The 94360-nt window shown below is 49.3% G+C and carries 76 protein-coding genes, 1 tRNA gene and 1 rRNA gene; 47 read left to right on the top strand and 31 right to left on the bottom strand.

From position 1 onward, the window contains the following. Window positions 1-74: 74 nt before the first annotated feature. The 5 genes from ACFQ1C_RS15215 to ACFQ1C_RS15195 all read left to right on the top strand — a co-directional run bounded on the left by ACFQ1C_RS15215 (window position 75) and on the right by ACFQ1C_RS15195 (window position 4264). Window positions 75-150, top strand: a tRNA-Thr gene (locus ACFQ1C_RS15215). A gap of 19 nt (window positions 151-169) precedes the next feature. Beyond that, window positions 170-284 (top strand): 5S ribosomal RNA (gene rrf / locus ACFQ1C_RS15210). 884 nt (window positions 285-1168) lie between these two features. Continuing rightward, a complete protein-coding gene (gene ccoG / locus ACFQ1C_RS15205) occupies window positions 1169-2590 on the top strand; it encodes a cytochrome c oxidase accessory protein CcoG (RefSeq protein WP_379559525.1) in 1422 nt (473 codons plus the stop codon). Between the two features lie 62 nt (window positions 2591-2652). After that, on the top strand, window positions 2653-3621 hold the full coding sequence (locus ACFQ1C_RS15200) for a serine/threonine protein kinase (protein WP_379559524.1): 969 nt from the start codon (window positions 2653-2655) through the stop codon (window positions 3619-3621). A gap of 40 nt (window positions 3622-3661) precedes the next feature. After that, window positions 3662-4264: a thiol:disulfide interchange protein DsbA/DsbL gene (locus ACFQ1C_RS15195; RefSeq protein ID WP_379559523.1), complete on the top strand. Its 603-nt coding sequence runs from the start codon at window positions 3662-3664 to the stop codon at window positions 4262-4264. A 41-nt stretch (window positions 4265-4305) separates the two neighbouring features. Here the strand turns inward: ACFQ1C_RS15195 and ACFQ1C_RS15190 are convergent, their stop codons facing one another. Next, on the bottom strand, window positions 4306-4608 hold the full coding sequence (locus ACFQ1C_RS15190; RefSeq protein WP_379559522.1) for a hypothetical protein: 303 nt from the start codon (window positions 4606-4608) through the stop codon (window positions 4306-4308). A gap of 56 nt (window positions 4609-4664) precedes the next feature. Continuing rightward, complete coding sequence (locus tag ACFQ1C_RS15185) at window positions 4665-6176, bottom strand: YifB family Mg chelatase-like AAA ATPase (protein ID WP_379559521.1); 1512 nt, start codon at window positions 6174-6176, stop codon at window positions 4665-4667. A gap of 381 nt (window positions 6177-6557) precedes the next feature. Between ACFQ1C_RS15185 and ilvG the strand changes: the two genes are divergently transcribed. From ilvG to ilvA, 4 genes are all read left to right on the top strand, one after another. Continuing rightward, window positions 6558-8222 carry an acetolactate synthase 2 catalytic subunit gene (gene ilvG / locus ACFQ1C_RS15180; protein ID WP_379559527.1) on the top strand — a complete coding sequence of 555 codons (1665 nt, stop codon included), beginning with the start codon at window positions 6558-6560 and terminating at the stop codon, window positions 8220-8222. Continuing rightward, a complete protein-coding gene (ilvM, locus tag ACFQ1C_RS15175; protein ID WP_379559520.1) occupies window positions 8219-8479 on the top strand; it encodes an acetolactate synthase 2 small subunit in 261 nt (86 codons plus the stop codon). Before ilvG ends, ilvM begins: the two co-directional genes overlap by 4 nt. A 185-nt stretch (window positions 8480-8664) precedes the next feature. Next, window positions 8665-10518, top strand: coding sequence for a dihydroxy-acid dehydratase (gene ilvD, locus ACFQ1C_RS15170; protein ID WP_379559519.1), 1854 nt, complete (start codon window positions 8665-8667; stop codon window positions 10516-10518). A gap of 2 nt (window positions 10519-10520) precedes the next feature. Further along, window positions 10521-12074 carry a threonine ammonia-lyase, biosynthetic gene (gene ilvA, locus ACFQ1C_RS15165; protein WP_379559518.1) on the top strand — a complete coding sequence of 518 codons (1554 nt, stop codon included), beginning with the start codon at window positions 10521-10523 and terminating at the stop codon, window positions 12072-12074. A gap of 184 nt (window positions 12075-12258) precedes the next feature. Here ilvA and ACFQ1C_RS15160 read toward each other — a convergent pair whose 3' ends face one another. From ACFQ1C_RS15160 to ACFQ1C_RS15120, 9 genes are all read right to left on the bottom strand, one after another. Then, the gene (locus ACFQ1C_RS15160) at window positions 12259-13521 is read right to left on the bottom strand and encodes a RidA family protein (protein ID WP_379559517.1); all 1263 of its coding nucleotides are present in this window, start codon (window positions 13519-13521) and stop codon (window positions 12259-12261) included. A 214-nt stretch (window positions 13522-13735) separates the two neighbouring features. Beyond that, window positions 13736-14323 (bottom strand): HupE/UreJ family protein, encoded by a 588-nt coding sequence (locus ACFQ1C_RS15155; protein ID WP_379559516.1) that lies wholly within the window; start codon window positions 14321-14323, stop codon window positions 13736-13738. A 73-nt stretch (window positions 14324-14396) separates the two neighbouring features. Next, window positions 14397-15035, bottom strand: coding sequence for an urease accessory protein UreG (gene ureG, locus ACFQ1C_RS15150; protein ID WP_379559515.1), 639 nt, complete (start codon window positions 15033-15035; stop codon window positions 14397-14399). A 32-nt stretch (window positions 15036-15067) separates the two neighbouring features. After that, window positions 15068-15793 carry an urease accessory protein UreF gene (locus tag ACFQ1C_RS15145; RefSeq protein ID WP_379559514.1) on the bottom strand — a complete coding sequence of 242 codons (726 nt, stop codon included), beginning with the start codon at window positions 15791-15793 and terminating at the stop codon, window positions 15068-15070. After that, window positions 15765-16289, bottom strand: a complete 525-nt coding sequence (gene ureE, locus ACFQ1C_RS15140; protein ID WP_379559513.1) for an urease accessory protein UreE — start codon at window positions 16287-16289, stop codon at window positions 15765-15767. Before ureE ends, ACFQ1C_RS15145 begins: the two co-directional genes overlap by 29 nt. 21 nt (window positions 16290-16310) lie before the next feature. After that, window positions 16311-18014 (bottom strand): urease subunit alpha, encoded by a 1704-nt coding sequence (ureC, locus tag ACFQ1C_RS15135; RefSeq protein ID WP_379559512.1) that lies wholly within the window; start codon window positions 18012-18014, stop codon window positions 16311-16313. Further along, complete coding sequence (locus ACFQ1C_RS15130) at window positions 18011-18346, bottom strand: urease subunit beta (RefSeq protein ID WP_319782819.1); 336 nt, start codon at window positions 18344-18346, stop codon at window positions 18011-18013. Before ACFQ1C_RS15130 ends, ureC begins: the two co-directional genes overlap by 4 nt. An 11-nt stretch (window positions 18347-18357) precedes the next feature. Next, window positions 18358-18660 (bottom strand): urease subunit gamma, encoded by a 303-nt coding sequence (ureA, locus tag ACFQ1C_RS15125; protein WP_379559511.1) that lies wholly within the window; start codon window positions 18658-18660, stop codon window positions 18358-18360. 100 nt (window positions 18661-18760) lie between these two features. After that, window positions 18761-19669: an urease accessory protein UreD gene (locus ACFQ1C_RS15120; protein ID WP_379559510.1), complete on the bottom strand. Its 909-nt coding sequence runs from the start codon at window positions 19667-19669 to the stop codon at window positions 18761-18763. Between the two features lie 725 nt (window positions 19670-20394). Here ACFQ1C_RS15120 and ACFQ1C_RS15115 point away from each other — a divergent pair. Continuing rightward, on the top strand, window positions 20395-21261 hold the full coding sequence (locus ACFQ1C_RS15115) for an NAD(P)-dependent oxidoreductase (RefSeq protein WP_379559509.1): 867 nt from the start codon (window positions 20395-20397) through the stop codon (window positions 21259-21261). Between the two features lie 481 nt (window positions 21262-21742). Here the strand turns inward: ACFQ1C_RS15115 and ACFQ1C_RS15110 are convergent, their stop codons facing one another. Genes ACFQ1C_RS15110 through hemC form a run of 4 tightly spaced genes read right to left on the bottom strand, consistent with a single transcriptional unit; the run spans window position 21743 to window position 25868 of the window. Further along, complete coding sequence (locus ACFQ1C_RS15110; RefSeq protein WP_379559508.1) at window positions 21743-22942, bottom strand: heme biosynthesis HemY N-terminal domain-containing protein; 1200 nt, start codon at window positions 22940-22942, stop codon at window positions 21743-21745. A 10-nt stretch (window positions 22943-22952) separates the two neighbouring features. Further along, window positions 22953-24200 (bottom strand): uroporphyrinogen-III C-methyltransferase, encoded by a 1248-nt coding sequence (locus ACFQ1C_RS15105; RefSeq protein ID WP_379559507.1) that lies wholly within the window; start codon window positions 24198-24200, stop codon window positions 22953-22955. Continuing rightward, a complete protein-coding gene (locus ACFQ1C_RS15100) occupies window positions 24190-24942 on the bottom strand; it encodes a uroporphyrinogen-III synthase (protein WP_379559506.1) in 753 nt (250 codons plus the stop codon). Before ACFQ1C_RS15100 ends, ACFQ1C_RS15105 begins: the two co-directional genes overlap by 11 nt. Further along, complete coding sequence (hemC, locus tag ACFQ1C_RS15095; protein ID WP_379559505.1) at window positions 24939-25868, bottom strand: hydroxymethylbilane synthase; 930 nt, start codon at window positions 25866-25868, stop codon at window positions 24939-24941. The genes ACFQ1C_RS15100 and hemC overlap by 4 nt, the downstream gene beginning before the upstream one ends. 195 nt (window positions 25869-26063) lie before the next feature. Here hemC and ACFQ1C_RS15090 point away from each other — a divergent pair, with 195 nt between their 5' ends. Next, window positions 26064-28571 carry a class I adenylate cyclase gene (locus ACFQ1C_RS15090; protein WP_379559504.1) on the top strand — a complete coding sequence of 836 codons (2508 nt, stop codon included), beginning with the start codon at window positions 26064-26066 and terminating at the stop codon, window positions 28569-28571. On the opposite strand, the gene cyaY is transcribed toward ACFQ1C_RS15090, so the two are convergent. Then, window positions 28568-28879, bottom strand: a complete 312-nt coding sequence (gene cyaY, locus ACFQ1C_RS15085) for an iron donor protein CyaY (RefSeq protein WP_379559503.1) — start codon at window positions 28877-28879, stop codon at window positions 28568-28570. The genes ACFQ1C_RS15090 and cyaY overlap by 4 nt on opposite strands. 72 nt (window positions 28880-28951) lie before the next feature. On the opposite strand from cyaY, the gene lptM reads away from it, so the two are divergent. The 10 genes from lptM (at window position 28952) to ACFQ1C_RS15035 (ending at window position 37768) form a co-directional block, all read left to right on the top strand. After that, window positions 28952-29074: an LPS translocon maturation chaperone LptM gene (lptM, locus tag ACFQ1C_RS15080; RefSeq protein ID WP_379559502.1), complete on the top strand. Its 123-nt coding sequence runs from the start codon at window positions 28952-28954 to the stop codon at window positions 29072-29074. Between the two features lie 11 nt (window positions 29075-29085). Next, the gene (lysA, locus tag ACFQ1C_RS15075) at window positions 29086-30342 is read left to right on the top strand and encodes a diaminopimelate decarboxylase (protein ID WP_379559501.1); all 1257 of its coding nucleotides are present in this window, start codon (window positions 29086-29088) and stop codon (window positions 30340-30342) included. A 9-nt stretch (window positions 30343-30351) separates the two neighbouring features. Further along, window positions 30352-31179: a diaminopimelate epimerase gene (gene dapF, locus ACFQ1C_RS15070; RefSeq protein ID WP_379559500.1), complete on the top strand. Its 828-nt coding sequence runs from the start codon at window positions 30352-30354 to the stop codon at window positions 31177-31179. Window positions 31180-31196: 17 nt separating this feature from the next. After that, on the top strand, window positions 31197-31886 hold the full coding sequence (locus tag ACFQ1C_RS15065; protein WP_379559499.1) for a DUF484 family protein: 690 nt from the start codon (window positions 31197-31199) through the stop codon (window positions 31884-31886). Beyond that, a complete protein-coding gene (gene xerC / locus ACFQ1C_RS15060) occupies window positions 31870-32799 on the top strand; it encodes a tyrosine recombinase XerC (RefSeq protein WP_379559498.1) in 930 nt (309 codons plus the stop codon). Before ACFQ1C_RS15065 ends, xerC begins: the two co-directional genes overlap by 17 nt. Window positions 32800-32871: 72 nt before the next feature. Continuing rightward, the gene (locus ACFQ1C_RS15055) at window positions 32872-33747 is read left to right on the top strand and encodes a LysR substrate-binding domain-containing protein (protein ID WP_379559497.1); all 876 of its coding nucleotides are present in this window, start codon (window positions 32872-32874) and stop codon (window positions 33745-33747) included. Between the two features lie 506 nt (window positions 33748-34253). Continuing rightward, a complete protein-coding gene (locus ACFQ1C_RS15050) occupies window positions 34254-35261 on the top strand; it encodes a TRAP transporter substrate-binding protein (RefSeq protein WP_379559496.1) in 1008 nt (335 codons plus the stop codon). A 115-nt stretch (window positions 35262-35376) separates the two neighbouring features. Beyond that, window positions 35377-35922 carry a TRAP transporter small permease subunit gene (locus ACFQ1C_RS15045; protein ID WP_379559495.1) on the top strand — a complete coding sequence of 182 codons (546 nt, stop codon included), beginning with the start codon at window positions 35377-35379 and terminating at the stop codon, window positions 35920-35922. A gap of 31 nt (window positions 35923-35953) precedes the next feature. Continuing rightward, window positions 35954-37258: a TRAP transporter large permease gene (locus tag ACFQ1C_RS15040; protein ID WP_379559494.1), complete on the top strand. Its 1305-nt coding sequence runs from the start codon at window positions 35954-35956 to the stop codon at window positions 37256-37258. Window positions 37259-37270: 12 nt separating this feature from the next. Then, the gene (locus ACFQ1C_RS15035) at window positions 37271-37768 is read left to right on the top strand and encodes a universal stress protein (RefSeq protein WP_379559493.1); all 498 of its coding nucleotides are present in this window, start codon (window positions 37271-37273) and stop codon (window positions 37766-37768) included. 52 nt (window positions 37769-37820) lie between these two features. Here the strand turns inward: ACFQ1C_RS15035 and gloA are convergent, their stop codons facing one another. Further along, window positions 37821-38228 (bottom strand): lactoylglutathione lyase, encoded by a 408-nt coding sequence (gene gloA, locus ACFQ1C_RS15030; RefSeq protein ID WP_379559492.1) that lies wholly within the window; start codon window positions 38226-38228, stop codon window positions 37821-37823. A 356-nt stretch (window positions 38229-38584) separates the two neighbouring features. On the opposite strand from gloA, the gene ACFQ1C_RS15025 reads away from it, so the two are divergent. The 10 genes from ACFQ1C_RS15025 to pbpC all read left to right on the top strand — a co-directional run bounded on the left by ACFQ1C_RS15025 (window position 38585) and on the right by pbpC (window position 56128). Next, window positions 38585-39817, top strand: coding sequence for an aromatic ring-hydroxylating oxygenase subunit alpha (locus ACFQ1C_RS15025; RefSeq protein WP_379559491.1), 1233 nt, complete (start codon window positions 38585-38587; stop codon window positions 39815-39817). A gap of 93 nt (window positions 39818-39910) precedes the next feature. After that, the gene (locus ACFQ1C_RS15020; protein ID WP_379559490.1) at window positions 39911-40885 is read left to right on the top strand and encodes a PDR/VanB family oxidoreductase; all 975 of its coding nucleotides are present in this window, start codon (window positions 39911-39913) and stop codon (window positions 40883-40885) included. Between the two features lie 19 nt (window positions 40886-40904). Further along, window positions 40905-41768, top strand: coding sequence for an NAD-dependent epimerase/dehydratase family protein (locus tag ACFQ1C_RS15015; protein WP_379559489.1), 864 nt, complete (start codon window positions 40905-40907; stop codon window positions 41766-41768). A 33-nt stretch (window positions 41769-41801) separates the two neighbouring features. After that, window positions 41802-42416, top strand: a complete 615-nt coding sequence (locus tag ACFQ1C_RS15010; protein WP_379559488.1) for a hypothetical protein — start codon at window positions 41802-41804, stop codon at window positions 42414-42416. Between the two features lie 63 nt (window positions 42417-42479). Further along, window positions 42480-43661, top strand: a complete 1182-nt coding sequence (locus ACFQ1C_RS15005) for an oxamate carbamoyltransferase subunit AllG family protein (protein WP_379559487.1) — start codon at window positions 42480-42482, stop codon at window positions 43659-43661. Next, a complete protein-coding gene (locus ACFQ1C_RS15000) occupies window positions 43658-44947 on the top strand; it encodes an amidase (protein WP_379559486.1) in 1290 nt (429 codons plus the stop codon). Before ACFQ1C_RS15005 ends, ACFQ1C_RS15000 begins: the two co-directional genes overlap by 4 nt. A 168-nt stretch (window positions 44948-45115) precedes the next feature. Then, complete coding sequence (locus ACFQ1C_RS14995; RefSeq protein WP_379559485.1) at window positions 45116-45823, top strand: HAD-IA family hydrolase; 708 nt, start codon at window positions 45116-45118, stop codon at window positions 45821-45823. A gap of 332 nt (window positions 45824-46155) precedes the next feature. Beyond that, window positions 46156-48324 (top strand): DNA helicase II, encoded by a 2169-nt coding sequence (gene uvrD, locus ACFQ1C_RS14990; protein ID WP_379559484.1) that lies wholly within the window; start codon window positions 46156-46158, stop codon window positions 48322-48324. A 224-nt stretch (window positions 48325-48548) separates the two neighbouring features. Next, entirely contained in the window at window positions 48549-54029 is a 5481-nt protein-coding gene (locus ACFQ1C_RS14985; RefSeq protein WP_379559483.1) for an alpha-2-macroglobulin family protein, read from the top strand. Beyond that, a complete protein-coding gene (gene pbpC, locus ACFQ1C_RS14980) occupies window positions 54029-56128 on the top strand; it encodes a penicillin-binding protein 1C (RefSeq protein WP_379559482.1) in 2100 nt (699 codons plus the stop codon). Before ACFQ1C_RS14985 ends, pbpC begins: the two co-directional genes overlap by 1 nt. A 249-nt stretch (window positions 56129-56377) precedes the next feature. Here pbpC and rarD read toward each other — a convergent pair whose 3' ends face one another. Continuing rightward, entirely contained in the window at window positions 56378-57271 is an 894-nt protein-coding gene (rarD, locus tag ACFQ1C_RS14975; protein WP_379559481.1) for an EamA family transporter RarD, read from the bottom strand. Between the two features lie 398 nt (window positions 57272-57669). Between rarD and recQ the strand changes: the two genes are divergently transcribed. After that, on the top strand, window positions 57670-59499 hold the full coding sequence (gene recQ / locus ACFQ1C_RS14970; RefSeq protein ID WP_379559480.1) for a DNA helicase RecQ: 1830 nt from the start codon (window positions 57670-57672) through the stop codon (window positions 59497-59499). Window positions 59500-59824: 325 nt separating this feature from the next. Here the strand turns inward: recQ and ACFQ1C_RS14965 are convergent, their stop codons facing one another. Beyond that, complete coding sequence (locus ACFQ1C_RS14965) at window positions 59825-60124, bottom strand: c-type cytochrome (RefSeq protein ID WP_379559479.1); 300 nt, start codon at window positions 60122-60124, stop codon at window positions 59825-59827. 199 nt (window positions 60125-60323) lie between these two features. Between ACFQ1C_RS14965 and ACFQ1C_RS14960 the strand changes: the two genes are divergently transcribed. The 4 genes from ACFQ1C_RS14960 (at window position 60324) to ACFQ1C_RS14945 (ending at window position 64130) form a co-directional block, all read left to right on the top strand. Continuing rightward, a complete protein-coding gene (locus ACFQ1C_RS14960; protein ID WP_379559478.1) occupies window positions 60324-61757 on the top strand; it encodes a protein adenylyltransferase SelO in 1434 nt (477 codons plus the stop codon). An 85-nt stretch (window positions 61758-61842) separates the two neighbouring features. Continuing rightward, window positions 61843-62166: a DUF3630 family protein gene (locus ACFQ1C_RS14955; RefSeq protein ID WP_379559477.1), complete on the top strand. Its 324-nt coding sequence runs from the start codon at window positions 61843-61845 to the stop codon at window positions 62164-62166. Window positions 62167-62443: 277 nt separating this feature from the next. After that, complete coding sequence (locus tag ACFQ1C_RS14950) at window positions 62444-63343, top strand: EamA family transporter (protein WP_379559476.1); 900 nt, start codon at window positions 62444-62446, stop codon at window positions 63341-63343. A 124-nt stretch (window positions 63344-63467) separates the two neighbouring features. Next, complete coding sequence (locus ACFQ1C_RS14945; RefSeq protein WP_379559475.1) at window positions 63468-64130, top strand: 7-cyano-7-deazaguanine/7-aminomethyl-7-deazaguanine transporter; 663 nt, start codon at window positions 63468-63470, stop codon at window positions 64128-64130. Between the two features lie 14 nt (window positions 64131-64144). Here ACFQ1C_RS14945 and ACFQ1C_RS14940 read toward each other — a convergent pair whose 3' ends face one another. After that, window positions 64145-64735, bottom strand: coding sequence for a hypothetical protein (locus ACFQ1C_RS14940; protein WP_379559474.1), 591 nt, complete (start codon window positions 64733-64735; stop codon window positions 64145-64147). A 574-nt stretch (window positions 64736-65309) separates the two neighbouring features. After that, window positions 65310-65771, bottom strand: coding sequence for an azurin (gene azu, locus ACFQ1C_RS14935; RefSeq protein WP_379559473.1), 462 nt, complete (start codon window positions 65769-65771; stop codon window positions 65310-65312). 375 nt (window positions 65772-66146) lie between these two features. Between azu and dnaA the strand changes: the two genes are divergently transcribed. Genes dnaA through gyrB form a run of 4 tightly spaced genes read left to right on the top strand, consistent with a single transcriptional unit; the run spans window position 66147 to window position 72183 of the window. Beyond that, complete coding sequence (gene dnaA, locus ACFQ1C_RS14930) at window positions 66147-67550, top strand: chromosomal replication initiator protein DnaA (protein ID WP_379559472.1); 1404 nt, start codon at window positions 66147-66149, stop codon at window positions 67548-67550. Window positions 67551-67563: 13 nt separating this feature from the next. After that, window positions 67564-68667: a DNA polymerase III subunit beta gene (gene dnaN / locus ACFQ1C_RS14925; protein WP_379559471.1), complete on the top strand. Its 1104-nt coding sequence runs from the start codon at window positions 67564-67566 to the stop codon at window positions 68665-68667. Between the two features lie 2 nt (window positions 68668-68669). Then, window positions 68670-69761, top strand: coding sequence for a DNA replication/repair protein RecF (recF, locus tag ACFQ1C_RS14920; protein ID WP_379559470.1), 1092 nt, complete (start codon window positions 68670-68672; stop codon window positions 69759-69761). Window positions 69762-69765: 4 nt separating this feature from the next. Continuing rightward, entirely contained in the window at window positions 69766-72183 is a 2418-nt protein-coding gene (gyrB, locus tag ACFQ1C_RS14915; protein ID WP_379559469.1) for a DNA topoisomerase (ATP-hydrolyzing) subunit B, read from the top strand. 369 nt (window positions 72184-72552) lie between these two features. Here gyrB and ACFQ1C_RS14910 read toward each other — a convergent pair whose 3' ends face one another. From ACFQ1C_RS14910 to ACFQ1C_RS14900, 3 genes are read right to left on the bottom strand one after another with little or no spacing between them, the layout of a single operon-like run. Continuing rightward, window positions 72553-74907, bottom strand: a complete 2355-nt coding sequence (locus tag ACFQ1C_RS14910; RefSeq protein WP_379559468.1) for an AAA family ATPase — start codon at window positions 74905-74907, stop codon at window positions 72553-72555. Further along, window positions 74891-75595 carry an ABC-three component system middle component 1 gene (locus tag ACFQ1C_RS14905; RefSeq protein ID WP_379559467.1) on the bottom strand — a complete coding sequence of 235 codons (705 nt, stop codon included), beginning with the start codon at window positions 75593-75595 and terminating at the stop codon, window positions 74891-74893. The genes ACFQ1C_RS14910 and ACFQ1C_RS14905 overlap by 17 nt, the downstream gene beginning before the upstream one ends. Next, the gene (locus tag ACFQ1C_RS14900) at window positions 75579-76883 is read right to left on the bottom strand and encodes an ABC-three component system protein (protein ID WP_379559466.1); all 1305 of its coding nucleotides are present in this window, start codon (window positions 76881-76883) and stop codon (window positions 75579-75581) included. The genes ACFQ1C_RS14905 and ACFQ1C_RS14900 overlap by 17 nt, the downstream gene beginning before the upstream one ends. 696 nt (window positions 76884-77579) lie before the next feature. Here ACFQ1C_RS14900 and ilvD (ACFQ1C_RS14895) point away from each other — a divergent pair. Both ilvD (ACFQ1C_RS14895) and ACFQ1C_RS14890 read left to right on the top strand, forming a co-directional pair. Then, a complete protein-coding gene (gene ilvD / locus ACFQ1C_RS14895) occupies window positions 77580-79256 on the top strand; it encodes a dihydroxy-acid dehydratase (protein ID WP_379559465.1) in 1677 nt (558 codons plus the stop codon). Between the two features lie 315 nt (window positions 79257-79571). Further along, window positions 79572-79997, top strand: a complete 426-nt coding sequence (locus ACFQ1C_RS14890; protein WP_379559464.1) for an Hsp20 family protein — start codon at window positions 79572-79574, stop codon at window positions 79995-79997. A 161-nt stretch (window positions 79998-80158) separates the two neighbouring features. On the opposite strand, the gene ACFQ1C_RS14885 is transcribed toward ACFQ1C_RS14890, so the two are convergent. The 3 genes from ACFQ1C_RS14885 to glyQ all read right to left on the bottom strand — a co-directional run bounded on the left by ACFQ1C_RS14885 (window position 80159) and on the right by glyQ (window position 84812). Beyond that, a complete protein-coding gene (locus tag ACFQ1C_RS14885) occupies window positions 80159-81421 on the bottom strand; it encodes a valine--pyruvate transaminase (RefSeq protein ID WP_379559463.1) in 1263 nt (420 codons plus the stop codon). Window positions 81422-81821: 400 nt separating this feature from the next. After that, entirely contained in the window at window positions 81822-83891 is a 2070-nt protein-coding gene (gene glyS, locus ACFQ1C_RS14880) for a glycine--tRNA ligase subunit beta (protein WP_379559462.1), read from the bottom strand. A 9-nt stretch (window positions 83892-83900) separates the two neighbouring features. Beyond that, window positions 83901-84812, bottom strand: coding sequence for a glycine--tRNA ligase subunit alpha (gene glyQ / locus ACFQ1C_RS14875; RefSeq protein ID WP_379559461.1), 912 nt, complete (start codon window positions 84810-84812; stop codon window positions 83901-83903). 101 nt (window positions 84813-84913) lie between these two features. Between glyQ and ACFQ1C_RS14870 the strand changes: the two genes are divergently transcribed. Together ACFQ1C_RS14870 and ACFQ1C_RS14865 are read left to right on the top strand one after the other, a co-directional pair. Further along, complete coding sequence (locus ACFQ1C_RS14870) at window positions 84914-85489, top strand: DNA-3-methyladenine glycosylase I (protein WP_379559460.1); 576 nt, start codon at window positions 84914-84916, stop codon at window positions 85487-85489. An 86-nt stretch (window positions 85490-85575) separates the two neighbouring features. Beyond that, on the top strand, window positions 85576-86226 hold the full coding sequence (locus tag ACFQ1C_RS14865; protein ID WP_379559459.1) for an OmpA family lipoprotein: 651 nt from the start codon (window positions 85576-85578) through the stop codon (window positions 86224-86226). 48 nt (window positions 86227-86274) lie between these two features. Here ACFQ1C_RS14865 and ACFQ1C_RS14860 read toward each other — a convergent pair whose 3' ends face one another. The 4 genes from ACFQ1C_RS14860 to fadB form a co-directional block, all read right to left on the bottom strand. Beyond that, window positions 86275-87201 carry an AEC family transporter gene (locus tag ACFQ1C_RS14860; protein ID WP_379559458.1) on the bottom strand — a complete coding sequence of 309 codons (927 nt, stop codon included), beginning with the start codon at window positions 87199-87201 and terminating at the stop codon, window positions 86275-86277. 75 nt (window positions 87202-87276) lie between these two features. Then, window positions 87277-87522, bottom strand: coding sequence for a sulfurtransferase TusA (gene tusA / locus ACFQ1C_RS14855; protein WP_379559457.1), 246 nt, complete (start codon window positions 87520-87522; stop codon window positions 87277-87279). A 289-nt stretch (window positions 87523-87811) separates the two neighbouring features. Beyond that, the gene (fadA, locus tag ACFQ1C_RS14850; protein ID WP_379559456.1) at window positions 87812-88987 is read right to left on the bottom strand and encodes an acetyl-CoA C-acyltransferase FadA; all 1176 of its coding nucleotides are present in this window, start codon (window positions 88985-88987) and stop codon (window positions 87812-87814) included. Window positions 88988-89009: 22 nt separating this feature from the next. Beyond that, complete coding sequence (gene fadB, locus ACFQ1C_RS14845; protein ID WP_379559526.1) at window positions 89010-91154, bottom strand: fatty acid oxidation complex subunit alpha FadB; 2145 nt, start codon at window positions 91152-91154, stop codon at window positions 89010-89012. Between the two features lie 274 nt (window positions 91155-91428). Here fadB and ACFQ1C_RS14840 point away from each other — a divergent pair, with 274 nt between their 5' ends. Genes ACFQ1C_RS14840 through hemG form a run of 3 tightly spaced genes read left to right on the top strand, consistent with a single transcriptional unit; the run spans window position 91429 to window position 94079 of the window. Beyond that, complete coding sequence (locus ACFQ1C_RS14840; RefSeq protein WP_379559455.1) at window positions 91429-92058, top strand: YigZ family protein; 630 nt, start codon at window positions 91429-91431, stop codon at window positions 92056-92058. 22 nt (window positions 92059-92080) lie between these two features. Beyond that, window positions 92081-93538, top strand: a complete 1458-nt coding sequence (locus tag ACFQ1C_RS14835) for a TrkH family potassium uptake protein (RefSeq protein ID WP_379559454.1) — start codon at window positions 92081-92083, stop codon at window positions 93536-93538. A 10-nt stretch (window positions 93539-93548) separates the two neighbouring features. Next, the gene (hemG, locus tag ACFQ1C_RS14830) at window positions 93549-94079 is read left to right on the top strand and encodes a menaquinone-dependent protoporphyrinogen IX dehydrogenase (protein ID WP_379559453.1); all 531 of its coding nucleotides are present in this window, start codon (window positions 93549-93551) and stop codon (window positions 94077-94079) included. The last annotated feature ends 281 nt before the right edge of the window (window positions 94080-94360 follow it).

Here is a 94360-nt window from a genome sequence, read left to right as displayed (position 1 = left end):
TGAAACGCAGCCGCGCCGATGATAGTGTGGCAGCTGCCATGTGAAAGTAGGTCACTGCCAGGCACCTAATTTTAGCTGATATAGCTCAGTTGGTAGAGCGCACCCTTGGTAAGGGTGAGGTCCCCAGTTCGAATCCGGGTATCAGCACCAGTTATAAAAACCAGTTTTGTTTGATTGCCATAGCGTTGTGGAACCACCTGATCCCATGCCGAACTCAGAAGTGAAACGCATCTGCGCCGATGATAGTGTGGCAGCTGCCATGTGAAAGTAGGTCACAATCAAACACCTTATACTAAGCCCCGCTCATCGAGCGGGGCTTTTTGCTTTCTCATTTCTTATACCAATCTAATACCAATTACACCAATCTAAGTAAAAATCTGATCTAGTTTAAAATCGGATACGAGAGGAAACAGAGTCAGCTCCCACGACACGCCATAAACCCATCCCTGGGGGCTCAGGAAATGCCATCCCTGGCATTGTCACGGTCGTGGGAGCCGATCTCTGTTGCCTCTCCTTAAGCTCTGAGCTGTTGTCTGTAAAGCGCACCAACAGGCGACCTCGCAGCCTAGGGACGGATAAAGAGATCGGCTCCACCGACCATCACATAACAGGGATGTTATGTGTTTGAGCGTCATAGGCGAGTGTGTTCCGCCGAGATGAACTGTTTTAATCTGACCGAATATCCAGTGAATATTCGCAGTAAATTAAAATGGTGAATGTTATTAACCGCTGGCAGCGGGTCGGTGGAGTTGACTCTTTGTTCGGCTTTTATACAAACAAAAATAGATCAGTTAGTTTTCCAGATTGGTATTACATGGATGTACTCGTAGCGTGTCATGGGAGGCGGCTGTGTTACCTCTGGCGTTCCGACCCAGCACCTGACCAAATACTTAATGTGATTGGTATAACATTAGCATTTATTGCTATTTAATGATCACTATCATAGCCTTTGCTTGCGCTAACCCTTTATGATGGTGCTATGGATAGTAGAGACAGGCTTTGGGGTAGAAAAGAGTGATCAATATCACCTTTTTATTCGGCTCTTTACTGCAAAATATGGCATAACTCGTATTTTATTTGCAAGTTAACAATTAGCAGTTAATAGTAATTTCTATTTTGTTAAGCAGATAATTTGGTCGCAAGTAGCCAGAATAATAATGTGAGCAAAATGAACGATAAACAACAGCAGATAAACGTAAAAGATGTTACCGGACCGGTGCGTTCGCACCGGCCTACCGATGACGGTCATATCTATGTTCGAGCCCAAACAGGGAAATGGCAGAAGCTACGTAAGTACTTAGGCTGGATCCTGATGTCGATGTTCATTCTCGGCCCTTGGATGACGTGGAATGGCCGTCAAGCCTTGTTGTTCGATGTAGTTCAGCAGCGCTTTCAGATTTTTTCCACTACCATCTGGCCACAAGACTTTACCTTGCTTGCCTTGGTCATCATGATTTCTGCCGTTGCCTTATTTTTTGTCACCACCTTTTTAGGCCGTGTCTGGTGTGGCTATGTGTGTCCACAAACGGTGTGGACCTTTATATTTATTTGGTTTGAAGAAAAGTTCGAAGGTAGTGCTAATAAACGTCGCCAGCTAGATAAGTCGGCTTGGGACTTTAATAAAATATGGCGTAAAAGCGCGAAGCATATTGCTTGGTTGGCGGTGTCCTTGTTAACCGGCTTTACCTTTATAGCCTACTTTGTGCCAGTTAAAGAGCTTGCGCTTGAACTGCTGACTTTTTCTAGCAGTTTCTGGGTCGGGTTTTGGGTGCTGTTTTTTGCTTTTTGTACCTACGGTAATGCGGGTTGGATGCGGACTATAATGTGTACACACATTTGTCCTTATTCACGCTTTCAGTCAGCGATGTTTGATAAAGACACTTTCACGGTGAGCTACGATGTTGAACGCGGTGAGAGTCGTGGTCCACGTCCTCGTAAGGCTGACCCTAAAGAGTTAGGTTTAGGCGATTGTATCGATTGTAACTTGTGTGTGCAGGTGTGCCCCGCTGGTATCGATATTCGTGATGGTCTGCAGTATGAGTGTATCAACTGTGGTGCTTGTGTGGACGCTTGTGACCAAACCATGGATCGTATGGGTTATGAACGCGGTCTCATTAGCTACACCACTGAGCACAAGCTACGCCACGGTGTGAGTCATGTCGCGCGGCCTAAATTAATTGGTTATGGCATTGTGATGACGGTGATGACCGCGGTATTTATCTATATGGCATCCAGTATCATGCCGATGGGTATCGAAATTCTTCGTGATCGTAATCAGCTTTATCGTGAAACCAGCGAAGGTTTAATTGAAAACACCTATACCATGAAAATCAGGAACAAGACGCTAGATACCGAAATCTACCGTTTGGCGGTTGAGGGTATAGATGATGTTACTTGGATTGGACCGCAAGAAGTAGAGGTCCGCGGAGGTGAGATCATAAGCTTACCGATTAGCTTATCCACGGACCCTTACTTGTTATCGTCGCCGGTGAGTGATGTAACTTTTGTGCTAACTCATACCGGATTGTATGAAAGCGATAGCAAAGCGACCTTACGCCATAAGAGTAAGTTCTTTAGCTCGATTAACTGATATTGTTAGTGAATAGGTGATTTAGACCGCAGCCGTTGGCTGCGGTTTTTTTAGGGGCTGTCATGAATTATTACCAACTAACTCCCGATGTTATCGCCGATGCACTACTGAGTGCTGGCATTCATGTCGACTCTGGGTTGATGGCGTTAAACAGTTACGAAAATAGAGTGTATCGATTTAAAAGTGATACCGACGGCCCACTGGTTGCTAAGTTTTATCGCCCCGAGCGTTGGAATTTGCAGCAAATACAAGAAGAACATGATTTTTTGTTTGCCTCAGCAAAAGCCGGTGTTCGTGTTGCCGTGCCTATGATACGAGAGCACAGCAGTGTTTTTTCATACCAGAACATGTTGTTTGCAGTGTGGCCCGCGATTTCTGGCCGCCAACTTGAAGCGGATAATCTAGATCAACTAGAAGCATTTGGTGAGCAGATTGGTCGTTTACATCAAGTAGGCGCCAGCGTGACGTTGCAACATCGGCCACGATTGACCACGGACGATTATTTGTTACGTTCACGCGAAGTGCTGTTGCAAAAGGCGCTGATCCCTAAGAAGTTACGCGGGGAGTTTTTTAAGCGCCTGGATACCGTAATAACGAGAGCGTGCGCTTTATATCAACCCAAGAAGCAACTCACCATCCATTGCGACTGCCACGCTAGTAACGTGTTGTGGAATGATGGCCCTTGGTTGCTAGACTTCGATGATTGTCGCACAGGGCCCGCAGTACAGGATGTGTGGATGATGCTGAGTGGCAGTCGGCAAGAGCAATTGATGCAGCTGGATACGCTGCTGGCAGGTTATGAAAACATTCGAGAGTTTGATGTGGCTGAACTGGCGTTAATTGAGCCTTTAAGAGCGATGCGTATCGTGAATTATATGGCGTGGTTGGCTGCTCGCTGGTCTGATCCGGCTTTTCCACTTAACTTTCCATGGTTTAACACCGAAGATTACTGGCTGCAGCAAATTGGGGTATTGACAGAGCAGCTACAAAACCTGAATGCGCCACCATTATCCTTGACCTCTTGGAACTGATTATCTAACGTGAGCCAGCTCTTATTAAATGGGAATATTTATGAAAAAGTATATTTTGGTCTTATTTGCTTTACTGATGGCTCCACTGGCCAACGCCGCTCCTGAGTTTAAGGAGGGTGTTGAGTATAAGGTGGTACAAGATACAGCCAGCAACAAGCCGGTTGTTACTGAGTTTTTCTCTTACGTTTGTCCGCATTGCTATAGCTTTCAGCCACTGATGAGCAAGTTAGAACAGCGGGTCCCTGAACTAGAATTAAAGAAAGTACCGGTGTCTTTTCTTGGTCGAGAGTTAGGTCCGGTCTTACAACGAGCATACGGTGCGGCCGTGTTGCTTAAAGTAGATGACACATTAAACCCTGTGATATTTGATCGCATCCATCGACAGAAGAAGATGCCGAACAATTTGGCCGAAATTAAAGCCATTTTTATTGCTAATGGCGTAGCTGAAAAGGACTTTGATGGCGTGATTAATAGCTTTGCGCTTAATGGTATGATTGCTCAGTACGATAAACTGACCGAGCGTTTTGATGTTCATGGTACGCCAACCATTGTTGTTAAAGATAAATACGAACTTAATATGAACGAAATTGGTTCGGAAGAACGTTTTTATCAGACTGTAGAATATTTGCTGTCATTAGACTAAAAAAACAGCCCATGATGATCCGTATCATGGGCTATCTTCGTTTAAGACATCTGCTGCTTGGTAATGGGATGAATATTTGAGTGCTGGCTTTCAGTATGTACTTCTGGTTGTTGCTGCCAGTACATAGTGGGTAAGTGAACTAAATAAAACTTATCTCTGTGGGTTCCTGTGACAAACCCCATGCCCTTTAACGTCAATTCATAATGAATATCGGTCACAAAATCTAGACTAAAATGCTGCCTGTTAGACAGGATAGTGATGTCATCCCTGCTGAGATAGACCCCTTCCGGCGCATCTTTAAATCGGTCATAAAGCCAAACGGCAAACTCCTTTGCACTTTTCATTGAGCACTCCTTCTCATCAAAGCTACCTACTTAGTTATAGCACTTTAATTTACTAATTAAGACTGCAGTTGTTGTATTAGCCGGTCCATGGCGCGGTAACCCAAGGCTTCTATCAAATGAATACGTGAAATTTTTTCTTCATGCTCTAAATCAGCGATGGTTCTGGCCACTCTAATTAGCTTGTGCCAAGCGCGAATCGACAGCCTCATTTTATGCAATGCCTGCTCTAAAAACTCGGCATCTGCTTGTTCTAATGGGCAATATATCTCTAATTCCGATGAGCTGAGTCTAGCATTAGTTTTGCCTGCACGTTTCAGTTGATGCTCTCTGGCTGCGAGCACTCTTTGGCGAACCTTCGCTGAGCCTTCGGCCTTAACACGTTTACGGCTAAGCTCTCCTGGAGGTAGTAGGGGAATCTCTACCGATAAATCAAACCGGTCTAAAAAAGGTCCAGACACTTTATTCAAGTAACGAAGAATTTGTTCCGATGAGCTGCGGGTGTATCCCTCTTGGTAATGACCACAAGGGCTAGGGTTCATAGCGGCAATTAACTGAAAGCGAGCAGGATAGGTCACACTGTGGGCTGCGCGAGCAATAGAGATATAGCTGGTTTCTAGTGGTTCGCGCAGTGCATCTAATACCCGGCGTTCAAACTCGGTCATTTCATCAAGAAATAACACGCCGTTGTGCGCCAAAGAAATTTCTCCGGGCTTGGGATAGCTGCCTCCGCCCACCAGCGCGACTGCGGAAGAGGAGTGATGGGGTTGACGAAACGCCCGCAAACGCCAGTTTTCAGGCTCCAAACTCACGCCACTAATTGATCTTATTGCCGCCAGTTCTAATGCTTCAGCTTCGCTCATGGGCGGAAGTAAGCCCGGTAGACGACTTGCGAGCATACTTTTTCCGGTACCAGGAGGGCCGACCAATAACAGGTTATGCTCGCCTGCAGCGGCTATTTCTAAAGCGCGTTTACCACCTTCTTGGCCGATAACATCACACAGGTCAACAATATAATCGGGTTCTTGTGTGGTGATGGGGTCGGGAGTCGCCAGCTCTCCTTGTTGCCTTAGCCAAGCGGTAATGGCTAATAGGTGCGGTGCAAGGCGTGCCGGACAAGGCTGAATGACACCTGCTTCGTGGTTGTTAGCTTCGGGAAGTATTAATAGCCGGTTGTTGTCTCGGGCGGCCAGTACCGCGGGCAGCGCACCTTTGATCTGGCGTAATGCTCCGGTGAGCGCCAGTTCGCCTAAAAACTCCAGTTGCTTAAGCTGAGTGATAGGGATTTGTTCTGAGGCAGCCAAAATGGCGATAGCAATGGGTAAGTCGAAACGACCGCCTTCTTTTGGTAAATCTGCCGGGGCTAAGTTGACAGTGATACGGCGGGCGGGAAATTCAAAACCTGAATTTAACAATGCACTGCGCACTCGGTCTCGTGCTTCTTTAACGGTAGTCTCTGGTAAACCCACAATATTAAAGACGGGTAAGCCATTAGCAAGGTGGGCTTCCACGGTGACTAACGGCGCTGCCACACCTAAACTAGCGCGAGCAAAAACAACGGCGAGTGACATCCTAGTCTCCCTAATATTTTATTTTTGTTAATTCGTTTTTTTTAGCTTTTTTAACTGTGCTTTTAATGTCGATTTGTGACGCTTTTAGTTTTTGTGATCGAGAAAGTCTTGTTTAGTCTAGTTCATCATGCTAGTTGTATAGGCAAGCTTGAGTCGAACGTTCCGGCTCGGCACCCTATTGAGTGATCGGTTATATGAATTTAGTTACACGTTTCGTCAACATTATTGTGGTCCTAGTGGTGATTATTATATCTCCACTCGGGGTACTTTGGTCTGACGATAAATAACATAACCGACAGACAAAACGTAAAACCCCCGAGCTAACTACTCGGGGGTTTTTTTTTAACTGACTTTGGCAGCAACATGATGGACAACAATAAAATGAATGGCGCACAGTATATTGTTCAAACATTAAAACAACAGGGAGTGACCCAGATCTTTGGTTACCCCGGCGGCGCCATTATGCCGCTCTACGATGCCCTTTACGACGGCGGAGTTGATCACCTGCTGTGTCGCCATGAACAGGCGGCTGCATTGGCAGCAGTGGGCTATGCCAGAGCCAGTGGTCAGGTGGGAGTTTGCATGGCTACATCAGGGCCTGGCGCAACTAACCTGATCACCGGTCTGGCCGATGCCATGCTTGACTCAATTCCTTTGGTGGCTATTACCGGACAAGTACCCATGTCCGCCATTGGTACCGATGCCTTTCAAGAAGTGGACGTCTTGGGCATGTCGTTGTCTTGCACCAAACATTCTTATCTGGTCGAAAAGGCTGAAGACTTAGGCGCCATTATTGCCGAAGCATTTGAAATCGCGCGCTCTGGCCGCCCAGGCCCGGTATTAATTGATGTGCCTAAAGATGTGCAAGTAGCGTTGGTAGAACCCCTTACAACACCGATTTTTAATACCGAATCGAACCCACTAGACACTCAGGCGCTGGCCCAAGCCCACGCGTTATTGAGTGCCGCTAAGCAGCCTATTTTATATGTGGGCGGTGGTGTGGGCATGGCTAATGCGGTTCCCCAATTACGAGCATTTGCTCAGCAAACCAGTATGCCTATGGTGACCACTCTTAAGGGAATTGGTACCTTGGATCCAGATGACGAATTGTTTTTAGGCATGCTGGGCATGCACGGAACAAAAGCCGCCAACTTGGCTGTTCAGCAGAGTGATCTTCTGTTGGTGGTGGGCGCCCGTTTTGATGACCGCGTAACAGGTAAGCTGGATGAGTTTGCTGTTAATGCCAAGGTTATCCATCTTGATAAAGATGCCTCTGAGTTTGGTAAGGTACGCCATGCGCAAGTGAGCATTAATGCAGAACTCGCCACTGTGCTTGGGCTGCTCACTAATGATAAAGTAAGCGCTAATATGCAGACGATTGACGCATGGCGCGAGCATTGTAAGGCACTTAAAGCGGAGAATGCATGGCGCTACGATCATCCCGGTGAGGCCATTTATGCACCATTAATGTTGAGCCAGCTGAGTGCGGCACTGGACGATAGTGCCATGGTGAGTTGTGATGTTGGCCAGCACCAAATGTGGGTTGCTCAACACATGCGCTTTACCAGTCCGCGTAATCACCTGAGTAGTTCAGGTTTAGGCACCATGGGCTTTGGCTTGCCGGCCGCCATAGGCGCCAAGCTGGCACGGCCACAAGATGAGTCGGTATTAGTGTCCGGTGATGGCTCTTTTATGATGAACGTACAAGAGTTAGGCACACTCAAACGCGCCCAACTGCCCGTAAAAATGGTGTTATTGGATAATCAGCGATTAGGGATGGTGCGCCAGTGGCAAGAATTGTTCTTTGATGGCCGTTACAGTGAAACCATTCTGACCGACAACCCCGACTTCGTGGCCTTGGCTGCAGCTTTTAATATTCCGGGTGAAACCATTACCTGCAAAGCAGAGGTAGAGCCTGCCATACAACGCATGCTGGCGGCTGATACTGCCTATATATTGCATGTACGAATTTCTGAGCGAGAAAACGTCTGGCCTCTAGTGCCGCCCGGTGTTGCCAACGACCAGATGATGGAGAAAAAAGCATGAACCAGTATCAGTTGCAGATAGCGGCCAAGTTTCGTCCAGAAGTGCTTGAGCGAGTACTCCGGCTGACTCGCCACCGCGGTTTTCGTGTTGATGAAATGGACATGTCTACTCAAGATAATGGCCAAGGCCTAGTGATCAACATCCGAGTATTCAGTGATCGACCCATCAGTCAGCTAAGCCTGCAGTTAGAAAAGCTGTTGGATGTGACTCTAGTTCAAGTGCTAGACCAAGAACAAGCGCTAAAAAAAACAGCTTAGCTGACAGCTGTCAGCCTTAAGCTGTCAGCTAGTCAGTTAAAAAAAATGCGGAGCCCGCACTCAGCCCTGTGTCTTTTTTTAGCTAACGGCTTACAGCTGAACGCTTAAAGCTATATTGTAAATTTTAGAGATAGGCCGCTTAATTGCTGTTGCCTGTGTTACTCACGTTTTTTAGGAATTTTAGAATGCCCAAGTATCGTTCCGCCACCACTACCCACGGTCGTAATATGGCCGGTGCTCGCGCCCTGTGGCGTGCAACTGGTATGACCGAAGGTGACTTCGGCAAGCCGATTATTGCGGTAGTAAACTCCTTTACTCAGTTTGTGCCCGGCCACGTACATCTAAAGGATATGGGGCAATTGGTCGCGCGTGAAATTGAAGCCGCCGGTGGCGTCGCTAAAGAATTTAACACCATTGCTGTAGATGATGGCATTGCCATGGGTCACGACGGCATGCTGTATAGCCTGCCTAGCCGAGACCTGATTGCCGACTCGGTGGAATACATGGTTAATGCGCACTGTGCTGATGCCATGGTGTGTATTTCTAATTGTGACAAAATTACCCCCGGCATGTTGATGGCGGCGTTGCGGGTGAATATTCCGGTCATTTTTGTTTCTGGCGGACCAATGGAAGCGGGTAAAACCAAGCTGTCAGATCAAATCATCAAGCTCGACTTAGTTGATGCCATGGTACAAGGGGCCGACCCTACCGTGTCTGACTCGCAGAGCGAGCAAGTTGAGCGCAGCGCTTGTCCGACCTGTGGTTCTTGCTCAGGCATGTTTACCGCCAATTCCATGAACTGTTTGACCGAAGCACTAGGCTTGTCTCAGCCAGCCAACGGATCTTTGCTGGCCACCCACGCCGATCGCGAGCAGCTGTTTAAATCTGCTGGTCATCGCATTGTGGAGCTAACCAAGCGTTATTATGAACAAGATGACGAGTCAGCGTTACCGCGCTCTATCGCCAATAAAAAAGCCTTTGAAAACGCCATGGTATTAGACGTGGCGATGGGCGGCTCAACCAATACCGTGCTGCACCTACTGGCCGCCGCGCATGAAGCGGACGTCGACTTTACCTTAGACGATATTGATACGCTGTCTCGTAAGGTGCCCCAGCTGTGTAAAGTGGCACCCTCGACGCCTAAGTATCATATGGAAGACGTACACCGCGCCGGTGGCGTAATGGGTATTTTAGGTGAGCTGGCGCGCGCCGGTTTACTGCACACCGAACTGCCGACCGTGATGGGCATGACCTTGGCCGAACAGTTAGCCAAGTACGACATTATGGTCACCGAAGACGAAGCGGTTAAAACCATGTTCCGTGCAGGTCCTGCTGGCATTCGTACCGTTAAAGCTTTCAGTCAAGATTGTCGCTGGCCTACCTTGGATAACGACCGTGCCGAAGGCTGTATTCGTAGTCTAGAGCATGCTTATAGCCTAGAAGGTGGTTTGGCGGTGTTATCGGGTAACTTGGCCGTTGACGGTTGTATCGTGAAAACGGCTGGTGTGTCTGACGACAACCTAGTGTTTCGCGGCCCAGCACGAATCTATGAAAGCCAAGATAGCGCAGTAGCGGGCATCTTGGGTGGCGAAGTGCAAGCCGGTGACGTAGTGGTTATTCGCTACGAAGGCCCTAAAGGCGGCCCAGGTATGCAAGAAATGCTCTATCCCACCACTTATCTTAAATCGATGGGTCTGGGCACCAAGTGTGCACTGATCACCGATGGTCGCTTCTCGGGCGGTACCTCTGGCTTGTCTATTGGTCACGTATCTCCAGAGGCTGCGAGCGGTGGCACCATCGCCTTAGTAGAAAACGGCGATATTATTGATATCGATATTCCAGGGCGCAGCATAGTGCTGGACGTATCCGCAGCCGACTTGGCCACGCGTTGTGAACAAATGAACGCCAAAGGCGATCAGGGCTGGAGTCCTGCAGAAGTGAGAGAGCGTAAAGTGTCTTACTCGCTGCGTGCCTATGCTTCACTGGCTACCAGTGCCGACAAAGGTGCGGTACGCGACATCAGCAAGCTAGGGGGATAAAGATGGCACAACCGGCATTGAAAGAAGCCGCCGCATTACGCTCTGCGAGCGAGTATTTACGCCGCATCTTACTGTCTTCGGTTTATGAGGCAGCGCGAGTAACACCATTAACGCCGCTGAAGAAAATATCTGAGCGTTTAGGTCATTCGGTATCGCTAAAACGGGAAGACATGCAGCCCGTGCATTCTTTCAAGTTACGGGGTGCCTATAACAAAATTGCTCAGCTTAGCCCCGAGCAATTGCAAGCAGGGGTGATAGCCGCCTCGGCCGGTAATCACGCCCAAGGGGTGGCCTTATCGGCCGCCAAGTTAGGGATTAATGCCACCATAGTAATGCCGGTTGTCACCCCGGATATTAAGATAGATTCGGTACGTCGTTTCGGCGGTAAGGTGATCTTACACGGTAATAACTTTGATGAAGCTTACGCCCGTTGCTTGGAGTTGGCCGAAGAACATCAGCTGACGCTGATCCCTCCGTTTGACGATCCGGATGTGATTGCCGGCCAAGGTACTATCGGCCGGGAGTTACTGGAGCAAGACACGCGATTAACTCATGTGTTTGTACCTGTTGGTGGCGGTGGATTGGCGGCGGGAATAGCCGTTTATATTAAACAGCTACTGCCACAGGTTAAGGTAATTGGCGTAGAGGCCGAAGGCTCGGCCTGTTTGAATGCTGCGCTTAAGGCGGGTGAAATTGTCACCCTAGATCGAGTGAGCACCTTTGCCGATGGCGTGGCGGTTAAGCGTATTGGCACCGAGACGTTTCGTTTGTGTCAGCAATATCTTGATGGCGTAGTGACGGTCAGCTCAGATGAAATTTGTGCAGCTCTGAAGGATATTTTTGAGGATACCCGTGCCATTGCCGAGCCTTCGGGCGCGCTGGCGCTGGCGGGACTGAAGAAATACAGCCAAGCCGGGGATTATTCCCATGCCCGCATGGCTGCCATTCTCAGTGGTGCTAACGTGAACTTTCACTCTTTACGTTATGTTTCTGAGCGCTGCGAGCTGGGTGAAAAACGCGAAGGTGTGCTGGCGGTGACCATCCCCGAGCGTAAAGGTGCGTTTGTGACCTTTTGTGAAGTGTTGGGCAATCGCATGGTGACTGAGTTTAACTATCGTTATTCATCCGATGACAAGGCGGCAGTATTAGTGTCGGTGCGTCTGACAGATGGCGATCGAGAGTTAACCCAGATCATGATGGAGCTGGAGCAATCCGGCTATCAGGTTGGTAATATGACGGACAACGATTTAGCTAAATCACATGTGCGCTATATGGTTGGCGGTCGTCCGCCTAAGGCGTTGCACGAGCGGTTATACAGCTTTCGCTTTCCTGAGCAGCCAGGTGCATTAATGCGGTTTTTGCACACCTTAGGTACGCGCTGGAATATTAGCTTATTCCACTATCGTAACCAGGGGGCCGAGTTTGGCCGCGTGTTATGTGCCTTTGAATTGCCTGATGCCGATCTAGCTTCTTTTGAGCAACACTTGCTCGAGTTAGGCTATCGTTGGGATGAGGTGACGCAAGATCCTGCCTATAAATTCTTCTTGGCTCATTAATGGTAAGTTGATCTTTTGATAGGTGGTTTGCGGAGCAGAATGAAGGGGAAATAAGAGAAGGCAACACGATAATCCTGATGGATTACTGTGTTGCCTTTTTTATGTAAACGCAGCCTAGCTGCGTTTACAAATTAGTGCAGTAATAATTTAATTAAACGTAGTGACAGAACCTAAATTACTCTTATCACGCTGGTGGTGTACCTTCAGCGTTAGAAATAACGGCATCAATTTGTACCAAAGCGTCCATAGGGATAGCTGATACGCCAACGGTTGTTCTTGCAGGAAGATCGCTGTTGAAGAAAGTGGTGTAAACTTTGTTTACCGCATCAATATCGGCGATATTTTTCAGCTGGATATTGATTTTAACCGCATCGTCCATCACGTGGCCGATACTTTCTACAATCGCTTTAATATTTGTTAAGCACTGCTTTGCCTGCTCTGTTACATCACCCGCTACCACTGCACCCGTTTTTGGGTCTACAGGTAATTGAGCTGAAAGGTGATTGTAATGAGAGAAGGCGACAGTTTGTGTAGATAGAGCACACTTTGGGGCATTTTCCGTATTGTTTGCTCTGATGACGATTCCATGTCGGTCTTCGACAGCTTGTGGGGGGGTGCCATCTCCGTGTGACACAACCGCATCAATCTGTACCAAAGCATCCATAGGCAAAGCTGAAGCTGCAATTACGGTTCGTGCTGGAACATAGGCCACAGCTCTAGCAATGGACGAGTCTGGGAAAAACGTGGTGTACACTTCGTTGACGGCATCAATGTCAGCAAGGTTTTTCAGGAAGATATTTACTTTAACAATATCGTCAAAGGGAACGTCGATACTTTCTAAAATAGCCTTGATATTCTTCAGGCACTGTCCTGTTTGCTCTTTAACGCTACCCGCGATCAGTTTACCCGTTGCAGGGTCGACCGGTAATTGAGCTGAAATATTGTTGTAATGAGAAAAAGCCACTGTGTGTGTAGATACACTACTCTTTGGCGCATTTTCCGTGTTTTTTGCCACCTTTACGAGGTCGCAAGGTGCTTGTGGAGCCGTTCCTTCACCGTTTGAAAGCAGGGCATCAACTTGCAGCAAGGCACCATCCAGAGGCAAAGCTGCCACTGCGACAGTTGTCCGTACGGGAAGATAGTTCTGGAAAAAGGTTGCATAAACGGCGTCTACAGCGCCAATGTCCGAGATGTTCTTCAAGAAGATATTGATTTTAACAACATCGTCCATGACGTGGTCGATACTTTCTACTATGGCTTTAATGTTCTCAAAGCACTGCTTTGCCTGCTCGGTGATATCACCAGCCACAATGGCACCCGTTTTAGAGTCTACAGGTAATTGCGCTGAAATATTATTGTAATGAGAAAAAGCGACAGATTGTGTAGAGATAGAATTTACTGGTGCATTTTCCGTGTTTCTTGACAGTTTTATAATAGTGCTACTCATAGCGATATTTCACCTATTCAGTGTAATTTAGCGTGGACTTCATTTCGCCACGGCGGGATGGGATCTTGGGGAGGGGGGTCCCAAGATCCTTGTAATGCATTGTGCTAGCAGGCTGTTGGTGCTATAGCCTGCTAGCTGGTAGTCTCATCATCTTCAGTTAAAGCAATTGCTGCTTTGTTGAGGGCTGGATGGGAGCTTACATATTCAGGGAGGATCAGCCAGCAGCCAATACACCACCAATAACCGCAACCACGCCACCCAGAGCACGGGTAATGCGGTTATCGGCTTTCAGCATGACGGTACCTAGGCCACGGCCAACAAAGGTAATGGCCAGGGTAGCGATGACGAAGCCGGCCATGTAAGACATCAGGCTGGCGCCAGCAGTCATTTCGGTGCCGTGTGCGTAGCCGTGGGTGATCATGAACAGGGCGACTAGGGTGCCGCCAACGACGGTGGGCAGTTTTGCCATGGTGGCGATCAGAACACCGGCTAGCAGAACCGACATGGCGATGCCCATTTCCACACCAGCCAGACTCAAGCCGCCCCAGGCCAGGGCCGAACCTACCATCATGCCACCCACGACAAACAAGGGAGTACCATTTTTCATGGCAGTGTTCTGGCGGATGCTCCAGAAACCGATGGCGGCCATGGCCAACAGGTGGTCAAGGCCCATCATCGGGTGTAGCAAACCGCTAAGAAAATCGTTGTGGGTGTGCAGCACGCCATGGCCGGGGTGGGCTACGGCTGCGGTGGCGGTTAGCATCAGGCCAACGGTCATCAGCAATTTGGTCATTTTGTTCATGGTGTTCTCCGTTTGTTCTTTCTGTTTAATATTAAGTTATTTTACTACTGTGTTTTGACTAGGTCGGGACCGCTTAGGCAGTGCTGCCTACTTTTCCGGGTCTGCGCTCGGGCAGCATACCCTGCTTCAGGATGAAGCTGATGATTTCTTCCACGCCTACGCCGTCGTACAGATTGGCGAATATGAAAGGGCGCTCACCGCGCATTTTTTTGGAGTCTCGCTCCATCACATCCAGCGAGGCATGTACGTATTTGGCGATGTCGATCTTGTTAATGATCAACAAGTCCGATTTGGTGATGCCGGGGCCGCCTTTACGGGGGATTTTGTCGCCTGCGGCTACGTCGATGACGTACAGAGTCAGGTCGGACAGTTCCGGGCTGAACGTGGCTGCTAGGTTATCGCCGCCGGATTCCACCAGCACCAGCTCCAGGTTGGGATGACGCGTTTGCAGATCGTCAATTGCCGCCAAGTTCATGGAGGCATCTTCTCGGATGGCGGTGTGCGGACAGCCGCCAGTTTCCACGCCGAGAATGCGATCGGCTGGTAGTGCGTCGTGCTTCAGCAGAAAGTCAGCATCTTCACGGGTGTAGATGTCATTGGTGACTACGGCGATATTGTAGTGATCCTTCAGGGCGCTGCACAGTTGGCGTAACAGGGCGGTTTTTCCGGAACCAACCGGGCCACCTACGCCTACTCGTAAACAATGTTTCATTGCTACCTTTCCTTCTTGTGAGGTCGAAGCGTTCAGCTTCGGAATAATCTTGAATATTGAGTTTCATGCTGGGCGCTACCGAGAGCCAGTCCCGGCAGAGTTGGGCCCAGTTGCTCGTTGGTTAACGCCAGCGCGGTGTCGACTGCTGCCACCAGTTGGGGGCGTAACTGTTCGTTCAGGCGTTGTGCGGCAGTATGCCCCAAGGGCATAGCTTTACACGCGACTGCGAGTTGGTTTTCTAGCCAACCCCAGGCAAAGCCGAGCAAGCTTTGACGCACCGGCACTTGCCGTTGGTGTGCTGTCCAAGCGAATACGGTGACGTAACCGGGGTCTTCCGGCAGTTGGGCGTGGCCCTGCTCTGCCTGCGGTTGCAGCGATAGGCTGGTGAGCAAGCGCATCAAGGCCTGGCCTAAACGCGTGTCTTCATCGCTGAGTTCGGCGGTTTCGCGGTTGGCGTGCAGCCAGTCGTTCCAGAGCGCGAGGCCATCACTGTCGCCGATGGCCCAGCAGTTCTGTAACCGCGCCAGTACCGGCAATTCGCAGCGGGTTAGGCCATCGTCGAGCACGCCTTCCAGCCACTCGCCCAGTTCCTGCTCGTTTTTCACCCAGCCCAGTTCAAACGCACTCTCCAAACCTTGTGACCAGGCGAATGCACCAATCGGCAAAGCTGGGCTGATCAGTTGCATCAATCCCAGCAGCGCCAGATCACTGGCCACGACTGGCTGGTTATCAGTGTGCATGGCTATGGTCGTCGTCATGAGAGTGCCCATGGGAGTGATCATGCCCGTGACCATGAGCGTGCTCACGACCGGCGTGTGCGTAAGCGCCGGATTCCGGATCAAACGGCGCCTGGTGGTGGCTCAGGGTGGCACCCAACAATACCGCCAGCTCTTCCAGTACGTGATCCGGCGGGAATCGCACCCAGTGGCGGCCGTCTGCATCTGCGCCAATGGCGAGGGACACGTGGCGGTTGCCCAGGTGGTAGCACAGGCGCCCCAGAGGCAGGCCGTTGTCGATGAACGCGGTGGTTACCGGCTCGTCGGCGGCACAAATGCGGATCACCTCACCGCTGCTGGCCTGCAGCAAATCGCCGTGGCGCAGCACCGGGCCACGATCGAGGAACAGGCCGACGTCGCGGCCGTTATCGGTCACCGCCTTCAAGCGGCCACGGATGCGCAGCTCGTAGGGTAAGGTCAGTGTGTCGTACACATCGGCCTGAGTGCTTCCGTCTATTCTCTTTGTTAATTCAAGCATTTAGTTGTCCTTGCAAGCGATTTAGAACAAATGATAGCGCTGGGCCAATGGTAACTCAGACAGCGGCTCACAGGTCAGTAACACGCCATCGGCGTGAACTTCGTAGGTTTGTGGGTCCACCGTCAGAACCGGGCAGGCGTCATTCAGCTTCATATCACTCTTACGCATCTGGCGGACATTTTTAACCGCCACCAGCGGGCTCTTCAGGCCCAGTTTTTCTTCCAGCCCGGTGTTCATGGCGGCTTGACTGACGAAGGTCATTCGGGTTGCTGCTGCCGCGCGGCCTAAGGCACCGAACATGCGGCGGTAATGCACCGGCTGTGGCGTAGATATGGAAGCGTTGGGGTCGCCCATGGCAGCTCCGGCTATCATGCCGCCTTTCAGGATGATCGACGGTTTGACGCCGAAGAACATCGGTTTCCACAACACCAAATCTGCAAACTTTCCGACTTCTATGGAGCCGACTTCGTGACCAACGCCGTGGGTAATCGCCGGGTTGATGGTGTATTTGGCGATGTAACGCTTCACTCGGAAGTTGTCGGTGCCGCGCTCTTGGTCTTCCGGCAACAGGCCGCGCTGAAGGCGCATTTTGTGCGCAGTTTGCCAAGTGCGACACACCACTTCGCCAATGCGGCCCATGGCCTGAGAATCAGAAGAGATCATCGAAATCACCCCCATGTCATGAAGGATGTCTTCGGCGGCAATGGTTTCGCGACGGATGCGGGAATCGGCAAAGGCCACATCTTCTGGAATATTCGGGTCTAAGTGGTGACATACCATCAGCATGTCGAGGTGTTCATCAATGGTGTTAATGGTGTACGGCCGGGTCGGGTTGGTGGACGACGGCAATACGTTGGGCAGGCTACAGGCGACAATAATGTCGGGCGCGTGACCACCACCAGCACCTTCGGTGTGGTAGGTATGAATGCAACGATCTTTGAAGGCCGCCAGCGTGTCTTCCACGAAACCGGACTCGTTCAGGCTGTCGGCGTGAATGGCTACCTGTATGTCGTAGCGATCGGCCACATCCAGTGCGTTGCTGATGGAGGCCGGTGCTGCGCCCCAATCTTCGTGAATTTTTAGGCTCATAGCACCGGCTTTAACTTGTTGCTCCAGCGCTTCTGGCGTACTGGCGCTGCCTTTGCCGAGAAAGCCGATGTTGATCGGTAAATCATCCACCGCCTGCATCATTTTGCCCAGATGCCAGGGGCCGGGCGTGTGGGTGGTCGCGACCGAGCCAGTGGCCGGGCCGGTGCCGCCGCCGATCATAGTGGTTAAACCACTCATCAGCGCTTCGTCGACCTGCTGTGGACAGATATAATGCACGTGGGTATCGACGCCGCCGGCGGTCAGGATGTGACCTTCACCAGCGATGATTTCAGTACCAGGGCCGATAACGATGTCGATATCGGGTTGGGTATCCGGGTTACCGGACTTGCCGATAGCCGCGATGCGACCGTTTTTCAGGCCCACATCGGCTTTAACGATACCCCACCAGTCGATGACGATGGCGTTAGTGATCACTGTGTCCATCACAGCGTCGTCACAACGCTGGCTCTGGCCCATGCCGTCACGAATCACTTTGCCGCCACCGAATTTTACTTCTTCACCGTAATGGGTGTGGTCGTGTTCGATTTCGATCCACAATTCGGTATCACCGAGGCGGATCCGGTCACCGGTAGTCGGCCCATACATATCCGCATATGCTTGGCGGGAAATCTTCATGTTGCTGCTCCCTCTTTCGAGCTCTTATCTAGTGGTCCCATAACCTCACCACGAAAGCCGTAAATGCGGCGCAGGCCGGAAAACGGAATCAACGACACTTCACGACTCTGACCTGGCTCGAAACGAATAGCCGTACCTGCGGCGATAGCCAGGCGATAGCCGTAAGCTTGTTTACGATCCAAGCGCAACGCCGGATTGGTTTCGGCAAAGTGATAGTGGGACCCGACCTGTATGGGGCGGTCACCGGTGTTGGCGACACTGATGGTGATGCTTTCACGGTCGACACACAGTTCGATGTCACCGCTTTGCAGTTGATATTCACCGGGGATCATAGTGAGCCTCCTCAGACAATGGGATGATGAACGGTGACCAATTTGGTACCGTCGGGAAAGGTGGCTTCGACCTGCACGTCCTGGATCATCTCGGCAACGCCCTCCATCACATCGTCACGGGTCAGTATTTCACGGCCGGCACTCATCATGTCCGCCACGGTGCGGCCTTCGCGAGCGCCTTCCATAATGGCGCAACTGATCAGCGCAATCGATTCAGGGTAGTTCAGCTTGAGGCCTTTGGCCTTGCGGCGCTCGGCAAGCAGCCCCGCGGTAAACAACAGCAACTTGTCTTTATCTCTTGGTGTTAATTCCATCGCTAACTCCGTAGTCGTCGACGTTCTGTATTGGTGGCCTATGCCACTTAACAAGCATAGGCGCTGATCGGCGCCAAAGCAGGTGCTTTGACGTGAATAATCAGGTCAGCCAGATCCGAGGCACTGTCGCCTCGTGTCCGGTCAGCCGCGGGCGCAGAATGACGCGCGCCTGTTGAAATAAATCCCATACTTCGTTGCGTTCATGGCCAAGGTAGCGAACCAGCAGCACGCCACGGCGATAAGTTACCGCCCAGCGACAGTTGGCGGGCAGCTGTGCACGCAGCGCTTCGATGGCTTCCGTAGGATCGGCTAGGCCAATCGCCCATAAAGTAGCGTGAACGGTGGCACCGCCCTGTCCCCATTTGCCGGTGAACCGGCGATGACTGGGGTCCAGTGACTGGCGCTCTAACCACAAGGGGCGGCCATTACGGGTAACCTGAAAGCGTTGCTCGAGGTGGCCGTTGACGAATGGCAGATCGCTGGCGGGGCGACCGAGGCCAAGAATTTCCCAACCTAGGCATTTGGCGTCGTCTGCCAGCTCAACGATGAACGTTTGCTCGCCACGGGAGCCGTCGAACGCCAGGGTTTCCTGGGGCAGCCATTCCAGCGTAGCGCCATCAGCCACTTTCAGGTGGGTATACTGAGTCCAGGCGACGCCGTTACTGTCGGCTTTATAGAGTTTATTGGCGGAAGGCGTGGTTAACAGGGCATGAGCGCCCGCAGCCACGGTTACATCAACGTTGAGCGCATCACCACTAACCAGTCCGCCGGGCGGGTGCAACAGGTACACATGACAGCAGCCGTCGCGGCCTTCCGGGTAAAACGGTCTCTGCACACGCAAGGGCCCAAAATGGTGGGCTTTGACCATGCTGGTGATGGTTGCATCACCGGCCGTGCGGGTACCAAACCCCAGCGTTAAAGAGGCCGCCCAGTGGCGGCCGGCATCAAAACGATGCCCAGAATCCACAACTGCCCGTTGTTTTACGGGCATATAAGATAGAGTCGTCATGCCATCGAACACCTTTTTATGATCCCAATACCGCACCGTCGCCGAATCATCAGCCGATTTTCCTGACAGGCAGGACTATAAGCTGAAGATAGCAGAATGCTCTGGAACGTCCACGTGCGCGGGTACGGGTCAGGTTGACGGAGTCGGCTTATCAGCCGCCGCCGCTGATTACAGCTTGCGAGCATTGATTGCTTGAAAAATGTAAAATTGATGTAGATAAAATTCGTATACAGATTAGGGCGGAGACGAACGTCTCTGGGTGTGTATGCCAATTTTAGGAACTCAAAGGTCTGAAAATACAGACTTTTCGAACCACCAGCTGTGCCCTGTGCCGATTATATCGCAGTGAAAAAAAACCGTCTAGTCTCAAAGGGCAGTTTTATCAAAAAATTATTTTAATTTGATTGTCAGTCTCATGTGGCCAATGACAGACCTGACTAACTTGGCCTGGGTGATGAGGTGCGGGGTTTTAATATCTAATTAATTTATTAAGTAACGGCGCTATTTTTGTTGCTCTGCAAAGGTAGGACAAAGGGCCTTGCTCCAGCGGCGCGCTGCAAGCACTGACGGCCAGCACATGACATCCGACCTTCATAGATTATGGGGGTGGCGAAACAGTAGGAATTCTTTTCGGCAATGTCATGTGCTAGTTGATGGAGCCGCTCCCTTCATCCTCCTTGATGTTATTATCAGACTAAATATCTGACCAACAGGGAGAAGTGCGAATGAAACTGGGCTTTATCGGAATAGGACTGATGGGCAAGCCGATGACACAGCGTTTGCTACAGGCCGGTTTTGAAGTATCGGTGTGGAACCGTAGCGCAGATAAACTCGCCGACGTTAAGGCTGCAGGAGCTATCGTTGCGGGCAGTATTGGCGAGCTAGTTGAGCAAGTCGATATTGTGCTGTTGTGCCTAGCCAATACTGCCGTGGTGGAAGAGGTGGTCTTCGGTGCTGGTGGCGTAGCTGAGTTTGGCCATGGCAATCAGCTATTGGTCGACTTCTCTAGTTCGGACCCACAAGCTACCCGAGATTTTGCCGCCCAGCTTAAAAAGCGGTGTGCCATGAATTGGGTCGACTCGCCAGTATCAGGCGGTGTAGCCGGTGCCGAGCAAGGCACGCTAGCCATTATGTGTGGTGGTGAGGCACCAGATATAGAGCGCATTCGCCCACTGCTAGCGCCGTTATCGCAACGTGCCACTCACATGGGGCCGGTTGGGGCAGGACAGGTCACTAAGGTCTGTAATCAGATGATAGTGGGCTGTAACTTGCTAGTGCTGGCCGAGATGACGGCACTGGCTAAGGCCAGTGGGGTTGATGCCCAGAAAATTCCCGAAGCGTTGGCCGGTGGCTTTGCCGATTCTAAGCCGATGCAGATCACCGGACCGTTAATGGCAACGGAGTCTGATCCGGATCCAAAGTGGCATGTGCGCACTTTGTTGAAGGACTTAGATATGGCTGTAGCGCACAGTTTGCGCGAGGGCAGCGCGGTGCCGATGTCGGGATTGGCTGCACAGTTGATGCGTCAACACGGCAGCAAGGGGTATTTAGAGCGAGACCCCGCCACCCTCATCAAGTTGTACAAAGACTAAAGAAAAGGAGCCGCAAGGCTCCTTTTTATTTGAATATAGTGATGGGTTAAACCACACAATACTAAACCTTAAAGACTAGGGGTTTATTTGCCACGGAACCCACGGAAAAATAGAGATAAATTCTGAAAAACACTTTATGAGTAAGACCTAAGACAAAGCTTTAAACCGTCAGCTGTAAGCGAGCAGCTAAAACAGACACAGATCTCTGTAGGGTCCAATTCATTGGACCGCTTTTAGGCTGTGCCATGGTTTTTGTGCGAATGAATTCGCCCCTACAGAGTACGGAGCTTTGTTTTAGTTTTTACCAATAAAATATCTTGGTATTTTTCGATCTTATCTCATCTTAATTTTTCCGTGGTTTCCGTGGATTCCGTTGCGAAATAGCTCTAGTTTTGGCTTTGGTATTAGTTTTTTTGTCACTAGCCGTAAATAAAAAAGGAGCCTTGCGGCTCCTTTTTCGTATTGGTGGTCATCACTACTTTTAGCTTACTGGAATTACAGCAACTGCAGTTGTGAGTCCCAGGCTGTGGCGATAGTACTCGTTGGCCTGACTCACCTCTTTACGCTGCTCGGCTAAACGGGCCAGCAAGATATAATCTTGAGCGGCTGGTTGCAGGGCAATGGCTTGCTGCAGGTGTTGCTCGGCCTGCTCTGGCTTATCGTCCTTAAGGTATAGCTGGCCTAAGGTTGAATGCAGTTCGGCTAGCGACTCATTCTTGGCCTTTTTCTCAAGCGTCGTTAACAGAGGGTGATAGTCACCCAGCTGCAGCTGAGCGATGCAAGTTAGCAGGCGGGCATCAGTGTTCTTACTCAGGCCATCCAGCAGTAGCTGTTGTGCTTCCTTATCGGCTTTAAGCGCAATAAGGCGTTCGCATAACGGTACCAGAATATCGGCTTGGTATTTCTCCTTGCGAGGCAAACCTTGCCACAGCGTGATAAGGCCAGCACTGCCATCGGTGTTAGCGGTATCGTCAAACCAGCCGGCATAGGCAAGCTGTTTCAGAGTTTCTTGTTCTTCAGTCTCAATCAGCCCTTGGCTAGCTAGCGCATCCAGCGTGGTCATCAGCGGTTGCCATTGGCCGGTAGCGAGGTACACGTCTTTTTGTAACTTGAGCAGGGCCGGATGGCTGCCGTATTCTTGCTCTAGTTGCTGCACACCGGCTAAAGCGAGTTCAAACTGTCCTTGCTGATACTGCAAACGAGTTTGTGTTAGGCCAACGGCTAAGCCTGCACCAGGATTATGCTTATGAGCTAAGCGCAAATACTCATCACGCTTGGTGTCATGGCCCAGCGCCTGAGCGGCGGTGGCGGCATTAAGGTAGTTAAGCAGTGCTAAGTCGTTACCTTTAGCGCCTTTTAACAGCATTTTTTCGGCGGCGGCATAGTCTTCGGCAACCAAAGCCTGCATACCACTTTGGGTATAATTTAGGGCTTTACGGCGGCGGCGACCGACAAACCAGCTACGGGTTTTGTGGCCGATACCAAAAATGCGGCCCAGCAGCCATTCAATGAATAGCAGTGCCACGTAGAACAGCAGTATGCAAATTAAAAATACCGTAGCGGTAGTTTCAATGGTGTAACTGCCGATGGCTAATAACATATAGCCCTGCTGGCCGGTAATGTCCGGGCCGACAATAAGACCGGCGGCCAGGATGACGATGATAATCGCAAGACGGATCATAGACTTCCCCTTACTGGCCAGTTAGCAGACGTTGTAGTCTGTCATCTAGCAGTTGCTTTAAGCTACCTTGCGCGGTGAACTGCTCAGGATAATCTACCTTAATTTGCTGAACGCTTAATTGCTCAAGTTGCTCAAGCATAAATTGGCGCACGCTGTCATCGGCAAAGTAATCCTGCAACCACTGTTTAGATTGTTCTAAGGAGCTGTCGTAAATTTCTTGTTGCTCGCGATACACCGCCAGCTGAGCTTGTAACAGCTTACCTTTGAGGTTTTCGCTTAAATACCAATGCTGCTGTGGTGATAACAAGGCTTCTACATTGCCGTCGCGGCGGCGCACGGTAACAAAGTCATCGCTGAAGCTGGCCCAGCTGTTCTTCAAGTTTGCTTTCCAGTCACTGACCGACTCAGATACCGCAAAGTCGGGTTCTTCGGCGCGCGCCATAATTACACCGTCTAGCTGTAATTTATCAACTTGATCGTTAATGCTATTGAGCTTGATAACCAAACCTTCGCGGTCGATTTTTTTCACCGACTTAATGCTGGCAATATCGTCGGCTAAAGCGCGACGAGTCGGCGTCAAGCTAGGGTCATTCAGTGCGGCTAGACGCTCGTCTGCATTGGCCAACATCATGGCAGCAGCAACAACATCTTGCTCTAACCACAGTTTACGGCCGGCCATGCGGACCAGATATTCGGCTTCGGCCAGCATCCAGTCGTTAGGGCGCTTGCTGTCCAAGTCTAAGACCTTGCGTGAGACACCTTCAATTTGTTCATTGAGGCTGTCTTGCTGGCTGGCCACATTAGCTAATTGTTTAGCCTGTTTGCTTTCAGCTGTCTGTAATGAGCTTTGTAGTTGTTGCTCTTGCTGCTGCATTTTTTGCTGCAGCTGACCAATTTGTTCGGCTTGAACCAACGCTTGATTGTGGCCATGCCAATAGAGAATGGCGGCCAGCACAATAGCGATAATAATGGCAATAATCGCCAGTATCTTGCCAGAGCCAGAGGTTTTGGCTGTTTTAGGCGGTGGAGAGGTCGGCTCTGTTCCCTGCGCTTGAGTCGTGCTCTTGGCCTGAGTATTTGGGGTGAGCACCGGATCAGGCTGAGGCTTGTTTGTTTCAGTCTTGGTTGATGCTTTACTCAGATCGGGCTGTTTTTTGCCGGCATCTGGCTTTGCTGGAGTCGAGCTCACGTCAGCGGGTTTCTGCTCACTGGCGCCTATCTTATTATGCTCTTGATTATTATCTTTTTTATCTGTCATTGCGTTTCCTCTCATCCAGAGCGGCAATCAGAGCCTGATTGGATGCACCTTCTGCATTTATGATCTGAGTGAAGCCCAGCTCCTTGGCCTCAAGTACCACACGGATGCTGGGAACAATCAATAAACGGCTTCGCAGCCAGTCCTTTGCGCGGTCGTTGGTCAGCTGAACAATATGGCTCAATAACCCGCCACTGGTGATGATAATACTGTCCACTTGCTTACTCTGCCAGCTTTTCACGAGTTTACCGTTTGGGTCCGAACGATATTGGCGTCGATATACTTCACAATAGTCGACCCGAGCGCCTCTGTCGGTCAAGGTGGGCGCTATCATGTGGCGCCCACCGTTACCGCGCAAAATAATAACGCGCCGGCCCGCTAATTGCGTGAGCCCCGGTAGTGAAATAATGCCCTCAGAACGTGGGTCGTCAGGTACGGCAGCGCCAAGAATACCTACGGCAGTAAAGGCATCTCCAGTCGCTTGGCCTACTGCAATATAGTGCGCGTTAGGCCAGTCCATGTGGTGCTGCTGTAAGGCATTATCGGTAAAATCGACCGCATGTACGCTGACCGCTATCACATAATCGTGTTCTGATAGCTGGCCAAGGAGCTCAGGAAGTCGGTGTGATTCGGCTCCTTCAACAAAGCTTAGCAAAGGGCTTACCACCGGCTGGTGGCCAGCCGCACATAACGCCTGACTCAAGCTACTAGCCTGAGGCTCGGGGCGAACCACCAGCGGTATCATGACTGATATACCTCGGCTAAAATTTTGTCTGCACCACGGGCGAGTAGGCGTTTTGCCATTTCAGCACCCATCTCTTGCCCTTGATTTGCCGGGCCGATCGCTTCTTCATAAATCACTTCGCTGCCATCGGGGCGGCCAACTAAACCACGCAACCATAACTGGTCGCCTTGCAGTTCAGCGTAAGAACCGATAGGAACCTGACAGCCGCCTTGTAAACCCCGATTCATGGCGCGTTCGGCTTCTACTCGCAGGCGAGTGTCGTGATGGTCAAGCGGTGCTAGTAATTCAAGTAGCTCGGCATCATCTAAGCGGCACTCAATACCTACGGCACCTTGGCCGTTGGCGGGCAGGCTGTCTTCTGGGCTCATGAAGCCGGCGATACGCTCTGCTAATTCCAAACGCTTAAGTCCAGCTACCGCTAAAATAATGGCATCGTATTCGCCATCATCTAGCTTGCGTAGGCGGGTTTGCACGTTGCCACGTAACATTTTCACTTCTAAGTGCGGGTAGCGAGCACGAATTTGGCACTCGCGACGCAAGCTGGCTGTGCCTACTACGGCACCGACAGGCAGTTGTTCTAAATGCGTGTAATTATTTGAAACAAAAGCGTCGCGCGGGTCATCACGCTCGCAAATGACCGTAAGACCCAATCCCTCAGGGAACTCTACCGGTACGTCTTTCATCGAGTGCACGGCAATGTCAGCTCTGTCTTCCAACATGGCTTGCTCGAGCTCTTTAATAAACAGCCCTTTGCCGCCAATTTTGGCTAAAGGAGTATCAAGCAGCACATCACCTTTGGTGGTCATCGGCACCAGCTCAACGGTAATATGGGGGTGCAGCTGTTCAAGCCGCGCTTTAACATCGTGAGCCTGCCACAGGGCCAACATACTCTTGCGGGTAGCGATGCGGATGGTGCGATTTGCCATTTGAATCTCTTCTCTATATCCAGTAATAGGCTGATATTATCATTCCTGTGCTGGCATTGCAGGAAGGAAAGCAGGTTCGGCTTTATCTTAGGGCTTCAGCTGTGACATATATTGTTCATCTAGCGCCAAATTGCTACCATGATCACACTTTTGACCCATTTTGGGTCTGTGTCGGTCCACCAAAGGCCTGTACCCTTGCACGCGAATTTTCACCGGCTCGTAGAGCGAAGTGATCAATTTAATCAGCAAAAACAAGCTCATGCCCTAGCGGTAATGAGCCGGTATGGCCAGCAAGTGTTTCAATTGCTGCCAGTATTGCTGCATTACAACCACCCCCTGTTACCGGGCTACGTGCCGGGTGATGTTCCTGCGGGCGTGTGCCACTTCCTACCCAACTCCCGCCAACAACAGTTTATTGATGAGCTGTGCCAAGCCGCTAATGGCCATCAAGGCCTAGAGTCCGGTCAAAATGAAATTTTTGGCCTGTACTCCATGGGTAGCACCTCGTCTATTGGCCAAAGCAGAGAATCCGATCTCGACGTTTGGGTCTGTTATTCCCACTTGATGGCGCCCGAACGAGCGGCGTGGCTGCAACAAAAGTGTTTGCTCATTTCTCAGTGGGCAGAGCAGCGCCAGGTAGAGCTCAATTTATTTCTGATCCCCGATAATAAATTTCGTACCGACAATCAGCAGTCGGTAGAAGGCGAAAGCTGTGGCAGTGCTCAGCATTTGCTGCTGCTTGATGAGTTTTATCGTAGCCACCTGTGCATTGCCGGTAAGCGACTGGTATGGATGTTTGCGCCAGGTAAGCTTGGGCCAGACTACGACAGCTTTGTGGCCGAGCAGTTTGCTAATGGCATGCTTAATCATGACGAATGGCTAGACTTGGGCGGGTTTGATCGAATTCCGGCGGAAGAGTACTTTGGATCGGCACTGTGGCAGTTGTATAAAAGCATCGACTCGCCTTATAAAGCCGTGCTTAAAACCGTGTTAATGGAAGCTTACTCTCACGAGTATCCCGATACTCAGCTGCTGTGCCGTCATCTTAAAGGGCACTTTCAAAGTGCCGAACGGCTTGATGAACGCCAAGATCACTATATGTTGATGCTGGAAAAAGTAACTGGGTATCTTAAATCGATTGGTGACGAAAAACGGTTAGATCTAGTGCGCCGCTGTTTCTATTTAAAGGTATCTGAAGGCCTAGATTTTTCTCACACTCAGCAAGCCGCTTATGCATGGCGTATCGAGCAGATTAATCAGTTGATTTCAGCATGGGGTTGGTCGGCAGAAAAAGTTGCCTTGCTGAATAACCGTGCCAGCTGGAAGGTGGAGCAGGTTAAGTCTGTTTATGTTGAGCTGCTAGAAGCGCTGATGCTGAGTTATCGCAATCTTATTCAGTTTGCCCGCCGCAATAATATTAGTGAGTCAATTAATCCAGAAGATATCGGCATTTTATCGCGCAAGCTTTATGCCGCCTTCGAAAACCTGCCGGGCAAGGTGCAGTTAATTAACCTTAAAATTGCCCCAGATTTAGCCGAGCCAAATATCAGCTTGGTGCAGGTACCCACGGAGCGACTGCATAAAGCCGGTTGGTATCTGTATAAACAAGGCCTTACGCCTATTGAGCTGATTGGCCGTAGTTCGTTAGAGTACAGTGGCTATGTGGGTAAGCTGATTGCATGGGCACATTTCAACGGTTTGTTAACCAACGACACCGAGCTACAGCTGTTTAATCAGGATACAGATGTGAACCTGCAACATTTGCAGGAGTTTTGCGGTGATTTAGCGCGAAGCTTTCCGGTGCGCGCGCCTTCACCCACCAACTTAGCACTAAGCCGGCCCTGTGAAGTGCGCCAACTCGGCATTTTCCTTAATCTTGAACAAGACCCGACGACCAGCTGGCGTAACCGACCCATCGAATTTAACGCTAAAACCAGTGATCCCTTTAGTTTTGGCCAGCAATTAGAAAATCTAGTCGGTTCGGTAGATGTTTTATATCGTAATTCTTGGGATGAAATTCGCTCTTTGCATTTTTCTGGCCCCATGGCGGTGGTGGAAGCGTTGACGGCTATTTTAGGGAAAATGCATCAGGGCGCTACACCTCCCGAAAGCCTACAAGTATGTTGTTATAGCCTGAATTTTCGCAGCTTGATCCGTACTCGTTTCGAGCTATTAATAAAAGAGTGTATCGGTTTGCGCCTAACCCGAGAGCAAGACAGTGCGGTTAAAACCTTGCTGTTAGGTGATACCGAGCACAGCATTTTCTTTGAGCGTCGTGGCGTGAGCGTACAAAAGCGCGCCGTTAGCGGCCCACCGTTAGCAGCACTACCAACGCACAAAACGCTGCGCCTAGATCAGCAAGCGGGTAAGCCGGTGCCGGAAATAGTGGACGTTTATGCCAGCGAAGGATTGATGCAGTTCTTTTTTGAAGGCAGTGCGCAAGCCTACAATCTTTATATTTTGGATGAGGCGAATCGAGTTGAAGTTTACCGCCAGATCTCGGGCAGTAAAGATGAGCTAGTGCAAAGTATTAACCGTTTTTATACGTCAGACCAGCAAGTAGAAGGGCAAAGTGATTTTGCCCATTTCAACTTGCCGCAGTATTACGAAATAGTGACCGAACAAGGGCAACAAAGGGTGCTGCCCTATAAGAGCATTAAGGAAGGCCGAGACGATGCCCGACCTTGCGTACACGAGAGTTAGAGGACCAGTGGGGTCTCGCCTTGACGCTCAGCCTGTAGACTAAGCCAATTGAGCAGCTCATGACCTTGGCGATTGTCGATCCATTTATCGCCTTGTAGGGCAAAATGATGGCCATTTTCTCGAGTAGCTAACCAAATTTGATGCAACGGCTCTTGGCGGTTGATCACAAATTTTATGTTGTTATCAAAGGTCAACGTCATCACGCCGCCAATGGTTTCGCAGTCGATATCAACGTCGCTGTTATCGATGCTTTCTTCTATATGCAGGTATATGGCATCTGCCAAGGCATGGAATTCACTATCGTTCATCGTCTGCTTCCTATTGCTTTTGAGAATGTGGATGAGATTATAAGAGCCTGGAATCATATTCACAGTCATCCTATGAACATATTCAAGTTAACCGCACTGATTACTTTGTGCCTAAGTTTATTGGCGTGTGGTCTTAAGGGACCATTAACACTGCCAGAGCCTGAGCAACAGCAATCTAAAACCAAGCAGTCGTAAAGGAAAATACCGTGGATTATTTTAATTATCAGGAAGATGGCCGCCTTTACGGTGAGGCCTGCGATTTGAGTCGTCTGGCCGAGCAACACGGCACTCCGCTTTATGTTTATTCTCGCGCTACCCTAGAGCGTCACTGGCATGCCTTTGATAACGCAGTAGGCGACGCCAAGCACCTTATTTGTTATGCGGTCAAGGCCAACTCTAACCTAGCTGTGCTGAACGTACTAGCCCGTTTAGGTTCAGGGTTTGATATCGTGTCTAAAGGGGAGCTATGTCGCGTGCTAGCCGCCGGTGGTGATGCGAGTAAGGTCGTGTTCTCCGGTGTGGGCAAGCGGGTCGATGAAATTGAGTTTGCGCTAGAGCAAAATATTTTCTGCTTCAACGTAGAATCTGTCGCCGAATTAGTGCGCATCAACGAAGTAGCAGGTCGCATGGGCCGCAAGGCGCCAATCTCGATTCGGGTGAACCCAGATATTGATGCGGGTACCCATCCTTATATTTCTACCGGTTTGAAAGAAAATAAGTTTGGCATTCCCATCGAACAGGCGCACAGCATTTACCGCCAAGCGGCCGCCATGGAACACTTGGCAATCCACGGTCTAGACTGTCATATTGGCTCACAGCTGACCGAAGTTGCGCCATTCTTAGAAGCGGTCGATAAGTTGTTGGTGCTTATTGATGCGCTGGCCGCCGATGGCATTCACATCAAGCATTTGGATGTGGGTGGCGGCTTAGGTGTGCGTTATGACGACGAAACGCCACCCGAGCCTAAGGTGTATGCGGAGCAAATCAAGGCCAAACTGCAGGGGCGTGACCTTACCTTAGTGTTTGAACCGGGCCGAGCCATTGCCGCTAACGCCGGAGTATTATTAACCCGCGTCGAACATTTAAAGCCGAATGAAGCCAAAAGCTTTGCCATCGTTGATGCGGCGATGAACGATTTGATCCGTCCGGCGTTATACAGTGCTTGGCAGGCCATTATTCCGCTAGACAAGACTTTAGAGCGTCCGTCAGCAGTTTATGATGTGGTAGGTCCCATCTGTGAAACCGGCGACTTTATTGGCAAAGACCGAGAGCTCTCGATCACCGAAGGCGACTTGCTTGCCGTGCGCTCCGCCGGTGCTTACGGTTTTGTAATGGCCTCTAACTACAATAGTCGCCCCCGCGCAGCTGAAATTATGGTGGATGGTGATCAGGCGTTTGTCATTCGCGAACGTGAACAATTGACCGATTTGTGGCGTGGCGAAAGTCTATTACCCGAATCCTGAGGGGGATCTGTGATCCAATTTTCCAAAATGCAGGGGCTCGGCAACGATTTTATGGTGGTCGATGGCGTCACCCAAAAGGTATTTTTTAATCCCGAGGTGATTCGGCAATTGGCCGACCGTCATTTTGGTATTGGTTTTGACCAGCTACTGCTGGTTGAGCCACCCTATGATCCAGATCTAGACTTTCATTACCGCATTTTTAATGCCGACGGCAGCGAGGCCGAGCAAAGTGGCAATGGCGCTCGCTGCGTTGCTCGGTTTGTGCGTTTAAAGGGATTAATTCATAAAGACAGAATTAGTGCTAGCACCCAAAAAGGCAACATCTCCCTGCAGCTTGAAAAAGATAATAAGGTGACGGTGAACATGGGCGTGCCCGAGTTTGAGCCGTCCAAAATTCCCTTTAAAGCGCAAAAAGCAGAAAAAACCTATTTAGTGCCTTCGGCAGTGCAAACGGTGTTATGTGGCGTGGTGTCGCTAGGCAACCCGCATTGCGTGCTGGAAGTGGACGATGTTAATACCGACTTGGTGGCCACTTTAGGCCCCGAGTTGGAAAATCATGAGCGTTTTCCATCCGGCGTGAACGTGGGATTTATGCAAATTATTAACGCCCGAGAAATTAAGTTAAGAGTACACAGGCGCGGCAGCGGAGAAACCCTAGCCAGCGGTACAGGAGCTTGTGCGGCCGCGGTAATGGGCATGAGCTGGGGAAAACTGGCAGACCGAGTCAGTGTGCAGTTCTCCCGTGGTGAGCTCATTATCGCTTGGCAAGGCCCGGGTAAACCTGTGTATATGACAGGCTCGGCGGAGCATGTATTTGATGGGCAGATAAATCTATGACCGAGCAGGTAAATGAAATGAGTCGGCTGGAATCGTCATCGCTGGATGACGAGGTTATTGCCGAGTATTTATTGGCCGAACCACTCTTTTTTGGTCGCCAGAGCAACTTATTAGAGCAACTGTGGTTGCCTCATGAGCAGCGTGGCAGTGTGTCGTTAGTTGAGGCAAAGCTGGAGCGGCAACGATTACGTATTTATGAGCTGGAAGATGAAATAACCGAACTCATGACGGTCGCTGGCGAGAATGAACGTATCTTTCGCGTTTACATGGACTTGATACCGCGGTTATTTGAATGCACTAGCATCATTGAGCTAGAGTCGTGCATACGCAGCACCTTGCAGCAACAATTACGCGTGCCTGCAGTGCGGCTTATTTTGGATGCGCGTTCTTATCCCTGTGCTGCCAGCCCCGAGAGTGAGCAACTAGCGCGCTTATATCGTGAGCGCATGGCCAGCCAAATGGTCTATTTGGGCCGGCTGGGCAAAGAGGAAAAGCTGCGGCTATTTCAAGACTCACTAGTGAACTCCTGCGCGTTGATCCGTTTAGGTGAGCAGGGTGAGCTGGGCTTATTGGCCTTTGGTAACGCCGATGGCAGCCATTATGGTTCGGGTATGGATACGCTATTGATCAATCAACTTGCCGATGTGCTGGCGCAAATATTGCCGAAGTTGGTGACTCAGGAGCAAAACAGTGACCGCGGCCACTGATTTCACTGACGGCGAGCTGACACTCGCCATTCAGCTTTTTCTGGAATACTTGCGGGTAGAACGCCAGTTGAGCGTGAATACCCGCAGTGCTTATGGTCGTAACCTCAACGCCATGGCTGAGCAATTAAGCGAACTATCGCTTGAGAGCTGGTCTGCCCTGACCATCAGCCATGTGCGGGGCATTGCCACGCGCATGCATAAAAGCGGCTTATCGCCGCGTTCTATCGCCACTAAGTTAAGTGCTTTACGCAGCTTTTGCGATTGGCTTATCTTACAAGGCCAGCTGCAAGCTAACCCCGCCCGGGGCGTTAGTGCGCCCAAGCAAGGTCGTCCGTTACCGAAAAACCTCGACGTTGACGAGCTGCATCAATTAATGAACATTGATGAATCGGATCCATTGACAATACGCGATAGAGCCATTATGGAGCTGATGTATTCTTCTGGCTTGCGACTGGCAGAATTAGTCGACTTGAATATGGGCGACATTCAATTTGACGAACGCCAAGTGCGGGTGATCGGTAAGGGTAATAAAGAGCGTATTTTACCCGTAGGGCGCATGGCGCTCGATTGGTTGAGAAAATGGCTCTCCGTGCGCGCAGCCGTAGCGGGCGGCGAAGAGTTCGCCTTATTTGTTAGCCAACGCCAGCGGCGCATCAGTCATCGTAGTGTGCAGCTACGAATGGCTGAATGGGGCGGCAAGCAAGCATTATCCAGCCATATTCACCCCCACAAGTTACGTCACTCTTTCGCCACCCATATGTTGGAATCCAGCGGCGACTTACGGGCGGTACAAGAGTTGCTAGGCCATGCGGACTTAGCCACCACCCAGATTTATACCCATCTGGATTTTCAGCATTTAGCCAAAGCCTACGACCAAGCCCACCCCAGAGCCAAACGTGAAAAAGACGAATAGCTAAACTTCTTAGTTTCAGTATGGATATGAAGCAGGAAGCGAATACCAATAAACTTAAAGGGAATTAATATTATGTTGCATCTGCCGTTACTCAATGCGCTCAAAACCTTTGTGGTGGCCGGCCGTTATCTCAACTTCACTAAGGCAGCGGAAGAATTGCTGGTGTCGCCTTCGGCTGTCAGCCATCAAATACGCGTGCTTGAAGAGTATCTGGAAGTAAAACTTTTTATTAGACAAAGCCGTGCCTTGAGTTTGACCATAGAAGGTGAGCAGCTGCATGCGGCCTTGATTGGTCCTTTTGATGCCATCGCTCGTGCACTTCAAAATGTCCTGCAATATAAGAGACGAGAGTCCATTAATATAGCGCTGCGACCTTTCTTCTCCGGCGGCTGGCTAGCGCCGCGCCTCAACCTATTTTGGGGACAGCATCCAGATATCGAAATCGATCTGATCCACATGATTAAGTCGCCGGAGTTTGGCTCCGATAAGATTGATTTGGCTATTTTGTGGGGTAAGGGAGAATGGCCCAGTATGGAAGTTAAACTGCTGCTGCCGGGTAATTTAACACCTATTTGCAGTGCAGAACTACTAGAGAGAGAAGGTCGTCCTACTAGCCCATCTGAGCTAAGTCGCTTTACCTTAATCCATGATGAGGATAGATCCGCCTGGGATGCTTGGTTAAACAAAGCCGGTGCCGACAATGTCAGCAGCAGAGGTAAACTGATCATAGATGATACTAATGTACGAGTGCAGTCCATCCAAAATAGTCAGGGGATTATGTTAGGGTGCCCGCTCTTGCTTAAGCCTCATCTAGACTCTGGACGCTTGGTACAGCTGTTTGATATTTGCTTGGACACTTATAATTACTATCTGGTTTACCCCAAAAATCATATATTAAGCGACAGTTTAACTACCTTTATTGACTGGTTGTTAGCAGTTGAGGAATAGGCTCTTTCAGCCCATTTCATAGACACAATATGTTTAATTAATGTTAAGTTTATTGCTGGGGTACTGAATTTATGACCAGTGTTCCTATATCGTTAACTGTAATTGTTAAGTAATTAATTACGTATTTAACGCTTTTCCCATAAGTTAGACTTGGATCACATAGCTACTTTTCCGGTCTTCATCGTACGTAGTACGTTGACTCATACTTTACTCCTCCCTTTGCTAGCCCTTGTTAATAAAGAAGAACAATACTTTGCTCTCCAAAAATTGTCCTTTACTCTTGTACTAAACGAGCTTAATTGTGAATTAAGCTCATCATGGTATGAGCAGCCTTCGATGTTCAATTGTAAAGGTAATGTGACATATTTAACCAGCTAGTTAACAGACAACCAAGGTGATAGCGGTATAGGGTCAAGGAGGCAGCGATATCAGTGAGCAGTTATCAAGGCACTATTTTCAGCTAATAAACTTATAACAATGAAATTCATTCATCTGGAAGCATGACTATGATCAAACACATAAGTACAGTTCTGAGTTTTTCTGCCGCTTTATCCATATTGCCGGCTCTGGCAGCGCCCGTAACTTGGGATATGCCTAACGAATATCCGGCGACCTCTATTCAAGGTAAAGGCGATCAATTTTTTGCCGAGCAACTTCTACAAACCTCCAAGGGCGAAATTAAGATTGCCCACCATTTTGGTGGCGCCCTCGGATTGAAATCTAAGGATCAGTTAGATGCGGTGGGTGATGGCATGGTGGCACTAGCCAATACCTTTATTTCACCTTTGGGTGGCATGAACCCCATTTTTCTACTGCCATCGTTACCGCTAATTACCTCTAATAGTGAAGAGGCTCGCCAGCTGTTTGAAGCGGCTAAGCCAGAATATGACAAAGTGCTCGCTAAATATAACCAAAAGCTGTTGTACCCATCACCTTGGCCATCCAGCGGCTTATGGGGCAAACAACCCATGATAGATCATGAGTCTGTTACAAACCTGAAAATGCGTACTTATGATGTGAACGGCACTAAGGTGTTTCGTAATGCGGGCGCAGCCCCTATTCAGTTGAGCTGGGCTGACATAGTTCCGCAGTTGAGTACGGGTGGTATTGATGCAGTTTTGACTTCTATTGAGGCGGGATTAAGTAGTAGTTTCAACGATTATAGTTCGCATTTCACCGCGCTTAACTACGACAGTACCATCAACCTAGTCACTATTAACTTGGATATCTGGGAAGACTTATCTCCTGAACTGAAGCAAGCCGTATTGGATGCCGCCGACGCGACACAAACTTATGTGTGGAAAAATATCGATGGTGTGGTGCAAGGAAACTATGCGGAAGCTCGCAAAAGAGGCATGACGGTAGTGGAAGAAATACCCGCTGAGTTTCGTGAAGAAATGCAGACTTTAGCTCAGCCGGTCATCGCCGATTGGACTAAAAAAATGGGCGCCACAGGAGAAAAAATTCTGAATAAATACAATGAAGACCGCAAGGTGTTGCTCGCTGCTCACTAATCAAGTTATTAAAGGACAGGTCAGTCATAGTTGAATCATCGGCTTGTTACTGACCTTACCTTTCATATCGGCACTCTGTTAATCAGAGATAAAGATATTCTGAATAGGTATGACTATGGATAACCAAACGAATGTTCTGCTGCCTTTCGTAAATCATTTTATTCGTGTTGCTTCTTTAATTGCTAAAGCTGGTGGTGTTTTTTCTGCAGTACTAATGGCCGCTATGACGCTTCATGTAATTTTAGAGATTTGCTTACGGGCATTTTTTAATTCTTCTACTTTTGTGCTGGATGAGTTTGTTGGCTATGGCGTAGCCGCCATGACGTTTATGACATTAGGTTACGCATTAGAAACTAATAGTTTAATTCGCGTTAATATTTTATTGGTTCGTATTCGTAGTGAGTTTGGCCGTCGCTTAGTCGAAGTCTTATGTGCATTAGTGGCACTTATGGTTAGCTCTTATATAGCGATTTATTTTTGGACAAGTGTTAGTCGTAATTTCACTCGCGGTGTGACTAGTGGAACCATGGCAGAAATCCCACTCTGGATACCTGAGTCATTTGTGTTGATTGGTTTAGGTGTTTTTATTATTCAATTGCTCGCTTATATATTAAAAGTTATTTCAGGCCAATCTTTGCTCGTAGTTGTTGAGCAAGAGTGATTACTTAAGAAAAATCAGCAAGGATTCAGCTATGGAAGTATTACTGACCATGGGTATTATGCTTACCCTCATTATTTTATTTTTAGGGTTAGGAGTATGGGTATTTCTCGGCTTGTTTATGGTCGGTATGTCCAGTTTGTTTTTTATAGGAGATTTCCCATTAGATAAAATAGGATTAATTGCGAGAACCGTAGTATGGCGTAGTGGTAGTGCTTGGGAGTTATCGGCTATTCCTTTATTTATCTGGATGGGCGAAATTATTTTTCGTACCGACATTTCAGACCGTCTGTTTCGTGGTTTATCGCCATTTGTACAGTGGATGCCAGGGCGCTTATTACACACCAATATTTTAGGTTGCACGCTGTTTGCAGCTGTGAGTGGTTCTACTTCAGCTACCACAGCTACTGTGGGTAAAATCACCACCACTGCATTAGCTGAGCGAAACTATAGCAATAGTTTATCCGTTGGTTCTTTAGCCGGTGCCGGTAGTTTGGGTTTATTAATACCGCCTTCCATAGTTATGATTATCTACGGTGTATTAGCGGAAGTATCCATTGCTAAGTTATTTGCTGCGGGTATTATTCCTGGCCTGTTGGTCGCCTTTGTCTACTCTATGTACATTATCATTCGTTGTATTATTGACCCATCATTAGCACCGCGTTCTACCGAGAAATTATATTTTGCTGATTACTTAAGTGCTCTTAAAGATTTGCTACCTATTATTACTTTAATCGTATTGGTATTAGGGGGGATTTATACCGGTATTGCTACGCCTTCTGAAGCTGCAGCTGTTGGGGTTGCCTCGACCTTTTTCTTAACACTGGTCATGGGTAGTTTCTCTTGGAAAACCGTCGCCGATGCAGCCATGGGTGCAGTAAAGACCTCATGTATGGTGTGTTCTATTTTGGTCTCGGCGGCTTTTCTTTCTACCGCTATTGGTTATTTGCATATTCCTGCTGCCTTAGTGGAAGTGATTAGTAGCATGGGGCTGACACCATTTGCCTTATTGGCTATCTTAGCTTTGTTTTACATCTTATTAGGTTTCTTTCTCGATGGTATTTCTATAATAGTGATGAGTTTGCCTATTACCCTGCCCTTGATTATACAAGCGGGCTTCGATCCTATCTGGTATGGCGTCTTCTTGGTGCTGATGGTCGAACTAGCACAAATGACACCTCCAGTTGGTTTTAACCTGTTTATTTTGCAAGGCTTGACCGGACAATCGATAGGTAAAGTAGTAAAAGCTGCTTTCCCATTCTTTGTTTTGATGTGTTTGGTTGTGGTAATCGTCAGTATCTTCCCGAGTGTTGTACTTTTCTTGCCTAACATGATGTAAAGGAGTATTACTATGCCATTGCCAGAGATTAATAAAATTTTATACGCGACATCTTTAGGTCCTTATACACGTTCCGTATATCGCCATGCTATGCGAGTCGCTAAACAAAACAATGCAGAAATTATTATGTTGCATGTTATTACTTCGGTCGGGGAATTGGGAGAGGCTTTAATACGTGAATACTTACCTAAAGAGTTAGTAAAGAAAGTACATGCTGAAGGTGTGGCTAAAGTTATTAAGACAATGGAAACTAGAGTGCAGGATTTTTTTGATGAGGAATTAAGTTACTTAGATGAACCGATGTCTTGGAAAATTACTCCTAGAGTCGTACAAGGTCGACATGATGAGATGATTCTTAATGTTGCTAAGAAAGAAGGGGTCGACATTATTATCATGGGAACTGAAAATAAACTAGGTATTTATAGCCAAAGTGATACGACGCAACAAGTTATTAAGCGCAGTAAGGTGCCAGTGTTAGTGGTGCCAACCAATAAAGAATCAAACTGGTAATCACCACTTGATAGAGGACTAATTAAAAGCCAGCGATAGCTGGCTTTTTTATTTATAAGTTAATCGGTTCATTTAGTTCTATGATGTAACCGTCTGGGTCATAAATAAAACCCAACATGCGTGTACCATGATTCATCTGTTTGGCAGGGCTGCGGATGGCCACACCTTCCTGCTCCAGATACTGCATAGCAGAGAGCACATTCTTAACATTAAACGCCAAGTGCCCATAAGCAGTTCCTTTCTCATAGGGCTCTGTGGTATCCCAGTTATGCGTCAACTCTAGAGTAGTAGTATCATTTTCTGGGCCAAAACCAATAAATACATTGGTAAAGCGACCACTGGGGTAGTCATTTTTTCTCAACAACGTCATACCCATAATCCGCGTATAAAAATCCAGCGACTTATCTAAATCTGTAACTCGGATCATGGTGTGATCTAGACGAAAGCTAGGGATGCTCATTATGTTGCTCCTATTTTTATGAATGATGAATATGTTACAAGATAATTAACTTTTAACTCGTGAGCTTTGCTCAAGCAGGTATGAGTTAATTTCACGATTTAAATATGAGATTTTCTGACTGTTAATATTTGGCATGTTTTTTTACCAAGTTTTTGTTTTAGATGGACTTATAGTGTTTCGTATACAGTTTTAATGCATTATATTTAGCTTTAGTGGTGAATTTTTCTCATACACTATTGAAGTCTGCTTTGTTTCTAAAGGTCATTATATTTGAGATAGTAGTCTCGTTGTTAAGGGCTTGTTACTAGATGTTGCCCTTTAGTTTTCTAAGATTACATATGACTGGAGTGAGTAAAATGTCTGTAAAAAATATAAAAAGCCCAATTGAAATCAAAGAATTTGATGCTAGCTATGCTGATGGTAATTCGGTTGTGTCTTTGCCAGCTGAGTGTTTTACCAGTGAAGATTTTTTTAAATTTGAAATGAATGCGGTGTGGGGCCACGAATGGTTCTGTATTGGTCGAGCGACAGATATTCCTAAAGCCGGTGATTATTATACCATTCAGGTAGGCGATGACCCATTAATTGTTATTCGTGACCGTAGTGGTTCGGTAAACGTTTTATCGAATGTTTGTCAACATAGAGGGATGATCTTGATTGAAGGTAGCGGTAATACTCGCCGTTTACGTTGTCCTTTACATGCTTGGGTATATAACACTTCGGGTGAACTAGTGTCAGCGCCAGGTTTAACCGATAAAGAAGACGAGCAGTTTGACGTTAAAGAAGTATGCTTGCCTAAGATACGTACCGATCTTTGGGAAGGTTTTATATTTATTACCTTTGATAAAGAGATAGCGCCCCTAAGTGATCGTTTAACTAACTTAGGCGATCAATTGAAAAACTATAACATGACCGAATTAAGAAGTGCTGAACCATTAACGATGGAAAAGTTCGATTGGAACTGGAAGATTTTTAATGATGAATGCTATCACTGCTCTTTCTTACATGCTAACTCTTGGGGCGATATGTATCCGCTGCCACAGAGTCATGTCGATGAAATGGTTAAGTTTAATGATGTAGGGCGTGGTCTAGTGTCTTATAATCTGATCAGCCCGCATTTGGATGCCGCACCTACTCATACTGGTTCCGTGCTACAACCAGCAATTGATACTTTAACCGACGAAGAACGTACTCAATTAAGTTATATCACAGTGGCGCCTAACTTATTAATTGTGGCTATGCCAGATAAAGTTAAGTATTTCTTGTGGTTGCCTTCTGGTGCACAAGAGACCTGGTACGGCGTTTCTTGGATGTATCCTGAATCAACACTAGCGCGTGATGACTTTCAAGAAAAGTTCGATCAAGAGCATGAAGATTTAGCACCGGTGATGGTGGAAGACTTATATGCTTGGCGCGGTGTACAGAAAGGGTACCGCTCACAGTTTGCTACTCGTGGCCGTTTAACTTCTGATGAGTTAGTTATTCAGCGGCTACAAAATTGGTTGATTGATAAATATCGAACTGAAAATAGTCGAGCCGAAGATAGTAATATAGATATCGCGATTCGTCCTTTAGCTGAAGTAAACTGAGCATCATAATTAATTAACAGGGTGACAGAGTCGTCACCCTCCTCACTGGGATATTGAGTGTGTCAGTGAGGAGTTTACTGAAAAGGTGAACCCATGACTAATCAACTTGAACTAAAAGTAACGGCGCGTGAGCAGCTGACTGACGATATAATCGGTTTGACATTTGAATCTTGTACCGGTGAAGCTTTGCCTTGTTGGCAGCCAGGTGCTCATGTTGAATTAGCCTTAGAGCCTTTTTTGAATGTAGGTGATAGTACTAGTAATGATACTATTCTGCGTCACTATTCATTGTGTGGTGATCCTAGTAATAGCCAGCAGTGGAAAATAGCAATATTAAAAGAAGAAAATGGCCGCGGTGGCTCGCAGTTTATTCATAATAAAGTGAAAGTGGGCGATGTTATTAAAGTATCAGAGCCGCGTAATCACTTTAGTTTTAATTCTCGTAAAAAGTGTTTGTTTATTGCAGGTGGTATAGGTATTACTCCTATTCTACCGATGATCCGCCAAGCACAAGCAGAAGGCATAGATTGGCGTTTAGTTTATTTGTCTCGTGAACGTAATAGACTGGCTTTCCTAGATCAATTAGGTGGCTATGACAGTACTCGAGTCATTTTGCACGGTGATAAAGAAGACGGTCCTATCAGTTTAGCAACTTTACTCGCTGATTGTGACGGCGATACTTGTGTCTATTCTTGTGGGCCAAAACGCTTATTAGATGCATTGGAAGAGAGTGCTGCCGCACAATCTGAATGGGCATTGTATATAGAACGCTTTTCCAGTGGCCCTATCGATACCACAGGTGCATCTTTTGATGTGGTTATCAATAGTACTGGTCAGCGCTTTAGTATTACCGAAGGGGAGTCGATTCTCGTTGTGCTGAGAGCGGCGGGTATTAATATTCCTATCTCTTGCCGTAATGGCGTTTGTGGATCTTGTGAAACTGGTGTTTTATCAGGTGTTCCCGATCACCGAGACTCCATTCTTTCGCCGGAAGAGCGAGAAGAAAATAACTTTATGATGTTGTGTGTTTCCCGAGCATTTACTCCAGAACTAGTACTCGATCTCTAATTCTAATATAGGTAACGGTATGTCAATTAAACGTGTGGTAGTGACTGGAGGCTCCGGTCGTGTGGGTGGCTATGTAGTGCGACAATTGCTGAAAGATTATCAAGTGGTGATTGCCGACCTGGTAGCCGGTAACGCAGAAGCTGAATATATAGAAGCCAACGTCATGAATTTAGCTCAGTTGCGTGAAGCTTTTGCCGGTGCCGATGCAGTGGTGCATTTAGCGGCTCTGGATTTTGATTGGGGTTGTCCGCCCGAGCAATATATAGATGTTAACGTGCGTGGCACTTGGCACGTATTGCAAGCCGCCTCAGAGATGGGCGTGAAAAAGGTAGTGCTGTGCTCCAGTATTTCTGCCTGTGGTTTACCCGAAATGCGCCCAGACTGGCAGCCTGAATATTTGCCCGTAGATGAGCGGCACACCAATAAGCCCTGTCAGGGGTACAGCGTATCTAAGATCCTGATGGAGCAAATGGCTAAAAGTTTCGTTGATAGTACCAACATGGATGTGATCTGCTTAAGACCCCTGGCCGTAATACTAGATGAAACCTTAGAGACATATATTGAATTTGTGGATGCGCCGGACCGCAATTGGTTATTTTATTATGTGACAGCCGAAGACGTAGCCACCGCCTTTGACTGCGCGCTAAAAGCGGAAGGTTTACGCTACGGCGTATTTTACTTAAGTGCCGATGACACCTCGCATCCTTTACCTACTATGGAATGGTACCGCAATATTATTGGCAATCAGCCCGAGGTACGTATTCCTCGTCGCTATCAGGAAAACCCTCGAGCTTCTATTTTCTCAAGCTCGGCAGCTAAAGAAATTCTAGGTTGGCAGCCAACCTCCAATTTCGAAGAGTTACGTGCCAAGGCGCGTAAATAACTGTCTTTTAATGAATCTGTAAGGAGATCAGTGATGAGTTCTGTACGCACCACTAAAGTAGATTGGACTGGCGATAATCCTTTTATCTATATGAAAAAAGATCCAGCAGGAGATTGGACTTCACTTTCCACCTATTTCCGTATTGCGGCTTCTGACTATGGCCGAGGCGAAGCCATCATAGTGTTAGAAAATCCGTATGGGAATGAATCAGACCAGGCAGTACGTAAGTGCTTAACCAATAATCTAGAGCTGGCTAGATATTTAGTTAAAGATTTTGTTCGTCACTTTGGTTTATTTCGTCCCGCTCAAGAAGCACTCGACCAATTAGAATATGTAGTAGATGCCAGCTTTACTACCGAAGCTGATTATCCTAAAAAGCAAGTCTGTACTGCCCACTCGGCAGCGACGAATACTACTTTGAGTTTAGTATGGAATGATTTAGGTAAACCCTTTGCCGTGGTATTAACACCAGAAGAAAGCCAGACCGGTAAGCACGAAATGCTGGCGGTATTTCAAACTGCGGAAAGCGCCCAGGTGTTGGTAAACGGCACAGCTATTGAAGGTCAGCCCATAGAGCGAGATTTCCTTAACGGTCGTGCTCAGTCAGCTGCATTAGCAAATAGTGAAAGCTGGGTCAGAGCCAAATAAATAGAGTCGCTATTTATTACGTACAGAGCGGTCGGCCACGGCCGCTCGATAAGGGGAATATGTATGTCATTATCTGCGAGTGATCAGTACGCCTTCGAGTTAATCAAGCAATGTAAACCGCAATGGAGTGGCCTGTGTAAGGTCAGTGATGTGATTGGTGAACGCCAATTACTGCTGCATGCGGGTCCGCCTTTTTCTAGTACCGATCTGATCCCTACTCCCATTATGAACTCGTTAGTGATTGGTGCCGTATGGGAAGGCTGGGCCATGGATTATGCTCAGGCTAGACAGATGATACTGGCCAAAGAAATTTCAGTCGCGTCAGCACAAGATCACGATATAGTCGTGCCATTGGCCGGTGTGGTATCACCCTCTATGACCTTGATGATTATTCAAAATGCCAATCAACCTGCAAAACGTAAATATTCGGTATTAAACGAAGGCATGGTGCACTGCACCCGCTTAGGCAAGCTGGATGAAACCTTACTCGGCCATTTAAGCTGGCTTAATGGTGAGCTGGCCTGCTGGCTGACCACTCGCTTAGTTCAGCCTATCGATCTATTACCCGTAATTAATGCCGCATTGGCAGACGGTGATGATTGTCATGGTCGCACCATTGTTAGCTCTGCTCTTTTGCATCAGCGATTGGCGGATATGAGTAAAGAGTCGATCCCTACCGAAATTAATGATTTTCTACAGCAATCCTTGGCCTTTGCCCTTAACGTTTGGATGGCCGCTTGCTGCCTGATGATGTCTGCTGCCGAAGGTGTCGTCGGCTCTTCGCTTGTTACCAAAGCTGCCGGCAACGGTATTGAGTTTGGTATTCAGCTGGCCGCAGCACCAGGTAAATGGGTTACCACAGCGGCTCCCGCGATTAATGGCGCCATAGATCCCAGTCATCAGGGCCGCACTGCGTTAGGTGCCTTGGGAGACAGCGCGGTTGTCGACTTTATGGGCTTAGGTGGACAAGTATTAAATACTGCTCATGCTTCGCGCGAAGCGTTAGGTAATTACTTACCCGGCAATGCCTTACAGCGTCCTATCATGGCATTAGCCGCCGCCTTGCCAGGATTTGAACAGCGCCTGGCGGTTACTTGTGCGCGTAACGTGGTCGCCTCAGGCGCTGGTCCATTAACCTTACTCGGTATGATTGAAGATAAGGGTGAGGCAGGTCGTATTGGTGGCGGCGTGGCCGATGCGCCTGTGTCTTTATTTGAACGAGCTTTACAAGAGGCTGGCCTATGAGTAGCCGCGTATTAAATAAATTAGGCTTATGCGAAACCTTGGCTTTGATCAGTCAGCGAGAGGTGACAGCCCTTGAAGTGATCAATGCTTATTTTGATCAAATTGAAGCCAGAGAAGCGGCGGTAGGCGCCTGGCAAGAGCGGCTAACGCGTGAGCAATATTTGCAGCAGTATCATGAGCAGGAAAACTTTTATCGCGCTAGTTTGCTACAAGGGTTACCACTGGCTATTAAAGACACCATAGATACTCAGCAGTTTGTTACTGAAATGGGTTCGGCAATTCATAAAGGTCGCCAGCCGGCAGATAATGCCAGCTGTATCGAGGCCTTAGTGGCGGCGGGTGCCAAGGTGCTGGGTAAAACTGTGACTACCGAGTTTGCTTACTTTAAGCCGGGTAAAACTGCCAATCCAGTGAATTTACAACATACTCCAGGTGGCTCTTCCAGCGGTTCTGCCGCAGCCGTCGCCGATGGTATGGTGTCCATGGCACTGGGTTCACAAACTGCCGCTTCCGTGATTCGGCCCGCCGCGTATTGCGGTGTCGTGGGCTATGTAGGCAGCAAAGATGAATACTCCTTGCGTGGCATACAGCCATTGGCACAGTCGCTGGACTCATTAGGCGTATTTGGTCGTAAGGTCGAAGATATTGAATTGCTGCGCTCTATTTTGCTGCAACAAGCTAAGCCTGCCGCTGACTTACCGCAGCCGCTTAAAGTCTTAGTCTGTAAGGGCAGCGAAGTGGGTGATTGCGACGTGCAAATGGAGCAGGCACTAACGCAATTTGCCGAGCAGTTACAGCAGGGCGGAGCCGAGCTAATTACTTTGGATGCCTGTGATCTGATCCGCCAATTAGTAATGGCTCATGAAACCATTATGGCTTGGGAGGTGTGTCGAAATCTGTACTTTGAAGCTCAGCATGTGGAACAGGTATCTGAGCCTTTACATGAGTTATTTATCCGTGGTCAGCAGATGCAGCGCAGTGAATATTTAGCCGCACATGACAAGGTAGCTAAAATCAACCACTGGCTTTGGTCCCATCCTAAACATCAAGGAGTGGATGTGATCCTCGCTCCGGCTGCACCGAGTGCGGCTCCAGCTGGGCTGAATACTACCGGCAAACCGCACATGAGCCGCCCTTGGCAAGTGATGGGGCTTCCGGTAGTCACAGTGCCTCATACAGCCGCAGATTCTGGTTTGCCGTTAGGCATACAGTTAATTGGTCGCTCGCGCGCTGACGATCAATTGCTAGCCATTGCCAACTGGGCGCAAACTCTGCTCAATCGGTAATTAACAACTCTTTTTATTCTGCTCTAACTCTTTCGCATTGAGCCATAACGCTCGATGCGAAAGTTATCCTTCAGATTTCATAGTGCTAAGTCCTTAGTTAATCGTTAGAATTCCTTCTTTGCTCACCCCCTATTGCTCCCCATAAGAAGAGCCTGCATAAGGATTTTCATGCGCTTTTATAAACGATTGACTCAAGTCAAAGTCATCAGCTTCGACTTAGACGACACCCTTTACGACAACGTGCCGGTGATCGCCGCGGCGGAAGCTTGGCTGTTGCAGGCGTTAAAGCAGCATCATCCAGAGTCCACCTTGCTCGGCCCAGATAATCTGGCGGCTATTAAGCGCCAGGTTTTGCTAGCAGAGCCTGAGCTGAGTCATGATGTTAGCGCTTGCCGACTACGGGTATTAACCGAAGGCTTACGCCAACAAGGCATGGATGACAGAGCTGCAGCGGCCATGGCGGAAGAGTTTTATCAGGGCTTTTTAACTGAGCGCGGTAAAATTCAGGTCCCAGAAACGAGCCATCAGGTGTTAACTGAGTTAGGCCAGCATTATCAATTAGCCGTGATTACCAACGGCAACTTGCCGCTGGAGCATACGGCATTGGCTCCCTATTTTGATGTGGTGCTCAGAGCAGGTATTGATGGTCGTATGAAACCGGCACCGGATATGTTTGATACCTTGGCCAAGAAAACCGGCGCGACACTTGCTGAGATACTGCACATTGGTGATCATATTAAGACCGATGTAGCGGGTGCAGTACACGCCGGTTGCCAGACTATTTGGCTTAACGATCAGGGAAGAAGTGCTGCCGACTTACAGTGTTTACCCCATGTAGAGCTGGAACGGTTGGAGCAAATGCTAGAGCTGCTATAATCCTTTCTGTAACATCACATAGCGCCTGTGGAGCCAGTGAACCCCTGGTCTTTAGAGATTCAAGACTTTTTTGCCACGGAAGAACACGGAACGCACGGAAGAGGTCAAAAGCAATAAATGAAAGGGACTTTGATTTGTAAGGTCTAAGATCTAGACCCAGTATTTACCAATAAAGTCCCTTTCAGATTTGATCCCTATTTTTCCGTGCGTTCCGTGGGTTCCGTGGCAAATATTTTTTAGTCTTTAGGATCTAGAACCAGAGCTGTTTTTACCATGTAAAGCCGCGGAATCCACAACCTTCACGGCAAACCAAAATAAACCCAGGAGTTGTAATGGATGTATCCAGCCTGCTTGACGGCATGAACGACGAGCAACGGGAAGCGGTTGCCGCCCCAGCCCAAAATATGTTGGTGCTGGCAGGGGCCGGCAGTGGCAAAACCCGCGTGTTGGTGCATCGTATTGCGTGGCTGATGCAGGTTGAGCAGGTGCCGGCGTCGGCGATTTTGGCGGTGACCTTTACTAACAAGGCCTCGGCGGAAATGCGCGGCCGAGTAGAGGAGCTGCTAGGCGGCCGCTTATTCGGCTTATGGCTGGGCACCTTTCACGGCTTAGCGCATCGTTTGTTGCGCGCTCATCATCTGGATGCCAAGCTGCCGCAAGACTTTCAAATTCTCGATTCCGACGACCAAAAACGCTTGCTGCGCCGCATTCTTAAAGGCATGAATCTGGATGAAAAGCAGTGGCCAGTGCGCCAAGCGTCCGGTTTTATTAATGCCCGCAAAGATGAAGGGTTAAGGCCGAAAGACATTCAAATATTGCACGACCCAGTGCAGCAAACTTACCAGCGTATTTATCAGGTTTACCAAGACACCTGCGATCGCGCCGGGCTGGTGGATTTTGCCGAGCTATTACTGCGTGCTCACGAATTATGGCTGCATAAGCCGCATATCCTGGCCCATTATCAAGACCGGTTTCGCCATATATTGGTGGATGAGTTTCAAGATACCAACAGCATTCAATATGCTTGGTTACAGATGCTGGCCGGTCAACAAGCACGGGTAATGATAGTCGGCGATGACGACCAGTCTATTTACGGCTGGCGCGGTGCCAAAGTAGAAAATATTGCCCGTTTTTTGCGGGATTTCCCGGGCTCCGAAACGATACGCTTAGAGCAAAACTACCGCTCCACCAGCACCATTCTTAAAGCGGCTAATACCTTAATTGCCAATAATGCCGAGCGCATGGGCAAAGAGTTGTGGACCCAAGATGAAGCCGGCGAGCCGATTTCTATTTATGCCGCCTTTAACGAAGTCGACGAGTCCCGCTTCGTGGTAGACCGCATTAAACAATGGCATCGCCAAGGTAATGCCTTGAGCGAAGCGGCCATCTTGTATCGTAATAACGCTCAGTCGCGGGTATTAGAAGAATCCTTAATTCAGGCCCAATTGCCCTATCGGATTTATGGCGGTTTACGTTTCTTCGAGCGCCAAGAGATTAAAGACGCACTCAGCTACCTACGACTGATGAACAACCGTGGCGATGAGGCCGCCTTCGAACGTATCGTTAATACGCCCACCCGGGGCATTGGCGAGCGCACACTAGGGTTGGTACGTGAAGCCGCTAGGGGGCGCGAAATTACCCTTTGGCAATCGGCATGGGCGTTAGTCGAAGAAAAAGTATTAACGGGGCGCGCCGCCTCGGCAGTCAGTCGCTTTTTGGCGTTAATTAATCAGCTAGAAGACGACACCCGTGAACTGCCCTTGCATGTGCAAACCGATAGGGTGATCGAGTCGTCTGGGTTAAAGGCCATGTATCAGGCCGAGCGCGGCGAAAAAGCCCAAGCGCGGGTCGAAAACTTAGAAGAGTTAGTCAGTGCTACCCGCCAATTTACGCCTTCTGAAGACGATGATATGTCCCTGCTATCGGCATTTTTATCGCACGCGGCGCTAGAAGCGGGTGAGGGGCAAGCCGATAAGTTTGATGATGCGGTGCAGCTGATGACGCTGCACTCGGCTAAGGGCCTAGAGTTTCCGCTGGTGTTTATGGTGGGCGTAGAAGAGGGCATGTTCCCCAGCCAGCAGTCGGCAGAAGAAAGCCAACGGTTAGAAGAAGAGCGTCGCTTGGCTTATGTGGGTATCACTCGCGCCATGAGCAAGCTGTATATCAGCCACGCCGAAACTCGGCGTTTATACGGCAAAGAAATGTTTCATCGCCCCAGTCGTTTTATTAAAGAGTTACCCAGCGATTGTTTAGAAGAGGTGCGGCTTAAAGCCACGGTGAGCCGAGCGGTGCCTAATGGTCGTTTTAGCCAAGACCGAGTGCAAGATACCTTCAATGAAACTGGCTTTCGTTTGGGCCAACGAGTATCGCACCCTAAGTTTGGTGAGGGCGTGGTATTAAATTTCGAAGGTGCCGACGCCCACAGCCGAGTACAAGTACAATTTGAAGATGGTGGCAGCAAGTGGTTAGTCACCGCTTATGCGCGGCTGCAAGCACTTTAAAATGAAGCTAGAAGTCATCAAAAAGCACTGAGCCTTAAACTCGGTGCTTTTTATTTATCTGGCGGTATAACCTACTATGCTCTACACGTAATTCCTGTTCAATGGCCTCTTGGTTTCAAATGGATGCTCGTGGCAGGGTTATGATAGATTTTCGTCATTGAAGGCGGTGCGTGGCCTGTTTACGGCGGCGTTTAGGGCAAGGCACAGTCGATGGGGTTTTTAAGATGGCGTATGTTCGCAGAATTAAATTAGGTGCGCTTTTGGTCGCCGTACTGGGCCTGAGTTGGACCGGCATTAGTAGTGCAGAAGATTGGGTGCCGCAACAGCGCTTCGTTATGACCCAAGACGTGGATTTGCCCGGTGGCGATATTAACTCGTTGTTTGATACCACCTTGCAAGCCTGCCAAAAAGCCTGCGTTAGCAATAGTGCGTGCGCTGCTATTACCTTTAATTCGCGTAACGGCTCCTGTTTTTTAAAAGCAGAGTTTGGCGATACTGAGGCTTATGCAGATGCGCTTTCTGGCTATGTGCTGAAAGCTGCACCGGGTGCGGCGGCCTTGGCACAAACTCGAGCCGCCGAGCTAAGCTTCTTATCGGCCAGAGATTTTGCCGGTGCCTTTGAGTTGGCCGCTGGCCTCTCTACTCGATACTTGACTGGCTCTAGCTCTGCATCCGAACAAAGTGAATTGGCAAAGCAGGAAGAATCCAGAGGTAATATGTCGCGGGCCAGTGCTCATATGGGTGTGGCCGTGAACATTACCGATGTGGCGCTTGATTGGGCGGAATATGCTCGGCTGTTACGGCGTGCGGCAGCTCGCGATGACAATGCAAAAAGTGAATTGCAGCAACGGGCGTTGGCCGCCACCATCAATGGTTATTTGCGTGCCGACCAAGTCGGCCTACAGCATAACTTGTTAGTTGAAATGGCCGAGATGTTGGAAGACCGCAGCCGTGGCTTAGAGATGGTTCCTGCACTGCGATTAGCCCAGCAGATACAAACGCGAACCGACACCCAAGCTACCTTAGATAAAGCGATTGGCAAATACGGATTTAGAGTGACCGAGCATGATGTGCAGTCTGACAGCGTGCGTCCGCGAATTTGCGTGCAATTTTCCGATGATCTGGCTAAGGCAGACGTAGATTTTAATAAGTTTGTGCAGTTGGATGGCAAAGGTCTGACGGTAGAGAAAACCGGCGATCAGATGCTGTGCGTAGAAGGCGTTAGCCATGGCGCGCAGCATACGCTTACCTTTCGCGCGGGTATTCCGGCTGCAGATGGCCAGACCACGGAAAAGCCGGTCACCATTACCGCTTATGTGCGTGATCGCAGCCCAGCGTTACGCTTTCCAGGCCGTGCCTACGTGTTGCCCAAGGTAGGTCAAGATGCGGCGCTGCCTATTGAAGCAGTAAACACGGCTAAGGCAGATTTAACGCTGTTTCGGGTGACCGATCGCAATATCCTACGCGCCATACAGGGCGAGTATTTTGGCGAGCCGATGTCTTATTGGCGAGAGGATAATTTTTCTAGCGAGGTGGGTGCAAAAATTTGGCAAGGCCATGCGGAGTTAGCGATGGAGGTGAATCGCGACATGACCACTCGCTTGCCGATGTCTGAGGCGCTAGCGGGCCAAGGGGCGGGTATCTTCGCGCTGCGGGCCAGCATGCCGGGCAAAGACAGCTATGAAGTAGCCCCTGCGTGGCAGTGGTTTGTGGTGTCAGACCTGGGCATCAGCACCTTAAGTGGTACCGATGGCCTACACGTTGTAGTACGCAGCCTGGGCACAGCGGACGCTAAATCTAAGGTGACGGTAGAATTGCTTAGCCGCAGTAACGAGATACTGGGTACGGCACATACCGATGCTCAAGGTTACGCATTATTTCCTGTTGCATTAACCCGGGGCGTGGGCGCACTGGCTCCGGCCATGGTAGTAGCAAAGGAAGGAGTGGCTAAAGAAGGCGCGGCGGATATGGCCTTCCTCTCGCTGACCGACCCAGAATTTGACTTGTCGGATCGCGGCGTTGAGGGGCGTGAACCTGCGCCGCCGATTGATGTGTTTTTGACTACCGATCGTGGTGCTTATCGTGCCGGGGAAACCGTGTATGCCACGGCGCTAAGCCGCGATGACAGTGCCTTAGCGATTGAAGGCCTACCCTTAACGGCGATTGTTAAACGCCCAGATGGCGTAGAATATTCTCGAGTAGTATCAGAAGACGCGGGCGGCGGCCATGTGTTTTCCCTGCCGATTGCCGGCAGTGCGCCGCGCGGCGTATGGCGATTAGAGGTGAAAGCCGATCTTGACGCGCCTGCGCTCACCGCCAACACTTTTTTGGTGGAAGACTTCTTACCGGAGCGTATTGATTTCACCCTAAGCTTGACCGATACCCCTGTGCGCTTGGGTGATGCGCCTGAGCTGACGCTGGACGCCAAATATCTGTTTGACGCGGTGGGTGCGGGTTTAGCTATTGAAGGTGATGTGACCTTGCGCGCCACCAAAGGCTTGGCGGCTTTCCCCGGCTATCAGTTTGGCCGCGCGGATGAGCCATTTCAAACTAAGATGGAAGGCTTTAGCGGACAGAGTACCGACGCTAAAGGTCGCGCCGTGATTGCGCTGCCGATGCCTGAGGTGACCGACCCCTTGCGGCCACTGGAAATGACCGTAGCAGCGCGGGTTACCGAAGGTTCGGGCCGCCCGGTGGAACGTCGACTCACTCGCGCGCTGCAACCGAGCGCGGCCATGATAGGCGTAAAACCCTTGTTTGATGGTGTGGTGAAAGAAGGTACGCAGGCTCGGTTCTCGTTGTTGGCGGTAGGCCCCGATGAAACGGCCACACCGATGAGAGTTACCTGGGAGTTGTCGCGTATTAAAACCCGTTATCAGTGGTATCAAGAACACGGTAACTGGAACTGGGAACCGGTCAGCAGCCGCGAACGTGTGATGGATGGCCGCGCAGAGTTAGGGCAGAAATTAGGTGCCGCGGTAGACATTGCGGCGGCGGTGGACTGGGGCGAATATGAGTTAGTTGTCAGCCAAGCCGATGGTGGCGCTGCCGCCACCTCGAGCCGTTTTTATGCGGGCTGGTATGCGCCTGCGGATGTGACTTCTACCCCTGACACATTGGAATTATCGTTAGACAAGTCCGCCTATAAGCCGGGCGATGTGGCACAGTTGCGGATTGTGCCGCGTGCGGCAGGGACGGCACTGGTTTATGTGCTGTCTAACCGACTGGTGACCATGAAAGTAGTGACAGTGGTTGAAGGTGAAAACACCATCAGGCTGGATGTGACTGATGATTGGGGCACGGGCGTGTATGTGTCTGCGACTGTGTTACGGCCCATGGATGTGGCCGCTGGGCGCAATCCGGCACGGGCTTTAGGTTTGGCCCATGCCAGCATAGCACCAGGCAAGAAGGCGTTGAGCGCCGTCGTTGAGGTAGCAGCAGAAGTTGCTCCCCGTGGGCCGATGGAGATAGCCGTTAAAGTGGACGGCATAGCGGCAGGTGAAACTGCCTATGCCACCATAGCTGCGGTGGATTTAGGCATTTTGAACCTCACCGCGTTTACATCGCCAGATCCGAAAGGTCATTATTTTGGCCAGCGTAAACTGGGGGTGGGCATGCGTGACCTGTATGGACGCCTAATTGATGGCCTAAGTGGCGCGGCGGGCACGGTGCGCTCCGGCGGTGATGCCGCGGCACAAGCACGCCTTCAGGCGCCGCCACCGACTGAAGAATTGGTCGCCTACTTTACGGGTCCTGTGACTGTAGATAAGGATGGCTACGCGCACGCTACTTTTGAACTGCCCTCTTTTAACGGTACGGTTAAGGTGATGGCGGTGGTGTGGTCCAAAACCGGTGTTGGCCAAGCCGATGCCGAAGTGCTGGTGCGTGACCCTGTAGTGGTGACCGCATCGATGCCGCGCTTTATGGCACCGAATGATGAAAGCCGCATGCTGCTCGAAGTAGTGCATGCTACGGGACCTGCGGGCGAGATGGGCTTAGCGATCGAAGCCGAAGGGTTGACCTTAGGCGAAGTGCCTACCGAGTTTGCACTGGCGAAGGGGGCAACAGCGAAGTTTTCGGTGCCGATCACCGCGGGTGCAGAAGGGCTGCAAAGTGTGTCGGTCTCGCTCACTACTCCCGACGGCAAGCAGTTGACCAAAGAGTTACAGATCCCGGCATACAACGGGGATCCGGAGGTTTCACGTACCCAACGCCTGGAATTGGCCGCCGGTGATACTTTTACTCTCGACCAAACTGCCTTTGCGGATTTTGCACCGGGTTCTGGACTGGCGACCTTATCGGTAGGCCCCTCCGCTCGCTTGGATGTACCAGGGCTGCTCGCGGCTTTGGATCGTTATCCTTACGGCTGTACCGAGCAAGTAGCGTCACGGGCACTACCCTTGCTCTACTTGGATCAGGTTGCCAAGGCAATGCAGCTGAAAGGGGCGGAAAATCTCTCTACTCGCATCAGTGAGGCAATAGGTGAAGTGCTGACTAACCAAAGCTCCGAAGGTGGGTTTGGCTTGTGGGGCCCAAGCTCCGGCGATTTTTGGTTGGATTCCTATGTAACTGACTTCTTAAGTCGGGCCAAGGCCGAAGGCCATATGGTGCCCGATGTGGCGTTTCGTTCGGCGCTGGATAATTTGCGCAACCGCGTTAATTACACGGCCGATTTTGACGAGGGCGGTGAAGCGTTGGCTTACGCGCTGATGGTGTTGGCTCGTGAAGGTGCGGCTACCATCGGTGACTTGCGCTATTACGCCGATGTGAAAGGCGATGCCTTTGCCACGCCAATTGCCCAAGCACAACTGGCGGCAGCCTTGGCCAGTTACGGGGATCAAAAACGAGCAGATGTGATGTTTAGCAAAGCGAGTGCCCGTCTTGCTGGCTATCAGTCGCTCACCGAGTCACAAATTTATCGTGGGGATTACGGCAGTCGCCGCCGTGATGTGGCCGCTGTACTCGCTTTGGCCACGGAAGCAAAATCTAAGGTATTGGATGCAGAAGCGCTGGCGCTTAGCTTGCGCCCCGATGGCCGTAGCTTGTCTACCCAAGAAGCCACTTGGACGCTGTTGGCCGCTAACGCCTTAATTGACCAACCGGGTGCGGACGGTATTACCTTGAATGGTAATCCGGTCGAAGGTCCCTTGGTACGGATACTACAGGCGGGTAACGCAGAGCCATTGGCGGTGACTAATGGATCCAATAAGCCGACTACGCTAACGCTGACCACCTATGGTGTGCCACGGGTATCCGAGCCTGCCATGGGAAATGGTTACGCTATTACTCGCAGCTATTACAAGATGGACGGCACGCAGGTTGACTTAGATTCTGGCGTGAAAGCGGGTGAGCGGATGGTGGTGATGCTAGAAGTAGTGCCGTTCGGTAAAGCCCAAGCGCGATTGATCTTGGCCGATCCGTTGCCTGCTGGCTTTGAGATTGATAATCCTAACCTTTTACGCGGTGGCGAAGTGGGTGATCTGGATTGGCTGAAGGTAAAAGAAGACGCCGAGCATAGCGAATTCCGCCAAGACCGCTTTATTTCTCAGGTAGATTGGCAGGGCAATAACACACTGCGCTTAGCCTATGTGGTGCGTGCCGTCTCGCCGGGTAGCTTCCATCATCCGGCGGCCTCGGTTGAAGATATGTACCGCCCTAATTACCGTGCGCAAACTGACGCGGGCCGTGTGACGATCAGCAAGTGATGCGTGCGGCTTGGCTCCGGTTCGCGCTGGGGCTTACTTTAACCTTGGGCTTAATCTTTTCCTTGTTGCTGTGGCTGGCAAGCGAGGCGTTAGACGCTTGGGTTGAGGCTACTGAGTTACCAAGCATTGCGGTAGAAACCTCGGTAGAGGTGTTGGCTCGTGATGGCCGCTTGCTGCGCGCTTATACGGTGGCGGATGGGCGCTGGCGAATGACGGTGGAGCCGGACGCGGTAGACCCGGACTTTACCGCCATGCTTATTGCCTATGAAGATAAGCGATTTTATAACCATGGTGGCGTGGATACATTGGCGGTGCTGCGCGCGGTGGCGCAGGCGGCGTGGCAGGGGCGGGTGGTGTCGGGGGGCTCAACCTTAACCATGCAGGTGGCGCGCTTGCTTGAGGACAGTGGCACCGGGAAGCTGAAGGGAAAATTACGTCAAGCTCGGGTAGCGTTGGCATTAGAGCGTCACTTAAGCAAGACGCAGATTTTACAGCTGTATTATCAAGTCGCCCCTTATGGCGGCAATTTAGAGGGCGTGCGGGCGGCATCTTTGGCCTATTTTGGCAAGGAGCCTAAGCGCTTAACGCCTGCGCAAGCGGCACTGCTGGTAGCCTTGCCCCAATCACCCGAAGGCCGTAGGCCAGACCGTGCACCAAAAGCGGCTATCTTGGCGCGAGAAAAAATACTGGCGCAAGCGGTGAGCACAGGGGTAATTCTGGCCGAACAAGCCCAAGCGGCAGCTCGTGAGCCTATGCCTACTCGTCGTCAAAATTTTCCGGCGCTGGCGCCCCATATCGCCGACCGCGTGGTAGCGGCGGCGCCAGATACTCAGCTACATCGCACCACCCTAGATGCAGCGTTGCAAACTCGCATTGAAGAACTCGCTACTCAAGCCGTCGCAGCCCACGGCGACCGCTTACAGGTGGCGATGGTGGTGGCGAACCACAGCACCGGTGAGGTGCTGGCGTCGGTCGGATCGGCGGCCTATCGTGCTGATGCACGGCTGGGGTTTGTCGATATGACACGGGCGTTTCGCAGCCCTGGCTCCACCTTAAAGCCGTTAGTCTATGGCTTAGCGTTTGATGAAGGTTTGGCTCACCCCGAGACCTTGATCGAAGACAGAGCCATGGATTTCGGCGGTTATGCCCCACAAAATTTTGATAAGATATTTCGCGGTGAGGTGCGCATTCGCGAGGCGTTGCAACAGTCGCTCAATCTGCCGGTGGTAGCGCTCACCGATGCACTGGGGCCTGCCAAGTTGATGTCGGGTTTGCGTCGTGCGGGGGTAGATGCGCGAGTGCCGGGCGGCAAACCGGGCTTGGCCGTGGCTCTGGGGGGAGTCGGCGTCACGCTGGACGATATGGTGGGACTTTATGCCACCATAGCGCGTGGTGGTGTGGCGCAGCCGTTGCACTTTACTGTCGATGGCTCAGGTGGCAAAAGCCAGAGTAGTAATGGCAACGGCGTTGCAGAAAAAACTGGTCTGCGCGTGATGTCAGCGGTGGCAGCTTGGCAAGTAGGGGATATTCTGTCGGGAGTGGCGCCGCCAATCGGCGCGCCAGTGAATCGCTTGCCCTATAAAACCGGTACCAGCTACGGACACAGAGATGCTTGGGCGATCGGCTTCGACGGCACTCACGTTATCGGAGTGTGGATGGGACGGGCAGATGGCACGCCGGTGCCGGGCGTTTTTGGCGCCGACTTAGCGGCACCGCTGCTGTTTCAAGCCTTTGCCCGCGTGAAGCGCAAATTAGAGCCTTTACCCTTGCCTCCGCCGTCCACGTTAATGGTTGCCAATGCCAGCTTGCCCCAGCCGCTGCGCAAATTTCGCGCGCGCAATGCGGCGTTTGTCGCCGTGGATGCGCCCGCCGTAGACTTTCCGCCGGATGGCGCAGAAGTGGAACTAATGTCTGATGGTTTATTATTGCGCGTGCGCGGCGGTGTAGGTCCCTTCACTTGGCTAGCCGATGGCGAACCGATAGTGGTATCGGCTCGCGGACGAGATCAGCTAGTAAAAATGCCCAGCCCGGGCTTTGTGGAATTATCAGTCATCGACAGCACCGGACAATCCGCCCAAGCCAAAGTAAGATTGCGTTAAATCCGCCTACCTTAGAGAAAATATTAAGGGCGTTTTTGCAACGGATGAACGCAGAAGGTGCGAAAAATAGAGATCAAATCTGAAAAATATTTTATTAATAAGAGCTAAAAAGACTATGTTTTGCTCTTACCAATTATATGTTTTGGTCCTTTCGGCCTTATCCCTGCTTAATTTTTCCGCGCTGCTCTTAAATGGGGAGTCGTGGGTTCCGTTGCAAATATTTTTTGTTGAACGTACAGCTTAAGGCGCTTAGCGTAGAGCCTGTTTTTTCTTTTGTTTAATCCCATCCCAGCTATAAATCACCAGCGAGCACCAAATAAGAGCGAAGGTGATCACTTTATCTTGGGTAAAAGGCTCGTCATAGAGTAATACTGCCAACAAAAACATCAGGCTGGGGCCGATATATTGGAAAAACCCTAGCGTTGATAGCTTAAGTCGTTTGGCCGCAGCGGCAAACATTAATAAGGGAGCGGTCGTGACAATACCGGCCGAGATCAGCCATAAATTAGTATTGAGTGAGTTGCTGCTCATCTGGCTGGTAGTACTATCGGCAACGCCAAATAAGTAAATAGCAGCTAACGGTAATAGCACCAAGGTTTCTATCGTTAAACCGGTAATGGGATCGACCGGTACTTTCTTACGGATCAATCCGTAAAAGCCAAAAGAAATAGCCAGTACCAAAGCCACCCAAGGCAAACTGCCAAACACCACTAATTGTATCACCACTCCACTGGCAGCCAGCGCTACCGCGACCCACTGCATGGGTCGAAAACGCTCGCCCAAAAACAGCATGGCCAACACGATATTGAATAAGGGATTAATGTAATAACCCAAGCTGGCATCCAGCATATGGTTGTTATTGACCGCCCATATAAATACCAGCCAATTCAAACCAATAATGCAGGATGACAGCGTTAGCAGCGCTAAATATTTAGGTTGGCGCAACATAGCCCGCACTCGCGGCCAAAACTTAAGCGCACTGAGTAGCATCAGCAATAACAAAAAAGACCAGATCACCCGATGCGTTAAAATTTCATAAGCAGGCACCTGAGTGAGCTGTTTAAAGTACATGGGCGCGATGCCCCACAGCGTATAAGCGCCCAAGGCATACAGCGCACCCTTGCTGGCCTGATCTTTTTCCATGTTTTGTATATCTAAGAGTTGTAAATTGAGACGTAGTGTAGCGGCAATCAGCCGGAGTTGGCCAGTAATTAGCAAGGGCTCTCTAGGGCCTGTTGACCTTTCGAGATGATTTTTCAGCAGTTTGTGGGGGAGTATATAAAGCATCGCTTATGCCATGTAGTCACTCTTCCCTCTTTTCATAAATACGAGCGATAACGCAGTAGAAAGCTGCTACAAACGCTGCCCTGCGGGGTCGGCTAAACGCGTTTAACTCGAACAAAACTTAACCGCGAAAGGTCAACAGACCCTAGACTACACTTAGCAGCAGAGTAATTCAGGGCATGCTTCATACTTGGTGAGCTTCATTGTTGGTGCCCCCTGCTTTACAATGCTAATCCGCTTTTATCTTGCAGGCTGACATGACTTCCTTAATCGAACAAGCTGATCCCGCTCCTATTCCCGACACCTCTTTGGCGGTGTTGCAGCAGGTATTTGGCTATCAGAGTTTTCGTGATGGCCAGCAAGAAATCATCGACACCGTGATTGCCGGGCGTGATGCGCTGGTGATTAAGCCCACCGGTGGCGGAAAATCTATCTGTTATCAAATCCCGGCCTTATTACGCCCCGGCTTAACCATAGTGGTGTCGCCGCTGATCTCTTTGATGAAGGATCAGGTGGATACTTTGGTAGCAAACGGGGTGGCGGCGGTATATATCAATAGTTCGCTGAGTCGCGAAGTGATGCAGCGCCATTTTACCGCCATACGCCGTGGCGAGGTGAAGCTGGTGTATGTGTCGCCAGAGAGGCTGCTACAACAAGAGTTTATGGAACGGTTGGGTGAGCTAGAACTCGGCTTGTTTGCCATCGACGAGGCGCACTGTATCTCGCAATGGGGGCATGATTTTCGGCCGGAGTATGCGCTGTTAGGTCGCCTGAAACAGTGGTTCCCGAATATACCGGTAATGGCGCTGACTGCCACCGCCGATGAGGCGACTCAGCAGGATATGTTGAACCGACTTAACCTAACCGATCCGCTCATTCATATTGCCAGCTTCGACCGGCCCAATATTCGCTATACCTTGGTAGAGAAGTTTAAGGGCGCCGATCAGCTACTGCGTTATGTAGCCGAGCAGCCAGGGCTGTGCGGCATCGTTTATTGCTCTAGCCGCAAACGAGTAGAAGAAATGACCGAGCGCTTAATTGGCCGTGGTCATAAAGCCGCCAGTTATCATGCAGGCTTGCCATTAGAAGTACGCCAGTCGGTGCAAGAGCGTTTTATTCGTGATGACTTAGACATAGTAGTGGCCACAGTGGCATTTGGCATGGGCATCGACAAGCCCAACGTGCGCTATGTAGTACACTACGATATTCCGAAGAATATCGAATCTTATTATCAAGAAACTGGCCGTGGCGGTCGTGACGGCCTGCCCGCAGAAGCCTTGCTGCTCTATGACCCAGGCGATGTCGGTCGCGTGCGCCGCTTACTAGAAAACAACGAGAATGCCGAACAGACCCAAGTTGAACTGTATAAGCTTAACGTGATGGCGGCCTTCGCCGAATCAATCACTTGTCGGCGTCAGGTGTTACTTAATTACTTTGGTGAGTATCAGCGCGAGCCCTGTGGTAACTGCGATATTTGCCTTGATCCACCGAAACGTTACGACGGCACTCAAGATGCACAAAAAGCGTTGTCTTGTGTATATCGAGTTGGGCAGGGGTTCGGCGTTATTTATGTAGTAGAGGTGTTGCGCGGTGCCGATACCCAGCGTATTCGTGAGTATGGTCACGACAAACTGTCGACCTATGGCATAGGTAAAGACCAGAGCCAAGAACACTGGGTGAGCGTGATCCGCCAGCTTATTCACTGCGGCTTACTCAGCCAAAATATTACCCGCAACATGGTGCTGCAGTTAACCGAAGCCGCGCGGCCGGTCTTGCGCGGCGAAGTGGGACTTGAACTAGCCGAACCGCGACTGGTAGTGCGAGTTAAACAAAAAGACAAAGGCGAAGCGGCATTAACGCGGCCAGAAGACAAAGCCTTGTTTCAGGAACTGCGTAAATTGCGTAAGCAGCTGGCCGATGAGGCAGACGTGCCGCCCTATGTGGTGTTCAGTGATGCCACGCTCACCGAGCTGGCGCGTTATCGACCAAAAACAGAAGCCGAACTGCTAAGAATTAACGGCATTGGCGCCACCAAACTAGCACGCTACGGCGGCGCCTTTCTGGCCCTACTGCGCCAACAAGACTGATAAGTAAGCCGTCAGCTGTCAGACAAACAATAAATTCAATGCCGAGCGCCGAGCTTAAAGAAAGCGCCGAACCTGTTGCTCGGTGTTGTCTTCTTAAAGTTTTGGCGCCGATTGATAGTAGCAACAGGCAGCTCAGGTGCATATGGGAGGGCAGAGTGCGTCTGCTCCGTCGACCCTCCGCGCCAGGGAAGGCGCGGCGGAGCCCCCATGGATGGGTTTACGGCGAGTCGAACGGAGTAGTGCGCTTTGCCTGACTTACACCCAAAACGTCAACAAAAAGATGTGGCTAAGAGGCAGGCTTAAAGCTGACGGCTTGCAGCGGATCTTATAGGCTGGCGTAATAAGCTGCTAAGTCGGCGATATCAGCATCGGATAAAGGTTTAGCCATTGGCGCCATAATGGGATTGTCACGTTGACCATCGCGAAAGTGCTGTAGTTGGCTCGCTAGGTATGCTTCTTTTTGGCCGGCGAGATTAGGATAAATATCCATCGCTGATATTCCTTCTGCACCGTGGCATGCAGCACATACCGCCGATTTGGCTTTACCTGCGTCAGCATTGCCAGCAGCAAAGGCGGGGGCACTCAGTAGGGTGAAGGCAGCTGCGGCTATGATCAGTTTTTTCATTACTAACTCCGTTATTATTTTTATCGTTTAAATTGCTTCCAAAACAAATAACGGTCGCTGACGACAGGAGCTAGGCTAGCAATGCTAGGTTAAGCTAGAGCAACCATTAGCCATCAACCATCGTTATTTATTTGGCTGCGGCAGTATAAAGTAAGCTTGGGCCAAAATTAAATACAGTTAACGGTGAAAGGACAGAAACATGCGCATAGATAATCAATACGCCAAATTTGACTGGGCCGGCACCGCAGTAACTCCCGCACCGTTGCTATCGCCTAGATTACTGTTACTCAATGCAGATTTAGCCGATGAGCTGGGCATGGCGCTGTCTGAGGCGCAGTGGCGAGACATCACCAGTGGCCAGCAGCTTATGCCGGACATGCAGCCATTTGCTCAAGTGTATGCGGGCCACCAGTTTGGTGGTTTTAGTCCGCAGCTAGGAGATGGCCGCGCTATGTTACTAGGAGAAGTTGTCGGCCCTAACGGTCAGCGCTGGGATTTACACTTAAAAGGAGCTGGCAAAACCCCTTATTCGCGCTTTGGCGATGGCCGAGCTGTGTTGCGCTCATCACTGCGAGAATATTTAGCGTCGGAAGCCATGCACCATCTAGGCATTGCGACTACGCGTGCGCTGGCGCTGGTGGGTAGTAAAGAGCCAGTCTATCGTGAGCAAGTTGAGCCAGGCGCGGGGTTATTACGCGCAGCACACAGCCATCTACGCTTTGGCCACTTCGAGTTCTTTTATTACAGCGGTAAGCCCGAGCATATTCCTACCTTGCTGAACTATCTGATTGATACGCAATGGCCAGATCTCAGTAAAGACGCTACCGGTTATGCCGCTTTATTTGCTCGAGTAGTAGAAAAAACCGCAACCTTGATTGCACAGTGGCAGCTGGTGGGCTTTTGCCATGGGGTGCTCAATACCGACAATATGTCGATGTTGGGCCTAACGCTGGACTATGGCCCTTATGGCTTCTTGGACGCTTACGATCCTGATCATATTTGCAATCACTCGGATCACGCTGGCCGTTATGCCTATGATCAGCAACCAGCGGTGGGCTACTGGAACTTGCAGCGTTTGGCGCAATCTTTGTCTGGGGTGATCGAGATTGAAGCGTTGCAGCAGGCGCTGGGGAGTTATGAGCAGCAGCTAATGTCTACCTATTCGCAGGGCATGCGTCAAAAGCTGGGTCTAACGACATGGGAAGATGAAGATCCGGCATTATTTCGCGATATGTTCGCTTTAATGGCGGCACAAAAAGTGGATTATACTTGCTGGTTCCGTCGTTTGGCAGAGCTAGCTCCATCGGGAGCGGTGCCTACAAATTTGCAGGCCTTGTTAAGCGACGCGACGGCTTGGAGCGAGTGGTTTGTTCGTTATCAGACGCGACTGGCGCAAGAGGGCAAAACACAGGCCGAAAAAGAGCAGCAAATGAATGCGATTAATCCTAAATACATATTACGTAATCATTTAGCGCAACAGGCTATCGAGCAGGCAGAGCAGGGTGATATGTCAGAAGCCGACACGCTATTAATGCTGTTAGCACGACCTTTTGACGAACAACCCGAGTTTAATGCTTACGCCATGCCTGCGCCTGACTGGGCAGAGACCTTATCTATTTCTTGTAGCTCTTAATTTATTTTACGTCTGACGCAGTACGCCGTAAGTTCAAGAGAAAAAAATCGCTTTTCTTTGACTGGCAGCGTAGGGCTTAAGACGTATGGCGATCACTATCTATGCGAGTAATACCATGTTATCGACCACCACTATGTTAATGGCGGCTCAGCCGCTAACCTTTACTAGCTTTTCCAAGTGGGCCGAACAGCTAATAAGCGAGCTGGGATTAGAGCTAATAGAGCGAGAGCAGGGAGCGGACTATCATCAATGGTTGTTGGGCTTTGAAGGAAGTCGGATATTCTTGTGTTTTCAGCACTATGCTGATTGCGCTTGGCTGCAGCCTTTTTGTGCTGCCGACCAAGAAGTAGCCGATTGGCTAACCCTGCAGTGGAACCGGCCTGCGGCAGCGTTCAGCCGTAAGCCGTAAGCTGTCAGTGAAAGATAGAGACAGCGCCGAGTACCAAGCCTATGGTCGAATTCATTCGACCGCTCTTAGTTTTGCGCAGCCAAAGGCTTGGTCTTACCATATAAAATATCTTTGGCCCTTGTCGCTCTTATCTCATCTTAATTTTTCCGTGCCTTCCGCGTTCTTCCGTTGCAGATATGCCTTGGTTTTTTTAAAGCCTTTAAGCAACGGACCGATTTTTCTTAGCAGTGTAAGGCGACCGGCTAAAACTGGCGCATAACTTAACAGGAAACTTATTATGGCACCCAAAGACGTACTGTTGGCATTAGTAGTAATTGGCGTGTGGGGCATGAACTTTGTGGTGATCCTCGCCGGTTTGGATGACGTGCCGCCCATGTTGCTGGGAGCCCTGCGTTTTACCTTGGTAGCCTTTCCTGCCGTGCTGCTGGTTAAGCGGCCCGCAGTTCCTTGGCGCTGGTTAATTGCGTATGGCGGTACCATCTCATTAGGCCAGTTTGCTTTTCTGTTTTACGCCATGGCCAATGGTATGCCTGCGGGTCTTGCCTCTCTCGTACTACAATCCCAAGCCTTTTTTAGCCTCTTTTTTGCCGCTTTATTGTTAGGCGAAAAGATTAAACCCATGCATTTGGCGGGCTTGCTGGTAGCGGCTGCAGGCTTAGCGACCATTGGCTATGGTGGTGATGGCACCATGACCATGCTGGGCTTGGGCTTCACGCTGGCGGCATCGGCCATGTGGGCTCTGGGTAATATAGTGACCAAAAAAATAGGCCGCGTTAATTTAATTGGCCTTATTGTATGGGGTAACTTGGTGCCGCCCTTACCTTTTTTAGCACTGTCGTTTTGGCTAGAAGGACCGGCGGAAATAGCAGAGGCCTTGCGCCATATTAGTAGCCATACACTACTAGCCTTGGTGTATCTCGCCTTTATCGCGACTCTATTGGGATATGGCCTCTGGAGCCGTTTATTACAGCGTTATCCTACCGGTATGGTAGCCCCTTTTTCACTCTTAGTACCCGTGGTGGGGTTAAGCTCGGCGGTATGGTTGTTGGATGAGCAACTTACGTCGGCCCAGTGGATGGGCGCTATACTGGTCATGCTGGGTTTAGGTCTGAATGTGTTTGGCCTAAGAGTATGGAATTTACTTTCAGGTAAAGACAAGCGTGCAGCGAACAGGTAGCATAGCGACGCACACATTCCGGCTCTGATTAAAATTAAAGCAGTTGTTAATGCCGCACGGCTAGTTATACTAAGCGCCGTTTCCGGAATGGGTTCCCTAACCCCATAAATCAAAAAGGTAAAACATGGTTATTTCACCTCAGCAGTACAATACGGCCTTATTCAGGCTGTCTTTATTTCATGTCGCTATTATTGCCGCCAGCAACTATCTGGTGCAGCTGCCTTTTACTCTGTTTGGTTTTCATACCACCTGGGGGGCGCTGAGTTTTCCGTTCATTTATTTAGCAACCGATCTCACGGTACGCATTTTTGGTGCGGCTATGGCGCGACGTATCATCTTATTGGTGATGCTACCGGCGCTGGCTAGCTCTTATGTGCTGTCGGTACTGTTTTTTGAAGCCAAATACCAAGGGCTAGCGGCGCTGTCCGAGTTCAACTTGTTTGTTGCCCGCATCGCGTTAGCTAGTTTTATGGCCTATGTGCTGGGTCAGATCATGGATGTATCGGTGTTTAATCGACTACGCCAAATCAAAGCTTGGTGGGTGGCACCGACGTGCTCGACTATTTTCGGTAATCTGGTTGATACCTTAGTTTTCTTCAGCTTGGCATTTTATCGTTCGCCAGACCCGTTTATGGCTCAGCACTGGGTCGAAATTGCGTGGGTAGATTATGGCGTTAAATTGCTGTTCAGTTTGGTATTGTTTGTGCCCGCCTATGGCTTGCTGCTTAAATATTTAAGCAGCAAGTTTGTGGGTGAGGCAGGTGTTAGAGTACAAACTAGCCACTAAAAATAGAGTAACGGTTAAAGTTTTGTGATGGCCTCAATGTCCAGTGCTTCGGCATAGGCCTTGAGGTCATTTTCGTTAATGCCACGACCTGTTATTTGGATCAAGATACTGTTGGCCACCATCATTTGTAGCTCTTGGCTGTTGCCTTCACTTTTTATCATAGCGGTTTGCCCCTTGATACGCTTAACCTTATAGCCGCCCATGGTAGCCATACTGGGGTTGGTAAATAGCATGCCCATGGTTTGCAGTAGTGGAGAGTCTTTGGTGATGCTGATCTCTAACTGGCCGCCATCTTTGCGATAGCTGCGAGAAGCATTAATGCCGCCACCAAAAAAAGCTGTGGATCCTGCCTGACTTTCTACCTCATCTGCTTTCCAGCCAGATAGTGGCTCGGGAAATAAATTACCTAATTCGCCTGCTTGCAGCTGGCGAACTAAGGTAGATACATAATCAAATTGTGTGACCGCCTGAGATAACTCACCCGCCTGATATGCCTCGGTACCCGCGGTGATCGCCTGCTTAATTTCAGCGTGAGTATCTTCTATTTCATCGGCAAGCAGCATGCCGGGCACGAATATTGCGACCCATAACCAGTGTTTGTTCATACAGACTCCCTCCTGCTGTTATTGCATTTAGTGTAGTTCAGCGATGCCGAATACGGTTAAAGACAAAATAAATGAGAAAGTCGTAAATCTATTTGCAATTACTAATGATAACGATTAGCATTAACTTGCTTTCGAGGAATGACTCTCACAGTTTCTAGCTATGCAGTAAGTGGAGACAGGTTTTGAAGGCGCGACATTGCTCACATTGCTTCCAGAGTTTTTAGGCCAGCTTATGCTGGCCTTTTTTTTGCATTTTTATTGCTATAAACAGCTGCAAAAATCATCTCGAAGGTCAACAAACCCTAATGTAGGTTCAGTGGGAAATTACGCTTAAAGACTTCTTGGCCGCGCAATATACGGCAAAGTGTCAGCTAACAATAAGCGTACTTTTAGTTGGTTGAGCATGTCAGAGGTGGCTAGCTAGTTGCCTAGGAGCGAACAGGCTTTTATGGGATCTGTAGTTGAGTACTGGCAATTTAAAAGAGAATAAACAAAAAGGGAGTGAACAATCGAGAGGGATAAAGCGGAGGGCGAAGAATAAAGTGCCTGCATAGGCAGGCACTTAGAGAAGGGCTTATTCAGTGATGCTGAATTTACCGTTCATAATGCTTACGTGACCTGGGAAGCTGCAGAAGAAGCTGTAATCGTCACCAGCTTTCAGATCTGCAGTACTGAAGGTTACGCTGCTGCTTTCACCGCCACCAATAACATCAGTGTGTGCAAGAACACGCTCGTCATCAGCTTTCAGATAGTCGTGGTCAACACCGGCGCTCATGCCGTCGGTTGCAATAGGCTGCATGTTTTCTGTGGTGCTTAGCACCCAGTTATGACCCATTACGTTTTTAGCCAAAGTACCTGTGTGATGAAGAGTTAAAGTTACTTCTTCACAGCTGGCGGGTACGCTCATCTCTTTTTGGTCAAACTGCATTGCGTCATTACTATTTATTTCCAGGGTACACTCGTCAGCTGCAAAAGCTGGCATTGCTGCCGTGGCTGACATCAATACGATTCCTGCTAAATAATGTGTCTTCTTCATGCATGTCTCCTTAAAGTGTACATGGAACCAGTCACTGTTTTTACGGTGGCTAAGTTGCGGGTACACTACCATAAATTATTGAGAATAATACTCAGTGGTCAAAAATAACACTACGATTATTGGTGATCACAATAACCTAAACTATGATCGACGTCACAAAAAATGATCATTACTAAATAGTTGCGTACAAATAGCTTATGACAGCGTTGTTTATATTCTTGTTCATAACCACAGGGAACCTGTGCATGACTCATAAGTTATACACAGAAGTCAAGGATCATATTTTACAGGATCATGACGATCCCGCTAGAGATCCTGCCCTTGCCTCAGTAGAATAACCACCCCTTGATTGATCCCTTTACTTCAGGAGTTCTGATGAGCACTACGCTTTGGCAGCAGTGTCTTAACCGGCTACAAGATGAATTGCCCTCGGCAGAATTCAGTATGTGGATCCGGCCGCTGCAGGCGGAGCTGGGTGACAACACTATAACCCTGTTTGCCCCTAACCGTTTTGTACTGGATTGGGTGCGGGATAAATATTTACTACGGATCAATAGCTTACTCAGCGAATTTTGTGGCAGTAACTGTCCACAAATGAAATTTGAGGTGGGCAAAAAACGCACACCAGTCAATTTAATGGCCAGCACCGACAGTCGCCAAGCAAGCGCACCCAGTCGGTCGAATAATAAAGAATCAGCTCCCGCGCATATTGTGCCTTCTTGGGTCGAGCGGGCTGAAGATAAGCCACAGCTTGTTTACAAGAGTAATGTTAATGCCAACTATACCTTCGAGAACTTCGTAGAAGGTAAATCGAACCAGTTGGCTCGTGCGGCCGCTCAGCAGGTGGCGGAAAATCCCGGTGGCGCCTATAACCCGTTATTTCTGTATGGCGGAACCGGTTTGGGTAAAACTCACCTCTTGCACGCCGTCGCTAACGGTATTCGTGCCCGAAAAGCCGATGCCAAAGTGATTTACATGCACTCAGAGCGCTTCGTGCAAGATATGGTAAAAGCCTTACAAAACAACGCCATCGAGGAATTTAAACGCTATTACCGCAGCGTGGATGCTTTATTAATTGACGATATCCAGTTTTTTGCCAATAAAGAGCGATCCCAAGAAGAATTTTTTCATACCTTTAATGCGCTGTTAGAAGGTAATCAGCAAATTATTCTCACCTCCGACCGCTATCCCAAAGAGATAGTGGGCGTAGAAGATCGCCTTAAGTCTCGCTTCGGTTGGGGCTTAACGGTGGCCATTGAGCCGCCAGAGCTAGAAACGCGAGTGGCGATTTTAATGCGCAAGGCCGATGAAAATAAAATGCGTCTGCCCCACGAAGTGGCCTTCTTTATTGCCAAACGCCTGCGTTCTAACGTGCGAGAGCTTGAAGGTGCGCTAAACCGAGTGATGGCTAATGCCAACTTTACTGGCCGTGCCATTAATATCGATTTTGTGCGTGAAGCGCTGCGTGATCTACTGGCGCTGCAAGAAAAGCTGGTGACCATGGATAATATCCAGAAAACCGTGGCCGAATACTATAAAATAAAGCTGTCAGACATATTATCTAAGCGTCGTTCACGCTCGGTGGCTCGTCCCCGCCAAGTCGCGATGGCACTGGCTAAAGAGTTGACCAACCACTCTTTGCCGGAAATTGGCGATGCGTTTGGCGGGCGAGACCACACTACCGTGTTGCATGCCTGTCGAAAAATTGCCCAGTTGCGCGAAGAGAGTCATGATATAAAGGAAGATTACTCTAATCTTATCCGCACCTTATCTTCCTGAATCGGAGAACCTCATGCAGTTTACTATCAGCCGCGAAGCCATATTGCGGCCCTTGCAACTGGTGTCCAGTGCCTTGGGCGGCCGCCCTAATCTGCCGATCCTGAACAATATTTTGTTGAGCGTTAGCGATAATTCCTTATCGATGACCGGTACCGATACCGAAGTTGAAATGATTGCTAGGGTTGAACTGCAAGGTGAGGTGACACCGGGGCGCATTACCGTGCCAGCGCGTAAGATGCTGGACTTGTGCCGTGGTCTTCCCGATGGGGCCGAGCTGCGATTCTCTCAGGAAGGTGAGCGTCTTATTTTGCGCTCGGGCCGCAGCCGCTTTAACTTGGCGACGCTCGCCGCCGAAGACTTCCCCAATATTGAAGAATGGAGCTCGGAGCTGGAGTTCGACATTAATCAGCTGGCACTAAAGAAGCTGATCGAGTCGACTCAGTTTTCGATGGCCATTCAAGATGTGCGTTATTACCTCAACGGCATGCTGTTTGAAACCGATGGTCAACTGTTGCGCACCGTGGCCACCGACGGCCACCGTTTAGCCACATGCCAGCGTCAGTTACTGGCCGAGGCTCTGCCAGCCCAGCAGGTAATAGTACCGCGCAAAGGCGTGCTCGAGCTGGTAAAATTGTTAGAGCACGAAGATCAGGATGTGCGCTTACAAATTGGCAAAAATAATATTCGCGCGGTGACGCCAGGCTTTATCTTCACCTCTAAGTTGGTCGATGGCCGTTTCCCGGATTATCGCCGTGTATTGCCGCGGGAGTGCGATAAAACGCTGATTTGTGGCCGAGACGAGCTACGCCAAGCGTTTTCGCGAGCGGCTATCTTATCGAACGAAAAGTTTCGTGGCGTGCGGCTCAATATGCAAGCCCAAGTACTAAAGATTACGGCCAACAATCCAGAGCAAGAAGAAGCAGAAGAGATGCTGGATGTAGATTATCAGGGCACGGATCTGGAAATTGGCTTTAACGTGTCTTACGTGCTGGATGTGCTTGGCACGCTCAAGTCTGATAAAGTAAAAATCAGCCTAAAAGATGCCAGCAGCAGTGGCCTGATTGAGGCTGAAGATAGCGGAGATGCACTGTATGTCGTGATGCCGATGCGATTGTAAACATGGCATTGCTTAACCTGCAGTTAAAAGATTTTCGTAATATTGCTCATGGCCGGTTAATACCGGCCACTGGTATTAATGTACTTATTGGCGCCAATGGCAGTGGCAAAACCAGTATTTTGGAAGCCATTCATTATTTAGGTGTGGGGCGTTCGTTTCGCACCCATCTAACGGGCCGGGTGATACATCAAGGCGAATCTGCCTTTACCTTGTTTGCGCGAATTTGCCAGGGTGACGATAGTTTACCCGTTGGCTTAAGCAAAACTCGCGGTGGCGATACCCGATTAAAGATAGCTGGGCGCGCTGCCGAACGATTAGCCGATCTGGCGCACATTCTACCCATTCAGTTGATCCACCCAGAAGGGTATAATCTATTAACCGGCGGGCCCAAGTTACGACGCGCATATCTTGATTGGGGGCTGTTTTACTCTCATTCGCGTTTTTTTACCGTCTGGGGACAGTATCGCCGGCTGTTAAAACAACGTAATGCGCTGTTACGCCAACAACGACCATACACAGAGCTGCGCTATTGGGACCAACAATTGGTCACTATAGCCGAAGAGTTAAGTCTATTCAGGCAGCAATATGCCGAGGCTATTGAGCCGGTTATCCGCTCGATAGCGGCAGATTTTCTGCCTGAGTATGATTTTACGTTCGATTTTTTTCGGGGCTGGGATCGGCAAACGGACTTAGCTCAGGTATTAGCGCAGGGCCTAGAGCGTGATTTAGGTTTGGGGTACACCCATTCGGGGCCCCACAAAGCCGAGATCAGGATCAAAGCGCGCGGCATGCCGGTGCAAGATTTATTGTCTAGGGGCCAGCTTAAGTTGCTGGTGTGTGCCATGCGACTGGCCCAAGGCCGGTACCTAAAAACTGAATCTAATCAGGACTGTATTTTTTTAATTGACGATTTTGCGTCTGAGCTGGACGAGCACAAGCGGGCATTACTGGCACACCAATTGAACGCATTGGGTGCCCAAGTTTTTGTGTCCGCCATTGATGTGGCCCAGCTTAGTCAGATGATCACACGGGATAACAGCAAGCTGTTTCATGTGAAACAGGGTGAAATCACCGAACACCAGGAGTGCGAGTAAGCCAATGAGTGAACACACTTACGACTCTTCGAGTATTAAGGTATTAAAAGGTCTGGATGCCGTCCGTAAACGGCCGGGTATGTATATCGGCGACACCGACGATGGCTCCGGCCTACACCACATGGTGTTTGAGGTGGTGGATAACTCGATAGATGAATCCTTAGCCGGACATTGTAAAGACATCGTCGTCATCATTCATGGTGACGGCTCGGTGTCGGTATCCGATGATGGCCGTGGTATTCCAGTAGGCATTCACGAAGAAGAAGGCCGCTCCGCCGCCGAAGTTATCATGACCGTATTGCATGCGGGCGGTAAATTCGACGATAACTCCTATAAAGTTTCTGGTGGTTTGCACGGTGTGGGTGTGTCTGTAGTGAACGCCTTGTCTGAAACCTTGCAGTTGACTGTGTGGCGTGACGGCAAGGTACATGAGCAGACTTATCGCCATGGGGTGCCACAAGCACCGTTAGCGGTAGTGGGCGATACCGAAAAGACCGGTACCTTAATCCGTTTCTGGCCTAGCCATGAAACCTTCACGAATACCGAATTTCATTTTGAAATTTTAGCGAAACGACTGCGTGAACTGTCGTTCCTAAACTCAGGGATCTCAATCCGTCTGACCGATGAGCAGACCGATAAAGAGGCACACTTTGAGTATGAAGGTGGCATCCGTGCCTTCGTTGAATACTTAAACCAGAATAAAACGCCGATCCACCCTAAAGCGTTTCACTTTGTGAGTGAGCAAGACGGCGGAATCACGGTTGAAGTGTCGATGCAGTGGAATGACTCTTATCAAGAGAATATCTTCTGCTTTACCAACAATATACCCCAGCGCGACGGTGGCGCTCACTTGGCCGGTTTTAGAGGGGCGCTGACCCGTACCTTGAATAACTTCATGGACAAGGAAGGCTATAGCAAGAAGACCAAAACTTCGGCTTCTGGCGATGATGCTCGTGAAGGCCTGACTGCGGTGATTTCGGTGAAAGTGCCAGATCCTAAGTTCTCTTCGCAAACCAAAGACAAGTTAGTGTCCTCAGAAGTGAGAACCGCGGTTGAGCAAGCGATGAACGAGCGCCTAGCGGAGTTTTTACTAGAAAACCCCGGAGACGCCAAAGTCATCGTTACTAAAATTATCGATGCAGCCCGTGCCCGTGACGCGGCGCGTAAAGCCCGTGACATGACTCGCCGTAAAGGCGCGCTCGACTTAGCCGGGTTACCAGGTAAGTTGGCCGATTGCCAAGAGAAAGACCCAGCATTGTCCGAACTCTACATAGTGGAGGGTGACTCGGCGGGTGGTTCTGCCAAGCAGGGACGTAATCGTAAAAATCAGGCTATTTTGCCGTTGAAGGGTAAGATCTTAAACGTAGAAAAAGCCCGTTTCGACAAGATGCTGTCGTCTCAAGAAGTAGCGACCCTGATCACCGCTCTAGGCTGTGGTATTGGTCGTGACGAATACAATCCGGATAAGTTGCGCTATCACTACATCATAATCATGACCGATGCGGACGTGGATGGTGCGCACATTCGTACCCTGCTGCTGACCTTCTTCTATCGTCAGATGCCAGAAATCGTTGAGCGCGGTTACATTTATATTGCTCAGCCGCCTTTGTATAAGGTGAAAAAAGGCAAGCATGAGCAGTATCTGAAAGACGAAGATGCCATGCTGGAGTACCAAACCAATATGGCTCTGGACGGCGCTAGCTTGCACGTTAACGAGTCAGCCCCCGCCATTGGCGGTGAGCATCTTGAGAAGCTGGTGAAGAATTTCCGTAAAGTGGAGATTCTCATTGAGCGCTTAGCTCGTCGTGCGCCTGAGGTGGTGTTGAACGAGTTAATTTATCAGCCTGCGTTAACGATAGAAGCATTGACTAATGAAGCTGAAGTGGCGGCTTGGGTGAAGGCTATTAATACCTCACTTATCGTAGACAATACTCACGGCGCCGAATACGTGCTGGACTATGAGTTCTTCGATGAGCGTAGCTGCTACCTGCCCAAGGTAAAGGTACGCCAGCACGGTATTGAGCGTGAATTCCCTATTAGCTATGACTTTTTTGCCTCGGGTGAATATCGCAGTATCGTCGAGTTGGGTAACGGCATTGCCAACCTGATGGAAGAAGGCGCGTATGTGAAGCGCGGCGAAAAAATCAAACAGGTTAATACCTTTGCTGAAGGCCTAGAATGGCTGATGCACGAAAGTAAGCGTGGCCTCTATGTGCAGCGTTATAAAGGCTTGGGTGAAATGAACCCCGATCAGCTGTGGGAAACCACCATGGATCCTGGTTCTCGCCGTATGCTGCAGGTGAAAATTGAAGATGCGATTGCTGCCGATCAGTTGTTCTCGACCCTAATGGGTGACCACGTTGAACCGCGTCGCGAGTTCATTGAAGCGAATGCGCTGCGAGTAGCTAACTTAGATATCTAAACCGCTATTGCTATAACGTAGTGCATAAAAAGCAGCGCCTAGGCGCTGCTTTTTTTATGGTTAAAGGCTCATGTCGTGAGGAGTGATACTAGTCTAAGTAAAAATATGATCTATTTTAAAACGGGTTACGAGAGACCACAGAGCCAGCTCCCACAACCCACCATAAACCCATCCATGGGGGCTCGGGAAATACCGACCCTGGTATTACACGGTCGTGGGAGCCGATCTCTGTAGTCTCTCCTTAAGAACCGAGTTGTCTGTAGATGGCGCCAACAGGCAACTCCGTATCCTAGGGTACTTCACCGACCGCCATATGATTAGAGGATTATGTGCTTTTACTCAGAATAATCTTCAGTAATATAATTTTTATCATTCTATATCAATGGCTGCGCGCGCCTGTTCCATAAAGTTGATCCGTCCTACTGGCATACCAAACTTCTTATATTTGTAGCGAAAGTAAGCAGACATATGATCTTCATGTGTCGAAATAATCACCTGCCTGCTTGCAAACTCAGTGCGTAATAATTCAACGAAACCCGCCACGTTAATTTCGTCTAATGTTTGTACTGGGTCATCGATTAGCAGCAAGGTATGTTTCGCATAACGCTGGTTAAGCGCTAGAGTAAAAGAGAGGACTAGAGCAGAAAGCTGGCCAGAACTCATGGAAAAGACTACATCATGGTCTTGTCCTGGTTTTTCATGAAAAGCGATGGAGTTGCCGTCGTTTTCAATGAAAATCCCTAATCCCTGTTGATAACTCTGCATCAGACGTCCTGAATAAATATGAAATAAGATCTCGATCTCTTTCACGATAGATTCTAGATAACTCTTTTTTTCGCTTTCATATATATCTTTAAGCCTCCTAAGATGTTTTTTAAGCTTAGTTGCGCTTTTCACCTCTTGATTTGCTTTTTTATAACTCAGGCCACAAGCTATCGCATACTTCGAAGACGCAAGTGACTGCTGTTGCCGTAAATACGTAATTTTATTTTCAATTTGGCTGTATTTGACTTGCTTAACTGCTGACGGATCTTTTTTAAACACTTCTGTATATAGGTGATCAAAATCAGGATATAGGCAGCTTTCATCTACAGGTTTAAATTTTGAACGCACTCGTAGCTCTAATGCTGGCAATGGTAATTCAGCGTTCAAATCATAGTTTTTAAGCAACAGATCCTGAAATTCGATACCTTCTTTCGTTAATTGTTTAGCGTAGCTGTCTAGCCAAAAAATCTGTTCCTGACTAAAAGTAACTAGTTGACGTTTGTAGGCAACCTTACCCTGTTGTTGCTGTAGGTAATAACTCAATTTTTGCTCAACTGGATCTTGGCACGTCAACTTAAAGTCAGCCAGTTGCTGAGCGAGCTGACTGTCTTGTTGCTCTGCCAGCAGCTTTAGCGTTTCTCCCTGTTTTTCAATCTCTTCGAGTAGTACATCAAAAGACTCCCAGTTATGGCCACATGTAGGGCAAGACTCCGTGGCTCCACCGTGTAGATGAAACTGCTTAAAAGCTCTCACCAATTGCTCTCGCATCAACACCAGACCTACCAGACTCTTATCTAGCTTGTCAGCCGAAGTAATCTGTTGTTTAAGTAGCGTGACCTGATGCTCGAATTCACTCGGTGTAACAGTATCTGGAAGTAGTGCTGTCAAGGAACTAGGAAGAATCAGTTTATTGTTTTTAACCGCTTCAAGCACATCTTGAAACGCGATAATTATCCGCTCAGCAGCGTCATATTGCAGTACTTCCTGTTTCCACATTTGTAGATGAGGCACGCGATGAACGAACGTGAGCATTCTTTGCTGTAATTCTGGCTGTGGTAGGAGTTTTCTAGCAAGTGCATCGTTATAAAGCTGATTTTCATACTGTGAGAAATACTTTATAAACCGCCCTATACGGAACAGTTCACCATCCGGTGATAGCCATTCCTCAAACTGTTCTACTTCGTACTCTACAATTTCCCGATCCCAAGATTGGTTGGTCATTTCGACTAACCGCTGATAGCCTACAGGCTCTTCATCTGGTAACAATTGTTGCTTAGCCTTCGCCCACTTGCTCTCAAGATCCGTAACTTCTCGCTTTTGCTGTGGACCACACAGCTTACCAATTTTAGTATGTGACTGGTTGATATTATTGATTCTCTGCTGGATTTCTCCAATTTCGAACAGATGAGCTATTTGCTGTTGACGATCTTTTTCTTTCTGTTTCAGCAGACGAGTATTTTCTTCCTGTTCCACATAATGAAACAACTCAAAGTCGCGCTTATATTCTGCGCCCAGTAGCTCAGAAAGATAACTCTCTTCATCGGGGATCGCAGCACTACGATCGGCCTCGAGTGTAGATAATTCATACAGCGGTAGCTTTAGTCCCTTTAGTCCTTTATTTCGGTCTAGATCAACTTTACAGGCAGCCCGTTCTAAAAATTTAGTCTGCTCATTTATCATAACTTCGGCGCGGATCGATAGCCAAGCCCCAGCCTTCGCTTGATTATATAACCATGGGCATCCGGGTTTCAGGCTGCGCCCATCTATGGTAAGAGTCTCGAGTTCGATATAGCGTCTAATAGACCCAGTTAATAGCAGCTCTAAGGCATCAAAAAAGGAGGATTTTCCAAAGCCATTAGGACCATCGAGAACAATTAGATGATCACTTTCAACCGATAGGTCAAGAGATTCAAAAATCTTAAAATTATTAATTACTAGGCGTTTAACTATCAAGGCCATGGCCAGCCTCCTTTAATTGCTTACTCATTAATTCAAATAACTCTCTCGGCTGAGCTTCTTCGAATGAGTTTTTATTCGCAAGCGACAACAAGGCTAAGTCAGTTGCAACCAGTACTTTTCCATCAGGTGAGCTTCGAATCCTCTCTCGAATATTTTCTTCAAGACTAGCTAGGCTAGCTCTAGTTGAGTTTTGGATCGTCAATGCCGATATCTTTATCGCTAGCCGGTATAGTAGGTTTTGCCAACCTCCCTTATGGTATTGATTCTTGTACGAGGTAAAGGTTTCAGTATCGGTCAAGATGTTACTAAATACTGATTCAAGCCCCTTTTTTTCAACTTGCTGTAGTAATGCTTCAAGTTCAACTTCGGTATAAGGTAAGACATGCTTCTTAAAGAAGTAACTATCTTCTTCCGTATAATTTACTAATTTACTAGTCCGCTCATTTAAGATGTCAGTTTTCCATACAATCAACAAGTTGATATTTTTCTCTAGAGCAGGATCTGCTGTTGCTCGCTTGCAATCAGCCAGCCACTTCGCTTGGCGTTCTGGAGATATATCTGGTTTACCATGAATAACCAACCAGTAACTGGTTTTATCCGGCTCGCCATGTCCGTATAACTCTAACTCATGATCAGACTTTTGTTTCAAACCCTGCCATTGAAACAACTGTTCAATCAACTTCTGCATCTTTTAATTCCTTAGGTACATTATTTAAAGAGACCAATTCCATCTGCTTAAAGCTAATAATATTATTTCCCCGCATTGAATCTTTTTCTCTCGCAACAGAATCGGCACCAAATTTCACGTGTGTAATGGATGGACTATCTATCGCACGAGTAATTAGTGCCCCACACTCGAATAGAAATTCCACATCTTCTACTAAAGCTTGCTCCAGTATATCGTGACAGATTACGTCTTGAGCTTCTGCTGCTGTATGAATCCCAGTTGGGTAATAAAATTGATCGTCAACCAGCCATGCGAATTGAATTTTTTCGGCTGATGCAATTTCTGCCTGAACTAATTTATGAAAAATAGCAAAAAGTCCCTGTCTAATCGAATCACGATCAAGAGCATGGTCCTTAAATTCACTGAGAGTAGTAAAGCGTCCTTTACGATGCGGCATTGTTGCTTTAAGGAAGTCCATCATTCCTTGGGCATCTAAAGTAATAATTACTGCCAGGTAGCCGTCTAATTTGGCTTGAGCCGTTTGGAATTGCGTATCGTATAGTTCACAAAACTGTTGATAGTAAGTTCCAATATCGATTTGTAGACGACTGAGGAAATACTCTTCATTTTTAAATGCATCATAATCAACAGCTTCCACGACTTCACATAAGGTTGAAAAGTTGATAAATTCCTCGTCTGCTATCAGCTTCTGATGTGTCTTTGAATGGTGAATTTTATGATGAACAGCAATTACTTTTTCATTTATTCGCGCTTCGAGTGTTTCTCTAATTTGGGTGCAAATATTTATTTTCCAGTTATCCAAGCAATCTGTAGCTTTGATCAACGCATTGATCTGGGCTTCAATATGCATATCAACCTCATCCAAAGGACAATAGGACTTAGTTTCACCAGTGCTTTCACTAGGTTGTATAGGGTAATTATAAATATTTACAGGGTAGTAGTCTTTTTTAAATGAATCTGGATAATTTCTTATTTCACGAGCAACGTGAAAGTATGCTGTGATAGTGCCTCGGTCCAGAGCATTTTTCTTTTGTGTTTCAATACCAGCGGAGTAACTAGAGAACAGAGTTTCCTTATAGGCTTTGACTTGATGTAGAGACAAACATTGGCCTTCTCTGAAAATAGCAAAATCATCCTGACTTTCCAGCTGCAGTTTTAGTCCACGACTCATTTCATAATTCTTAGTCATCAGCTCAAGGCAGTGGTATAGAGCTATTTTTCCCTGATAGACAAAACCGCTCCATGTAGAAATCGCAGTATGGGGTAAACTCTCGACTTTTGTAGTCATATAACTTCCTGAAACATAATACCTTCGTTAGTAGCAAAAAATGCCCACTCACTTTTATGGTTTTTAGGGTGGCTATATCCGGTATTCCGCACCTAATTTTTAGATTTAAAATTGAGATTTACATCACAACTTTGACGCTGGGTACAGAGTTTAGCTGACACCTAAAGTGGTGCCATGTATTAATCATCGGTTACGCTTTTTTTATCCTACATAAGGAAGCTGAGGAGCATGCATTACCATCCCAAAATTCAATTTTACACTTTGATTTCAAAACAGCTACTTTCCTCACCTTCTGCAAATGTGTAGGCATCTTCGTCGAAAATAAATATTAAAACAGGTGCGGAATGTCGGCTATATTAGCTTAGTAAGTTCAAGGTCTACTAGTTAATTGTTTTTAAAATCTAGCAGAATTGGGCATTACTGTCTCTAATTATTTTATTATATAAATTATTAGTTGTTTAGAATTTTAAAGGTTGGGATTGGGGTGTAGATACTGCAAAAAATGCTCGTCATTTATTAACGTCGATGAATGGTAGATAATAGAGTATTTATTATAGATTAAAACGATGTTTTTCAGCCGTGAGGCGCACTGCGTACGGCGGAATTTCTCTCTTACGCAACCTCTTCCTTTAGGGGGGGGAGGGTGTCAAACTGCATACCATTACGACATTATAGATTTATATTAAGGACAGCATGATGAGCAAGGATAAACGTCGCCAGTATTCCAGTCAGGTAGTAGACGGGCCAACCAAAGCACCGGCCCGAGCCATGTTGCGTGCGGTCGGTTTTACCGACGAAGACTTCAGCAAGCCACAGGTCGGCATAGCCTCCACTTGGAGTAACCTCACCCCTTGTAACATGCACATCGATAAGCTGGCGGTAGAAGCCGGCGTGGGTGCGGATGCTGCGGGTGGCAAGAGCATCATTTTTAATACCATTACTATTTCTGACGGTATTGCCAACGGCACTATTGGTATGAAGTATTCGCTGGTATCGCGCGAAGTAATTGCCGACTCCATCGAAACCGTAGCCGGCTGTGAAGGCTTCGACGGCATCGTCGCCATCGGCGGTTGTGATAAGAATATGCCCGGCTGCATTATCGGCATGGCGCGTTTAGACCGCCCCTCGGTATTTGTTTATGGCGGCACCATAGCGCCGGGCGCCAATCATACCGATATTATCTCGGTGTTTGAGGCGGTAGGTTCTTACGCCAAGGGCGACATGTCGCTGATTGATGTGAAGCAAATCGAAGACACTGCCATTCCAGGCCCGGGTGCCTGTGGCGGCATGTATACCGCCAACACCATGGCCTCGGCCATCGAAGCCATGGGCATGAGCTTGCCCAATAGCTCGGCACAAAACGCCACCTCAGATCATAAGGTTCAGGATTGCCGTGACGCAGGTGCAGCGGTATTACATCTGTTAGAGCATGATATTAAACCGTCCGACATTATGACCAAAGACGCCTTCGAGAATGCCATCACGGTAGTGATTGCACTCGGCGGCTCTACCAATGCGGTATTGCACCTGTTGGCGATGGCCCATGCCATTAATGTGGAACTGAGTCTGGAAGATTTCGTACGCATCGGTGAGCGGGTGCCAGTATTGGCCGACTTGCGCCCCAGCGGTCATTACATGATGTCTGAGTTAGTAGCCATTGGTGGCATTCAGCCGCTGATGAAAATCTTACTGGATGCGGGTTTACTGCACGGCGATTGCTTAACCGTTACCGGTAAAACCATGGCGGAAAACTTAAAAGACGTCACGCCGTACCCAACGGGCCAAACCATTATCCGCCCACTGGATAACCCGATTAAGAAAGACAGCCACTTACGAGTATTGTTTGGCAACTTAGCACCAGAAGGCTCGGTGGCAAAAATTACCGGTAAAGAAGGCTTGGCGTTTACCGGTCCGGCCCGCGTATTTGGTTCAGAAGAAGAAACCTTAGAGCGAATTTTGGACGGCACCGTTAAAGCGGGTGATGTATTAGTGATCCGCTACGAAGGCCCTAAAGGCGGCCCTGGCATGCGTGAAATGCTCAGCCCCACCTCTGCCATTATGGGCAAAGGTCTTGGCCAAGATGTGGCGCTGATCACCGACGGTCGCTTCTCTGGCGGCAGCCACGGTTTTGTAGTGGGCCATATTTCTCCAGAAGCCCAGCAGGGCGGCCCATTGGCAATAGTGGAAGATGGCGACATTATCACTATCGATGCCGAAACCAATAAGCTGGAAGTACAGCTGACTGACGCGGAAATTGCGGCACGCCTCGCCAAGTGGCAAGCGCCTGCACCTAATTATCGTCGTGGTGTATTAGCCAAATACGCCCACACGGTAAGCTCGGCTTCCACCGGTGCAGTTACCGATAATTTTTAATTAGAGTGAAGTGTAAATGGTGAGACGTGAGGTGAAAAGACCACTTATGTATTGCGCTTTTCCCTAGCCGTTTAAATAAAAAAGATCCTACGGGATCTTTTTTTTGTTTAAAAATTAAGCCGTGACTCTTGAAAGCCAAGGGTGGTGACCGCATATCTAGTGTAAGGCAAGAGAGTCGCTCGCTTGAGGACTCTGGAATTTCCTAGGAAGCTTTTCTAAGAAATAGTTGCTGAGAAAGTTAACTATCTAGCTCGTCCATTTGGAGAGCATCGAGGTCAACAGACCTAAACATCGCTCATTTGAGGATATAAAAATATGTCACGTTTTGATCTTACTCCCCTGTACCGTACTGCCATTGGCTTCGACCGTTTAGCATCTATGATGGAAAACGCCAGTAATAGCAGCAGTAATAACGGTTATCCCCCTTACAACATAGAGCTGCTAAGTGAAGACCATTACCGTATTTCGATGGCGGTAGCCGGCTTTGCACAAGCGGATCTGGATATTACCAGTCACGAAAATACCCTGACCGTGAAAGGCACTAAAGAACAGCCAGAAACGCAGAAAAACTTTTTATATCAGGGTATCGCCGAGCGCGGCTTCGAGCGTCGCTTTCAGTTGGCCGACCACGTTAAGGTAACGGGCGCCGATATGGAGCATGGCTTATTGCACATCGATCTTGTGCGAGACGTGCCAGAAGCCGCTAAGCCGAAAAATATCGTCATCGGCCAAGCCAGCTAAATAATACGTAACTGTGTAAACAAAACGCCGACCCTAGGGTCGGCGTTTTTGTGTTTGTACATGTGAGGCGAAAGGTGTGAGGAGTAAAGAAAAAACACCCCAAGTGGATAATTTTGGGTGCTTCCCCCTCACTCGTTACGCCTCACACCTCACGGTCATTTTTATCCCGCCGCTGGCGCTTGATAGATGGCGTAGATTTCTTCGGCTAAGATCTTGATACCAGCCTGCACATCGGCTTCAGACTGAGCATAGTTCAGGCGAATGCACTCTTTGCTGTGCTGCCAGTGTTCGTCCTCGATGCCCGGGAAGAAGTAATGCCCAGGGACTATTAGTAAGCCTTTTTGCTTTAAGCGCTCGTACAACTCTTGGCAGTGGATCGGCAAGTCTTCAAACCACAACCACAAGAACAGCGCACCTTCTGGCTTGTGAATATGAAACTGCGGCAGGGTAATGGCTTCTTGCAGCCACTTAACCGCTTGTTGCGCTTTGTTTTGGTAGAAGGGTTTAATGACTTCATTGCTGAGCTTAGTCACATCGCCATTTTCCATCATTGGCAAGGTCATGGCCGGGCCGACGCTGCCGGGAGCTAAGTTGATAATGCCGCTGATGTTGGTCATGGCTTTAATTAATTCAGGTGAACCCACCACAATACCGCAACGCACACCGGGCAAGCCGAGCTTAGACAAGCTCATGCACAAAATAGTATTGTCATTCCAAAATGGCTTGGCTTCGGTGAAAATAATATTAGGAAAAGGCATGCCATAGGCGTTATCAATTAACAGCGGAATGCCTTTTTCCCGAGCGATCACGTCGAGCCGCATGATCTCTTCATCGGTTAACACGTTACCGGTGGGATTGGTGGGGCGAGATACACAAATTAAGCCAATATCGTCGCCTACTTCTAATTGATCAAAGTCGACGTGATATTTAAATAAGCCATTATCTAACAGCGTGATGGTGGGCTTGCAGGCCACAAAATGATCTTCACTTAAGGCGCCATCGCCGTAGCCAATGTATTCCGGTGCTAATGGGAATAATACCTTCTTTTTACGGCCATCGGCGAATTCACCGGCCAGTAGGTTAAACAGATAAAAAAAGGCGGTTTGGCTGCCGTTGGTCAGCGCAATATGCTCTGGCCCAATGGCCCAGCCCAGCTCGTTAGACAATAACTTGGCGAGGGCATTAATGTAGGCGTCTTTGCCTTGCGGGCCGTCGTAGTTGGCCATGGCCTTAATTAAATCGCCGTTTTTTATCAGTTGTTGGGCTTGGCTGTCTAAGTAAGATAGTACCTCAGGAATGGCTGCCGGATTACCGCCGCCGAGCATAATAGTGTTGGGCGTGGTGAGACCTTGGTTAAGGTCGTCCATCAGTTGTGTAATACCCGCATGGCGGGTAAATTTTTGGCCAAACGTTGAAAATTCCATGAGATAACTTACCAAAAAGAAGAAGGTTAATAATAAGCGTCACGTTATCCGATATCGTGCTAGCTGTCGACCAACGCACGAGGCGGGGCTTTAAAGACAGCTTAAGACATGGCTGTAAGCCGTACGCTATAAGCTGTAAGTTAAAGATAAAATAATATATCTGCCACGGAACCTACGGAAAAATAGTGATCAGGTCTGAAAGTGATTCCATTGGTAAGACCAAAAACGGTGCCTGTCTTTAGCTGATCGCTTACAGCTGACGGCTTAAAGCCTTGTTTTAGCTCTTACCATTAAATATCTTAATCACTTGTCAATCTTATCTCGTGTCTATTTTTCCGTGTTCTTCTGTGGGTTCCGTGGCAAAAAATATTTAGTCTTTAAAGCTCTTTATTTCAGCTCTCTACTGCAGCAGCGAGATATCCGCGATTTGCAGGAATAGATTACGCAGCTGGTTCAGCAGGCTTAAACGGTTTAAGCGTAGCGCTTCGTCGTCCGCCATCACCATCACTTGGTCGAAGAAGTTATCCACGCTTTCACGCAAGGTTGCTAATTCGTTCAGTGCACTGTTGTAATCGGCATTAGCAAACAAGGGCACTAGGCGCTCGCTTAAATCGCTTAACTGAGTCGCCAGCGCTTCTTCTGCATCGTCTTGCAGTAGTGCAGAGTTCACCTGTGTCGGGATCTCGCCATCAAACTTGGCGAGAATATTACCCACTCGTTTGTTAGCGGCAGCCAATGCGGCAGCGGCGTCGAGCTTGCGGAACTGACTCACGGCTTTTACCCGAGCATCAAAATCGGCAGGGCGAGTAGGGCGGCGGGCTAATACGGCTTGGATGACATCCACGCCATAACCCAAGTCCTGATACCAAGTACGGAAGCGGCCCAGCATAAAGTCGAGAATTTCATCGGCGGCTTTGGCATTGCTCAGCTTGTCGCCGTACAGCACACGAGCCTGCTCAATTAAAATCGGCAGATCCAGATCGTAGCCTTTCTCCACAATAATACGCAGAGCACCTAAGGCAGCACGACGCAGAGCGAAGGGGTCTTTGTCGCCTTTGGGAGTTTGACCAATGCCAAAAATACCCACTAGGGTGTCTAGCTTATCGGCCAGTGCCACGGCGGCAGAGATATCTTGGCTTGGCAGATCATCACCAGAAAAACGCGGCTGATACTGCTCTTTTAGCGCCAGTGCTACCGCTTCATCCTCTCCGTCGTGGCGAGCATAGTGCATGCCCATCACGCCTTGGGTATCGGTGAACTCAAACACCATGTCGGTAACCAAGTCGCACTTAGACAATAAACCAGCACGTTCGGCTTTTGCTTGATCGGCCCCGATGGCGGCGGCAATAAAGCCAGACAAGGCACTAATGCGCTCGGATTTTTCGCGAACCGAACCCAGTTGCTTTTGAAAAAGCACGGAGTCGAGTTGCTCGAGTCGTGAAGCGAGTGGGGTTTTGCGGTCGTTATCAAAGAAGAACTGCGCATCGGCGAGGCGAGGGCGTACTACTTTTTCGTTACCGGAGATTATCTGACTCGGGTCTTTCGACTCGATATTGGTGACGAAGATAAAGGTCGGCATTAAGTTGCCAGCCGCATCGTAGACCGGGAAGTATTTTTGGTCACCCTTCATGGTGTATACCAATGCCTCGGAGGGGACTTCGAGAAAGGTATTCTCAAAGTTGGCAGTCAGCACTACTGGCCATTCCACCAAAGAGGTTACTTCTTCTAGCAACGCCTCGTCTAAGTCTGCAATACCACCTGCGGCGGCAGCAGCTTTTTCTACGCCGTCTTTGATGATGGCTTTACGACGTTCGAAGTCGGCCAGTACTTTGCCGGTATCTTCTAACGTTTGCAGGTAGTCGTTCGCATGCGCGAGCTCTAACTCAGGCGAGCCCATAAAGCGGTGGCCACGTATGGTGCGTGAAGAGTCGATACCCAAAATAGTAGCAGGCAGCAGCTGTTCGCCGAGTAATAGCGTAAGCGTATGCACTGGGCGAATAAACTGAATACTTTTGTCACCCCAGCGCATGGCTTTGGGGATCGGCAAGTGGCTCAATGCCTTCTCAACCATAGCCGGCAACAGCTCGGCGGCGGTTTTACCCTTAATATCGGCAATATGCACCAGCCATTCGCCCTTGTCGGTTTTTAAACGACCGGCTTGGCTTACGTCGATGCCGTTGCCGCGAGCCCAACCCATGGCAGCCTTAGTAGGATTGCCGTCGCCATCAAAGGCGGCTTGCACCGCCGGGCCACGCTTTTCTAGCTGCTTATCGGCTTGTGCCAATGTAAGTTCCGTCACGTAAACGGCTAAGCGGCGCGGGGCGGCATACCAGTGCACTTCACTAAAAGGCAAATCCGCATTCGTCAGTTCTTGTTTAAGGTTGTCGGCAAAGGCGGTGCCTAGGCTGCGTAGTGCCTTTGGCGGTAGCTCTTCGGTACCCAGTTCAACCAGAAAATTCTGTTCAGACATGCTGGTCCCTTATCCTTCTTTTTTACACATGGGGAAGCCAAGCGCCTCGCGAGAAGCATAATAGGCTTCGGCAACGGCTTTGGTCAGGGTGCGAATACGCAAGATATAGCGCTGGCGCTCGGTCACCGAAATGGCCTTGCGTGCATCAAGCAAGTTAAAGGCATGCCCGGCTTTAAGAATGCGCTCGTAGGCGGGCAGTGGCAGTGGCGTCTCTAGTGACAACAAATACTGAGACTCTTTTTCGCACTGCTCGAAGAAGCTAAACAAAAAGTCTACGTCGGCATGCTCAAAGTTATAGGTCGACTGCTCAACTTCGTTCTGATGATAAATATCGCCGTACGTTGTTTTGCCTAATGGGCCGTCGCACCACACTAAGTCGTACACCGAGTCTACACCCTGAATGTACATGGCCAAGCGCTCAAGGCCATAGGTGATTTCACCGGTTACCGGCTTACACTCTAGGCCACCGACTTGTTGGAAGTAGGTAAACTGCGTTACTTCCATGCCGTTAAGCCACACTTCCCAGCCTAAACCCCAGGCACCCAGCGTTGGGTTTTCCCAGTTGTCTTCGACAAAGCGGATGTCGTGCACCAGCGGATCTAGCCCCAATGCCTGCAACGAACCTAAGTAGAGTTCTTGCAAGTTATCGGGTGATGGCTTGATGACGACTTGAAACTGGTAGTAATGTTGTAGTCGGTTGGGATTTTCACCATAGCGACCGTCGGTTGGGCGGCGCGAAGGCTGCACATAGGCGGTGGCCATGGGCTCTGGGCCAATGGCACGCAGACAGGTCATTGGGTGAGAGGTGCCTGCACCTACTTCCATATCCAGAGGCTGGACTATGGCACAGCCTTGCTGAGCCCAATAATCCTGCAGAGTCATGATCAGACCCTGAAAGGTATTGATATCGAATTTTTGCATGATGTGAGCGCCTTGATATAGGTGCATTCGCAGAGAGAAAATAAGGGCTAGAGTATACCTTCTGGCCCGATGCGAATATAGGCTGAATTAGAGGAGTGGCTATGCTAAAGCGTTGCGGTTGGGTGAATGATGACCCCAGATATCAGGCTTATCATGATAATGAATGGGGCGTGCCCGAATACGATAGTCGTGCCTTGTTTGAAAAGTTGTGCCTAGACGGTCAGCAAGCGGGGCTAAGCTGGTTTACTATTTTATGCAAAATTCCTAACTATAGAATCGCCTTTGCTAACTTTTCCCCTGAGTTAATAGCGACCTTTAGCGAGCAAGATGTAGAACGACTGATGCTCATGCCGGAGGCGGGTATAGTGCGTAATCGATTAAAGATACGCTCCATTATTACCAATGCGCGGGCATATCTGCAGATGCAACAAGAAGACATCAACTTTAGTGAATGGCTGTGGCAGTTCGTGGATGGTAGCCCAGTGATTAACCATTGGCCCAGCCTTCACGATGTACCGACCTACACTTCTGAGTCGCACGCCATGGCAAAAGCTCTAAAAAAGCGCGGTTTTTCTTTTGTCGGTGACACTATCTGTTATGCCTTTATGCAAGCCACTGGCATGGTTAACGATCACTTACTAAGCTGTTATAGACATCCGAGTAACGTCAGCAGCTGACACCCAATTTATAACTAGGCTTTGTAGAACAGGTCCGACAAGGCTATATTATTGAATACTCGTGCTTTTACATACGGAATTCTATTATGAAAAAAATCTGCTTAGCTGTGGTAACAACCATTGCACTTTCAGCTTGTACTACCAACCCGTATACGGGTGAAAGAGAAACGTCTAAAGCCGCCATTGGCGGTGGTCTGGGTGCCTTAGCTGGCGCCGTAATTGGTGGCGCATCTGCAAGCTCCAGCGATCGTAAGAAAGGTATCCTGATTGGTGCAGCCAGTGGCGCCGCGTTGGGTGGTGGTGTGGGCTACTACATGGACGTGCAAGAAGCTAAATTGCGCGACCAAATGAGCGGTACCGGTGTGAGCGTTACCCGCAATGGTGACAACATCGTTTTGAATATGCCAAGCTCTATTACCTTTGCGGTAGACAGTGCGGACTTGTCTCCTAGTTTCTATAACACCTTAAGCGGTGTGGCTCTGGTATTGAAAGAATATGAGAAGACCTACGTTAACGTAGTCGGTCATACCGACAACACCGGTTCTGCCAGCCACAACCAAGCGTTGTCTGAGCGTCGTGCTGCCTCTGTTGGCCAGTTCTTGATCAGCCAAGGTGCCGCCGCCAACCGTTTCAACATTCGTGGTGTTGGCTTCAACCAGCCAGTGGCCAGCAACAGCTCTGAAAACGGCCGTGCCCAAAACCGCCGTGTAGAAATTACCTTAAGCCCAATGCAATAAGCATCGGCGCTTAGGTAAACAAAAAATGCCCGCAACAGCGGGCATTTTTTATGGCTGCAAGACGCCCAGTAGCGACATCCATAAGGGTAACACCGCCATCGCCAGCAGTGTCTGGCCGGTGATCACGGCGGCCATCAGTGGCGCGTTACCGCCCATCTGCCGCGCCAGTATATAGGATGAAGTCGCGGTAGGCAGGGCAGTAAAGAGCACCACGACCCCTAGCTCTACTTCTTTCAGTCCCAGTAACCAACCCGCTGTTAGTGCCAGTAACGGCAGCAGACCGAACTTGATAGTGCATGCCTGCCAGAACGCGGCTCCGGTGCCGCGCAGCGCCTTGAGCTGTAACGCGACACCGACAGTAATCAGTCCCAGCGGTAAGGCGGCCTGACCGGCCAGAGCCAGAGTGTCCCGACTCCAACCGGGCAGCCCTATACCAGAGACATTGAGTGCGATGCCGATGAAGCAGCCTAGCAGTAAGGGGTTTTTAGCCAGCGCTCGCATGGCACCCCAGAGCCCAGACTGGCCACTGTCGCCACAGCCGACAAACATCAGTACGCAGAGGATATTGATCAGGGGTACCATGATGGCAATGGCCACGGCGGCGGCGGTAATGCCGGCTTCGCCATACAGGGCGGCGGCTCCGGCCAGGCCCACATAGGTATTAAAACGCAGGGCGCCTTGAAACACCGAACTGAAGGAGGGCATATCCAGGCCGAGTCGGTTGCGCAACAGCCAGAGCCCGGCGGCCAGCAGTATGAGCAGGCCGGCCAGCAGGCCGATCATGCCGCCAAAGGCCACCTGGCCGAAGTCGGCCGTGGCCAGAGTGCTGATTAGCATAGCCGGAAACAGTAGAAAATAGATAAAGCGCTCGGCGCCATGCCAGAACTGAGGTTCGGGAAAGCGCAGTCGCTTGAGTACCACGCCGGTGATAATTAGCAGAAATAGGGGGCCGAGTGCATTGCTGACAGTGAGCATGGGTATCCTTACCAAACGGGAGTTGGCGGCCAGTATACCTGCAGAGGCGGGGGCGTTATATCGACGGCCCGTGATTTAATTGCCTTTTTGGATCAAGAACAGATAAGGCAATTGCTCTGTTTGGCTGGACAGCAGGGCGTGATCCATAAACTGGCAGAAGCTGGGAATATCCCGCGTGGTCGACGGGTCGTCGGCGGTGATCAGCAAGGTTTCACCGGCCACCATGGTGCGCACTTGTTTACGTACCATCATCACCGGCTCTGGGCAGCGTAAGCCGGTGGCATCCAAATGATGCTGGGCATCGATAACAGAAGTGGTCATTACATTATTACCTTGTAGTCATTACCTTCAAATAAGCCTAGCTATTTTAAAGCTGTTTAATTAATGGTCAACCGATAAAAAAGCCTTAAGCCGTCAGCTGTAAGGGAGCAGCTAAAGATAAACACCGTCTTTTGCCGTCTTACCGGACTTGCTCCGGTATCTGCTTTAGTGTTTTAAGAGCGAGATCCTGACTTTCGTCAGGATCTCGGCATAAAAAAGACACCAAATTCAACAGACTTGGTGTCTTTCTCTTCACACTTTCCCTCTAACTCTTCACATTACTTTAGCCTTACACCCGCTCAAACACGGTTGCTATGCCTTGGCCGAGCCCGATGCACATAGTCGCCACGCCAAAAGTAGCGTCTTTGTTTTCCATCAGGTTTAGTAGGGTGGTCGAAATGCGCGCGCCAGAGCAACCTAACGGATGGCCCAGGGCAATGGCACCGCCGTTGAGGTTCACTTTTTCGTCCATTGCCTCCAACAGGCCGAGCTCTTGCAGCACCGGTATTGATTGGGCGGCAAAGGCTTCGTTAAGCTCAAACAAGTCAATATCGCTAACCGACAATCCGGCACGTTTTAGTGCCTTGTGTACGGCCGGCACGGGGCCAAAGCCCATAATGGCGGGATCGCAGCCGGCTACTGCCATGGCTCTAATACGCGCGCGGGGTTTTAACCCTAGCGCCTTAGCTTTGGCGGCAGACATCACCAACATGGCGGAAGCACCGTCAGACAAGGCCGACGAAGTACCGGCTGTCACCGTGCCGTTAACCGGATCAAATACCGGACGTAACTGAGCTAATGATTCAAGGCTGGTATCGGGGCGGATCACTTCATCATGCTCAAACAAGGTCAGGCTGCCATCGGCACCGTGGCCGTTGGTGGCTAAAATCTCGTTGGCGAAGCGACCTTCTAGCGTCGCCTGATGGGCGCGTTGATGTGAGCGCACGGCGAAGGCGTCTTGTTGCTCACGACTAACGTGATACATGCGGCCTAGCATTTCTGCGGTGAGTCCCATCATGCCCGATGCCTTGGCTACATTGAGTGCCAGCCCAGGGTGAAAGTCCACGCCGTGGCTCATGGGTACGTGGCCCATGTGCTCTACGCCGCCAATCATAAACACATCACCGTCGCCGACCATAATGGCGCGGCTGGCATCGTGCAGTGCCTGCATCGACGAACCGCACAAGCGGTTTACGGTCACCGCCGCGACCTGCTTAGGCAGGCCGGCTAATAAAGCGGCGTTGCGGGCGATATTAAAACCCTGTTCCAAGGTTTGCTGCACACAACCCCAATATACATCTTCAATATCACTGGCTGCTAGCGCGGGGTTTCTGGCCAGCAGACCTTGCATTAGATGAGCCGATAAATCTTCGGCCCGCACGTGACGGTATGCGCCGCCCTTAGATCGACCCATGGGAGTACGAATACAGTCAACAATGACGACCTCGTTTAATGCCTTATTCATGCTGTAGTCTCCTTGCGCCAAATTAGTAGAAAGAGTGGTTATCTGCGGCCATTTGGCGCAAACCGTCGCTCACCTGATAAAGCGGGCCAAGATGAGCAAATTTATCGGCTAATGCCACATAGGCGCTCAAGCCCATGTTGTCTAGATAGCGGAATACACCACCATGGAAGGGCGGAAAGCCAATGCCATACACCAGTGCCATGTCGGCTTCGGCAGGGGAGCCGATAATGCCTTCTTCTAAACAGAGCACTACTTCGTTAATCATGGGGATCATCATGCGCGCGATAATATCGTCTGGCTCTAGCTCCACTGACTTGCCGGCGACGGCTGCCAATAGCTTATAGCTTTGTGGGTCCGCATCTTTCTTCAGCTTGCCTTTCTTGTCTTGGCTATAAACATAAAAGCCTTTGCCGTTCTTCTGGCCAAAGCGTTGCTGTTCATACATTACATCAATGGCATCTTTACCCGACTTACTCATGCGCTCCGGGAAGCCTTCGGCCATGACTGCCGCCGCATGGTGTCCGGTATCAATACCTACCACATCCAGCAGATAGGCAGGACCCATAGGCCAGCCGAATTTTTTCTCCATTACCTTATCCACGGCAACAAAATCGGCGCCGTCAGCCACTAATTGACTAAAGCCAAAGAAGTAGGGGAACAGCACGCGGTTAACGAAGAAGCCTGGGCAGTCGTTAACCACTATTGGTGACTTACCCATGGCCGCCGCATAGGCCACCACCTTATTAATAGTGTCGTCACTGGTGTGCTCGCCGCGAATAATTTCCACTAACGGCATGCGGTGTACTGGGTTAAAAAAGTGCATGCCGCAAAAGCGCTCGGGGTGCTTAAGGTTTTTGGCCAGTACAGAAATAGGAATAGTCGAGGTATTAGAGGTAATCACGGTTTTGGGCGCGACGCTTGCTTCTACTTCCGCTAGCACTTGACCTTTAATCTTAGGGTTCTCGACCACGGCTTCCACCACCGTATCTACATCTTGCAAGCCGTCATAACTTAGTGTCGGAGTAATGCTAGCCAGAACTTGAGCTAGTTTTTTACCATCAATGCGGCCTCGTTCAAGTTGTTTGTTCAACAGCTTGCCCGCTTCCGCCATGCCCAAAGCCAGTGCTTGGTCGTTGATGTCTTTCATTACCGCCGGTATGCCTTTTGATGCCGACTGATATGCGATGCCGCCACCCATAATGCCAGCCCCCAGCACGGCCGCTTTCTTGGTCGGCGTTGCTGCCTTCGCGGCTTGTTTGGCTTTGCCCTTAATAAATTGATCATTAAGGAAAATACCCACCAAAGCTCGTGCTACCGAAGTTTGCGTGAGCTTAATAAAATTTTGTTGTTCAAGAACCAGCGCCTCTGCACGAGCTAAGCCTGCCGCCGCTTCTATGGTTTTCACTGCTGTTATCGGAGCCGGGTAATGCGGGCCCGCCTTGGCGGCTACCATGGCTTTGGCCGTGCTAAAGCTCATGGCCGCTTCTAATTTATCTAGCGTGAGCGGTGCTATTTTTTGCGCACGTTTTGCCTGCCAGTCTTGCTTGCCCGCCGCCGCATCTTTTAGTAGTTGTATTGCCGATGCTTCAAGTTGCTTGGTATCGACTACCGCATCCAGTACACCCAAGCGTAAGCATTCATCTGCTTTGTTGTCTTGACCGGTGGTTATCCACTCCATGGCGTTATCGGCACCAATTAAGCGCGGCAGTCGTACCGTGCCACCAAAGCCGGGCATGATGCCTAGCTTGGTTTCAGGTAAACCAATACGAGCACTGGCATCGCCAATACGAAAATCGGTAGACAGTACGCATTCACAGCCACCGCCCAACGCGTAGCCGCGGATCACGGTAACCGTGGGATAGGGCAGGTCTTCAATGCGATTGAAAAGGAGGTTGGCTTGAGATAGCCACTCAGCGAGAGTGACTTGTGGTAGGTCGAACATCTCCAGAAACTCAGTAATATCGGCACCCATAATAAAGTTGTCTTTATCACTGGTTATCATGAGTCCCGTTATATCCGAACGTTGCTCTAGTGTACTCACCGCTTGTTCTAGTGAGGCTAGGGTGGCACGGTCTAGCTTATTAATGCTGCCTTTACTGTTAAAGCAGAGGTGAGCAATATTGCCTTCTACTATCTCTATTGAGAGGGCTTCGCCTTGGTAGATCATTTTCATGTCTCCTTAGTTCCCTTAGGCTGCTCCGACACGGGCGGGCAGAGATAGAATTACTATGAACAGAAAAACAGCAGAGTTCAACATCTAATTAAAACAAACGTTTTAATTTTTATATGGGTATTTTGTCGCCCTTAAATAACCGCTAACCCTGCGCAAAAGATGACATCTCTCGTCGATTCAGCAACAATGTGTCGCTATTTTTCTAGGCTCGCCGATAAGATTGAAACCTCAATATTAGGTGGCTTTACCTTGCTTGGGAGTAAGCTTCATGAATATGTCTCCCTATTTGATACCGGCTGCGCCCTTGGTGTGGCAGCAGGAGATTAAAAAAAGCCGCTTTATTGCTTATTTGGCTCATACTCCAGATGCACAAGCCGCCAAAGAATTTATCGACGCGGTGCGCGCTAAAGAACCGGCGGCCGGGCACCATTGCTGGGCTTTTGTGGCAGGCCAACCAAGCGATTCACGCGTGCTGGGGTTTAGCGACGACGGCGAACCCTCGGGCACGGCAGGTAAGCCCATGCTGGCGCAGTTACAGGGGGCGGGGGTTGGCGAAATTACCGCCGTGGTGGTGCGTTACTTTGGTGGTATCAAACTTGGCACCGGCGGTTTAGTTCGCGCTTATGGCGGCACGCTGTCGTTGGCTATGGCGCAATTAGCAGTTATCGAGCGGCGTATTTTTTCTGAGCTGAGTCTTACGCTGCAGTACAGCGAGCTGCCGGTGGTGGAGTTCTTGCTGGGGGAATATCAAGGACACTGGCAGCACATTGACTATGGAGCCGAAATTAGCGGGGTGTTAGCGGTCGAAATGCGCGATGTGGCCGATTTTTGCCGTCAATTGCTAGATCGTAGTCAAGGAAGAGTCATTGCCACACCGCTAACACCGGATGCTGGTTAAACTATTAGTACATTGGAATACCATGCATATACGCACAATTATCCGCATTGTTGGCATTTTAGTTGCTCTGTTCAGCGTCACTATGTTGGCCCCAGCCTTGGTGGCCTATATTTATCGAGATGGCGCTGGTCTCGACTTCTTTAGCGCCTTCGTTATCTGTTTGTGCCTAGGTCTAGCGTTGTGGTTCCCTAACCGTACCCACAGTAAAGAGCTGCGATCAAAAGAAGGCTTCCTTATTGTCGTCTTATTTTGGACGGTGCTGGGCAGCGTGGGGGCGATTCCCTTTATACTCAGTGCCGAACTAGACATGACGGTAGCAGAGGCCTTCTTCGAGTCTTTCTCAGGGCTAACAACCACGGGGGCCACCGTAATAAGCGGCCTAGACACCTTACCCAAGGCAATTTTGTTCTATCGACAAATGCTGCAGTGGCTGGGTGGCATGGGCATCATAGTGCTGGCAGTGGCTATTCTGCCTATTCTAGGGATTGGTGGTATGCAGCTGTTTCGCGCCGAAATACCTGGGCCGGTAAAAGATAACAAAGTCGCGCCGCGTATAGCGGAAACTGCTAAAACCCTATGGTATATCTATCTGATACTGACCATTTGCTGCGCTCTACTCTTGTGGTTAGCGGGCATGAATATGTTCGACGCTATTTGCCATTCCTTTTCTACCATAGCGATAGGTGGATTTTCTACTTACGATGCTAGCGTTGGCCATTTCGATAGCCCGACTATTAACCTGATTATTGTGATCTTCTTACTGATAGCTGGCGTCAACTTCAGCCTGCACTTTGCTGCATTTGCCAATCGCGGGCTCAAACTATCAGTGTATCGCTTCGATCCCGAGGTAAAAGTCTTTATTGGAATACAGATAGTACTGACGCTGATTTGTATGTCAGCTTTGTTAACACATCAGGTTTACAGCAGTCCTTGGCAAGCACTGGATCAGTCACTGTTTCAGTCGGTTTCCATTGCGACGACCGCCGGCTTTAGTACCACGAGCTTTTCTACATGGCCTTTATTTGTGCCAGTATTGTTAATGATGGCTTCTTTTATCGGTGGCTGTGCGGGTAGTACCGGCGGCGGCATGAAAGTAGTACGCATCATGTTGCTGAACCTGCAGGGCATGCGGGAATTAAAGCGATTAGTCCATCCCAGAGCCGTGTATCGAATTAAACTTGGCAATAAAGCATTAGCTGATAAAGTGGTTGAAGCGGTATGGGGATTCTTTGCCGCTTATGCTTTGGTGTTTGTACTTTGCATGCTGGCGCTATTGGCGACTGGTATGAATGAGTTGACGGCCTTTACCGCCGTAGTCGCCACCTTAAATAATCTAGGCCCAGGTCTGGGTGACGTGGCGGCTAATTTTGGTACCACTTCCGATGCAGCCAAGTGGATAATGATCTTGGCCATGCTATTTGGGCGTCTTGAAATTTTTACCTTGCTGGTACTGTTTACACCAGCGTTTTGGCGTAGCTAAAGAGGAGTTTATGGAAAAGCTATTGGTACTTTATTCATCTCGTAATGGTCAGACACAAAAGATCATCGGGGCGATGCAAGGTGAGTTTAGTGGTTATGATGTGGAGCTAGCTGATTTGCATGGCCCCATTCGGAAAAACCTGAGTAAGTATGACAAGGTACTAATTGGTGCTTCCATTCGCTACGGTGATTTTCATCGCGACCTCTACAATTTTATTAATATCCACAGTGAGCAGCTGTCGGCAGCCGATGCCAGCTTCTTCTGTGTTTGCTTAACTGCGCGTAAGCCAGAAAAAGCCGTTCCCGGGAACAATGCTTATATAAAGAAGTTTTTGGTCAAGTCTCTTTGGCGCCCAAGAAAGATAGGGGTGTTTGCTGGGGCACTGAAATACAGTGAATATAACTGGTGGCAAGCTCGGCTTATTCAGCTGATTATGAAGATGACCGGCGGCAGCACAGACACCAGCCAAGATCTAGAGTTTACTGATTGGAGTAAGGTAAAAGAGTTTGCCCAGCTGGTTGCTCGACACAAGTACGAATAACGACCAGTAAACATAGTAAAACAGCGCTTTCAGTTCACTTTTTGTACGTAAGGGCTTTTTTTGATGAAAGTGACAAAAAAACCTTGCGCTAAATCTCTAGCTCCCTATAATGCGCACCACTGACACGGAGCAACACGCTCACGGTCACAAGGGTTTGTAAGAACGGAAAGATAGTTCGAAACAAACACTTGACGAATACTACGGAGTGCGTAGAGTACGCATCCCTGACCTGAGATACGGTCAACGCTCTTTAACAATTTATCAAGCAAACTGTGTGGGCA

Origin of the sequence: Oceanisphaera ostreae (genome assembly GCF_042676125.1) — a bacterium.
Taxonomy (GTDB): domain Bacteria; phylum Pseudomonadota; class Gammaproteobacteria; order Enterobacterales; family Aeromonadaceae; genus Oceanimonas; species Oceanimonas ostreae.
The sequence above is the reverse complement of the archived record's forward strand: the minus strand, read 5'-3'. Positions and strand labels throughout refer to the sequence as shown.

Bases quoted from the DNA above. Each gene is read 5' to 3' on its own strand.
- ACFQ1C_RS15040 (WP_379559494.1), top strand. From the start codon at position 35,954: ATGGAAGTATTACTGACCATGGGTATTATGCTTACCCTCATTATTTTA.
- ACFQ1C_RS15065 (WP_379559499.1), top strand. From the start codon at position 31,197: ATGAGTCGGCTGGAATCGTCATCGCTGGATGACGAGGTTATTGCCGAG.
- ACFQ1C_RS15195 (WP_379559523.1), top strand. From the start codon at position 3,662: ATGAAAAAGTATATTTTGGTCTTATTTGCTTTACTGATGGCTCCACTG.
- fadA (WP_379559456.1), bottom strand. From the start codon at position 88,987: ATGAATAAGGCATTAAACGAGGTCGTCATTGTTGACTGTATTCGTACT.
- ilvD (WP_379559465.1), top strand. From the start codon at position 77,580: ATGAGCAAGGATAAACGTCGCCAGTATTCCAGTCAGGTAGTAGACGGG.
- hemG (WP_379559453.1), top strand. From the start codon at position 93,549: ATGGAAAAGCTATTGGTACTTTATTCATCTCGTAATGGTCAGACACAA.
- ACFQ1C_RS15120 (WP_379559510.1), bottom strand. From the start codon at position 19,669: ATGACGACTCTATCTTATATGCCCGTAAAACAACGGGCAGTTGTGGAT.
- ACFQ1C_RS14985 (WP_379559483.1), top strand. From the start codon at position 48,549: ATGGCGTATGTTCGCAGAATTAAATTAGGTGCGCTTTTGGTCGCCGTA.
- ACFQ1C_RS15020 (WP_379559490.1), top strand. From the start codon at position 39,911: ATGACTAATCAACTTGAACTAAAAGTAACGGCGCGTGAGCAGCTGACT.
- dnaA (WP_379559472.1), top strand. From the start codon at position 66,147: ATGAGCACTACGCTTTGGCAGCAGTGTCTTAACCGGCTACAAGATGAA.
- ureA (WP_379559511.1), bottom strand. From the start codon at position 18,660: ATGGAATTAACACCAAGAGATAAAGACAAGTTGCTGTTGTTTACCGCG.
- ACFQ1C_RS14835 (WP_379559454.1), top strand. From the start codon at position 92,081: ATGCATATACGCACAATTATCCGCATTGTTGGCATTTTAGTTGCTCTG.
- glyQ (WP_379559461.1), bottom strand. From the start codon at position 84,812: ATGCAAAAATTCGATATCAATACCTTTCAGGGTCTGATCATGACTCTG.
- ACFQ1C_RS14995 (WP_379559485.1), top strand. From the start codon at position 45,116: ATGCGCTTTTATAAACGATTGACTCAAGTCAAAGTCATCAGCTTCGAC.
- ACFQ1C_RS14865 (WP_379559459.1), top strand. From the start codon at position 85,576: ATGAAAAAAATCTGCTTAGCTGTGGTAACAACCATTGCACTTTCAGCT.
- lptM (WP_379559502.1), top strand. From the start codon at position 28,952: ATGAACATATTCAAGTTAACCGCACTGATTACTTTGTGCCTAAGTTTA.
- ureG (WP_379559515.1), bottom strand. From the start codon at position 15,035: ATGAAACATTGTTTACGAGTAGGCGTAGGTGGCCCGGTTGGTTCCGGA.
- ACFQ1C_RS14945 (WP_379559475.1), top strand. From the start codon at position 63,468: ATGGTTATTTCACCTCAGCAGTACAATACGGCCTTATTCAGGCTGTCT.
- ACFQ1C_RS15200 (WP_379559524.1), top strand. From the start codon at position 2,653: ATGAATTATTACCAACTAACTCCCGATGTTATCGCCGATGCACTACTG.
- dnaN (WP_379559471.1), top strand. From the start codon at position 67,564: ATGCAGTTTACTATCAGCCGCGAAGCCATATTGCGGCCCTTGCAACTG.
- pbpC (WP_379559482.1), top strand. From the start codon at position 54,029: ATGCGTGCGGCTTGGCTCCGGTTCGCGCTGGGGCTTACTTTAACCTTG.
- uvrD (WP_379559484.1), top strand. From the start codon at position 46,156: ATGGATGTATCCAGCCTGCTTGACGGCATGAACGACGAGCAACGGGAA.
- gyrB (WP_379559469.1), top strand. From the start codon at position 69,766: ATGAGTGAACACACTTACGACTCTTCGAGTATTAAGGTATTAAAAGGT.
- hemC (WP_379559505.1), bottom strand. From the start codon at position 25,868: ATGGCAAATCGCACCATCCGCATCGCTACCCGCAAGAGTATGTTGGCC.
- ACFQ1C_RS15050 (WP_379559496.1), top strand. From the start codon at position 34,254: ATGATCAAACACATAAGTACAGTTCTGAGTTTTTCTGCCGCTTTATCC.
- ACFQ1C_RS15005 (WP_379559487.1), top strand. From the start codon at position 42,480: ATGTCATTATCTGCGAGTGATCAGTACGCCTTCGAGTTAATCAAGCAA.
- fadB (WP_379559526.1), bottom strand. From the start codon at position 91,154: ATGATCTACCAAGGCGAAGCCCTCTCAATAGAGATAGTAGAAGGCAAT.
- ACFQ1C_RS15100 (WP_379559506.1), bottom strand. From the start codon at position 24,942: ATGATACCGCTGGTGGTTCGCCCCGAGCCTCAGGCTAGTAGCTTGAGT.
- ACFQ1C_RS15110 (WP_379559508.1), bottom strand. From the start codon at position 22,942: ATGATCCGTCTTGCGATTATCATCGTCATCCTGGCCGCCGGTCTTATT.
- ACFQ1C_RS15015 (WP_379559489.1), top strand. From the start codon at position 40,905: ATGTCAATTAAACGTGTGGTAGTGACTGGAGGCTCCGGTCGTGTGGGT.
- ACFQ1C_RS14965 (WP_379559479.1), bottom strand. From the start codon at position 60,124: ATGAAAAAACTGATCATAGCCGCAGCTGCCTTCACCCTACTGAGTGCC.
- ACFQ1C_RS14900 (WP_379559466.1), bottom strand. From the start codon at position 76,883: ATGACTACAAAAGTCGAGAGTTTACCCCATACTGCGATTTCTACATGG.
- ACFQ1C_RS15055 (WP_379559497.1), top strand. From the start codon at position 32,872: ATGTTGCATCTGCCGTTACTCAATGCGCTCAAAACCTTTGTGGTGGCC.
- recF (WP_379559470.1), top strand. From the start codon at position 68,670: ATGGCATTGCTTAACCTGCAGTTAAAAGATTTTCGTAATATTGCTCAT.
- ACFQ1C_RS14960 (WP_379559478.1), top strand. From the start codon at position 60,324: ATGCGCATAGATAATCAATACGCCAAATTTGACTGGGCCGGCACCGCA.
- ccoG (WP_379559525.1), top strand. From the start codon at position 1,169: ATGAACGATAAACAACAGCAGATAAACGTAAAAGATGTTACCGGACCG.
- ACFQ1C_RS15160 (WP_379559517.1), bottom strand. From the start codon at position 13,521: ATGAGTAGCACTATTATAAAACTGTCAAGAAACACGGAAAATGCACCA.
- ACFQ1C_RS15155 (WP_379559516.1), bottom strand. From the start codon at position 14,323: ATGAACAAAATGACCAAATTGCTGATGACCGTTGGCCTGATGCTAACC.
- cyaY (WP_379559503.1), bottom strand. From the start codon at position 28,879: ATGAACGATAGTGAATTCCATGCCTTGGCAGATGCCATATACCTGCAT.
- ureC (WP_379559512.1), bottom strand. From the start codon at position 18,014: ATGAAGATTTCCCGCCAAGCATATGCGGATATGTATGGGCCGACTACC.
- ACFQ1C_RS14840 (WP_379559455.1), top strand. From the start codon at position 91,429: ATGAATATGTCTCCCTATTTGATACCGGCTGCGCCCTTGGTGTGGCAG.
- ACFQ1C_RS14890 (WP_379559464.1), top strand. From the start codon at position 79,572: ATGTCACGTTTTGATCTTACTCCCCTGTACCGTACTGCCATTGGCTTC.
- ACFQ1C_RS15000 (WP_379559486.1), top strand. From the start codon at position 43,658: ATGAGTAGCCGCGTATTAAATAAATTAGGCTTATGCGAAACCTTGGCT.
- ACFQ1C_RS15130 (WP_319782819.1), bottom strand. From the start codon at position 18,346: ATGATCCCCGGTGAATATCAACTGCAAAGCGGTGACATCGAACTGTGT.
- ACFQ1C_RS14860 (WP_379559458.1), bottom strand. From the start codon at position 87,201: ATGCTCACTGTCAGCAATGCACTCGGCCCCCTATTTCTGCTAATTATC.
- ureE (WP_379559513.1), bottom strand. From the start codon at position 16,289: ATGCTTGAATTAACAAAGAGAATAGACGGAAGCACTCAGGCCGATGTG.
- glyS (WP_379559462.1), bottom strand. From the start codon at position 83,891: ATGTCTGAACAGAATTTTCTGGTTGAACTGGGTACCGAAGAGCTACCG.
- ACFQ1C_RS15035 (WP_379559493.1), top strand. From the start codon at position 37,271: ATGCCATTGCCAGAGATTAATAAAATTTTATACGCGACATCTTTAGGT.
- ACFQ1C_RS14910 (WP_379559468.1), bottom strand. From the start codon at position 74,907: ATGGCCTTGATAGTTAAACGCCTAGTAATTAATAATTTTAAGATTTTT.
- ilvA (WP_379559518.1), top strand. From the start codon at position 10,521: ATGGCACAACCGGCATTGAAAGAAGCCGCCGCATTACGCTCTGCGAGC.
- ACFQ1C_RS14940 (WP_379559474.1), bottom strand. From the start codon at position 64,735: ATGAACAAACACTGGTTATGGGTCGCAATATTCGTGCCCGGCATGCTG.
- azu (WP_379559473.1), bottom strand. From the start codon at position 65,771: ATGAAGAAGACACATTATTTAGCAGGAATCGTATTGATGTCAGCCACG.
- ACFQ1C_RS15105 (WP_379559507.1), bottom strand. From the start codon at position 24,200: ATGACAGATAAAAAAGATAATAATCAAGAGCATAATAAGATAGGCGCC.
- ACFQ1C_RS14870 (WP_379559460.1), top strand. From the start codon at position 84,914: ATGCTAAAGCGTTGCGGTTGGGTGAATGATGACCCCAGATATCAGGCT.
- ACFQ1C_RS15045 (WP_379559495.1), top strand. From the start codon at position 35,377: ATGGATAACCAAACGAATGTTCTGCTGCCTTTCGTAAATCATTTTATT.
- recQ (WP_379559480.1), top strand. From the start codon at position 57,670: ATGACTTCCTTAATCGAACAAGCTGATCCCGCTCCTATTCCCGACACC.
- ACFQ1C_RS15185 (WP_379559521.1), bottom strand. From the start codon at position 6,176: ATGTCACTCGCCGTTGTTTTTGCTCGCGCTAGTTTAGGTGTGGCAGCG.
- ilvM (WP_379559520.1), top strand. From the start codon at position 8,219: ATGAACCAGTATCAGTTGCAGATAGCGGCCAAGTTTCGTCCAGAAGTG.
- ACFQ1C_RS15010 (WP_379559488.1), top strand. From the start codon at position 41,802: ATGAGTTCTGTACGCACCACTAAAGTAGATTGGACTGGCGATAATCCT.
- ilvD (WP_379559519.1), top strand. From the start codon at position 8,665: ATGCCCAAGTATCGTTCCGCCACCACTACCCACGGTCGTAATATGGCC.
- ACFQ1C_RS15145 (WP_379559514.1), bottom strand. From the start codon at position 15,793: ATGACGACGACCATAGCCATGCACACTGATAACCAGCCAGTCGTGGCC.
- ACFQ1C_RS14955 (WP_379559477.1), top strand. From the start codon at position 61,843: ATGGCGATCACTATCTATGCGAGTAATACCATGTTATCGACCACCACT.
- rarD (WP_379559481.1), bottom strand. From the start codon at position 57,271: ATGGAAAAAGATCAGGCCAGCAAGGGTGCGCTGTATGCCTTGGGCGCT.
- ACFQ1C_RS14905 (WP_379559467.1), bottom strand. From the start codon at position 75,595: ATGCAGAAGTTGATTGAACAGTTGTTTCAATGGCAGGGTTTGAAACAA.
- ACFQ1C_RS15190 (WP_379559522.1), bottom strand. From the start codon at position 4,608: ATGAAAAGTGCAAAGGAGTTTGCCGTTTGGCTTTATGACCGATTTAAA.
- ACFQ1C_RS14950 (WP_379559476.1), top strand. From the start codon at position 62,444: ATGGCACCCAAAGACGTACTGTTGGCATTAGTAGTAATTGGCGTGTGG.
- ACFQ1C_RS14885 (WP_379559463.1), bottom strand. From the start codon at position 81,421: ATGGAATTTTCAACGTTTGGCCAAAAATTTACCCGCCATGCGGGTATT.
- ACFQ1C_RS15025 (WP_379559491.1), top strand. From the start codon at position 38,585: ATGTCTGTAAAAAATATAAAAAGCCCAATTGAAATCAAAGAATTTGAT.
- ilvG (WP_379559527.1), top strand. From the start codon at position 6,558: ATGAATGGCGCACAGTATATTGTTCAAACATTAAAACAACAGGGAGTG.
- gloA (WP_379559492.1), bottom strand. From the start codon at position 38,228: ATGAGCATCCCTAGCTTTCGTCTAGATCACACCATGATCCGAGTTACA.
- ACFQ1C_RS15115 (WP_379559509.1), top strand. From the start codon at position 20,395: ATGAAACTGGGCTTTATCGGAATAGGACTGATGGGCAAGCCGATGACA.
- tusA (WP_379559457.1), bottom strand. From the start codon at position 87,522: ATGACCACTTCTGTTATCGATGCCCAGCATCATTTGGATGCCACCGGC.